Raw genomic sequence first — 115,025 nt, 5'->3', positions numbered from 1 at the left:
TCCGGGCCGCCTTCGGCGGCTCGCACGTCCGTTCGGCGCGCCGGGAGCTCGCCCGGACCAAGACCGTCGGCTGGGCCTCGGTCGAGCCCCTGCGGGCGTCGCGGTCGCTCTTGCGCGAGCGCCGGGTGACCGAGCGCGACGCCCAGGTCGCGTCCGTCGAGGACGCGCCCGACCCGCGCGCCAGCTTCGTCCACTCCGGTGGACTCTGGGTCGTGCTGGTCGCGGCCGTCGTCGGGGTCGTCGCGTTCCTGCCGCTGCTCGGCAACCCGGCCGTGACCGGCGGGGGACTGCTGCCGCTCAGCACCTCGGTGGGGCAGCTGTGGTCGTCGGTCGGCTACGGCTGGCGCGAGATCGGCACGGGGTTCATGGGGCCGTCCGACCCGTTCACGGCGCTGGTCGCCGTCCTCGGCACGCTTACGTTCTGGTCACCGTCGACGGCGATCGTGGGCGTCTACGTCGTGGCACTGCCCCTCACGGCCCTCGGCGCCTGGTTCGCCACGCGGCGCGTCACCCGCCGCACCTGGGTGCCGGCCGTCGCCGCCGCCCTCTACGCCCTCTCGTCGCCGTTGCTCTCGGGCCTGCAGTCCGGTCACCTGGGCGCGGTCGTCGCGCACGTGACGCTGCCGTTCCTCGTCTGGGCCATGATCGGGGCCGCGAGGTCGTGGACGGCCGGGGCCACCGCCTCCCTGCTGTTCGCGGTCGTCGCGGCCGCCTCCCCGTCGCTGATCCCCGCGCTGCTCGTCGGCTGGCTCGGGTCGATCGTCAGCCGTCCCCGGGGCACCCACCGCCTCGTCGCGGTGCCGCTGCCGGCCGTCGCGCTCTTCGCCCCCCTCGTCGTCGCCCAGCTGCAGCGGGGCACCTGGTGGGCCGTCTTCGCCGACCCGGGCGTGCCGACCCGCTCCGACCCCGCGTCGCCGTTGCAGTTGCTGTTGACCTCGCCCGAGACGGGCCTGAACGGCTGGACCGCCCTCATCATCGGCACGGGCTTCTCGTCCGCCACGCTCGCCGTCCTGGTCGCCGCGGCGATCGCCCCGCTGGCCCTGCTCGCGGTCGCCTCGCCCTTCGTCGGCTCGCAGCGCCGTGCCGTGCCCGCCCTGGCCCTCGCGCTGCTCGGATACCTCACCGCCGTCGCCGCGACCCACGTGTCGATCACGGGCGTGGGCAGCGACACGACGACGATCTGGGCAGGTGGCGGCCTCAGCCTCTACCTGCTCGGACTGGTCGGGGCCGCCGCCGTCACGCTCGACCGGTTGCCGAGGGCCGCGCCCCCGGCGGGTGCCCTGGTCGCCGTGCTCGCCGTGGCGGCCGCCGCCCCCACCGTCGTGGCCTCGTTCGGGCCGGTGGCCGACGTCCGTCCCTCGTCGGGCCGCATCCTCTCGGCGTACGTCACGGCCGAGGCCGAGGCGACCCCCGACGTCGGCACGCTGGTGCTGACGCCCCAGCCCGACGGGTCGCTCGCCGTGTCGCTCGAGCACGGTCAGGGGGCGACCCTCGACGACCAGTCGACGCTCGACTCGACCGCCCAGCGCCTGACCTCGGTCAACGAAGACCTCACCGTCCTGGCCGGCAACCTCGTCAGCCGCAGCGGCTTCGACCCCACCGACGACCTCCGTCGGCTCGGCGTCGGCTTCGTGCTCCTCTCGGCGACCGACGACGACGGCGACGCCGACCGACTCGGTCAGCGAGCGGGCGAAGCCCTCGACGCCGACGCGCTCTTCCTGCCGGTCGGCGACACCTCCAACGGCCTGCTCTGGCGGTACGTCGAGGCGGCCGACGAGCGCGACGGGCACCCCGGCGCCGGGCCGCTCCGCCCGATCGTCCTGATCAGCTGGGGCCTCGTCTTCGGCTCGGCCCTGCTGCTCGCGATCCCGACGTCGCCCCGTCGACGTCGCTCGCGAGCCGGGACGCCCGAGGCCGAGCAGCCCGCCACCACCTTCGACGAGGAGCGAGATGAATAAGCGATCGGTCTTCTCGACCACCGGACGCGTGGCGGTCGGCGTGGTCGGCCTCGCCGTCGCCGCCGCCGTCGTCGGCGGTGCGGCCGTGCTGCCGTTGCCCCGCGTCGAGACGGTGCCGGCCGGGCAACTGGTGACGCCGGTGCCCGTGGACCAGCAGCGGGTCTGCACGGGGTCCCTGCTGCAGCTCTCGGACGCCGAGGGGCAGCAGGCGACGACCGCCAGCTCGGTCGGTCGGGCCGACGTCGTCCGTCGGTCGAGCGGGGGCGACGTCGAGGTCGACGTGCTCACCGGCGCCGACGGCAGCGACTCGCGCCCGTCGGTGGCGACCGCCCCCGTCGAGGGCGACGACGTGCCGCTCGTCGCGGCCGCGCAGAGCCAGTCGGTCGACGACGGCGACCTGAGGGGCTTCGCCTCCGCGCCGTGCACCGAACCCACCAGTTCGACCTGGCTGATCGGCGGCTCGACCGAGACCGGTCGCGTCTCGCTGATCAGCCTGGTGAACCCCAGCGACGTCAACGCCACGGTCGACCTCGACATCCGGTCCGAGACCGGAGAGGTCCAGGGCCCGGGCATCGACGGCATCGTCGTCGCCCCCCGCAGCCAGAAGGTGGTGCCCCTCTCGGGTTTCGCGACGGGACTCGTCTCGCCCGCCGTGCACGTGTCGAGTCGTGGTGGCCAGATCGTCGCGACCCTGCAACAGAGCGTCGTCCGCACCCTCGAGCCGGGTGGGGTGGACATCGTGACCGGGTCGGCCGCGCCCGCGCGCGAATCCGTCGTCCCCGGGATCGTCGTGCGTGACTCCGCGAACCTCGAGAGCGCGCTGGCCGACCCGTCGTCCTCCGACCTGCAGTCGGTGCTGCGCGTCCTCGTGCCGGGCCAGGACGCCGCGCAGGTGACGGTCTCGCTGGCCACCGACGACGGCACCGGGACCACCTTCGAGACCCGCGTCGAGGGCGGGCGCGTCACCGACGTGCCGATCGACGGCCTCGACGACGGCGTCTACACCGCCACCGTGCGGTCCTCCGTCGCCGTGGCGGTGGCCGCCAGGACGTCGACGGTCGCCTCGGACGCCGGCGGGGTCGACCTCAGCTGGGCCGCGTCGTCGCCGCGCCTGTCGGGCGACACCGAGACCGTCGTGCCCTCGGGCGACGGGGCCCGGTTCTGGCTCGTCAACCCGGGTCAAGAGGCCGTCACGGCGCGCGTCACCGTCGGGGACGTCGACGAGCGGGACGTCGAGGTGGCCGGGGGATCGACGGTGGGCTTCGACGTGGCCGACGGCGACGCGGTCCGACTCGAGGACGCCGACGGCCTGCGGGCAGGCGTCAGCTTCTCGGCCACGGCGGCGATCGCGGCCTGGCCCGTCACGTCGCCCTTGGCGGCCTCGACGCCGGTCACCGTCTACCCCTGAGCCCTGAGCCCTGAGCCCTGAGCCCTGACCTCCGACCATGGTGCACGAGATGCCCGGGGGCACAGGAAGCACAGGGCCGGTGGTCTAGCCGTCGCGCCAGCGGTCCGGCGCGAGCTCCCACGGGTCCTTGCCGAGCAGGTCGGCCACGGCCCGGAACACGTAGCCCTCGACGAGGACGCGGTGGTTCCACTCGTCCTCGGCGGCGCCACGACGGTCGTGCGAGGGCGCCAGTCGTTCGATCGGCAGGCGGTACAGCACGACCCGGCCCGCGGCCCGGTCGACCGACCACCGTTCGACGCGCGTCCGGTCGGGTTCGGCGGGCAGGCCGGCGACCTCGAACGACGTGTCGGCGAGTTCGTCGGGCCATGCCTCGCGCAGGTAGTCGGCGGTCGCGGCGACGATGTCGTCGAAGAGGTCGACCCGGGTGCGCAAGAAGGGCAGGTGGGGCCCGGCGGCGGACGACCGGAGGCCCCGGCCGTGTCGGTCCCGCCGACGGGACCGGTCGGTGACGCGTGCGAGGCGGGCCTTGCTCATCCGCCCATCGTAGGCCCGTCGAGGAGGCGCGGGTCGGCCTTGCGGGACGTCGCGGTAGTCTCTCCGGCAGATGAACGGTCGACCCTGCAGCAAGGTGACGTGCCACGACGAGGCCGTCTCGACGCTGACCTACGTGTACGCCGACTCCATGGTCGTCGTGGGTCCGCTCAGCGGCCGGGTCGAGCCCCACGGGTACGACCTGTGCGCCCGACACGCTGCCTCGCTCTCGGTGCCTCAGGGTTGGCAGGTGCTCCGCCAGGTAGTTTTGGGCCATGACCACTGAGAACGACCCCGTCGACCTGACCGCCTTCGTCAAGACCTACGACGTCCGCGGGCTCGTCGGCAGCCAGTTGACCGAGACCGTGATCGAGGCCTTCGGTGCGGCCTTCGCCGACGAGATCGACGCCGCGGGCCGCGACCTCGTCGTCGGCCACGACATGCGTGACTCGTCGCCGGGCTTCGCGGACGCCTTCGCCCGCGGTGCCCGCGCCCGCGGGGCGAACGTCGTCGCCCTCGGCCTGTGCTCGACCGACGAGTCGTACTTCGCCTCCGGCTCGCTCGACGCCCCCGCCGCCATGTTCACCGCCAGCCACAACCCGGCGACCTACAACGGCATCAAGATGAGCCGGGCCGGTGCCCAGGGCATCAGCCTCGACACCGGGCTGTCCTCGATCCGTGACCGCGCCTCCTCGTTCCTGGCCGACGGCATCGACGCCGTCGACGAGCCCGGCACCGTGCGCGAGCACGACGCCCTGCCCGACTACGCGGCGTACCTGCGCGGTCTCGTCGACCTGTCGGGCATCCGGCCGATCAAGGTCGTCGTCGACGCGGGCAACGGCATGGGCGGCCTGACCGTCCCGGCGGTCCTCGGCGAGGCCGCAGGCCTGCCGAAGCTGCCGATCGAGATCGTCCCGTTGTACTTCGAGCTCGACGGCACGTTCCCGAACCACGAGGCCAACCCGCTCGACCCGGCCAACCTCGTCGACCTGCAGAAGGCCGTCCTCGAGCACGGCGCCGACCTCGGGCTCGCCTTCGACGGCGACGCCGACCGCTGCTTCGTCGTCGACGAGAAGGGCGACGCCGTCACGCCGTCGGCCGTCGCCGCCATCGTCGCGGTCCGCGAGATCGCCCGCGTCCGGGCGGCCGAACCCGACGCCGAGATCGCGGTCATCCACAACCTCATCACCTCACGCGCCGTGCCCGAGGCGATCGAGGCCGCCGGGGCGACGCCGGTGCGCACGCGCGTCGGCCACTCGCTCATCAAGGACGAGATGCGGGCGACCGGGGCCATCTTCGGCGGAGAGCACTCGGCCCACTACTACTTCCGCGACTTCTGGAGCGCCGACAACGGGATGCTCGCGGCGATGCACGTGCTGGCCGAGTTCGGCTCGCAGTCCGAGCCGCTGTCGACCCTCACCGACCGGTACACGCCCTACGCGGCGAGCGGCGAGATCAACTCGACGGTCACCGACGTTCCGGCGGCCTACGCCCGCATCGTCGAGGCCTACACGGGCGTCGGCGACTTCGACGAACTCGACGGCCTGACGGTCAGCGGCTCGTCCGACGACGGGTTCTGGTGGTTCAACGTGCGCCCGTCCAACACCGAGCCGTTGCTCCGACTGAACGCCGAGGCGGCGACGCCCGCCGGCATGGAGCGCGTCCGCGACCACGTGCTGGGTCTGATCCGCGGCTGACCTCGGGTGCCCCGTCGCGGTGCAGCGCCGCGACGGGGCGTACCCCCACGGGGTATCCTGGCGCGAGGTCACGACAGGGTCAGGAGGCGCGGGTGGCGCAACACGGTGAGCCCGCGTCGACGGCGCACGTCGGCTACAGCGGTGACAAGGAGCAGATCGTCAAGCGGCTGCGGCGGGCCGAGGGCCAGGTCCGGGGCATCCAGCGGATGGTCGAGGACGACACCTACTGCATCGACGTGCTGACCCAGGTCAGCGCGGCGACCCGCGCCCTCGAGACCGTGGCCCTGCAACTGCTCGAGGACCACCTCGCCCACTGCGTCGCCCAGGCCGCTCGCGAGGGCGGAGACGTGGCGGACGCCAAGGTGCGCGAGGCGTCGGCGGCGATCGCCCGGCTCGTGCGGTCGTGACCCGCTAGCGACGGCGGGGGAACCCCGGCACGGTCTCGGTGAGGGCCGGGGCGAGGCGGTCGAGCAGGGCCGCCTCGCGGGCGAGGGCCGCGGACTCGCGCTGCCGCCGCAGCGCCGAGACGCCCGCGAGCAGGAACTCCGGCTCGCCGGCGGGCACCGGCGACACGAAGGGCACCGTCTCGGCCGCGAGTTCGGCCGCGACGCGCTGACGGCTGGCCGGCGCGAGCTGGGGTGCCTGCTGCAGGAAGGACGCGATGCGGCGGGCCAGGCCGTCCGGGAGGCGCGCCACGTCGGCGACCTCGGCCCACCCCTGCAGGTGGGCGGGCACGCCGTAGACGACGTGCGTCGCCCGCGGCACCCGTTCGTTGCGGCTGTACGTGCCGGCCATGAGGTCGCCGAGGCGTCGGGACGACCCGTTCAGCAGCGCGACCACGACGGCCAGGCCGCCGCTCGTGAAGACGATCTCGAGCAACCCCACCAGCGCACGGGTGAGGGCGTGACGCAGGCCGATCGCGCCTCCGTCGGTGCGCACGATGCGGGCACCCACGGCCAGCTTGCCGAGGGACCGCCCGTGGCTCGCGGTCTCGACGACCGTCGGCACGACGATGAAGCAGACGGCGATCGACGCCACCAGGAAGGCCTGCGAGAGCGCGTCGTCGAGCACCCCGGCGTCGTTCAGCAGCGAGACGAGCACCAGTGCGCCGACGAGCAGCAGCGCGTAGGCGAGGTAGTCGATCAGCACGCCCGCAGCCCGCAGCACGAAGCTCGTCGGCCGGAGGTCGAGGGCGACGGCCTCGCCCGTGACGAGCTCGTCGCCACCCGCCGTGAAGGCCTCGACCTGGTCGGGGCGCAGCACCACCGGGGAGGCGCCTCGTGCCTTCGTGCGGCGGGACATGCCTATCATCTAAGCAGAATGGACATCGACGCCTACGCCGCCGCCCACGGTCACGACTGGGCCGAGCTCGACCGTCTCGCCCGACGGCGCCGGCTGAGCGGCCCCGAGGCCGACGAACTCGTGAGCCTCTACCAGTCGGGCGCCGGGCAGCTGTCGGCGCTCAAGACCGCCACGGGCGATTCGGTGCCCGCCGACCGGTTGTCGATGTCGCTCTCGAGGGCCCGTCTCAGGTTCACGGGCGCGGGGCGCAACCTGTTCGCCCAACTGCCGGCGTTCTTCGTCGCGCAGCTGCCCGCAGCCCTCTACCGGGTGCGGTGGCTGTCGCTCGTGCTGACGTTCGTGACCATCGTCGTCGCGGCGGTGTTCGCCACGTGGGCGGCGAACACGCCGGCCCTGCTCGCGTCGTTCGGCAGCGAGGAGTTCCGTCGTCAGTTCGCCGAGCAGGACTTCGTGAACTACTACTCCGAGAGCGCGTCGACCTCGTTCACCGGCCAGGTCTGGACGAACAACGCCTACATCGCCGCCCAGTGCGTGGCGTTCGGCATCACCGGGGTGTGGGTGCCGTACGCCATCCTGAGCAACGCGATGAACGTCGGCATCTCGGCCGGACTGATGGCCGACCAGGGCCGACTCGACCAGTTCTTCCTGTACATCGCGCCCCACGGCCAGCTCGAGCTCTACAGCATCTTCGTCGCCGGGGCGGCCGGCCTGATGATCTTCTGGTCCTGGGTGGCCCCCGGTGCTCGCACCCGCGGTCAGGCGCTGGCACAAGACGGTCGGGCGCTCGTGACCATCGCCGTCGGCCTGATGCTGTCACTGCTGGTCTCGGGGGTCATCGAGGGGTTCGTCACGCGGCAGGCGTGGCCGTGGCCGATCAAGATCGGCATCGGGACGGTGGCGCTGCTGGGGTTCCTGGCCTACCAGTGGGTGCTCGGCGGCCGGGCCCACCGGGCCGGGCAGACCGGAGACCTCGACGAGTTCGAGGCGGGGGCCACGCAACTCGTCGCCGACTGACCCGAGGGGCCGGCGCCGGCGTCGGCGCGCTCGGCGCGGAATCGATCCGCGCCGGCCCGATCAGAGCCGACCGGCCGCCTTCAGCGCCAGGTACCGGTCGGCGAGGGCCGGCGGCAGGTCGGCCGGTGCGCCCGTGACGACGTCGGCGCCGACCTGGCGCAGGGCCGCGGCGACGCGGCCCTGGTCGAGGCGGGCCCGCTCGGCGGCGGCGGCCCGGTAGACCTCGTCGCGGTCGCCCCGACGCAGCACGGTCTCGTCGAGTGCGGGGTCGGTGACCGACGCCACCACCACGAGGTGCTGGCGCGTCAGCTGGGGGATGGCCGCGAGCAGCGAGCGCGAGGCGCCCGGGCTGTCCACGGTCGTGGCGAGCACGACCAACGCCCGTCGCGAGGTCACCGACCGGACCAGGGCGGGCACGGCGGCCCAGTCGGTCTCGACGAGTTCGGGTTCGACGGGGGCCATGGTCTCGACCATCGACGAGAGCAGGGCGGGCCCGGTCGTGCCCTGCACCCGACCCCGGACGCGTCGGTCGAAGAGCACCACGTCGACGCGGTCGCCGGCCCGAGAGGCGAGGGCCCCGAGCAGCAGGGCGGACTCGAACGCCGTGTCGAGGCGGGGCTCGTCGTCGATGCGGGCCGCCGAGGTGCGCCCGGTGTCGACCACGACGACGACGCGGCGGTCGCGCTCGGGTCGCCAGGTGCGGACGACGAGGTCGTCGCGGCGAGCCGTCGCCCGCCAGTCGATCGAGCGGACGTCGTCGCCGCGCACGTACTCCCTCAGGCTGTCGAACTCGGTGCCCTGACCCCGGATCATCACGCTGGTGCGTCCGTCGAGCTCGCGGAGGCGGGCCAGTCGGGACGGCAGGTGCTTGCGGGACGAGAAGCGCGGCAGCACCCGCACCGCGCCCGGCACGTCGTGCGTCGCCTGGCGCCCGGCGAGCCGGAGCGGACCGATCGTGCGGACGGTGACCCCGCCGGCACGGCGCTCGCCCCGTCGGAACGGGGTGAGCGTGACGGTGAGGGTCGTCGCGCGGCCCGGTCGCAACGTCACGCGGCGGCGGGTCGGCGTGGCACCGGCCGAGGGTTGCCACGCGTCGCGCAGCAGGCCGCGGAGCGTGCGTCGGCCCTCGTTCACGACGATCAGCCGGGCCGGGGCGCTCTCGCCCAGGCGGACGGCGCCCGGCAGCTCACGGCGCAGCGAGAGGGCGCGCGGGGACGCGGCGAGGGCCACGTCGAGCACCGTGAGGACGGCGACGACCCCCAGCCACCCCACGATCGCCCAGCCGCTGCCCGTCGCGACGACGGGCACGACCCCCAGCGCGACGAGCGCGACGAACCACCCGGTGATCGCCATGGCTAGAGCGGCACCCGGACCTGCTGCAGCACCGACCGGACGATGCCGTCGGCGTCGACGCCCTCGAGCTCGGCCTCGGGGCGCAGCTGCAGGCGGTGTCGCAGCACGGGCAGCGCCATGGCCTGCACGTGGTCGGGGGTGACGTGGTCGAAACCGGTCAGCCAGGCCCACGCCTTCGAGGCCGCGAGCAGGGCCGTCGACCCCCGGGGGCTGACGCCGATCTTGACCGACGGGCTCTCGCGCGTCGCGCGCGCCAGGTCGACCACGTAGGCCAGCACGTCGGGGGAGGCCCCGACCTGGGCCACCTCGGCCTGGGCGCGGGCCAGGTCGTCGGGGCCGAGCACGGGGGTGACGCCCGCGGCCCGGAGGTCGCGCGGCGAGAAGCCCGCGGCGTGACGCGCCAGCACCTCGACCTCGGCGTCGCGGGGCGGCAGGTCGAGGGTGAGCTTCATCAGGAAGCGGTCCAACTGGGCCTCGGGCAGCGTGTAGGTGCCCTCGTACTCGACGGGGTTCATGGTCGCGGCGACCAGGAACGGCGTCGGCAGGGCCCGGCTGACGCCGTCGACCGAGACCTGGCGCTCCTCCATCGCCTCGAGCAGGGCGGACTGGGTCTTGGGCGGCGTGCGGTTGATCTCGTCGGCGAGCAGGACGTTCGTGAAGACCGGACCCGCCCGGAACTCGAACTCGCCCGACTTCGCGTCGTAGACCAGCGACCCGGTGATGTCCCCGGGCATCAGGTCCGGGGTGAACTGGACCCGGGCGGTGTCGAGCGACAGCGAGTGGCTTAGGGCGCGGACGAGCAGGGTCTTCGCGACCCCGGGGACGCCCTCGAGCAGGGCGTGTCCCTGCGCCAGCAGGGTGACGATGAGGCCCGTGACGGCACCGTCCTGGGCCACGACGGCCTTGCCCACCTCGGTGCGCACGCGGGCGAAGGTCTGCTGCAGTTCTGAACTCATCTGGTGGTCTTCTCCGTGGGTGGGATCGGTGCGGGGACGCGGGCGGCGGGGGCGGGCGCAGGAGGCGCGGGGCGGGTCACGACGGAGCCACCGCCCGGCGCACCGCACGCTCGAGGTCGAGCAGGCTGTCGCTGAGCGCCACGAGCTCCCGGTCGTCGACCGGATCGGCGTCGACCAGGACGTGGCGGAGGCCCCTCGGGTCTGCCGCGGTCAGCGTGGCGACGCGTGCGACGATCTCGTCGACCGAGGCGGTCGACGCCAGGCCCGTCACCCGGGCGAGTCGCCCCAGAGTGCCGATGCGGAGCTGGTCGAGGGCGTGGCCTCGCTGCCCCGACCTCTCGTACAGTCGGGCCCGGCCCTCGGTGGTCTCGGACGCCCGGACGGTCACCGGCAGTCGTTCGACGACGAGGGCGCCGAGCCGTCGACCGCGCCAGACCATGGCGGCGACGCCGGCGAGCAGCACGACGACGAGTGACGGGGTCACCCACGAGGGCGTGAGCGTGGCGAGCGTCCCCGAGCCCTCGGGCAGGTCGTCCGCCGAGGGCAGGTACCAGGTCAGGTCGGAGGTCTCGCCCAATAGGGCGAGCGCGAAGGCCGCGTCGTCGTCCGACGCGATCGAGCCGTTGCTGAGCGCGCCGGTCGCTCCCACGACCGTCACCCTCGTGTCGCCGTCCTCGACCTCGACCAGGCCGTAGCCGTCGTCGCTCGGCAGGCAGCGGACGGCCTCCGAGCGGTCGGAGTCGTACGCCACGCCCGTGACGTCGACGCGGGACGCCTGCTGCAGGGCGGGCAGCGCGCACGAGGGCGACGCCGTGGCGTCGGACACCTGGGCGGTCGCGCGGACGTCGGTCGAGAGGCTCTCGAGCGCCGTGGGGCCCGGGGCGAGCAGGACGAGGTGGGAGGCCTCGGCGGCGAGTCGACGCCACTGGTCGGCGACCAGGAACCCGTCGGCGTCGTCCACGACCACCGTTCGGCCGTCGGGGTCGTCCGCGCCGCCGAGCCGGTCGAGGGTCGCGTCGAAGCCCGTCGTCACCGACACGTCCACGCCCTGGCGGCCGAGCACCTCGACGAGCGCCTTCGCCCCACCGGGGGCGGCGTTGGCGGGCCCGAGGGGGCGCCCCTCGCCCGAACCCGACCCGACGACGAGGGCGGCCGCGACCCCGAGCGCCAGCACGACGGCGAGGGCGACCCAGAACCGGGCGCGTCGCAGTGTGGCCCCGAGCGTGGGCGTCGTGACCGTGCCGGTCGCGCCGGCGGGTGTCGTGGTCGTCACGCCTCGACCCGTCGAGACGTCGTGACGCGTCGGTCGAGGTCGACGACCGCCCGGTAGGCCTCGTCGGTGCCCGGCCGGTCGAGGTAGCGGACGCCGTCGAAGGCCGACGCGGCCCCGGCGAAGTCGTCGCGCAGGTCGGGGAACGCCTCACCGGCCCGCCGCGCCACGTCGTTCGCGGTCGTGCCGGGCGAGACCGCGACGTCGCCCCTCTCGTCGAGCGCGCGGGCGATCGCCCGGAACGACTCGGCCACGGCCAGGGTGAGGTCGCCCCGGGCGGCCGCGGCGCGGGCGGCGGTGCGCATCGCCTCGCTTTCGCGCACGTCGTCGTCGCCGAAGAGGACCGGGGCGCGGGTCGACCGCCGGTTGAGCCGCGGCACGCCGTAGACGAGCAGCACGACGACCACGACCACCACGACGACCGCCAGCAGGACGATCAACGCGACGGCCGGGGCGCCCTCGGTGCCTCCGAAGCGGATCGAGCCGAGCCAGTCCCAGAACGCCTGCGCCGCACGGTCGAGCCACGACGGTTGCGCGGCCACGTACTCGGGCTTCGTGAGTTCGCGGAGGACGTCGCGTCGCGCGTCGTCGGCGCCGGGGGTCAGCGGCGGCCCGGCGGCGAAGGGCAGCCCGGTCACCAGCGCGGTGCTTCCGGGGCCCTCGTCGGGACGACCGGGGCGTCGGGCGTGCGGTAGGGGTCCGGCTGCCCGTCGGCGGTGCGTCCGCCGCGTTCGACGTAGCGCACGAGCTCGAGGTCGAGCCCCTCGGTGCGGATGCGGCGGTCGATGTAGACGAGCCCGGCCGACGCCGCCTGCAGCACCGAGCCGATGGCGCCGATGACCGCCGTGATGCCGAGGGTCACGGCGTAGGTGCCGGCGGTCAACGCGACGAACGTCGGATCGGTCACGTCGCCGGTGGGCGCGAGGGTGCCGGTCAGGACGCTGAACAGCACCGAGAAGGGCGTCGCGACGACCTGAGAGGCGATCTGGACCATCAAGAACACGAGCGCGATCACGCCGAAGGTCCGCCAGAAGGAGGTGCGGGTCAGCGACCACGAACGCCTCACCGCGGCGCCCAGGGCCAACCGCTCGAGGACGATCGCACTCGGCACGAGGCTGGTCTTCACGGTCACCCACACCCCGAGGACGAGGAGGCCGAGGCCGAGCAGGACCGCGACGCCGATGCCGATGCCGATGCTCGGGCCCGTGCCGACGGCGACGCCCACGACGACGACCCCGGCGACGAGCGCCAGGGCGACGACGTACGCCGCGGTGAGCAGGGCGGACCAGCCGACGAGGGTGCCGAGACGACCCTTGGCCAGGGCCCAGAGGCCCCCGAGCCGCAGCTTCTCACCGAGCGTCTGACGGGCCGTCTCGAGGACGAACAGCCCTTGGAGCAACGCCGTGACGATCACCTGGAGGGCGATCGGCACCAGGGCCGAGGCGGCCACGATCGCGACGGCCCCGGCGAGGACCGCGTCGCGGTCGCGGGGGAGGGCCTGCTCGACGCGGCCGAAGGCGAGGAAGGCGCTGCCGCCGGTGATCAGCACGGTCACCACCAGCAGCACGACCTGCGACAGCAGGGCCGTCCCGAAGGTGGTGCGCGGGTTGCGCCGGAAGACCTGGAACGAGGCGCCGAGGATCTCGCCGAACGTGAGCGGGCGCAGCGGCACGAGCCCCGGCTTGGGCGGGGGAGCCCAACCGGCCGACTGGGTCGGGCCCACGGGGGGCGGCATCGGAGCGGACGCCGGGCCGCCGGGCGGCGGGCCGGCAGGCACCGGACCGGCGGTCGGCGGTGCGACCCGCTCACCCCAGCGCGGCGGCGATGCGTCGCCTCCCGGCGTGCTCCAGGCGTTCGGATCGCTCATGGTCCCCCTGGTCGTCCTGACCGTGAGGTCGTCCTCACGGGTGCGTTCATGTTTCCACACCGGGCGCAGCGCTGCCAGCCGACCAGCGCCTCCTGGACTAATCTGTCCTGACGTGCCGCCTCCCGAGCGGCCCAGCCCAGACGGAGAACATGAACCCGCGCATCCTCGTGGTCGACGACGACCCGGCGCTCGCCGAGATGATCGGCATCGTCCTTCGCGCCGACGAGTTCGACCCCCACTTCTGCGGCGACGGCAGCGGCGCGCTCGAGGCGTTCCACGAGGCCACGCCCGACCTCGTGCTGCTCGACCTGATGCTGCCGGGCCTCGACGGCATCGAGGTCTGTCGCCTGATCCGTGCCGAGAGCGGCGTCCCGATCATCATGCTCACCGCCAAGGGCGACACCGCCGACGTGGTCAGGGGGCTCGAGAGCGGCGCCGACGACTACGTCGTCAAGCCGTTCAACCCGAAAGAGCTCGTGGCGCGCATCCGCACCCGGTTGCGCCCGGCCACCGAGCCCACCAACGACGTGCTGACGGTCGGCGACCTGCGTCTCGACGTCGCCGCCCACGAGGTGCGACGAGGCGACACGCCCATCGCCCTGACCCCGCTCGAGTTCGAGCTGCTGCTCGCGCTCGCCTCGAAGCCGCAGCAGGTCTTCACGCGAGAGATGCTGCTCGAACAGGTCTGGGGCTACCACTACAAGGCCGACACGCGTCTCGTGAACGTCCACGTGCAGCGGCTCCGGGCCAAGGTCGAGCACGATCCCGACGCGCCGCGCATCGTCACGACCGTGCGCGGCGTGGGCTACCGCGCCGGCGCGGGCTCGTAGCCCGGCGGGTGACGCTCGTGTCGACGGCGGAGAGGCCCGAGCAGGGTCGGCCCGTGCGGTCGGGCGGGGCGTCGTCCTGGCGGCCGCCGGCGTGGCGCACCTGGCCGACCCGGGTCGTCGGGTTCTGGCGGTCGTCCCTGTCGTTCCGGACGGTGGCCCTCACCGTGGTGCTCTCGACCGTGGCCGTGACGATCATCGGCACGCTCATCTCGGTGACGATCGGCACGAGCCTCTACGACCAGCGTCGCGAACAGGTCGAGGCCGAGAGCGTCCGGGCGACCTTGCTGGCGCAGAGCATCTTCGACTCGGCGACCGCGACCGAGGACGCCAACCAGGTCGAGCTCGACGCCCTGCAGAACGAGGCGCAGACGGCCATCCTCGGGTCGACCTCGAGCCCGGGCGGCACGAGCATCGCCATCTTGCGCACCCCGGGGCAGAACAGTCCGCAGACGATCCAGAACATCGCCAGCCCCGACTTCCCCGACTCCGTCATCTCGCCGGCCCTCCGCGAGGCCGTCGCCGCGGACGACGGGCGCCTCTCGACGCAGTCGGTGTCGTTGCCCCCGACGTCGCAGGGCGGCGGGTCTCCCGGCATCGCGGTCGGGTCGACCCTCCAGGTACCCACCGCGGGGCAGTACGAGCTCTACCTCGTCTACGACCTCAGCGACGCGCAGGCCACCCTCGACCTGATGCAGCGGACGCTCGGCATCGGGTCGCTCGCGCTCGTGCTGCTGATCGGCGCGATCACGTACCTCGTGGTGCGCCTCGTCGTCGGGCCGATCCGCACTGCGGCCGAGACGAGCCAGAAGATCGCGGCCGGCCATCTCGAAGAGCGCATCCCCGAGAAGGGGCAGGACGTCGTCGCGACCCTGGGGCGGTCGTTCAACGGCATGGCCGACGCCATGCAGCGCCAGATCTCGCAGCTGGCCGAGCTCTCGCGCGTCCAGCAGCGGTTCGTCAGCGACGTCTCGCACGAGCTCCGCACGCCGCTCACCACGATCCGCCTGGCCGGCGACGTGCTGTACGACCAACGCATGTCGTTCACGCCGTCGGCCGCCCGGACGGCCGAGCTGCTGCACACCCAGGTCGACCGCTTCGAGCTGCTGCTGGCCGACCTGCTCGAGATCTCGCGGTTCGACGCCGGGGCCGTCGAGCTCGAGACCGAACCGGTCACGGTCGCGCGGCTGGTCGAGGACGGCGTCGACGAGTTCGGGCCCCTCGCGGCCGAGTCCGGCAGCGTCGTGTCGGTCGTCGCGAGGGGTGGGTACTTCGAGGCCGAGGTCGACCCCCGACGACTGCGTCGCATCCTCCGCAACCTCCTCGGCAACGCCATCGAGCACGGCGAGGGGCGGCCGATCGAGGTCGAGGTCGACAGCGACGCCTCGGCGGTGGCGGTGGCCGTGCGCGACCACGGCGTGGGCATGAGCCCCGACGACGCGGCCCGGGTGTTCGACCGGTTCTGGCGGGCCGACCCGTCGCGTCGACGCACGATCGGGGGGACGGGCCTCGGGCTGGCCATCAGCCTCGAGGACGCCGCCCTGCACGGCGGGCGGCTCGAGGTGTGGTCGGAGCCGGGGTCGGGCAGTCGCTTCGTCGTCACCCTGCCCCGGGTGGCGGGTGGTCGCCTCGAGGGCTCGCCCCTGCCGGTGGTGCCGCCGGACCGCCGGGGCGAGACGACCGTGCCCGTGACCGGCGAGCCCTGGACGGGTTCGGTCCCCGCCCCCGAGACGACGGCCGTCCCGACGGTGCCGACGCGGGGCACCGATGTCTGAGCGCCGACCGACCCGGCGGACGGGCGGCGCCTCGGCGGCCCTCGCCTCCCTCGTGCTCGCCCTGGTCGCGCTGACCGGTTGCGTCGGCATCCCCGACGGCGGTCAGGTGCAGCAGGGCGACACCGTGAGCGACGACGTCGTGAGCGACTTCGTGTTCCGGCCCAACGGCCCGGTCGCGGGCAGCTCGCAAGAGCGACTGCTGCGGGACTTCCTCTCGGCGGGGACGGGCTCGCAAGACAACTACGGCGTCGCCAGGGAGTTCCTCAGTGCCGGGTTCGCCGACGAGTGGGAGCCCCGGGCGAGCGTGACCATCCGCCCCGGCGTGGGGTCCACCACCCGGGTCGGCGAGTCGACCCTCGACTACGCCTTCGTGGGTTCGGCGACGGTCGACTCGGCGGGTCACTACACCCCGGCCACGTCGTCCACGACGACGACCCTGGCGTTCTCCTTCGTCGAAGAGGGCGACGAGTGGCGCATCAGCGACGCCCCGGACGGCATCGTCCTCTCACCGGCCACCTTCGACTCGGTCTTCCGGGCCCACGCCGCGTACTTCTACGACCCGACCTTCACCTACCTCGTGCCCGACGAGCGGTGGTTCCTCGCGAGGTCGTCGACCAGCACGCGCCTCGCCACCGCGCTGCTCGACGGTCCGTCCGACTGGCTGCAGGGTGCCGTCGTCTCGGCCTTCCCCGAGGGCACCCAGCTGTCGCTGACGGCCATCACGGTCGACGACGGCACGGCGAGGGTCGACCTCACCGCCGACGCCCTCGAGGCGACCCCCGACGCCCGGGCCCGCATGCAGGCGCAGCTGCTGGCGAGCTTCTCGACGTTGGCGACCGTGACCGCCGTCGAGTTGAGCGTCGAGGGTGCGCCGTTGTCGGTCCCGGCGATGCAGCAGCCCGCGCCGGTCCGCGACCCCGCGGTCGACGCCCGGCCCCTCGTGCTGGCCGACGGCGTGCTGGGCTTCGCCACGGCGAGTGCCACGAGCCAGCTGCCGGGGCTCTCGACAGCCGTCGAGGCCCTGCGCCCCCGGTCGGTCGAGCTGTCCTCCGACCAGAGCTCCGCCGCGGTGGGCACGGCCTCCGGCGCGTACGCCGTCACGGCCTCGGGCGGTGCGCGCCTGGTCGACGGTCGGTCGGGTCTCGTGGCTCCCTCGCTCGACGGGGCGGGCTTCGTCTGGTCGCTCGTCGCCGACGACCCGTCGAGCCTCACGGCGTTCTCCTTCGACGGGACGGCGCACCCGGTGGCGACGTCGCTGCCGACGGGCCCGAGCGTGACCACCTTCCGCGTCTCGCGCGACGGCACCCGCGCCCTGCTGCTGCTCGACGACCAGGGTGCGTCGCGCCTCCTCGTGGCCGCGATCGTGCGCGACTCCGACGGCGTCCCGATCCGGCTGGGGCCGCCCCTCGAGCTCTCCGCACCGGACGGTGCCCCGGTGGACGCGACCTGGGCCGACCAGCTCACCGTGGCCGTGCTGACCACCGTGGGCGAGTCGTCCCGCGTGACCACGTCCGAGGTCGGCGGCGACTCGTCGAGCGCCGGGCGTCCGTCGAGCGAGGCGGTGGCCGTGGTCGGCGGCAACGGGCTCGACCGCCTGCTGGTGCTGAGCGCCGACGGCGACGTCCTCGAGCCCCGCGGCAGCAGCTGGCAGGCGACCGGCCTCACGGCCGACCTGCTGGCGACCCAGCGCTGACGAGGGCGTCGGCTCCTCCCCAGGCCGGCCGGGTCACCCGTCGTCCCCGGTCGGCCCCGGGAGGCGCGGTGAGGGTCGCCGGCGCACGTCACGCTGTCGGGGTGCCTCCGTCCTCCCGCCCCCGCCCCCGCCTCCGACGGGCGACCGCGTGGTGCGGCGCCCTCGGGCGGGCGACGCGCGAGGCGCTCTCGGTCGTCTCTCCCGTGTCGTGCGCGGGCTGCCGGGCGCCCGACGTCGCGCTTTGCGTCGACTGCCGCCGCCGTCTCGCCCCCGAGGTCACCCGGGTCGACCTGCCCGACGGGCTGCCCGTGTTCGCCGGCCTCGTCTACGCGTTCGAGGTGAGGGGCGTCGTGCTCGCGTTCAAGAACGGCGGCCGCGTCCGCCTCGCCGAGGCGCTCGCCCCGGCCCTCGCGGCCGCCCTCGAGGGCTGCGCCCGGGTCGTGACGGCCGAGGCCGAGAGGGCGGACGCCGGCGGCGGCGCCGCGCCCGACCTCCCCGTGCTGGTGGTCCCCGTCCCACCGTCCCGCCGGGGGCGACGGCGGCGCGGCTACGACCCGGTCGACCTCGTCCTGCGGCGGCTCGGCCTCACCGTCGGCCGGCGGGTGCTCGTGCCGACGGCGACGGCGGGGGGAGGCCAGAAGGGCCGCGACCGCCAGCAGCGGCTGCGGGCCCGCGAGGGCAGCCTGCGCTGCACGCGAGACCTGGGCGGGCTGCGCGTCGTGCTGGTCGACGACGTCGTGACGACGGGCGGCACCCTGCTCGAGGCGTGCCGTGCCGTCAGGGCACGGGGCGCCGTGGTCGTCGGCGCCGCGTGTCTCGCCGCCACGCCGTCGTGGTCGGGGTCGACGGCGTGACGGCGGTCGGACGCGGCGGAGGGGCGGCCGGGGTCGTGCCGCACCTGTCGATCCGCCGCGCCAGGGTGAACGATGCGTGACACGGGGGTGTCCGCATGGCTACGGTGGGTCGAAAGGCGTGAAAGGACATCCGCCTGGCTGACAGGCGGCACGTCGATAGCCACAGGAGGTCGTCATGGAAATTTCCGTCACGGGTCGAAACGTCGGCATCACCGATCGTTTCCGCGAGTACGCCACCGAGAAGGCCGACAAGGTCGCCGTCCTGGCCACCAAGGCACTGGCGCTCGAGGTCAAGGTCTCGCGGCACCACGAGAAGTCCGGCGGCCAGGCGGGCGACGACCGGGTCGAGCTGACGCTCGTCGGCCCCGGCCCCCTCGTGCGGGCCGAGTCCACGGCGGGCGACAAGTACGCGGCCTTCGACCTCGCGATCGGGCGCCTCCTCGAACGGGTGCGTCGGGCGAAGGACCGGCAGAAGATCCATCGCGGGCAACACCGGCCGACGTCGCTCCGTGAGGCCTCGACGGCCGACTTCAGCGGGGTCGGCGTCACCCCCGCCGCGGCCGAGACCCTCGACCTGGTGCGCACCGGGGCCGTGCCGGTGGTGGGCGACGAGGCCCCCGCCGACGAGTTCGAGGACGACTACTGCCCCGTGGTCATCCGCACCAAGGTGTTCGCCTCGACGCCGATGACGGTCGACGACGCGCTCTACTACATGGAGCTCGTCGGGCACGACTTCTACCTGTTCATCGACGCCGAGACCGAGCGACCGAGCGTCGTCTACCGCCGTAAGGGCTGGGACTACGGCGTGATCGGGCTCGACCAGGACTCGCCCGACCTGCAAGAGGCCGCCACGGCGCTGCGGGCGGGGCTCGCGAGCTGAGCGCCTGAGACGCCCGGTGGTCGACGCCCCGGGAGGCGCAGGGCACGTCCTTGCCGCCTCCCAGGGGGTCGGCCACTACGCTTGCTACGATCGTGGGCCGGTCCAGGACGGACCGTCGACATCTCGGTGCTCCGATGCGGATCACCTCAGCGAGACCGCGGAGCGTTCCGCGGGTTCGACCGAACACATGGGAGCACACCAGTGGCCAACGTCCTCGAGAAGGTCCTCCGCGTCGGCGAGGGCCGCACGCTGCGCAAGCTGAAGGCCTACGCCAAGGCGGTCAACGAGCTCGAAGACGACTTCACGACCCTGACCGACGACGAGTTGCGCAACGAGACCGTCGAGCTGCGCGAGCGCTACGCGTCGGGCGAGTCGCTCGACGACCTGCTGCCCGAGGCCTTCGCCGCGGTGCGCGAGGCGTCCAAGCGCACGCTCGGCCTCCGGCACTTCGACGTGCAGCTCATGGGCGGGGCCGCCCTGCACCTCGGCAACATCGCCGAGATGAAGACCGGTGAGGGCAAGACCCTCGTCGCGACCACGGCGGCGTACCTCAACGCCATCGCCTCGCGCGGCGTGCACGTCATCACGGTCAACGACTTCCTCGCGAGCTACCAGTCCGAGCTGATGGGTCGCGTCTTCCGTGCCCTCGGCATGACGACCGGGTGCATCCTGTCGGGCCAGACCCCGGCCGAGCGCCGCGAGATGTACGCCGCCGACATCACCTACGGCACGAACAACGAGTTCGGCTTCGACTACCTGCGCGACAACATGGCCTGGCAGGCCCAAGACATGGTGCAGCGCGGCCACTTCTTCGCCGTCGTCGACGAGGTCGACTCGATCCTCATCGACGAGGCACGCACCCCCCTCATCATCTCGGGGCCGTCCTCCGGCGAGGCCAACCGGTGGTTCACCGAGTTCGCGACCATCGCGCGTCGCCTCGTGTCGGGCACCGACTACGAGGTCGACGAGAAGAAGCGCACGGTGGGCGTCCTCGAGCCCGGCATCGAGAAGGTCGAGGACTACCTCGGCATCGACAACCTCTACGAGTCGGCGAACACCCCCCTCATCTCGTTCTTGAACAACGCGATCAAGGCAGACGCCCTGTTCAAGCGCGACAAGGACTACGTCGTCATCAACGGCGAGGTGCTGATCGTCGACGAGCACACCGGCCGCATCCTCAGCGGCCGCCGCTACAACGAGGGCATCCACCAGGCCATCGAGGCGAAAGAGGGCGTGTCGGTCAAGGCCGAGAACCAGACCCTCGCGACCGTCACGCTGCAGAACTACTTCCGCCTGTACAAGAAGCTCTCGGGCATGACCGGCACCGCCGAGACCGAGGCCGCCGAGTTCATGAGCACCTACAAGCTCGGCGTCGTGCCCATCCCGACCAACCGGCCGATGCAGCGCATCGACCAGACCGACCTCGTCTACAAGAACGAGACGAGCAAGTTCGACCAGGTCGTCGAAGACATCGTCGAGCGGCACGAGAAGGGTCAGCCCGTGCTCGTCGGCACGACGAGCGTCGAGAAGAGCGAGTACCTCTCGCGCCTGCTCGCCAAGAAGGGCGTCAAGCACGAGGTGCTGAACGCCAAGAACCACGCGCGCGAGGCGGCGATCGTGGCGCAGGCCGGTCGGGCCGGTGCCGTGACCGTGGCCACCAACATGGCCGGTCGTGGCACCGACATCATGCTCGGCGGCAACGCCGAGTTCCTCGCCGTCGCCGAGATGAACTCCAAGGGGCTCAGCCCGGTCGACACCCCCGACGAGTACGAGGCCGCCTGGGACGACGTCTTCACGGCGAAGAAGGCCGCCGTGCAAGAAGAGGCCGAGAAGGTCATCGAGGCCGGCGGTCTCTACGTCCTCGGAACCGAGCGCCACGAGTCGCGCCGCATCGACAACCAGCTGCGTGGTCGCTCCGGTCGCCAGGGCGACCCGGGCGAGAGCCGGTTCTACCTGTCGCTGACCGACGACCTGATGCGCCTGTTCAACTCGGGCGCGGCCGAATCGCTGATGGGGCGCGGCAACGTCCCCGACGACCTGGCCATCGAGAACAAGATCGTCGGGCGGGCGATCCGTTCGGCGCAGTCCCAGGTCGAGTCGCGCAACGCCGAGATCCGCAAGAACGTCCTGAAGTACGACGACGTCCTCAACCGCCAGCGCGAGGCCATCTACGGCGACCGACGGCACATCCTCGAGGGCGACGACCTCAAGGACCGCAGCCAGAAGTTCCTCGAGGACGTCGTGAACGAGGTCATCGACCAGCACACGGGTGACGGCAGCCCCGATGACTGGGACCTCGACGCCCTGTGGACCGAGCTCGGCACCCTCTACCCGATCTCGATCACCATCGACGAGGTCATCACCGAGGCCGGCTCGAAGGGCAAGGCCACGCGGGCCTTCCTCGGCCAAGAGATCCTGTCCGACGCGAAGGTGGCCTACGAGGCCCGCACCGAGGCCCTCGGCGAGTCCGCCATGCGCGAGCTCGAGCGCCGCGTCGTCCTCTCGGTCATCGACCGTCGCTGGCGCGACCACCTCTACGAGATGGACTACCTGAAGGACGGCATCGGCCTCCGGGCCATGGCCCAGCGCGACCCTCTGGTCGAGTACCAGCGCGAGGGTTACGCGCTCTTCCAGAGCATGATGGGGCAGATCCGCGAAGAGACCGTCGGGTTCCTCTTCAACCTCGAGGTCGAGGTGCAGGGGCAGGTCGGTGCCACCGAGGCACCCGTCATCGCGGCCAAGGGCCTCGAGGCCGAGAAGCAGCCGCAGGCGCAGCTCGCCTACTCGGCTCCGAACATCGACGGGGAGGTCGAGGTCCGCAACCAGCGCGGGCAGCTCGAGAAGGGCGCGACCGCCAAGGCCCAGAAGGCGCAGGACGAGGCCGAGCGGTCGACGTCGCCCGAGATCGCCGCGGCACGGGCCGCCGGCGGCCCTGCGGCGCGCGAGGCCGACGAGGGTACCGTCGGTGCCTTCGGGCAGAAGACCGGTGGCGGCGACGCCCCGGTGAACCGCGCCGAACGACGCGCCTCGGGCAAGAAGGGCCGCTGACCCCGCCCCCACCCCCTGACGACGACGCGCCCCCGACACCGGTCGGGGGCGCGTCGTCGTCAGAGCACGTGGACGGCCGTCGCTCGCCAGCGGCGGTCGTAGGTCTCGAGACGGACGGCGACCGCTCGGCTGCGGGCTCGTCCGTGCAGCACGACGACGGCCTCGACGACCCCCTCGACCGGTGAGTCGAGCCGGATGCCGCCGACGGTGAAGGCCGGTCGCCGCACCCGGGACCCGTGCGCCGACCGGGCGCGGGCGGCGAGGACGACGCGGGTGTGCAGGGTGCGGTAGACGTCTTCGGTGACCCAGCGCGAGACCTGGTCGAGGTCTCGCGCCCCGGCGAGGATCTCGACGACGCACCGCACGAGGTTTTCGACGAGCAGGGCGGGATCGTCCGGGAACGGTGACGAGGCCGGTGACCTGCTCGCCCGTCGACCGACGGCCGGGGTGACGTGGTCGGAGGCCGCGACGCCGACGACGGCAGCGTCGTCGGCGACGGCGGCGTCGTGCTCGACGTCGTCGCGCCGCCGGGGCGGGCTCTCGAGAGGCGGGACGGGCCGGAGGTGCGGCCGCGACGGCGTCTCGGGGACGAGGGGGTCGCCGAGGGGTTCGGCGAGGGCGAGGGCGTGGTGGTTCGAGGGCATCGGCAGTCTTCCTGTTCACGATCATCCGGGCATGTTCCGAAGATATGACATGTGAGATGGCGAAACCAGACCGACTCGACGGTCTGTGGAGAACCCGTCCGGGCGCCGCGGCTGCGCGGGGGCGAGGGGCGTCACGGCTGCGACCGTCGACCTAGACTGATCGGGTGTCGACGCTCAGTGATCTCGTTCTCGCCCAGGGCCTCTCGAGCGAGGTGGACGTCGAGTGGCTGCACCTGCTGGTGGGGGACTGGCAGTTGCTCGCCGACCTGGCCTTCGCCGACATCGTGCTCTGGGTGCCCACGCAGACCGGCAGCTTCGTCGCGGTGGCGCACGCCCGGCCGTCCAGCTCGGCCACGCTCTTCTACCGCGACTTCGTCGGGCAAGAGGTGCGCACCGAGTGGCGTGACCAGATCGAGCAGGCGTTCACCACGACCCGCATCGTCGACTCGGCCGCACCCGACTGGTACGAAGAGACGCCCACGCGCGTGCGGGCCGTCCCCGTGCTGCGGCGCCTCGGGGCCAGCCGTCCCGACGTCACCGACGCCCCGATCGCGATCATCACGCGGCACACGAACCTCAGCGAGGCCCGCACCCCGAGCCGACAAGAGCTGACCTTCAACCAGTGCTCCAACGACCTCTTCGCGATGATCGCCGCCGGCGACTTCCCCGACCTCGGGGCACCGACGGGTCCGCGACGGGGCGCACCCCGCGCCTCCGACGGGTTGCTGCGTCTCGACGTCGACGGCATGGTGACCTTCGCGAGCCCCAACGGGCTGTCGGCCTTCAACCGGATGGGGTTCGCCGGCGAGCTCGAGGGCGAGTCGCTGGCCGAGGTCACGACGGGGCTGCTCGCCGGCAAGCTCGTCATCGACGAGTCCCTGCCCCTGGTCGTCACGGGCCGGGCCCCGTGGCGCACCGACATCGAGGCGCGCGGGGTCACCGTGTCGCTGCGGGCCATCCCCCTGCGTGACCGGGGCGAGCGCGTCGGGGCGATCGTGCTCTGCCGCGACGTGACCGAACTGCGCCACCAGGAGCGCGAGCTGATCACCAAGGACGCGACGATCCGCGAGATCCACCACCGCGTCAAGAACAACCTTCAGACGGTCGCGTCGCTGCTGCGCATCCAGGCTCGTCGCACGCGCACCGACGTCGCCCGCGAGGCGCTGACGCAGGCCATGCGACGGGTGCAGTCCATCGCCGTCGTGCACGACACCCTGTCCGAGGGGCTCAGTCAGAACGTCGACTTCGACACGGTCTTCGACCGGGTGCTCATGCTCATCGCCGAGGTCGCGTCGAGCCACAACACCACGGTGCGGCCCACCATGACGGGCAGCTTCGGCGCCCTGCCGAGCGAGTACGCGACGCCGTTGGCCCTGGCCCTGACCGAACTCGTCACGAACGCGGTCGAGCACGGGCTCGACGGTCGCGACGGCGAGGTCGAGATCGTCGCCGACCGCCGTGCCGAAGAACTCACCGTCAAGGTGCGTGACAACGGCGTGGGGCTGCCCGAGGGCAAGGTCGGCTCGGGCCTCGGCACCCAGATCGTCCGCACGCTGATCCAGGGCGAGCTCGGCGGCACGATCGACTGGCACACCCTCGTCGGCAACGGCACCGAGGTCACCATCGAGATCCCGTTCCGCTGGCTGACCCAGCCCTGAGACGGCCTCGACCCGGCCCGGACGCGACGAAGCCCGGCACCTGAGATCAGGTGCCGGGCTTCGTCATCGGCCACGAGGCCGGGTGTCGGATCAGCTGGCGCGACGGGCGCGAGCGGCGCGACGCTTGAGGGCGCGACGCTCGTCTTCGCTCAGGCCGCCCCAGACGCCCGAGTCCTGTGAGGTCTCGAGCGCGTACTGCAGGCAGGTCTCGGTGACGGTGCAGCGTCCGCACACGGCCTTCGCCTTGTCGATCTGGTCGACGGCGGGGCCGGTGTTGCCGACGGGGAAGAAGAGCTCCGGGTCAGCCTGCAGGCAAGCGGCTTTGTCACGCCAATCCATCGATGGGTACTCCTTAAAGATGCAGAACCAGGCACGTCGAGGCGCCTGGTTCGTGGTGGGGAAAGAAAAGAATTCGGGAGGCGCGCACCGCAATGTGCACGTCACTTCGACCTCGAATATGGTCGCATACTGGTACGGCCAAATCAAGGGATTTCCGGGAGGCTCACACGTGACGACAGCAGGCACCGACGGCCCCCGAGACGAGACCGGTCGGTCTGCCGAGACGCGTCGACCCGCCCTGCTCTGGGTCGTGATCGTCCTGCTGGTCGGTGAGTTCTTGCTCATCGCGGCGACCGCGGTCTTCTTGCTCGTCGAGCTGCTCGTCGCCCGCCCCGACTCGTACCCGTCGGCCGTCGCGATCGTCGTGCTGACGTTGCTCGCCACCGCCTGGCTCGCCTCGATCGTGCTCGGAGCGCTGCGCGGCCGGGCCTGGATCCGCGGGGCCGCGATCGTCTGGCAGGTGCTGCAGTTCGCCGTCGGCATCGGCAGCCTGCAAGGGGTCTTCGCCAACCCGACCGTCGGCGTCGCGCTCATCGTGCCGGCCGTCGCCGTCGTGGGCCTGCTGCTCGTGCCGTCGGTCGTCGCCGCGACCTCGGCCCGCGACCAGGAGCCGCACGTCTACTGACCCCGAGCCCTGCCCGAGGTGGCCGAGCAAGCGCAGGAGGCGCCGTGCCGGTCTCGAGGACCGGCACCGCGCCTCCTGCGCTCACCTCGCCGACGAGCCTCAGTCGAGGCCGAGCTTCTTGCGCAACGACGCCACGTGCCCCGTCGCCTTGACGTTGTAGAGCGGCAGCTCGACGGCACCCTGCTCGTCGACGACGAACGTCGACCGGATCGTGCCCGTCACCATGCGTCCGTACGAGTTCTTCTCGCCGTAGGCGCCGTACGCCTCGTGCACCGTCAGGTCGGGGTCGCTCAACAGGGGGAAGTTCAGCCCCTGCTCGTCCTTGAACGCCTGCAACGCCGCGGGCTCGTCCTTCGAGACGCCCAGCACCTGGTAACCCGACGATTTCAGCGAGTTGATGTTGTCGCGGAAGTCACACGCCTCGGTCGTGCACCCCGGCGTCGACGCCGCCGGGTAGAAGTACACGATGACCTTCTGCCCCGAGTAGTCGGCGAGCGACACGGGCGAACCGTTCTCGTCGTCGAGGGTGAACGTCGGCGCCGCAGCGCCCTTCTCGAGCTTCGTGGACATGGTGCTCCGATCTGCGGGCGCCCCGATGGCGCCGGTGGTTCTGAGGGGGTCAGAACTCATGCTAGAGTCATTCCTCGTTGCGGCACGCGCCGCAGCTCGCACCTCTAGCTCAATTGGCAGAGCAACTGACTCTTAATCAGTGGGTTCTCGGTTCAAGTCCGAGGGGGTGCACCACAGAAGGCCCGGTCAGACGCATCATCTGACCGGGCCTTCGTCGTCGGTGCACACGTGGGTGTATCCGTTCCGCGATCCAGCCCGGCGGGAACCACGTCGGAGGCGACGGAGGCGCGGGCGACCTCGAGGGTCGACCCGCCCCTCCTCGGGGTGGTCGCGCCTACTGCCCGTCGCGGGGGACCTGCGAGGCCGCGTCGCGACCGGTCACGGGGTAGGGGCCGGTCATGCCCTCGCGCAGGCGCGCGGCGGCGAGGATGCGGTCGCGCTGCAGGTGCCAGCCGAGCATCAGCAGCGGGATGATCACGACGAGCGACATGACGGTGAACGACCCGATCGGCCAGTCGATCGCCATCAGGACGATGACCGCCGCCAGGAAGGCCAGCGTCAGGTAGCTCGTGACCGGCGCACCGGGCAGCTTGAACGAGGGCTCCTTCGCCTTGCCCTGCTTCGCCCACTGGCGCAGCCGCATCTGGCACAGGATGATCGTGCCCCATGCGGTCAGGATGCCGAGCGAGGCGATGTTGAGGACGATCTCGAAGGCCGTGTTCGCGCCGACGATCGCGTTCAGCACCACGCCCAGCAGGGTGATGCTCGCGGTCAGCAGGATGCCGCCGAACGGCACGCCGCCCTTCGACATCTTCGTCGTGAACTTCGGCGCCGAGCCGTTCATGCCCATCGAGTGCAGCACGCGACCGGTCGAGTAGAGGCCGGCGTTCAGGCTCGAGAGCGCCGCCGTCACCACGACGAAGTTCATGATCGAGCCGGCGATCTCGCCGACCTCGGGGCTGCCGATGCTGCCGAAGAACGTGACGAACGGGCTCTCGCCCGCCTTGTAGGCCGTGTAGGGCAGCAGCAGCGACAGCAGCACGAGCGAACCGACGTAGAACACGGCGATGCGGATGATCACCGTGTTGATCGCGCGGGGCACGACCTTCTCGGGGTTCTGCGTCTCACCCGACGCCGTGCCCACGAGTTCGATCGCGGCGTAGGCGAAGACGACGCCCTGCACGACGATCACCGCGGGCAGCAGGCCGTTCGGCAGGATGCCCGAGGCGGCGACGAGCCCCCATCCGGTGTCGACGGCGGCACCGTCCTGGGTCACCGGGAACGCCGCGGCGAGCCACACGACGCCGACCACGAGGAACACCACGAGGGCCGCGACCTTGATGATGGCGAACCAGAACTCCATCTCGCCGAAGACCTTGACGGCCAGCAGGTTGACCGAGAGCACGACGGCCAGCGCGACCAGGGCCAGCAGCCAGTCGGGCGCGGCCGTGAAGGCCGACCAGTAGTGCAGGTAGAGGGCGACCGCGGTGACGTCGACGATCGCGGTCATGGCCCAGTTCAAGAAGTACATCCAGCCGGCCGCGTAGGCGAACTTCTCGCCGAAGAACTCGCGGGCGTACGAGACGAACGAGCCGGACGACGGGCGGTGCAGCACCAGCTCGCCGAGGGCGCGCAAGATGAAGAAGGCGAACACGCCGCAGATCGCGAAGACGATCGCGAGCGCCGGGCCCGCCGACGCCAGGCGTCCGCCGGCGCCGAGGAAGAGCCCCGTGCCGATGGCACCGCCGATGGCGATCATCTGCAGCTGGCGTGGCTTCAACCCGTGCTGGAAGCCCTCTTGTTCGTGCGAGAAGTCTTGGGGCAGGTGCGTCTCGGTCGAGGCGTCGCCGCCCCCGTTCGTGGGACTCGTCATCGGTCGACCGTAGCCCCTATCGGGTCCGGCTGCGTGGCGACCGGCCGCCGGGTGAACCCCCAGGAGGCGCGGGGCCGATTCACACGCGGGTAACGAAAGAGTGACGATCACGATCCCCATGGGTACGGGCGACACGCCGTGGCGGGGTACGTCCCGGGTCCCCTCGGTGGAGGGTCCTCGGTCAGATGGGCGACAGATGTCGGCTACGGTCGTGGAGGCCCGGAAGCACCGGGCCCGTCATCATCAGGACGCGCAGACCGGTGGTCCGACCCGCTCGGACACTGGTCGTCGTACGGTCTGGTGGCGCGAGGGTCCGGTCCCATGACCGACCCGGCGGAGGTCAGGTTCGCCCCGTGACACCACGGTGGGCTTGAGCCGACACGATCCGCACGCGTCGTCGACCCGTCCGCCCGACCCGATCGCCGCCGACGGCGAGCCGGCCCGAGCGGCCGGTGCCCCCTCGGCGCGCCTGGAGACACCTGTGACCACAACGCCTGCCGTGCGTGCCCGGAACCTGTACAAGGTGTTCGGCCGCCGACCCAAGGACGCCGTCGCCCGACTCGAGGCCGGTGCCTCGCGCACCGAGGCCGCGGGCCTCGGCACCGCCGCCGTCATCGACGCCTCGTTCGACGTGCAGCCCGGAGAGATCTTCGTCGTCATGGGGCTGAGCGGCTCGGGCAAGTCGACGCTGATCCGCATGCTCAACGGACTGCTCGAGCCCACCTCGGGTTCGGTGGAGGTCGCCGGCGCCCGGATCTCGGACGTCCCGGCGAAGAGGCTCCGCGAGGTGCGTCGCCGGGACGTCTCGATGGTGTTCCAGCACTTCGCCCTGCTGCCGCACCGGACCGTCCTCGACAACGTGGCCTACGGCCTCGAGGTGCAGGGCGTCGCCAAGGCGGCGCGCCTCGCCAAGGCCCGCGAGGTCACCGAGATCGTCGGGCTCGCCGGGTGGGAGGACAAGTTGCCGAGCCAGCTCTCGGGCGGCATGCAGCAGCGCGTCGGCCTCGCTCGCGCCCTCGCCGCCGAGACCGACATCCTGCTGATGGACGAGGCCTTCTCGGCCCTCGACCCGCTGATCCGCCGCGAGATGCAAGAGCAGCTCGTCGAGCTGCAGGCGAAGCTCGGCAAGACCATCGTCTTCATCACCCACGACCTCAACGAGGCGATGTTCCTCGGCGACCGCATCGCCGTCATGCGCGACGGCCGCATCGTGCAGATCGGCACGCCCGAGGACATCCTCACCGACCCGGCCAACGACTACGTCGCCCAGTTCGTGCAGGACGTCGACCGGGCCCGCGTCCTCACCGCGGCGAGCGTCATGGAGCCCGCCCGCGCCGTCGTCCCCCTGACGGTCGGCCCGCGCGGCGCCCTGCGGTCGCTCCGCGACCTGCAGACCGCGGCCCTCTTCGTCACCGGCCGCGACCGCAAGCTGCTCGGCTGGGTGCGCGACCGCCACGTCATGCGGCAGGTCAAGGCGAACGACACCGACCTCGCCGCCATCGTCAACGCCGAGTTCTCGAAGGTCGGGCCCGACGCGGCCCTCGTCGACCTGTTCGAGCTCGCCGTCGAGAGCCCGCTGCCGATCGCCGTCGTCGACGACGCCGACCGTCTGCTGGGCGTCATCCCGCGCGTCACGCTGCTCGCGGCCCTCGGCAACGTCGACACGACCACCTCGCCCGTCCCCGTGCTCGAACCCGTCACCCGCATCTCGGACGTCGAGCTCGACGCCACCCTCGAAGGAGCCACCCGATGAACGAGTACCTGCGCATCCCCTTCGGCTCCTGGGTCTCGGACGTCGTCGACCTGGTCACGACGAACCTCGGCGGCTTCTTCGACGTCGTCCGCCTGGTGTTCTCCTTCTTCTACGAGTGGGTCGCGTACTTCTTGAGCGCGCCTCCGTTCTGGGCGGTCGTGATCGTCATCGCGGCCCTCGCCTTCGTCGCCAAGGGCTGGAAGTTCGCGGTCGGCACGGCCGTGGGCCTGCTGTTCATCGGCACGGTCAACCAGTGGGAGAACGCGATGTCGAGCCTCGCCCTCGTGCTCGTGGCCAGCACGCTCGCCATCGCGCTGAGCATCCCGCTCGGCGTGCTCGCGGCGAAGTCGGACGTCGCGTCGGCCGTCATCCGGCCCGTGCTCGACTTCATGCAGACGACCCCCGCCTTCGTCTACCTGATCCCCGCCCTGCTGCTGTTCCGCGTCGGCGTCGTCCCCGGCATCGTCGCGACCATCGTCTTCGCCATGGCCCCCGGCGTCCGCTTGACCGAGCTGGGCATCCGGGGCGTCGACCAGGAGGTCGTCGAGGCCGGCCAGGCCTTCGGCTCGTCGCCGTGGCGCATCCTGCGACAGATCCAGCTGCCGCTCGCGAAGCCCAGCATCATGGCCGGCGTCAACCAGGTCATCATGCTCTCGCTCTCGATGGTCGTCATCGCCGGCATGGTCGGCGCGGGCGGGCTGGGCGGCGACATCGTCGCGAGCCTCAACCGCATCGACGTGGGGCTGGGCGCCGAGGCCGGCGTCTCGGTCGTCATCCTCGCCATCGTGCTCGACCGCATGACGGCCGCCCTCGGCTCCGACCGTCACAGCCGGCGGGTGGCCCGCGCGCAGAACCGCCGGTCCGTCCCGCCGGCCCCGGCCCCCGACCGGGCCGAGGCCGAGCAGCCGCTGCCTCCCGCCGACCGCCGCGAACCCGCGACGGCCTCGGCCTAGACCCCGATCGGCCAGCCCCCGACCGACCAGACCCCGACCGACCAGCCCCTGACCGACCAGCCCCTGACCGACCAGACCCCGACCACCTGCGGGACGGGTGCCGCCCCGGCACACCCGACCCGCGCCTCCTGCACCACCCGAAAGGATCACATGAAGAAGCGCACCATCGCCGCATCGATCGCCCTCGGCACCACCACCGTGCTCGGACTCGCCGCCTGCTCGCCTCCCGGCAGCAGCTCGTCGGCCGAGGGCGAGACGCTCGACAACGGCGACCAGGCCGTCGTCGACCTCGCCGTGTTCAACGGCTGGGACGAGGGCATCGCGGCCTCGTGGCTGTGGAAGACCGTCCTCGAGGACGAGGGCTACACGGTCAACCTCAAGCCGGCCGACGTCGCCCCCGTCTACAGCGGCCTCACCACCGACGACTACGACGTCGTCCTCGACACCTGGCTGCCGACCACGCACGCGTCGTACATCGAGCAGTACGGTGACGACCTGACCGACCTCGGCGCCTGGAACGACGGTGCCAAGCTCGCGGTCGCGGTCAACGAGGACGCCCCGATCGACTCGCTCGACGAACTCGCCGCGAACGCCGACCTGTTCGGCGGCACGATCGTCGGCATCGAGCCGGGCGCGGGCCTCACCGCGGCCGTGCAGGACGAGACGATCCCGACCTACGGCCTGGGCGACATGCAGCTGCAGACCTCGTCGACCGCGGCCATGCTCACCGAGCTGAAGAGCGCGACCGACGCCGGTGAGGACATCGCCGTGACGCTGTGGAGCCCGCACTGGGCCTACGACGCGTTCCCGATCAAGGATCTCGCCGACCCCGAGGGCACCCTGGGCGACGCCGAGGGCATCCACTCGTTCGGCGGCAAGAGCTTCACCGCGGACTTCCCGCAGCTGACCGAGTGGCTGCAGGGCTTCACGATGGACACCGAGACCCTGTCGTCGCTCGAGAACGCCATGTTCAACGGCGAGGAGGTCGACGGCGACGACTACGCCCCGGTCGTCGAGAAGTGGATCTCCGAGAACCAGGACTACGTCGACGGCCTCACCAGCTGACCCGACCCGCGCACGACGACGCCCCGGCCGAGCCCCGCTCGCCCGGGGCGTCGTCGCGTCGTCGACCGGGGCGTCGTCGAGCGGCCGGGGCCGGGTGACGCGGCCGGGCGAAACCACAGCCGGGCGACACCTGACGCACAGCCAACCCCGAGGTCACGCCCCGGGAGGCGCGGGTAGCGTCGTCGACGGGCGTCACCCGAACGACGCACCACCGCACCAGCACCCGCACCACGAGAGGCACCACCCGTGAGCACCACCGCACCGACCGACGTCCTGAGGAGAATGGCCCGCGTCATCACGCGCACCATCTCGTCCGACCTCGTCCAGGTGTCGACCCCCGATCGCGTCCTCGGCCACGTCCGGGCCGAGCAGGGCACGTTCGTCGCCCTGCGCGGAGCCGACCCCCGCTGGGGCGAGGTCGTCGGGCGCTACCCCTCCGAGGGGCTCGCCCTCGAGGCGCTCCGCCAGCGCAAGCGCTCGATCTGACCCCGGTCCGCCGCCGTCCGTCTCGCCCCGGTCGTCGCTCCTGACCGCGACGGGCGAAGACGGCGTCGGTGGGTGACGGGCAGGTTCGTCTCGGGCACGTGACGGGAACCTGTGGATCGTCTCACCGTTCCGCCGTGGCGGGCCCGAGCCCGGACGCCGCCGTGCGTCATGCGTCAGGCTCGACGGATGCCCTGGATACAACTCGTCATCTCGCTCGTCGCCGCCGTCGTCCTCACCTTCGTGGTCTCGGCGGTCGTCGGCGCCGTCGTGGGAGTCGTCGCCAAGCGCAAAGAATGGGCGCAGGCCTTCGTCAAGCGCATGCGTCGGCCGTTCCGCGTCACCCTGCTCGTCGTGTTGCTGGTCGTCGCCCTCACCACGTCGTTCGACTCGTTGCTGCCGGCCGACTACCCGGGCGAGGGCTGGGTGTCACAGCTGTTCCGCTGCGCGATCATCGTCGTGGTCGCCTGGTTCGTCGGGGCACTCGCCATCTTCTTCGAAGACCTGGGGCTCTCGCGCTACCGGGTCGACACCCCCGACAACCGGGTGGCCCGCCGGGTGCGGACGCAGGTGCTCATCCTGCGGCGGCTGACCGTGGCGCTCATCGTGATCCTCGCCGCGGGCACCGTGCTGCTGGGCTTCCCGGGCGTCGAGGCCGTGGGGGCGAGCGTCCTCGCCAGCGCCGGCCTCGTCTCGGTGGTCGCCGGCCTCGCGGCGCAGTCGACCCTCGCCAACGTGTTCGCCGGCATCCAACTGGCCTTCAGTGACGCCATCCGCATCGACGACGTGGTCGTGGTCGAGGGCCAGTGGGGCCTGATCGAGGAGATCACCCTGTCGTACGTCGTCGTGCACGTCTGGGACGACCGGCGTCTCGTGCTGCCCTCGACCTACTTCACGACCACGCCGTTCGAGAACTGGACGCGGCGCAACAGCGAGCTGCTCGGCGCCGTCGAGTTCGACCTCGACTGGCGCGTCGACCCCGGCGCCATGCGCAAGGAGCTCGACGTGATCCTCGCCGGCACCCACCTCTGGGACGGCCGGACCAAGGTGCTGCAGGTCACCGACGCCCAGGCCGGCTACGTGCGGGTACGGGTGCTCGTGACCGCCAAGGACGCGGCCACCCTCTTCGACCTGCGGTGCCTCGTGCGCGAAGACCTCATCGCCTGGCTGCACGCGAAGAGCCCGCAGTCGATCCCGCGGACGCGCGTGCAGATGGTCGAGGCCGAGCCCACGCCGAAGGGCCGTCCCGCACGGTCCACCTCGGACGCGTCGGGCCTGTTCAGCGGCGACAACGCGGACTCCGAGCGCACGGCGGCGTTCACGGCGGCCATCCCGATCCACGACATCGCCGAGTACGAGGCCAGCCTCGGGGCCGAGGCAGAGCGCGACCCGCACGTCGCCGGTCGCCCGGGCGGGCGTCCGACCGGCCGTCCCGACGGCGACCCGACCGGTCCGACTCCCGGCGTCCGCGGGCGACGCTGAGGCGCCGGTCGCGACCCGGCCACACGACGAAGGAGGCGCGCCCCGCCAGAGCGGGACGCGCCTCCTTCGTGTCTCGGCCCGACGTCAGTCGTCGTCGTTCGCGGCCTCGAGCACGTTGCCCACGGCGATCGCGGTGGACGCCGCCCAGCTGATCGCCATGAGGGCGAGGCGCCAGTCGCGCGGGCCGGCGCTCAGACTCTTGAGCAGGCTGATGCCGGAGAAGATCGCGCTGATGATCGCGCCGTTGAAGAGGAATTTGCGCACGGTGGGGCTCCCAGGGGTCGTTTCGCCCACGGTACCGCGTGGCGCCCGGCGAGTCCGGGTGGGGGTAGGTTGAGCTGCCCGGCGTCCCGTGCCGGTGCGTCCCGCGGTCGAAGGAGAATGCCGTGCGCACTGCCGTGCTCGGAGGGGTGTTCGTGGTGCTCGGCCTCGTCGCCGTGGTCACCGGCCTCCTGACCGGTGACGAACTCGTTGCCCTGGTCGAACGGGTCGCCCCCGTGCTCGGCTTCGTGGTCGGCCTGACGATCGTCGCCGAGCTGGCGGCCGAGGCCGGGCTGTTCGCCTGGCTGGCGTCCGCGTCGGCACGGCTCGCCCGCGGCCGCGTGCTCGTGCTGTGGCTCTTCGTCGTCGCGCTCGCCGTGCTGTGCACGGTGTTCCTGTCGCTCGACACGACCGCCGTGCTGCTGACCCCCGTGGTCGTCATCGTCGCGCGCCACGCGGGCCTGCCACCGATGCCCTTCGCCCTGACGACGGTGTGGCTGGCGAACTGCGCCTCGATGCTGCTGCCGGTCTCGAACCTGACCAACCTGCTCGCCCTGCACGAGCTCGGGTCGCCGGCTCCCGTGCAGTTCGCCGCACTGGTCGCGCCGGCAGCCGTCGTCGGCATCGTGGTGCCGGTGGTCGCCGTCGCACTGCGCTACCGGCGTCAGCTCGTCGGTCGGTTCGAGGCGCCGTCGGCCGAGCCGGTCGCCGACCGCGTGCTGTTCGGCGTCGCGGCGGTCGCGACCGGACTGCTCGTGCCGGCCCTGGTCTCGGGCCTCGAGGTCTGGATCCCCGCGGCGGTCGCCGCGCTCGTGCTCGTCGTGGCGACGGCGGTCCGTCGGCGGGGCGCCCTGCGCCTCGGGCTCGTGCCCTGGGGCACGTTGCTGTTCGCCGGGGGGCTCTTCCTGGTCGTCGAGGCCGCCCACTCGCTGGGACTCGCCGACCTGCTCGGCGCCGTCGTCGGCACGGGCGACCAGTTGCCCGACCTGCTCCGCCTGGCGGGCGGCAGCGCGGTCGCCGCCAACGTGGCCAACAACCTGCCGGCCTACCTCGCCCTCGAGCCCGTCGCCGGGTCGCCCCTGCGACTCGTCGCCGTGCTGGTCGGGGTCAACATCGGCTGCCTCGTCACGCCGTGGGCGTCGCTCGCGACGTTGCTCTGGCATTCGCGGCTGTCGTCGATGGGCGTCGAGGTGTCGTGGGGCCGGTTCATGCTGGCCGGCCTCGGCGTCGCGGCCGTCGCCGTGCCGCTCGCGGTGGTCGCGACGGCACTGTTCGTCTGAGGTGACAGGGCGCTCGTGCCCGACGTCGGCGCGGTCGCGAGGTGACGACGCGCGAACGCGAGGGTCTGCCTCAGCGAGGTGACCCGCGCCTCCTCGTCGCCCCGGGTGTGCACCTCGGCCGCGACGGTGCTCGACCACCCCGACCGGGCCAGGTGGGTCAGCACCTCGGCCACCGGCTGGGTGCCTCGGCCGGGTACGAGGTGCTGGTCGTGCAGGCCGCCCGGGCGCGGCGAGACGACGCCGTCGGTCAGGTGCACGTGGCGCAGCCGCGGTCCGAGCGCCAGGGCCAGGTCGAGCGCGTCCCGGCCGGCGACGGCCGCGTGCGAGAAGTCGAGCGTGGCCGCGTCGACGTCGACCGTCGAGGGATCGTGGCCGGGCCGGTAGGGGTCGAGGCCGACAGGGCCCAGCCGCAGCGGGAACATGTTCTCGACGGCGAGGACGACGCCCGTCGCCGCCGCGATCTCGCGGACCACGTCGACGAACCGTGCGGCGAACGACCGCTGCCAGGCGAACGGCGGGTGCACGACGACGGTCGCGGCACCCAGCTCGAGGGCCAGCTCCGCCGACCGGCGCAGCTTGTCGACCTGGTCGCGGCCGAACGCGAAGTGCGCGACGGGCAGCACGGGGGCGTGCACCGACAGCACCGGCAGTCCCCAGCGTGCCGTCGCCGCCCGGAGCAGCCCGGCGTCACGGGTCGAGCGGTCGGCGGTCACCATCACCTCGACCCCGTCGTAGCCGGTGAGCCGCGCCAGCCGGAAGGCCTCGTCGGTCGACAGCGGGAAGACGCAGGACGTGCTCATTCCGACCGTGATCACGCGGCCAGGCTACGACCGTCGGGCCGCTCGGACGGCGCTCCGGAGGTGAACGGTGCGCGAACGCCCGGCTACAGCCAGTCCCGGCGCTTGAACTGCCACCAGAGCACTCCGCCGATCGCGACGATCAGCACACACGAGGTGACGAAGCCCGCGGGGGACTGGAACCCCGGGTACGGCACGTTCTGGCCGTAGAAGCCCGTGATCGCCGTCGGCACCGCGATGATCGCCGCCCAGCTCGTCACCTTCTTCATGATGAGGTTCATGCGGTTGGACTGCAGGTTGAGGTTGGTGTCGAGGATCGTCGACACCAGGTCGCGCAACGAGTCGTTCTGCTCGGCCACGCGCAGCACGTGGTCGTAGACGTCCTGGAAGTACGGCTGCATGTCGGCGTCGACCTCCTTCAGGTCGCGACGCAGCAGCGTGTTCAGCACCTCGCGCATCGGCGACGCCACCCGGCGCAGCTGGACCAGGCTCTTGCGCAGCGCGAACGAGCGCTTCTGCACGTCGATCGTGCGGGGCTTCGGGTCGAAGAGGTCCTCGGCGATGCCCTCGATCTCGTCGTCGAGGGCGTCCGTGGCCTCGAAGTGTCGGTCGACCACGCAGTCGAGCAGCCCCCACAGCAGGTACGTGACGCCGTGCGGTGCGAGGTCCTTGTTCTGGTCGTAGGTCGTCTCGAGCCGCGAGACGTCGAACTCGGGGTGGTGGATCGTCACGAGCGCCCGCCGCGAGATGAACGCCTTGACCTCGCTCGGGGTCAGGACGCCGCTGGCCCGGTCGAACCTCACGTCGTACAGGGCCGCGAAGAGGTGCCCGTCGTAGCGGTCGATCTTCGGGCGCTGCCCGTCCTGCAGGGCGTCCTCGACCGCGAGTTCGTGCAGGCCCAGCTCGTCCTCGAGGGCGGCGAGGTCGTCGGCGGTGGGGTCGGTGAAGTCGACCCAGACGTGGCAGCCGTCGGTCTCGAGGTGGTCGCTCACCTCGTGCAACGGGAACCCGTGGGCGATCAGCTCGCCCCCGCGGTACGCCCGCGTGATGGTGGTGGTGCCGGACGGGGTGCCCCGGTCGGCGGCGCCGGGGGAGCCCTCGACGCGTGGGGGACGGGTGTCGGTCATGAGGCGCATGCTATTCCCGTGACCTCGTACAGGAAGCAGCGTGCCGACGCCCCCGCGGGCTTCTTCGAGGCCGAGGCCGCCGGGCTCGCCTGGCTCGCCGAGGCCACGCCCCGAGGAGGCGCGCGCACCGTGGGCGTCCGGGCCGCGTCCCCGGGGCGCATCGACCTCGACCCCGTGCACGAGGTCCGCCCGACGGCCGAGGCCGCACGGGCCTTCGGCGCGGCGCTCGCGGTGACCCACGCGAGTGGCGCGGACGCGTTCGGCGCGCCTCCTCGGGGGTGGACGGGGCCGTGCTTCATCGGCAGCCGGGCGATGACCGTCCGCCCGAAGGCGACCTGGGGCGTGTTCTACGCCGAGCAGCGGGTCCTGCCGTACGCGCGCGTCGCGGTGCAGGCGGGCACCCTGGACCGGTCGGGCCTCGAGACCGTCGAGCGCGCCTGCCGCCTCGTCTCCGACGGTGCGTTCGACGACGACGGGGCTCCGGCGCGGCTGCACGGCGACCTGTGGAGCGGCAACGTGCTCTTCGACGACGGGGGAGTGGTGCTGATCGATCCCGCCGCCCACGGCGGGCACCCCGAGACCGACCTCGCGATGCTGGCCCTGTTCGGCTGCCCGCACCTCGACGACGTGCTGGCCGGGTACGACGCGCGCTCGCCGCTGCGCGAGGGGTGGCGAGGCCGCGTGCCGCTGCACCAGTTGCACCCGTTGGCCGTGCACGCCGCCGGTCACGGGCCGAGCTACGGCGCCGGGCTCGTGCGGGCGGCCGAGGCGACCCTGCGGCTGGTCTGACGGTGGCGGCGCCGGGGTACGCGACCGCCCGGGAGGCGCGTCGGGCGCCGCTGATAATCTGGCCGTCCCGCGTCCGTGCGGGCGACCGACAGGAGCTGACCGACCCCCATGCCTGACACCCCCGAACGGTACGGCTTCGTCGTCGTCTCCAACCGCCTGCCCGTCGACCGCGTCATCGCCGACGACGGCTCCGCCTCGTGGCAGCACTCGCCCGGCGGTCTCGTCACCGCCCTCGAACCGGTCATGAGGGCCAACGACGGCGCCTGGGTGGGCTGGGCCGGGCAACCCGACCTCGAGTTCGAGCCCTTCGAGTCCGACGGCATCGAGATCGTGCCCGTCCCGCTCAGCGCCGACGAGGTGCAGCGATACTACGAGGGCTTCAGCAACGACACGCTCTGGCCGCTCTACCACGACGTGATCGCCGCACCCACCTACCACCGCGTCTGGTGGGAGTCCTACGTGCAGGTCAACCAACGATTCGCCGACCGGGCCGCCGAGATCACCGAAGAGGGCGGCACCATCTGGGTGCAGGACTACCAGCTGCAGCTCGTGCCGAAGATGCTGCGCGAGGCCCGACCCGACGTCACCATCGGGTTCTTCAACCACATCCCCTTCCCGCCGCTCGGCATCTTCTCGCAGCTGCCGTGGCGTCAGCAGATCGTCGAGGGCTTGCTCGGCGCCGACGTGATCGGGTTCCAGCGGGCCGACGACGCGTCGAACTTCTCCCGCGCGGTCCGGCACCTGCTCGGCTACTCGACGACCCGGCCCTACATCGAGGTGCCCGTCGACGACGAGTCCGCGCCGGTCTCGCGTCGGGGCACGAAGGTGCGCCGCGTGCTCGCCAAGCACTTCCCGATCTCGATCGACGCCGCGAGCTACGAAGAGCTGGCCGCGCGACCCGACGTGCAGGCCAGGGCCCGCGAGATCCGCGAGGGCCTCGGCAACCCCAAGACGATCATGCTGGGCGTCGACCGCCTCGACTACACCAAGGGCATCCGGCACCGCATGAAGGCCTTCGGCGAGCTGCTGGCCGACGGCCGGCTGAGCGTCGAGGACGCCACGCTCGTGCAGGTCGCGAGCCCGAGCCGCGAGCGGGTCGAGACCTACAAGCTGCTGCGCGACGAGATCGAGCTGACGGTCGGCCGCGTGAACGGCGACTACGGCACGATGAGTCACACGGCCATCAGCTACCACCACCACGGGTACCCGCGCGAAGAGATGGTGGCGCTCTACCTCGCGGCCGACATCATGCTCGTCACGGCCCTCCGCGACGGCATGAACCTCGTCGCGAAAGAGTACGTGGCCGTGCGACGCGACAACGACGGGGTGCTCGTGCTCAGCGAGTTCGCCGGTGCGGCCGACGAGCTCAAGAGCGCCCTGCTGATCAACCCGCACGACATCGGTGGCCTCAAGAACACCATCATGCGGGCCGTCGAGATGCCGAAGCGCGACCGCACCACGCGCATGCGTGCGTTGCGGCGGCGGGTGCTCGAGAACGACGTGGCCAAGTGGTCGGCGTCGTTCTTGCAGGCGCTCGAGAACGTCCGACCGGGGCAGCAGATCACTCCCGTGCCGGCCGACGGCGCGACGGGCGGTGACGCCTCGTGACCGCCGCCGACGCCCTGGCCCTCAGCGACGCGCTCGGTCGCCTCGCCACGACCCCGCGCCTCCTGGTCGCCCTCGACTTCGACGGCACGTTGGCCCCCGAGGTCGACGCGCCCCTGCAGGCCAGGGCCTTGCCCGAGGCCATGGACGCGATCCGACGACTCTCGGCGCTCGACCAGACCACCGTCGCCCTGGTGTCGGGTCGCGACCTGGCGTCGCTCGTCGAGGTCAGCCGGACGCCCGACGACGTGCTGCTCGTGGGCTCGCACGGCATCGAGGTGCGGGTCGACGGTCACGAGACCTCGCTGAGCGACGACGAACGAGCCGCGAGGGAGCGCCTGTCCGAGGCCGTCCACGGTGTCGCCGAGGGGCGTGACGGCGTGTTCGTCGAAGAGAAGCCGGCCGGTCTCGCGCTGCACACCCGGCTGGCCGACCAGGCGACGACCGAGGCGGTCCACGAGGCCGCCCGCGAGGCCGTCGGCGCCCTCGGCGGCATGCACGAGCGGGTGGGCAAGAACGTCCTCGAGTTCGCGGTCCGAGCCACCGGCAAGGACGACGGCATCGAGCGCCTGCGCGAGGTCGTGGGTGCCACCGGCGTGCTCTACGCGGGCGACGACGTCACCGACGAGGACGGCTTCCGGGCCCTCGGCGACGGTGACCTCTCGCTGAAGGTCGGGCCGGGCGAGACCCGCGCGATGCACCGCGTCGCCGACCCGGCCGCCGTGGCCGACCTGCTCGCCGAGCTGGCGGGTCTGCGCGAGCACCTGGGGCATGCCTGAGGTCGCATGCCTTGCACGGTCGTGATGCTCGGGTCTGAGCATTCTCAGGTCGTCGCAAGGTAGTCTGTACTTCCCGCCGCGACTACCCGCCACCGCTCGCCCGAGACGGTCAGACGAGGTCGCCAGCCGACGGAGGTCCCCGTGATCGTAGTGCTGACAGCGTTCGCCGTGGCGGCCGTCGTCGTGGCCTGCGTCGGTGGCCGCCTGGGCCGCTCCCTCTTCGTCTGGGCGTCGATCGTGCCGTTCGCGGCCTTCGCCTTCACGGCCCTCCAGGGCCCGGCGGTGCTCTCGGGCGAGGTTCCGGTCGAGGCCGTGCCGTGGATCCCCCAGCTCGCCATCTCGCTCACGCTGCGCATGGACGTGCTCGCCTGGGTGCTGGCCCTCGTCGTCACGGGGGTCGGCGGCCTCGTGCTCGTCTACTGCGCGCGCTACTTCGCCCGCGACGAAGCCGGTCGGGCCCGCTTCGCCGCCGTGCTCGTCGCCTTCGCCGGTGCGATGTACGGGCTCGTCACGAGCGACGACGTCTTTGTCCTCTTCGTCTTCTGGGAGGCCACGAGCGTCTTCTCGTACCTCTTGATCGGGCACTACACCGCCAAGCAGGCCAGCCGCGGGGCGGCGTTGCAGGCCCTGATCGTCACCACGGCGGGGGGCCTCGCGATGCTGGTCGGCCTCGTGATCCTCGCCGTCCAGGGCGGCACGAGCTCGCTCTCGCAGCTGGTCGAGCAGCCGCCGTCGGGCACCGTCGTGACCGTGGCCGTCGTCCTCGTGCTCGTCGGCGCGTTGTCGAAGTCGGCGCTCGTGCCCTTCCACTTCTGGCTGCCGGCCGCCATGGCCGCACCCACCCCGGTCAGTGCGTACCTGCACGCCGCGGCGATGGTCAAGGCCGGCATCTACCTCGTCGCACGCCTCGCCCCCGGCTACCACGACCAGCCGGGCTGGCAAGAGATCATCGTGACCGTCGGCGTCGTGACCATGGTCCTCGGCGGCTACCGCGCCCTCCGCCAGCACGACCTCAAGCTCGTGCTGGCCTACGGCACGGTCAGCCAGCTCGGGTTCCTGACGATCGTCGTCGGCTTCGGCACGCGTGACGCCGCCCTCGCCGGCCTCGCCCTGCTCGTCGCCCACGCCCTGTTCAAGTCCACGCTCTTCCTGGTGGTCGGCGTCATCGACCACCGGACGGGCACGCGCGACCTGCGGAAGCTCTGCGGGCTGGGCCGGCAGGCGCCCGTCCTGCTCGTGGTGACCGTCCTCGCGCTCGCCTCGATGGCCGGCGTCCCCCCGACCTTCGGCTTCGTCGCGAAAGAGGCCGTGCTCACGGCCCTCTACGACGACGCCGTCACGGGATCCGTCTGGGGCGTCGTCGCCCTCGTCGGCGTCGTCGTGGGCTCGATCCTGACGACGGCCTACAGCCTGCGCTTCCTGTGGGGTGCCTTCGGCCGCAAAGAGGGGGTCGGTCCGGTCGAGTTCGTGCGCGAGCACGTCGACTTCCTGCTGTCGCCGATGGTGCTCGCCGTCGCCGGGCTCGTGCTCGGCCTGGTCTCGTACCAGGTGGGTCCGGTCTTCGCCCGGTACGCCGACACGCTGCCCGCCGGGGTCGGCGAGCACGAGCCGTACTACCTGGCGCTCTGGCACGGCGTCGAACCCGCACTCGGCTTCACCGCCGTCTCGCTCGGGGTCGGGGCCCTGCTGTTCTGGCAACGCGACCGGGTCGCGCAGGTGCAGAAGGCCGTCTCGTTCCTGCCCCGCGCCTCCGACGGGTACGTCCGCATCATGGCGACCATCGACCGGACGGCCTCTCGGACCACCGCGACGACGCAGCGCGGTTCGTTGCCCTTCTACCTCGCGACCATCCTCATCGTGTCCATCGCCTCGTCGGTCGTGACGCTCGCGATCAACGGCAGCTGGCCGACGACCGCTGTGCTCTGGGACTACCCGGCACAGCTGGCCATCGGAGCGCTGATGATCATCGGGGCCATCGCCTCGGCGCTCTCGAACAAGAGGTTCCAGGCCGTCGTCCTCGTCGGCGTGACCGGCTACGGCATGGCGGCCCTGTTCGCCCTGCACGGGGCACCCGACCTGGCGCTGACGCAGGCGCTCATCGAGACCATCACGCTCATCGCGTTCGTGCTGGTGCTGCGCCGGCTGCCCGCCCGCCTGGGGGAGCGCAACGGTCGGACCCACCGAGTCGCCCGCGCCATCATCGGCGTCTCGGTCGGCTCGGTGATGGCCGCCATCGCCGTCGTCGCCCTCGGCGCGCGGCCCGGCCCGACCATCTCGGGGGCGTTCCCCGACCTCGCCGTCGACGGCGGCCACGGACGCAACGTCGTCAACGTGACCCTCGTCGACATCCGGGGGTGGGACACCATGGGCGAGATCGCCGTCCTGATCGTCGCCGCCACGGGCGTGGCCAGCCTGGTGTTCCTCACCTCGCGCGCCGACGTGCTGCCCCGGCCCGAGCGACGCACCCGTGCCCAGCGCTTCCTGGCCCGCGTCCGGCCCGTCCGTGAGCCCGCACCCGTGGTCCCCGACGGCGGCACCACCGTCCAGATCGGCGACAGCACCGAGGGCGACCGGCGCGCCTGGCTGCTGGCCGGTCGCAAGCTGGCGCCGCAGAACCGGTCCATCTTGCTCGAGGTCGTGGTCCGGCTGATCTTCCACGCCATCATCGTCGTCTCCGTCTACCTGCTGTTCGCCGGGCACAACACCCCGGGTGGAGGCTTCGCCGGCGGTCTCGTCGCGGGCTTCGCGTTCGTGGCCCGCTACCTCGCCGGTGGCCGCTACGAGCTCGGCGCCGCCGCGCCCCTCGACGCCGGCAAGCTGCTCGGTGCCGGCCTCCTGACGGTCACGGCCACCGCCCTCGTCCCGCTCTTCTTCGGCGTCGACGCCCTCACGTCGACCTGGTTCGAGGCCGAGGTGCCCCTGCTCGGGCACGTCGAGTTCGTGACCAGCACCTTCTTCGACATCGGCGTGTACCTCGTCGTCGTCGGGCTCGTGCTCGACGTCCTGCGGAGTCTCGGGGCCGAGGTCGACCGCCAAGAAGAAGAGGACGCGTTCGGTCACCCGAGCGAGGTCTCCGAGCCCCGAGAAGAGGCGCTCCCCGTGTCCGTCGCCGGTACCTCCCGGACCGGGCGAGGTGACGCATGAGCGTCTCACTCGTCCTGATCGTCGTCATGGCTGCGCTGTACGCCTGTGGTGTCTACCTGTTGCTCGAGCGCAGCATGACCCGCGTGCTGCTGGGGTTCCTGCTGGTGGGCAACGCGACGAACATCCTCATCCTGATCATGTCCGGCCGGCGGGGTGCCGCACCGATCGTCGACGGTCAGGCCGACCCGGCCGAGTTCGCCGACCCCCTGCCCCAGGCTTTCGTGCTGACGGCCATCGTCATCACCTTCGGCATCTCGGCCTTCATGCTGGCGTTGATCTACCGGTCGTGGCGACTCGCCCAGGGCGACACCCTGGCCGACGACGCCGAAGACCTCGAGATCGGACGTCGCGGCGTCCCGGCCGAAGAAGAGTCCGAGCAGGGCGACGGCGACGACGAGGCCGGCGGCGACAGCGAGTTCGGCGACCGGGCCGAAGCGGCCGTCCCGGCAGACGACCGGGGCCCGCAGGGCCACCGGGCACACCACGACGAGAAGGGCGACCGAGCATGAACTCCAGCTACCTCGTCCCCCTCGTCGTCCTGATCCCACTGCTCGGTGCCGCGGCCGCGCTGATCGCCGGCCGGCGTCCGCGGCTGCAGGCGGTCGTCTCGATCGTCGCGCTGGCCCTCGTGGTCGTCATCAGCCTCGTGCTGCTCGTCGTGGTCGACTCCCAGGGGGCCATCGCCGTCCAGGTGGGCGGCTGGCAGGCACCGTTCGGCATCACGCTCGTGGTCGACCGGCTCGCGGCGCTCATGCTGAGCATCTCGTCGATCGTCCTGCTGGCCGTCTTCGTCTTCTCGGTGGGGCAGGGGCAGGCCGACGGTGACGGCGAGGCGCCCGTCTCGATCTACAACCCGACCTACCTGATCCTCGCCACCGGCGTCTTCAACGCCTTCATCGCGGGCGACCTCTTCAACCTCTACGTGGGCTTCGAGATCCTGCTGGTGGCCAGCTACGTGCTGATCACCCTCGGGGGCACCGAGCAGCGCATCCGCGCGGGCGTCGTCTACATCGTCGTCAGCCTCGTGTCGTCGGTGCTCTTCCTGGCGTCGATCGCCATGATCTACGGCGCGCTCGGCACGGTCAACATCGCCGACATCGCCCAGAAGATGGACACCATCCCGCCCGACGTGCAGACGATCATCCACGTCATGCTGCTGACGGCGTTCGGCATCAAGGCCGCGATCTTCCCGCTGTCGTTCTGGTTGCCCGACTCGTACCCGACGGCCCCGGCGCCGGTCACGGCCGTGTTCGCCGGCCTGCTCACCAAGGTGGGCGTCTACGCCATCATCCGCACCGAGACGGTCCTCTTCGTCGAGAGCAACGTCAACGTGTACCTGTTGATCATCGCCCTGCTGACCATGACCGTCGGCATCCTGGGTGCGGTGGCCCAGGCCGACATCAAGCGGCTGCTCTCGTTCACCCTGGTCAGCCACATCGGCTACATGATCTTCGGCATCGCCCTCGGCACGGTCGAAGGCCTCGCCGCGACGATCTACTACGTCGTGCACCACATCACGGTCCAGACCACGCTCTTCCTCGGTGCAGGCCTCATCGAACGACGAGGCGGGACGGCGTCGATCACGCGGCTCGGCGGCCTGCTCAAGGCCGCGCCGATCGTCGCCGTGCTGTTCTTCATCCCGGCCCTCAACCTGGGCGGCATCCCGCCGTTCTCGGGATTCATCGGCAAGGTGGCGCTCTTCGAGGCCGGGGCTCGCCTCGACGACCCGCTGGTCTACGTGCTGATCGGGGCCGGGGCGCTCACGTCGCTCCTGACCCTCTACGCCCTGATGCGGGCCTGGAACCTCGCGTTCTGGCGCCCGAAGGCCGACGTCGACGACCACGAGTCACCGTTCACCGAGCACCTCGAAGAGGCGCCGGGCCGCGTGGCGGTGCAGCAGCGCCGGACCAACCCGCGCACCATGGTGGGGGCCACGGCGGGCATGGTGCTCGTCTCGCTCGTGCTGACCTTCGCCGCGGGCCCGCTCTACGGCGTCGCCGAACGCGCGGCCGGCCGGGTCTACGGCTCGAACGACTACGTGCAGACGGTGTTCCCCGACGGTGAGGGCGAGACGGCCACCGACCCGTCGTCGCCCGAGCCCGAACCCGCCTCCGACACCACCGACGAGGGGAGCACCCCGTGACCGGTCGCCCCTCACGCGGCGAGGTCGGGCGCAGCCTCGCCCGGCAACTGCCCCTGCTCGTCGGCCTGGTCGTCCTCTGGATGGCCCTCTGGAACCAGTTCACGGTGCTCGCGTTCGTCACCGGCGTCGCCGTCGCGCTCCTGGTGACCCGGGTGTTCTTCCTGCCACCGGTCGAACTCAGCGGCCGGTTCAACCTCTGGTACGCCGTGGTCTTCCTGGCGCACTTCCTGGTCGACCTGGTCCGCGCCTCCGTCCTCGTCGCCTGGCAGGCCGTGCGTCCGCGCGGGGTCGACTCGAACGCGATCGTCGCGGTGCAGCTGCACACCCGGTCGGACTTCATCATGACCCTGGTGGCCGAGGCGATCTCGCTCGTGCCCGGCTCGCTCGTGGTCGAGGCCGACCGCGAGCGGTCGATCCTCTACCTGCACGCCTTGGCCGTCGAAGACCTCGCCGGCGTCGAGGCCGTCCGTCACGGCGTCCTCGTCGTCGAGGCCCGCCTCGTCCGGGTGCTCGGCAGCGACGACGACCAGCGCCGCATCTCCGACGGCACGCCGGCCGCCGCCGAGGTGCACGACCCGGTCAGCCCGTCCTCGTCCCACGAAGGAGGCCCCTCGTGACCGTCGTCGCCTACGTCGTCGGGGCGCTGTTCGCGTTCGCCGGCCTCGCCTCGGTGATCCGCATCGTGCGGGGGCCGTCGATTCTCGACCGCATGATCGCGTCCGACATGCTGCTCACGACCCTGATCTGCGTCCTGGCGGCGGACATGGTCTTCAACGGCCACACCCGGACGATCCCGGTCATCCTCGCCCTCGCCCTGACGGCCGTCCTGGGGACGATCACGGTGGCGCGCTACGTGTCGAAGCAGGACCCGTCGTGATCCCCGAAGCCGTCTACGACGTCGCCGCCTCGATCATGCTGATCGCGGGGGCGCTGCTCTCCCTGGCCGCGGGCATCGGCCTGCTGAGGTTCCCCGACGCCCTGTCGCGGATGCACGCCGCCACGAAGCCGCAGATCTTCGGGCTCATCCTGGTGCTGGCCGCGATCGCCCTCGACCAGCACACGGTCGGCACCATCGCGTCGCTGCTCGTCGTCCTGGTCTTCCAGATGCTGACCGCTCCCATCTCGGCCCACATGATCGGGCGGGCGGGGTACCGCAACGGTGACCTGCTGCGCGAGCAGCTCGTGGTCGACGAACTCGACGACGCCGTGGCCCGTGCGGCGGGCGAGATCGCCGAGACCACCGAGGGCGACGTCGCCGACCTCGACGTGTCCGACCTCCCGGTCGGGTCGGCCGACGCCCTCGCGGTCGAGCTCGACCGCGTGGGCGACTCGTCCGGTCTCGACGACAGCGAGGGCGACGACCACGAGCGCGACCACGAGGGGCGCCGCACCCGGACGGGCGGCGACGCGTCGGGGGAGCCGGGCGTGCTCTGAGGTCGTCGGCGTCGGCCTCGGCGTCGGTGGACCGGGCGGGCGCGCTCACGCCCTAAACTCGACCCATGCCAGAGAAGCCCACCCCGGACGGGATCGACATCAAACCCCGCAGCCGCGTCGTCACCGACGGCGTCGAGGCCACCACGTCGCGAGGCATGCTCCGTGCCGTCGGCATGGGCGACGAAGACTGGAGCAAGCCCCAGATCGGCATCGCCAGCAGCTGGAACGAGATCACCCCCTGCAACCTGTCGCTCGACCGGCTGGCCCAGGGCGCCAAAGAGGGCGTCCACGCCGGGGGCGGCTACCCGCTGCAGTTCGGCACCGTCTCGGTGTCCGACGGCATCTCGATGGGGCACGAGGGCATGCACTTCTCGCTCGTCTCGCGTGAGGTCATCGCCGACAGCGTCGAGGTCGTCATGAACGCCGAGCGGCTCGACGGCTCGGTGCTGCTCGCCGGGTGCGACAAGTCGCTGCCCGGCATGCTCATGGCCGCGGCCCGGCTCGACCTCGCCAGCGTCTTCCTCTACGCGGGCAGCGTCGCCCCCGGCTGGGTCAAGCTCAGCGACGGCACCGAGAAGAACGTGACCATCATCGACTCGTTCGAAGCGGTCGGCGCCCACAAGGCCGGCAACATGAGCGACGACGACCTCAAGGCCATCGAGTGCGCGATCGTCCCCGGCGAGGGCGCCTGCGGTGGCATGTACACGGCCAACACGATGGCGAGCGTGGCCGAGGCCCTCGGCATGAGCCTGCCCGGCTCGGCCTCGCCGCCGTCGGCCGACCGTCGTCGTGACTACTTCGCCCACCGCTCGGGCGAGGCCGTGGTCGAGATGCTCCGCCAGGGCATCACGACGCGCGACATCCTGACGAAAGAGGCGTTCGAGAACGCGATCGCCGTCGCCATGGCGTTCGGCGGCTCGACCAACGTCGTGCTGCACCTGCTCGCCATCGCGTACGAGGCCGAGGTCGACCTGACCATCGACGACTTCAACCGCATCGGCGACAAGGTGCCCCACATCGGCGACCTCAAGCCCTTCGGCAAGTACGTCATGAACGACGTCGACCGCATGGGCGGCGTGCCCGTCGTCATGAAGGCCCTGCTCGACGCGGGTCTGCTGCACGGCGACTGCCTGACGGTCACCGGCAAGACCGTCGCCGAGAACCTCGAGTCGATCAAGCCCAAGCCGCTCGACGGCGAGGTGCTGCGGACGCTCGACGACCCGATCCACGCCACCGGTGGCCTGACGGTGCTCAGCGGTTCGATGGCGCCCGAGGGTGCCGTGGTCAAGACGGCCGGCTTCGACGCCTCGGTGTTCGAGGGCCCGGCCAAGGTCTTCGAGCGCGAACGCGGGGCGATGGACGCCCTGACCGAGGGGCGCATCGAGGCCGGCGACGTGGTCGTCATCCGCTACGAGGGCCCCAAGGGCGGCCCCGGCATGCGCGAGATGCTCGCCATCACGGCGGCCATCAAGGGCGCTGGGCTCGGCAAAGATGTACTACTGTTGACGGACGGACGATTCTCAGGCGGCACAACCGGCCTGTGCATCGGCCACATAGCACCCGAAGCGGTCGACTCCGGTCCGATCGCCTTCGTGCGCGATGGGGACTTGATTCGGGTCGACATCGCCGCTCGCTCGATCGACCTACTCGTCGACGCCGCTGAGCTGGAGGCCCGCCGAGACGGCTGGGCACCGCTTCCCCCGCGGTACACCCGCGGTGTCCTCGCGAAGTACGCACGCCAGGTCCGCTCCGCGGCCGAGGGCGCCGTCACCTACTGACGTCCCGCCCGACGGCCCGGTGCGTCACACCCGCATGCGGCCGGAGCCGCCCCGTCACCATCGATCACCGACCACGAAGAGGGAACCGGCACCGATGCCTGCAGAGTCCACCCCCACACCCGGCACCGCCACGCGGACGGCCCGGCCCGCCGCCGGGGCGTCCGTCGGGTCGCCCACCGCGCCTCCCGTGCTGACGGGGTCCGGTGCCATCCTCAAGTCGCTCGAGCACCTCGGCGTGACCGACGTCTTCGGGCTGCCCGGTGGCGCGATCATCCCGTTCTACGACGAGTTGATGGCCTCGACGGCGATCCGGCACATCCTGGTCCGCCACGAGCAGGGCGCCGGTCACGCCGCCGAGGGCTACGCGGCGGCGTCCGGCCGCGTCGGCGTCGCGATCGCGACGTCCGGCCCCGGCGCGACGAACCTCGTCACGGCGATCGCCGACGCGTACATGGACAGCATGCCGCTGCTGGCCATCACCGGGCAGGTCTTCTCGACCCTGATGGGCACCGACGCCTTCCAAGAGGCCGACATCGTCGGCATCACCATGCCGATCACCAAGCACTCGTTCTTGGTGACCAAGCCCGAAGACATCCCGGCGACGCTCGCCGCGGCGTACCAGATCGCGAGCACGGGTCGCCCCGGCCCGGTGCTCGTCGACATCACCAAGGACGCGCAGCAGAACAGCGCCCCCTTCGTCTGGCCGCCCGTCGTCGACCTGCCCGGCTACCGGCCGGTCACGAAGGCACACGGCAAGCAGATCACCGCCGCGGCGCAGATGATCGCCGACGCGAAGCAGCCGGTCTTCTACGTCGGCGGCGGCGTGATCCGCGCCGGCGCCTCGGCCGAGCTGAAGGCGCTCGTCGAGCTCACCGGGGCCCCCGTCGTCACCACCCTCATGGCCCGCGGTGCGTTCCCCGACACCCACCCGCAGCACCTCGGGATGCCCGGCATGCACGGCACGGTGCCGGCCGTGCTGGGCCTGCAAGAGAGCGACCTCATCATCGCCCTCGGTGCGCGGTTCGACGACCGGGTGACCGGCAAGGCCGAGCTGTTCGCGCCCGGCGCGAAGGTCGTCCACGTCGACATCGACCCGGCCGAGATCTCGAAGATCCGCATCGCCGACGTGCCGATCGTGGGTGACGCCAAGGTCGTCATCCCCGACCTCACGAGCGCGTTCGCCGAGGTCACGGGCGGCGTCAAGCCCGACATCGCGGCCTGGTGGGAGCACCTCGACGGGCTCCGCGAGCAGTTCCCGCTCGGCTACACCCAGCCCGACGACGGCCTGCTGTCGCCGCAGGCGATCATCCAGCGCATCGGGCAGCTCTCGGGCCCCGAGGCGATCTACGCCTCCGGCGTCGGCCAGCACCAGATGTGGGCCGCGCAGTTCATCGAGTACGAACGCCCGCACGCCTGGCTGAACTCCGGAGGCGCGGGCACGATGGGCTACTCCGTCCCGGCCGCCATGGGTGCGAAGGTCGCTCAGCCCGACCGCGTCGTGTGGGCCATCGACGGCGACGGGTGCTTCCAGATGACCAACCAAGAGTTGGCCACCTGCGTCATCAACGACATCCCGATCAAGGTCGCGATCATCAACAACTCGTCGCTCGGCATGGTGCGGCAGTGGCAGACGCTCTTCTACGAGGGGCGACACTCGTTCACCGACCTCAACACCGGTCACGAGACCCGCATGGTGCCGGACTTCGTCAAGCTGGCCGACGCCTACGGCGCCCTCGGCATCCGCGTCCGCACCGAGGACGAGGTCGACGCGGCCATCGAGCTGGCCCTCGCGACCAACGACCGTCCGGTCGTCATCGACTTCGTCGTCAGCCGCGACGCGATGGTGTGGCCGATGGTGCCGCAGGGGGTCTCGAACTCCGAGATCCAGCACGCCCGTGCCCTCGCTCCCGAGTGGGACGACGAGGCGCCCGGCACGAGCGCCTCCGACACCACCCGTGACGGCGACATGACCGGAGAACACGCATGAGCCACGTCCTGTCCCTGCTCGTCGAAGACAAGCCGGGTCTGCTGACCCGCGTCGCCGGGCTCTTCGCCCGGCGTGGGTTCAACATCGAGAGCCTCGCCGTCGGCAAGAGCGAGGTCGAGGGGCTCAGCCGCATCACGGTCGTCGTCGACGTCGAAGAGCTGCCGCTCGAGCAGGTCACCAAGCAGCTGAACAAGCTGATCAACGTGATCAAGATCGTCGAGCTCGACTACTCGCAGTCCGTGCAGCGCGAACACCTGCTGATCAAGGTGCGCGTCGACAACACGACCCGCTCGCAGGTGCTCGAGGCCGTCACCCTCTTCCGTGCCTCGGTCGTCGACGTGTCGACCGACGCCCTGGTCATCGAGGTCACCGGCGACACCGGCAAGACGACCGCGCTGCTGCGCGTGCTCGAGCCCTACGGCATCAAGGAGATCTCGCAGTCGGGCCTGCTCGCCATCGGGCGCGGCGCGAAATCGATCACCGACCGAGTCTTCAAGAACTGACCCCTCGAGGGGTCGCCACCCGCGCCTCCTCGTCCCGACACCCCATCGTCAACACCCAAGGAGAACCACCACCGTGACTGAAATCGTCTACGACAACGACGCCGACCTGTCGATCATCCAGGGCAAGAAGGTCGCCGTCATCGGCTACGGCTCGCAGGGCCACGCCCACGCGCTGAACCTCCGCGACTCGGGCGTCGAGGTCGTCGTCGGGCTCAAAGAGGGTTCGAAGAGCCGCGCGAAGGCCGAAGAGGCCGGCTTCACCGTGCAGACGCCCGCCGAGGCCTCGGCCTGGGGCGACGTCATCGTGATCCTCGCGCCCGACCAGGTGCAGCGCCACGTCTACGCCGACGACATCGCCCCGAACCTGGCCGACGGCAAGGCGCTCGTCTTCGGCCACGGCTTCAACATCCGCTTCGGCTACATCGAGGCGCCCGAGGGCGTCGACGTCCTGCTGGTCGCGCCCAAGGGCCCGGGCCACACCGTGCGTCGTGAGTTCGAGGCCGGCCGTGGCGTCCCCGTCATCGTCGCCGTCGAGCAGGACGCCTCGGGCTCGGCCTGGGACCTCGCCTGGTCGTACTCGAAGGGCATCGGCGGCCTGCGCGCCGGCGGCATCAAGACCACGTTCACCGAAGAGACCGAGACCGACCTCTTCGGCGAGCAGGCCGTGCTCTGCGGTGGCACCTCGCAGCTCATCCAGTACGGCTTCGAGACCCTGACCGAGGCCGGCTACCAGCCGCAGATCGCCTACTTCGAGGTGCTGCACGAGCTCAAGCTGATCGTCGACCTCATCTGGGAGGGCGGCCTGGCCAAGCAGCGCTGGAGCGTCTCCGACACCGCCGAGTACGGCGACTACGTCTCGGGCCCCCGCGTCATCACGCCGGACGTGAAAGAGAACATGAAGGCCGTCCTCGCCGACATCCAGTCGGGTGCCTTCGCCAAGCGCTTCATCGACGACCAGGACGCGGGCGCCCCCGAGTTCCAGCAGCTCCGCAAGAAGGGCGAGGAGCACCCCATCGAGGCCACCGGGCAAGAGCTGCGCGCCCTCTTCGCCTGGAAGCAGCAGGACAACGACTACGTCGACGGCAGCGCCGCACGCTGATCGACGTCACACCCGAACCACCCGCGAGGGCCCCGCACCACCCGGTGCGGGGCCCTCGCGCCGTCGGTCGGCCCGACGACCTCGTGGCATGATCTAAGGCATGGCTCACAGCAAGAAGGCCGTGCACTTCGGCGCCGGCAACATCGGTCGGGGCTTCGTCGCCCAGTTCCTCCACGCGAGTGGCTACGAGGTCGTCTTCGCCGACGTGAACGACGATCTGATCGGGGCGCTGCAGTCGCAGCCGTCGTTCGAGGTCCACGAGGTGGGCGAAGACAGCCGCACCACCGTCGTCGACGACTACCGGGCGATCAACAGCCGCACCGACGAGGCCGCCCTGGTCGCCGAGATCGCCACGGCCGACGTCGTGACGACCGCGGTCGGCGCGCGCATCCTGCCCTTCGTCGCCCCCGTCATCGCCCAGGGCCTTGCCGCGCGGTCCGCCGACCTCGCCCCCCTGGCCGTCATCGCCTGCGAGAACGCCATCAACGCGACCGACTCGCTGGCCGTCGCCGTGCGCGAGCACGACCCGGCCGAGCACGCCGTCTTCGCCAACTGCGCCATCGACCGCATCGTCCCCGAGCAGGCCGGCGGCACGCTCGACGTGACGATCGAGTCGTTCTTCGAGTGGGTCGTCGAGAGCACCCCCTTCGGTGAGCACCGTCCCGAGATCCAGGGGGTCACCTGGGTCGACGACCTCGAGCCCTTCATCGAGCGGAAGCTCTTCACGGTGAACACCGCCCACGCGGCAGCCGCGTACCACGGGTTCCGCAAGGGGCTCGCGAGCATCCGCGAGGCGCTCGACGACGCCGAGGTCATGGCCGAGGTCCGCGGCGTGCTGGCCGAGACCAAGGCCCTGCTCGTCGCCAAGCACGAGCTCGACGCCGACCAGCAGCAGGCCTACATCGAGAAGAACCTCGTCCGCATCGCCAACCCGCACCTGCCCGACACCACCGAGCGGGTCGGCCGCAACCCGCTGCGCAAGCTGAGCCGTCACGAGCGGTTCGTCGGTCCGGCTGCCCAGGCCGCCGAGCGCGGGCTGCCCTCCGACGCCCTCGTCCGCGCCGTCCGCGCCGCCCTCGACTTCTCGGTGCCCGACGACGTCGAGAGCGTCGAGCTGCAGTCGCTGCTGAGCTCCGGCCTCGGCGCCGACGAGCTGACGCGCACACTGACCGGCGTCCAGGACGACCACCCGCTGTATCCCGCCCTGCTCGCGGCGGTCTCGTCCAAGCTCACGGCATGACGCCTGCCGAGCCGCAGGCTCCGGCCGGCGGTGACCCCGACGACGCCCTGACCTGGGGCGACGAGGCCGACAGCAGCCACGTCGAGGGACCTGCTCCGTCGGCCCGGGTGCGACGGGTCCGGGCTCGTGACGGCGCCGACGGTGTCGACGAGACCGACGACGAGACCGACGACGACGTCGACGAGACGGACGACGACGACGGTCCCGCCGTGATGAGCTCGGGCTCCCTCATCGTGCACGGCGTCTTCGGCGGGGTCTTCCTGCTCTGGGCGGCCGGCTGGATCGTCGCCGTGGGTGACTTCACGAACCCCTTCACCGACGCGATCTCGTCCGTCATGTGGAACCTCGGCGAGCTCTTCGCCGTCGCCGCACCCCTCGCCTGGTTCGTCGCCGTCATCGTGCTGGTCCCCACGGTCCGCACGCGACGCCGTCTCGCCGTGATGGCCCTCGGTGCGCTCCTCGTGGCACCCTGGCCGCTCGTCATCGGGGGTTCGGCATGAGCGATCTCAGCCGTGCCTCCGTGCCCGGGGCGGGTCACGACCACGACGCCGTCTCGGTGACGGCGGGCGACGCGAGCGAACCGGGCCGCGCCTCCTTCTTCTTCTACCTGGCGGTCGCGATCGTCTTCGCCGCGTTCTTCGCGTTCGACCTGTTCGAGGCGATCTCGAACCTGGCGCTTGTGCCGCAGGTCTTCACGCAGAACAACGACTTCTACCGCGAGAACGGGCTCGACGGTCTGATCGTGCAGCCGCCGTGGCTGCCGCTGATCGTCGGGGTGGTCGTGCCACCGCTCGCCTTCGTCGGCGCGATCGTCGTCGGACGCCGCCACGAGCTCTGGAAGTTCACCCTCGTGCTGTTCGCCGCCCTGGGTCTCGTGGCGGCCGTCTCGCTCACGCTGACGGCCTACGTCACCACCGTCTGACCCCGGCCGAGGAGGCGCGGGTCGCCTCGTCGACGGCGCTCGGCACCACCGCGTCATGTGGACGTCACACGCCGGACGAGTCGATAGAGTCGTGGGCAGCCGCGCCCACGGCGCGTCGCGGCCCCTGACCGAACACCACCCAGAGAAGGACGTCCGCCCCGTGGCCAAGCCCGTCGTGTTGATCGCAGAAGAACTGTCACCCGCAACCGTCGAGGCCCTCGGGCCCGACTTCGACGTGCGATCGGTCGACGGCACCGACCGCCCCGCCCTGCTGGCGGCCCTGGCCGACGCCGAGGCGATCCTCGTCCGCTCGGCGACCCAGGTCGACGCCGAGGCCATCGCGGCCGCACCGTCGCTCAAGGTCGTGGCCCGCGCCGGCGTCGGTCTCGACAACGTCGACATCAAGGCCGCCACGACGGCCGGCGTCATGGTCGTGAACGCGCCGACCTCGAACATCATCTCGGCCGCCGAGCTGACCGTGGGGCACATCCTGAGCCTCGCCCGGCACATCCCGGCCGCCCACTCCGCCCTGGCGCAGGGGCAGTGGAAGCGCTCGAAGTACACCGGCGTCGAGCTCTACGAGAAGACGGTCGGCATCGTCGGGCTGGGCCGCATCGGCGCCCTCATCACCGCGCGCCTGCAGGCGTTCGGCGTGAACGTCGTCGCCTACGACCCCTACGTCACCCCCGCCCGCGCCCAGCAGCTCGGCGTGACGCTGCTCTCGCTCGACGACCTGCTCGCCGCGAGCGACTTCGTCACGATCCACATGCCGAAGACGCCCGAGACGACCGGCATGATCGGACTCGAGCAGATGAAGGCCATGAAGAAGTCGGCCTTCGTCGTGAACGTCGCCCGCGGCGGGCTCATCGACGAGGACGGCCTGTACGAGGCCCTCACGACCGGCGAGATCGCCGGGGCCGGCCTCGACGTGTTCGTGAAGGAGCCCCCGGTCGACCAGAAGCTGCTCGGTCTCGAGAACGTCGTGGTCACTCCGCACCTCGGCGCCTCGACCGACGAGGCACAAGAGAAGGCCGGCGTCTCGGTCGCCCGGTCGGTGCGCCTCGCCCTCGGGGGCGAGCTCGTGCCCGACGCGGTCAACGTCGCCGGTGGCGTGATCGACCCCTACGTCCGCCCCGGCATCCCCCTGGTCGAGAAGATCGGGCAGGTCTTCTCGGGCCTCGCCGACAGCCCGCTCACGAGCGTCGACGTCGAGGTGCGGGGCGACCTGGTCGAGTTCGACGTCAGCGTGCTCAAGCTGGCGGCGCTCAAGGGCATCTTCACCAACATCGTCAGCGAGTCGGTCAGCTACGTGAACGCGCCGCTGCTCGCCGAGCAGCGCGGCATCACGGTGCGGCTGCTGACCGACCCCACCAGCGACGAGTACCGCAACGTCATCACCCTGCGCGGATCGTTGAGCGACGGCTCGCAGATCTCGGTGTCGGGCACGCTGACCGGCACGAAGCAGGTCGAGAAGATCGTCGAGATCAACGGCTACGACGTCGAGGTGCCCATCGCTGCCCATCACCTCGTGATGGTCTACACCGACCGTCCCGGCATCGTCGCGGTCTACGGTCGCGAGTTCGGCGACGCCGGCATCAACATCGCCGGCATGCAGATCGCCCGCCGGAGTGCCGGTGGCCAGGCGCTGAGCGTGCTCACCATCGACAGCCCCGCGCCCGACGAGCTCGTCGAGAAGGTCCGCGTGGCCATCGACGCGCAGGTGTTGCGCGAGATCGACGTCACGCTCTAGCCACCCCGGACGACGAACCGCCCCGCCCTGGCCGTGCCGGGGGAGGGGCGGTTCGTCGTCCGGGCGCCGGACGTCCGGTGCCGTGCATCCGGCACTGGGCCTAGAGCTCGAGGGACTCGTGGGCCTCGAGCTTCACGGCGTCGCCGCCGACCGACTGCGCGGACGCCTTCATGCGGTCGAAGTGCATGGCGAGTCCGGGCGCGGAGAGGGTCTGCTCGTGGGTGGGGAACGCCAGGCGGGGTTTGACGGCCGCGACGTAGTCGATGACCTCGGCCACCTTGAGCCAGGGGGCACCGACGGGCGCGGCCAGGACGTCGACGGGCACGGGCGGGACGGTGAACTGGTCGCCCGGGTAGAACAGCGACCCGTCGACGAGCACGCCGACGTTGTCGATCACCGGGATGCTCTCGTGGATGACCGCGTGACGCGAGCCGTAGAACGCGAGCGTGAACGGGCCGACCTCGACGGTGTCGCCCTCGGCGACCACGTGCACGTCGAAGGACTCGGCCGCGGCGGCCACGCCCTCGGGCCCGTAGATCGTGGCCGACGGGTTCGACGCCAGCAGGTTCGTCAGCTGGTCGGGCGTCCAGTGGTCGGCGTGTTCGTGCGTGACGACGACGGCGTCGACGTCGTGCAGGTCGACCAGGGGGCTCGTGAACGAGCCCGGGTCGACGACGAGCTTGCGGCCGTCCTTCTCGAGGATCAGGCAGGCGTGTTCGAGTTTCGTGAGGCGCATGAGAGCGACTGTACGCGCGTGTGCAGGGGCAGACCCGGCACGCCGACGGCCCGATTTGTGACGGGCTGGCGCGGTGTGGCATACTCGACGAGTTGCAAATACGGCCCCATCGTATAGCGGCCTAGTACGTCGCCCTCTCACGGCGGTAACACGGGTTCGAATCCCGTTGGGGTCACCAGCACCACCACGACACCGCTCGGCTCCCGCCGGGCGGTTTCGTCGTTCACGGCAGTCGTCGCAGTCATCGCAGTCATCTCAGACGTCGCAGTCGTCCCAGGCGTCGCAGCCCCCGGGGTGACGACGAGCAACGGCCCGACTCCGTCGTGATGACGTCGTCGGGCCGCGGCCGGTCGGGCGGGTCGGCTCAGCCCTTCGTGGCACCCGCGAGCAGGCCACGGACGAAGAAGCGCTGCAGGGCGAAGAACACGATCAGCGGCACGATGATCGAGATGAAGGCCCCGGCCGTGAGCAGCTCCCACGACTGCCCGTACGACCCCGAGAGGTCTTGCAGGGCCTTGGTGATGGGCAACCCCTGACCCGACGTGAAGACCGTCGCCACGAGCAGGTCGTTCCAGACCCACAAGAACTGGAAGATGCCGAACGAGGCGATGGCCGGCATCGACAGCGGCAGGACGATGCGGAAGAACACCTGGCCGTGACCGGCTCCGTCCATGCGGGCGGCCTCGATGACCTCGGCCGGGATCTCCGAGATGAAGTTGTGCAGCATGAAGATGGCGAGGGGGAGCGCGAAGATCGTGTGGGCGATCCAGACCTTGGCGTACGAGCCGTCGAGGCCGTTAACCCCGAGCCCCGGCAGGATGTACAGCCCGCCGATGCGCAGGCCGTCCGAGAAGAGCCGGAGCAACGGCACGAGTGCCATCTGGATCGGGACGATCTGCAGGGCGAACACCAGGACGAAGATCGTGTTGCGGCCCTTGAACTCGATCCAGGCGAAGGCGTACGCGGCGAGGCTCGCGATCGTGATGGGGATCAACGCCGCGGGCAGGGTGATGACCAGCGAGTTGAGGAAGGCCTTGCCGAGGGTGAGGCTGTCGCCCGAGTTGAGGGCGTTCACGTAGTTGTCGAACGTGAAGCCGGGGTTGGCGAAGACGGTCCACCAGCCGGTGGTCTTGATGTCGTTCGCCGGGCGGAAGGACGAGATGAACAGCCCTGCGGTCGGCAGGGTCCAGACCACGGCGATGATCAGGGCGGCGATCGTCGCACCGCGGCTCGTCGTGCCGCGCTTGAGCTTGCCGCTCGAGCTCTCGATGCGGGCGACGCCGCGCTTGAGCTGTCGCTCGGTGCCCGAGCCGACCGAGACCCCGATCGGGGTGGGTGTGGCGCTCATCGGATCTCCCTCTGCTTCTGGATCTGGCGGGCGTTGTAGATGACGATCGGCAGCACGAGTACGAACAGGATGACCGCGAGGGCCGAGCTGTAGCCGGTGCGGCTGCCGAGCTGGAACTGCCGGACCATCTCGAACGCGAGGATGGTCGTGTCGTTGCGGCCGCCGGTCATCGCCGAGACGATGTCGTAGACCTTCAGCGACGCGATCGAGATCGTGGTGAGCACGACGATGATGGTCGTCCGGATGCCGGGCACGGTGATGTGGCGGAACGCCTGGAAGCCGTTGGTGCCGTCGAGCGACGCCGCCTCGAGCTGTTCGGCCGGGACGCCCTTGATGGCCGCCGACAGCACCGTCATGGCGAAGCCGGCCTGCGTCCAGATCAGCACGATCACGAGAAGCAGGGTGTTCCACGGTTCGAGGCCGAGCCAGTCGACGGGCTGCCCGCCGAAGGCGACGAGGATGCCGTTCAGCAGGCCGATCTGGTCGCCCTGGCGGATGTCGTAGAAGAACTTGAAGATGATCGAGGCGCCGACGAACGAGATCGCCATCGGCATGAACACCAGCAGCTTGAGGAACTTCTCGCCGCGGCTCTTGTCGATGAACACCGCGTAGGCGAGACCGATCGCCGTGGCCGTGATCGGGGCCAGCAGCACCCAGATCAGGGTGTTGCCGAAGGCGGTGAGCCCGTCGGGGCTCGTGAACACCCAGACGAAGTTGTCGAGCCCGGCGAAGCCCGAGCCGTCGTTCTTCATGAAGGCCTGCCCCGCGGTGGTGATCGTCGGGTAGATCAGGCCGATGATCAGGAAGAACACGGCGGGCGTCATGAACGCGATGAGCTGCAGCGAGTAGCCGGCGCCGCGTTTCGAGCGGTAGTCCAGCAGGAACAGCCCGCCGCCGAGGACGGCGGCGATCGCGGCGACCCAGATCACCGAGTTGTAGAGGCCGAAGGCCATCAGGACGACCACCGGGACGACGACGCAGACCGCGAGGCGGATGATCGTGTACTGCAGCCCGCGTCGTGGCGCGAACTCGACGAAGACCAGCACGACGGCCACGAGGGCGGTGAAGGCGACGAGGATCAGGGGGATCTGGGCCAGGGGCGGGATTCCCGCCAACCACTGGAAGAAGCTGGACATCTCTGTCCTTTCACGTTCGGGTCCGAACAGGGCGCGACCGTCCACCGCCGCCGGGGACGGCGGTCGGGCGCGGGGTCAGGGGCCACCGACTCGCGGTGGCCCCTGAGACGCGGGTGTTACGAGGTGTAGCCGGCCTGGATCTCGCTGAGGACCGAGTCGGTGTCGGTGCCGTCGATCCAGTCGACCATGCCCTTCCAGAAGCTGTCGGAACCGACCGACTTGGGCATCAGGTCGGAACCGTCGAAGCGGAAGGTGGTGTCGGTGCCCTGCAGGATCTCGACGGCGCCCTTCAGCAGGTCGCTGCCGGCGTTCTCGGGGTCGAGGCCCTTGTTGGCCGAGATGACGCCACCCAGCGAGACGCGGCTGTTCGCCCAGTCGGCGCTGGCGAGGTAGGCCTGGACCTTGGCGGTGTCGTCGTCGTTCGAGAACGCGGCGACGAACTCACCACCACCGGTGACGGCGGCGGGGTCGTCCTCCTTCATCGGCGGGGTCAAGAAGGCCCAGACGTCGCCGTCCTCGGCGACCGTGGCGGGCTGGCCGGACGCGTTGTTCGCGGCGGTCAGGAAGCCCTCGAAGAACGAGGCCTGGTGGGTCAGGGCGCAGCTGCCGTTCGCGACGTTGGTGGCCACGTCGCCGAACGCCGTCGAGTTGATCGACTTCACGTCGCCGTACCCGGCGTTGACGAGGTCGGGGTCGAGCAGGATCTCGCCGACGGAGTCGAAGGCGTCCTTGATCTCGGGGTCGGTGAACTTCGTGTCGCCCGCGACCCACGAGTCGTACGCGTCGGGCCCGGCCTCGCGCAGGACGAGGTCCTCGACCCAGTCGGTCCCGGGCCAGCCCGAGGCCTCACCCGAGTTGAACCCGGCGCACCAGGACGGCCCGCCGGTCTTCTCCTGGATGGTCTTCGACAGGGCGACGAGGTCGTCGTAGGTCTTCGGCACCTCGACACCCCACTCCGCGAACTTGGCGGGGGAGTACCAGACGTAGCCCTTGACGCTGGCCATCAGCGGGGCACCGTACTGGGTGCCGTCGACCTGGCCGTACTTCTGCCAGTCCTCGGACCAGCCCTCTTTCACGTTGGCGAGGGCGTCGGCGGGCAGCTCTTGCACCTTGCCCGACGCGACCGTGTCGGCGAGCAGTCCGGGCTGGGGGAAGATCGCGAGGTCGGGGGTGTCGCCGCCCTGGACCTTGATGCCGATCTGCTTCTCGAACTCTTTGTCGCCCGTGTACTTGATGTCGATGTCGTTGGCCTTCTCCCAGTCGGCCCACGACTGTTCGAGCAGGGTGGCCTCGTCGCCGTTGATCGTTCCGTAGACGTTGACCACACCGTCGGCCGTCCCGACGTCACCGGCACCCGCGCCTCCGGCGTTCGGGTCGTTGGGGTCGGCCGTACCGGAGCATCCGGCCAACAGGAAGCTCGACGCCGCCAAGATGGCCAGGGGGCCCGTGAAACGGCGGTGCAGGGATGCTCGCATGGGTTTCTCCTCGTTGAGTTGCCAGGGCGGACCACGACCGTGCTGTCGGCGTCGTCCGCCGCGCGTCGTCGTCGACGCGCGTCGACGATGAGTGTCACACACTCGCAGGAGGCGCGCAACCGCGTCTGCTAGTGACGGTCCCGTCGGGGTGCGGTGCCCGACGTCCCTCGCACCGTCAAGCGGGGGCCGACCAGTACCTGGGGAGCGTCGAGACGGCGGCCCTCGATCCGATCGACCAGGTCGTCGACGGCGGCCGCGGCGATCTCGGTGCCCGGGGGAGCGACCGTCGTGAGCGGGGGAGACGTCATCTCGGCGGCGAGGTCGCCGATGCTGAGGGCGACCACCGTGACGTCCGCCGGGATCGACCGGCCGGCCGTCGCGGCCGCCTGCACGAAGCCGGCGAGGGCCGTCTCGTTGAAGGCGATGACGGCGGTCGGCCGGTGTGGCGACGAGTCGAAGGCCGCGAACGCCTCGCGACCGCCGGGCACGGAGTTCTCGGCGGGGTGCGTCTCGACCTCGAGCCCTCGGCGCCGTGCGGGCCGGGTGAGCGATGCGGTGGCCCGACCCAACGGCCCGGAGCCCCGCTCGGGTGCCTCGATGGCCTGGCTGAGGAAGAACACGTGCCGGTGCCCGAGGTCGGCGACGTGGTCGACGGCGAGGCGGCCGAGCGCTTCGTAGTCCGCGTCGACGAACCAGAGGCCTTCGACGTCGTCCGGACGGCCGATGTTGGTGAACGGCAGGCGCGAGCGCCTCAGCACGGCCACGCGGTCGTCGTGTGAGGTGAGTTCCATCAGGATGACTCCGTCGACGAGCCCCTCGCTCACCAGGCTGCCCAGGCCCTCGACGTCGTCGATGGGGTTCGACCAGAGCAGCAGGTGGTAGCCCCGGCGCCTCGCCTGGTCGGTGGCGGCCGCGACGTACTCGAACTCGGACGAGGTCACGCCCCGGCGGCCGTACGGGTAGTGCAGGGCGAGGATGCCGCCCCGGGCACCCGCGAGCCCACGCGCGAAGGCGTTGGGCGTGTAGTTGAGCTCGGCCATGGCCCGTTCGACGCGTTGGCGCGTGGCGGCCGAGATCGTCCGCCGACCGCTGATGGCGTACGAGACGGTGCTCGACGAGACGCCCGCGAGACGCGCCACGTCGTCGCGGGTTGCCGGCATCCTCGTCCACCTCGTCGTCGATCGTGTGCACAGCATACGAGTGACGGGCAGGCGGCCCGTTCAGCGACCCTCGCGGGCCGCGGGGTGGTCTAGGCGGGCCAGACGGGGCGGAACTGCACGCTGATGCGGGGCCCGACGGCCTTCTTCGTCTTGGCGATCGCGTGTTCGTGGGTGCGTTGGCAGCTTCCGCCCATCACCAGCAGGTCGCCGTGGCCGAGCGGGAAGCGCCGGGTCGCACCCGTCGCCCGGGAGCGCACCGCCAGCGTGCGGGGCGCCCCGAGCGAGAGGATGCCGACCATCGTGTCGCGGTCGAGGGTCCGGCCCACGTGGTCGCCGTGCCAGGCGATGCTGTCGTCGCCCGTGCGGTAGAAGCAGAGCCCCGCCCGGTCGAAGCGCTGCTCGGCCGGGGCGCCGCGCTCGTCGGCGTAGTAGGCGTTGAGGTCGTCGCGTGCCCGCGCCAGGACGGGATCGGGCAGCGGGTCGCCGGCGTCGTAGGACGAGACCAGCCGGGGCACCTCGACGACGCGGTCGTACATCTGTCGTCGGTCGGCCCGCCACGGGACGTCGGTCACGAGGCGTTCGAACAAGGCGTCGGAATGCGACGCCCAGGCCGGGACGACGTCGAGCCACGCGCCCTCGCCCAGGTCGAGGTGGTCGACGCGACCGGAGAGCGGCGCGAGGTCGGGCCCGTCGGACAGGCCGTCGAACAGCGAGGCGGTGAAGGCGATGCTCATGCCCATACCCTACGTCACGGATCGAACGTGTGTTCGAACGATCGGGCGGGTTCAGGCTCCGGCCGAACCCGGCGGGACGGCCACCCGGTCGGGTGCGACGAGCTCGCGGGCGACCCCGTCGACGTCGACGTCGACCAACCGGCCCGCCCACGCGTAGACCTGCAGCTGCGCGGCGTGCTGCCACAGCGGTCGTCCGCTCGAGAGGTCGAAGGCCACGAGGGTCGAGCGTCCGCCCGAACTGCCGTAGGCCAGGGCGTAGCCGACGGTGCGGCCCGCCGCGGCGAGCACGGCTCCGTCGGGCAGCGAGACCCGTGCGCCGGCCGAGCCGGTCGCCCCGTCGAGGGCGCGCACCACGACGGGGCCCGGCCCCGCCGCCGTCGCCGTGGCGAAGACCCGGTCGTCGGTCTGGCCGGGCAGGCCGTCCACGGCGGACGAGCTCGACGCCGGGTCGCGCCAGCGCACCTCGCCCGTCGCGAGGTCGAGACAGGTCACGGTCCGCGACCGGACGTCGGTCACCACGAGGCAGGTCCGCGTCACCGAGTACGCGCCCCGGACGTCCCGGTCCGAGCTCCAGAGGCGCTCGCCGTCGGCGGTCAGCGCGACGAAGCCGGCGTCGCCTCGTCCGGTGGCCGCGCCTCCTCGGGGGGCGTAGACGACGTCGTCGCGGACGGCGTAGCCGACCAGGCGGTCGAGTCGTGCCGACCAGGGCCGCTCGGCGCCCGTGGCCAGGTCGACCTGCACCGAGCCGTCCGCCCGGGCCACGACGAGGCGGTCGGTCAGCGCGAGGGCGATGCCGGCGGTGGAGGCGGCACCGCTCCAGACGACCCGGCCGAGGTCGCGGGCGTCCCGCAGCTCGTACCGGTAGACGCCGCCGACGCCCTGCTGCCGCCCGGTGACCACGACGGCGCCCGCGGTCTGGAACTGGTCCCCGTCGCCGGCCGAACCGGTCGCCACCACGTCGACCGGCCGACCGGTCTCGGTCGAGAGCGTCGTCAGCACCTGCTCGCCGTCGACGGACGCCCGGACGAGCACCAGACCGGCACCCTCCACCGTCGAGACGGACGACACGAGCGCCGGGCCGGTCAGCCCCAGCTCGTGGAAGTCGTCGGCCACGTCGTGCACCCAGCGGAAGTCCCCGCGGTCGACGTCGAGTGCGCCGATGCGGGTGCCCACGCCCTGGGTCGGCGTGGCGCAGTCGCCGTCGTTGGCGAAGCCGTAGGTCCAGGCGCCGGCCGCGCTGACGAGCGCGAGCCCCTGGTCCACGGGTGTCGACCGGTACCGCAGGCACTCGGGCGGGGCCCCGGGCGCGAGGGCGGCCCGCAGGTCGACCCGCCAGCCGGTCGTGGTCGGCTGCTGTCGCAGGTCGTCGACGGCGATGCCCTGCCAGGGGCCGTCGCCGCCGTACTCGGGCTGGGTCGGCGCGACGACGACGGTCGTCACGATCGCCGCCAGCGCCAGGGCGACGTATACCCCGGTCAGCCGACGCCCCGCGCTCACGACGTCGCTCCGACGCGGGCGGTGTCGACGAGTCGCCGGGCCACGCCCCGCTCGTCGATCCGCACCAGGTGCCCGCCCCAGAACACCACGGTGCCGGACGTCGAGGTCGACCAGAGCGGTCGGCCGTCCGCCAGGTCGAGGGCGGCCACGTCGCGCCCCGACGACCGGCCGTCGTCGGTCTGCAGGTAGAGCACCGACCGGCCCGCCGCCGAGAGGTCGTCGAGCAGCCCCACGGCCGAGCTGAACCGGGTGTGCCCGTCCCCGCCGTCGAGGGCGAGCAGCCGCGAGCCGCCCTCGCGTTGGACGATCACGAACACCTCGTCACCCCGTTGGCCCGGCACGGCCTCGATCGCGAACGGGGCGCCCAGGTCGGTGCTCCACCGCACGTCGCCGTGGCGGGGGTCGAGGCATTCCGCGGCCGTGTCGCCGCGGGTGACGACGATCACGCAGGACGGCGTGACCGCCAGCCGACGTCCGCTCGTCGGGCGGCTCCACACGGCGTCACCGCGTTCGTCGAGCGCCGACACCGTGCCGTTCGCCCGGGTGAACTCGATGCCGAACGCGACGACGCGACGGCCGTCGTCGGTCGTGACGACGGCTCCCACCGGCGGGACGGCGATGACGTCGGGCGACGCCGCGAACGGTCGCTCGTCTCCCGTCGTGCCGTCGACGAGCACCGTCTCGCCGCCCTGCGAGACCAGGGCGCCGGCGTCCAGCAACGCCGGCGTGCTGCCCGAGTCGACCCCGCCCTCCCACACCGGGTCGTCGAGGCGCGAGGCCTCGACCAGCTGGTACCGGTCGCCCGACCCCGCGATGCCCGAGAAGGTGCGCAGCTGCAGCGGCCCGCGAGAGTCGACGCTGACGCTCGGCAGGTCGCGCCGGCCGCGCGTCGACTCGACCAGCGACCCGTCGCGCAGGTCGAGCGCGGCGAGCACCGTGGCCCCCGTGGTCTGGGTCTGCACGAGCACGCGTCCGGCCGCCGGCACGACCTGGGTCGCCGGGATGCTCAGAGCGTCGGTGTCGGGCACGTCCCGGGCCAGGTCGTGCACCCAGCGCACCGTGCCCGTGGCCGTCTCGACCAGGCCGATCAGGCTGGTGGTGGCCTCCGAGGCGTACGAGCGGCACGCCGGCGAGCCCAGGGCGTCACCGAAGTCGAGGTCGACCGAGGTGCCGACGGCGACGAGTCCGTCGACGGCCGGGGACGTCCAGAAGTTCAGGCACCGCCGAGGGGCGTCGGGGGCCAGGGTCGCGGCGAGGTCGAGCGTCCAGCCGGTCGCGTCCGGCGCGCGCCGCAGGTCGTCCACGGAGAGTCCGGTCCAGGGCCGGCCGTCGCCGTAGTCGGGGGCGACCGAGACCGCCCCGGCGGCCACGAGCGCGGTCGCCACGACGAGGGCGCCCAGCACCGAGGCCAGGCGACGAGCCGGGGAGGCGCGGTGCCAGCGGCCCGCGACCCGCGCCTCCTCGGGGTGGTCGCGCGCGCGCTCGGGGTGGCTCATGGGTCGGCCTCCTCGTCGAGCGCAGCCGTCGTCCGCCCGACGGGTGTCGTCATGCTATTCGGAGCCCTGGGCCGTGGCGCTCGCCGTGGCGACGCCCCGGCCGTGCCGCCGCCTCGCCGGGGTGGGAATGACGGCCGCCGGGGCGGCGTTCCACCCCTCGACCGTCGGGCGGAACACCGCAGGCACTGGCGTAGACTCCTCGGATCATCTGGACGTCGATACAGGAGAAGGGGCGTGCCCGTGGGTAGGACGCTGGCCGAGAAAGTGTGGGACGACCACGTCGTCGTCAAGGGCGAAGACGGCGCTCCCGACCTTCTCTACATCGACCTCCACCTCGTCCACGAGGTCACCAGCCCCCAGGCCTTCGACGGCCTGCGTCAGGCCGGTCGGCCCCTGCGTCGCACCGACCTCACCATCGCGACCGAGGACCACAACACGCCGACCCTCGCGATCGACAAGCCGATCGCCGACCTGACCAGCCGCACGCAGATCGAGACGCTCCGCCGCAACACGGCCGAGTTCGGCGTCCGCCTGCACTCGCTGGGCGACGCCGAGCAGGGCATCGTGCACGTCGTCGGCCCCCAGCTGGGCCTCACCATGCCGGGCGTCACGGTCGTCTGCGGCGACTCGCACACGTCGACCCACGGGGCCTTCGGCGCCATGGCGTTCGGAATCGGCACGAGCGAGGTCGAGCACGTCATGGCGACGCAGACGCTGCCGCTCAAGCCCTTCAAGACCATGGCGGTCACCGTCGAGGGCACGCTGCGCCCCGGCGTCACCGCGAAGGACATCATCCTGGCGGTCATCGCGCAGATCGGCACCGGCGGCGGGCAAGGCTACGTGCTCGAGTACCGCGGCAGCGCCATCCGCTCCCTCTCGATGGAGGGGCGCATGACCATCTGCAACATGTCGATCGAGGCCGGCGCCCGCGCGGGCATGGTCGCGCCCGACCGGACCACCTACGACTACCTGCAGGGTCGACCGCACGCACCGACCGGCGCCGACTGGGACGACGCGGTCGCCTACTGGGACACCCTGCCCACCGACGACGACGCCGTGTTCGACGCCGAGATCTTCCTCGACGCCGACACCCTCGAGCCGTTCGTCACCTGGGGCACCAACCCCGGCCAGGGCGTGTCGCTCAGCGACTCCGTGCCCGACCCCGAGTCCGTCGTCGACCCGAACGAGAAGGCCGCGGCGACGCGGGCACTCGAGTACATGGCCCTCGAGGCCGGGACGCCGATGAAGGCCATCCCGGTCGACGCCGTCTTCATGGGCTCGTGCACCAACAGCCGCATCGAAGACCTGCGGGCGTTCGCGTCGATCGTCCGTGGTCGCACGAAGGCCGAGGGCGTCCGCGTCATGGTCGTGCCGGGCTCGGCGCGCGTCCGGCTCGAGGCCGAGGCCGAGGGCCTCGACAAGGTCTTCACCGACTTCGGCGCCGAGTGGCGGTTCGCCGGGTGCTCCATGTGCCTCGGCATGAACCCTGACCAGCTCGCCCCGGGCGAGCGCTGCGCGTCGACGTCGAACCGCAACTTCGAGGGCCGTCAGGGCAAGGGGGGCCGCACGCACCTCGTGTCGCCACTCGTCGCCGCGGCCACCGCCGTCCGCGGAACTCTCTCGTCGCCGTGGGATCTCCAGGCCGACGACGCCGGGGCACCGGTCGACGCCCGATCGGCCGCCGAACCCGTCCTCGCCGACGGCACCGACCGGGCGGGGGCCCTCTGATGCAGAAGTTCACCACCGTCACCGGCGTCGCCGCGCCGCTCAAGCGCTCGAACGTCGACACCGACCAGATCATCCCCGCGCAGTTCCTCAAGCGCGTCACCAAGACCGGCTTCGAGGACGCCCTCTTCTTCGGGTGGCGCAACGACCCGGAGTTCGTGCTGAACCAGCCGGCGTTCCAGGGCGCGCGCGTCCTCGTCGCCGGCCCTGACTTCGGCACCGGCTCGAGCCGGGAGCACGCCGTCTGGGCGCTCCGCGACTTCGGCTTCGACGTCATCATCAGCTCGCGCTTCGGCGACATCTTCCGCGGCAACTCCGGCAAGCAGGGGCTGCTCGCCGCAGCCGTCTCCGAAGACGACGTCGAGCGGATCTGGGCCGAGATCGACGAGCACCCGGGCGTCGAGATCACGGTCGACCTCGTGGCGCAGGCCGCCACGGTCGGCAGCCTCACCGTCGGATTCGAAGTCGATGCCTACACTAAGTGGCGTCTCCTCGAAGGCCTCGACGACATCGGCCTGACCCTCCGCGACGAAGCGGCCATCACAGAATTCGAATCCCGTCGCGCCTCCTGGCGCCCGAAGACATTGCCGGTGAAGTAAGTGAACTCTCTCGTCCAAGACGCAGCAGCAGCAGGTGCCCGTGTGGGGTTGACCTCCGATGAGATCGTCATCCGGGGCGGCAAGCCGCTCATCGGTCGCATCGAGGTGCGCGGCGCGAAGAACCTCGCCACCAAGGCGATGGTCGCGGCGCTGCTGGGCGACACCCCCAGCATCTTGAAGGACGTCCCCGACATCAGCGACGTCAACGTCGTCCGCGGGCTCCTCTCGGTCCACGGCGTGCGCATCACCGACCCGGCGCGCGGCGAGATGATCCTCGACCCCTCCAACGTCGAGAGCGCGCACTTCGCCGAGATCGACGCCCACGCGGGCTCGAGCCGCATCCCGATCCTCTTCTGCGGACCGCTGCTGCACCGCCTCGGCGAGGCGTTCATCCCCGACCTCGGCGGCTGCCGCATCGGCGACCGGCCGATCGACTTCCACCTCGACGCCCTGCGGGCCTTCGGCGCCGTCGTCGACAAGTCGTACAACGGCATCCACCTCACGGCCCCCAACGGCCTCACCGGTGCCAACATCGAGCTGCCCTACCCGAGCGTCGGCGCCACCGAGCAGGTGCTGTTGACCGCGGTGCTCGCCAAGGGCGTCACCGAACTGCGCAACGCCGCGATCGAGCCCGAGATCATGGACCTCATCGCCATCCTGCAGAAGATGGGCGCCGTCGTCTCGGTCGAGCCGAACCGCGTCATCTTCATCGAGGGCGTCGAGAAGCTCCGGGGCTACACGCACCGGGCGATCAACGACCGCAACGAGGCGGCCAGCTGGGCCTCGGCCGCGCTCGCGACCAAGGGCGACATCTTCGTCGAGGGTGCCGACCAGAAAGACCTGATGACGTTCTTGAACGTCTTCCGCAAGGTCGGCGGCGACTTCGACGTCCACGAGGACGGCATCCGCTTCTTCCACCCCGGTGGCGAGCTCAAGCCCGTCGTCGTCGAGACCGACGTGCACCCCGGCTTCATGACCGACTGGCAGCAGCCCCTGATCGTCGCCCTCACGCAGGCGCAGGGCACCTCGGTCGTCCACGAGACGGTGTACGAGAACCGGTTCCAGTTCACCGAGGCCCTCAACGACATGGGTGCCGACATCACGGTGCACAAAGACGGACTGCCCGACCACGACCGCCGCGTCGCGCGTCGCGAGTTCGAGCAGGCCGCGGTCATCAACGGCCCGACGGCGCTGCACGGGGCCGACATCCGGGTGCCCGACCTGCGCGGTGGCTTCAGCCACCTGATCGCGGCCCTGACCGCCGAGGGCGAGTCGAAGATCAGCAACGTCGGCATCATCAGCCGCGGCTACGAGCACTTCATCGCGAAGCTGCGCAAGCTCGGCGCCGACTTCGACTTCAAGGGCTGATCGGCCGGTGTCGACTGCCGACCCCGACGCCCCCGTCGTCCCGGTCCCGGCGCGAGGGCGTCGCAAAGAGAAGGGTGCGTTCTTCCGCACCCTGGCGACGCCCGCGGCGCCGCTCTTCGACCTGATGGCCTCGATCGACATCGTCGACGGTCACAAGTTGCCGGCCGAGGGTGCGTTCGTCCTGACGCCGAACCACTACACGAACATCGACCCGGTCGTCGTCGGCCGGGTCATGTGGGCCCTCGGCCGCGTCCCCCGCTTCCTGGCCAAGGCGTCGCTCTTCCGGGTGCCGGTCTTCGGACGCATGATGCACGCCATGGGGCACATCCCGGTCGAACGTGCCGGTCGCACGCATGACAACGACCCGCTCGCGGCCGGTCGCACCCTCGTGGCGAGCGGTGGCGGCGTGATCGTCTACCCCGAGGGCACGCTGACCCGCGACCCCGATCTCTGGCCCATGAAGGGCAAGAGCGGGGCCGTCCGGCTCGCACTCGCCGCCGGGGTCCCGCTCATCCCCATGGCCCACTGGGGCAGCCAGCACCTGATGGGGCGCTACTCGAGCCGGCTGCACGCCTTCCCCCGCAAGCGCATCACCGTCGTGATCGGCGATCCCGTCGACCTCTCGGCCTATCGCGACCGACCGCTCGACCAGGCGTCCGTCACGGCCGCCACGGCGCTCGTCATGCAGGCCGTGACCGAGCTCGTGGAGCGGCTTCGGGCCGAGACGGCACCCGCCGAGCGCTGGAACCCCGCCAAGAACCACCAGAAAGAGACAGGTCGCTTTGAGTAGCTCCGAGTCACGCGAAGGCGCCATCGAAGCTCTCGGCGAAGGGGCGGTCACGACCGAGGCGATCTCGATCGTCATGCGCGAGGCCATCCCGCGTCGGGTCGCCGTGCTCGGGTCGGGCAGCTGGGGCACGACCTTCGCCAAGGTGCTCGCCGAGGGCGGCGCCGACGTCACCCTGTGGGCCCGCCGCCCCGAGGTGGCCCGCGAGATCACCGAGAGCAAGCGCAACACCGACTACCTGCCGGGCATCAACCTGCCCCGGACCCTCGTCGCGACCCCGTCGGTCGAGCAGGCCCTCGCCGGTGCCGAGCAGGTCTACCTGTCGGTGCCGAGTCAGACGCTGCGCGAGAACCTCACGGCCATCCGGGGGCTCGTGCCGGGTGGCGTGCCGGTGGTCAGCCTGATGAAGGGCGTCGAGAAGGCGACCGGGCTCCGCATGAGTCAGGTCATCGAGGCCGAGCTCGGCATCGAGCGCGACCTGATCGCCGTCGCGTCCGGTCCGAACCTCGCCCTCGAGATCGCGAAGCGGCAGCCGACGGCCGCCGTGGTGTCGTCCCACAGCCTCGAGACCGCGACGCTGGTCGCGGCGACGGCCACCAACCCGTACTTCCGGTCGTTCGTCAACACCGACGTGATCGGCACCGAGTTCGGCGGCGTGCTGAAGAACCTCATCGCCGTCGCCATCGGCATCGTCGACGGGGTCGGCTACGGCGAGAACACGAAGGCCTCGATCATCACGCGGGGCCTGGCCGAGATGACCGCGTTCGCGGTCTCGTTCGGTGCCAAGGCCGAGACGCTCGCCGGGCTCGCCGGGCTCGGCGACCTCATCGCCACCTGCGAGTCGCCGCTGTCGCGCAACAACACGGCGGGCCGGTTGCTCGGTCAGGGATACGCCTTCGGTGACGTGGTGCGTCAGATGAACCAGACCGCCGAGGGGCTGGCGTCGGTGGCACCCATCCTCGAACTGGCCCGGTCGCGGGGCGTCGACATGCCCATCGTCCAGCAGGTGGCCGAGGTGCTCGCCGGTACGCTGGACCCGCGCAACATCGCCCCGCACCTCACCGAGACGGACGAGCCGCAGGGCGAGTGACCTCGAGGTCGTCGCCGCCGGGGCGTGCGCCGACCAGAGCCCGCCACCGCGGGTCGGCCCGTGGGCCGTGACACCGAAGAGAGGCCCCTCCATGGCGACCAGCGACCCGACTCCGACGACCGACCCCGGCGCGACCGCCCCCGGTGTGACCGACCCGTCGTCGGTCGGCACGGCGAAGACCGTCGTGGTCGTCCTCTTCGGCGGCCGGTCGAGCGAGCACTCGATCAGCTGTGCGACGGCCGGGGGAGTCCTCTCGGCGATCGACCGCGAGCGGTTCGAGGTGGTGCCGGTCGGCATCACGGCCGAGGGCGCCTTCACGCTGCAGCCCGACGACGCCTCGCGGTTCGCACTCGACGCCGAGACCTTGCCGACCGTCGTCGACAACGGCACGCGGGTGCACTGGCCCGAGTCGTCCACCACCCGTGAGCTCACGGTCACCGAGGCCGACGGCTCGACCCGCCTGCTGGGCGAGGTCGACGTGGTCTTCCCCATCCTGCACGGCCCGTTCGGTGAGGACGGCACGGTGCAGGGCCTCCTCGAACTGACCGGCCTCCCGTACGTCGGGGCCGGCGTCCTGGCGTCGTCGCTCGGGATGGACAAGCACTTCACCAAGACCGTCCTGCAGGCGGCCGGGGTGTCCGTCGCCCCGTGGCGCACCGTCCGCCGTCGCGACTGGGATGCCGCCCCCGAGCGGGTGGCCGCCGACTTCGAGGCCCTGGGGTACCCGATGTTCGTCAAGCCGGCCCGTGCCGGCTCGAGCGTCGGGGTGTCGCGCGTCGGCTCGTCCGGCGACCTGGCCGCGGCCATGGCGAAGGCCTTTGCCGAGGACCACAAGGTGCTCGTCGAGGCGGCCGTCGTCGGTCGCGAGATCGAGTGCGCCGTGCTCGGTGGTCGTGGCGGCACCGCCCCGCGCACCTCGGTCGCAGGCGAGATCGTCCTCGCGGGCGACACGTTCTACGACTTCGAGTCGAAGTACCTCGGTGCACCGGGTGCCGACCTCGTCTGCCCGGCCGACCTCCGCGGCGACCAGCTGGCCGAGATGCAGCGACTCGCCGCCCTCGCCTTCGAGGCCATCGACGGCACCGGCCTCGCGCGGGTCGACTTCTTCTTGACCGACGACGGCTGGGTGATCAACGAGATCAACACCATGCCCGGCTTCACCCCGATCTCGATGTTCCCCGCCTGCTGGCTCGCGAGTGGCCTCAGCTACCCCGAGCTGATCGACGAGCTCATCGCGCTCGGCCTCGAGACCGAACGCTGACCGCCTCCCTCCGTCACCACGCCACGACGTGAACACGCCGCCACGAGATCTCGTGGCGGCGTGTGCACGTCGTGGCACGGTTCCGGCGAGCGGCACGCAGCGAGCGAGCGAGCGGGCGTCGGCACCCGGCGGGCGCTACGGCGTCGGCGTGGCGGAGGGCTCGTCGGCCGAGCCGGCCGAGCCGGGCAGGTCGCCGGCCCCGACGCACTGCTTGCCGTCGTTCGGCAGGTAGCCGACCGCGTCGGCCAGGTCGCGCAGCACGTTGCCGCCGTTGGCCTTCGTGGTGTCGACGATCACCTGCACGCCGGGCTCGCGGCCGTACGTGGTGAGGATCGAGGTCTCGGCGTCGTCGGGGTCTTGGTCGACCAGCCAGTCGACGCCCTGGATGTCGTAGCAGGGCAGGTCGGACACCGCGGGCGTCTCGACGCCGCAGTGCAACAGCACGCTCGTCGGCGAGCCCCAGGCGCCCGTGGCCTGGGCGTCGGTCTCGCGCCGGCCCTGCCCGTCGTCGACGACCTCGGGCAGGTGGACGGTCACCTGCGCGCACGAGGGGTCGTTCGCCCCGTCGGCGGGCTGCATCGGCACGGCCCGGGCACAGCCGACGAGGAACGTCGCGAGACCCGCCGCGACGAGCGCGAGGGCCGCGACGCGGAGGCGGGGACGGAGGCGCGGGGCGAGGAGCGAGGACGGGTTCGACATCGCATCCAGGCTACCGTTCAGCACATGGAACGACGCTCCACGGACCCCCGCCCGGACGACGGCGGCACCGCCGACGCCGTCACCGCCGCCGACACCGTCGAGGGCGTCGGCGAGCTCGCCACGCTCGCGCGCATCCTGCCGCGTCTGCCGCGGGGCGACCACACCCTGCTCGGCCCGGGCGACGACGCAGCCGTCGTGGCCGCCCCCGACGCCCGGTTCGTCGTGACGACCGACCTGATGGTGCACGGCCCCGACTTCCGTCGCGCCTGGTCGACGCCGCACGACCTCGGCTGGAAGGCCGCCGCCTCGAACCTGGCCGACGTGGCGGCGATGGGGGCGCGGCCGACGGCCCTGGTCGTCGCCCTCGCGGTGCCCGGTGACACGCCCGTGGCCGAGCTCGAGGCGTTCGCCGACGGGTTGCGCGAGGGCTGCGCGGTCATGGCCCCCGGGGCGGGCGTGGTCGGCGGCGACCTCTCGGTCTCACCGACCTTCACGGTCGCGGTGACGGCCTTCGGCGACCTCGAGGGGCGCGCCCCGGTGCGGCGGGACGGCGCCCGGCCCGGCGACGTCGTCGCGGTCTCCGGGGCCCTCGGCCGGTCCGCCCGGGGGCTCGACCTGCTCTTCCGCCTGGGCGTCGACCACGAAGGGCGGCCCGACGCCTCCGCGGCCGCGGCACTCCGCGCCCGCGACGCCGACGTCGGCTGGCACCTCGCCCCCACGCCGCCCGTCGCCGACGGGCGCGCCGCGGCGATCGCGGGCGCGACCGCGATGCTCGACCTGTCCGACGGCCTCGCCCTCGACGCGGGCCGCGTCGCCCGGGCCGGCGACGTGGTGGTCGACCTGACGGCGGCCGCCCTCGGCGACGACGTGCGCCTCTCCCTCTCGGGCGGCGAGGACCACTCCCTCTTCGCCACGTTCCCGCCCGGCGTGCCGTTGCCCGGCGGCTTCCGCGCCGTCGGCACGGTCCGCGACACCGCAGGAGGCGCGCCCCGCGTCACCCTCGACGGTTCCGACCTCGGGGAGGCCGGGGGGTGGGACCCGTACCGCCTGTGGTCTGGCGGGCAGGGCTGACGAGGCGACCCGCGCCTCCTCGTCCGTCGGTTCAGTCGCGCAGCGCGAACCAGACGGTCGTGTCGCCGTACTGCTTCTTCACGTCGAGGCCGAGGCCGTCCGGCCAGCCGGGCTCGCCGTCGCGGGACGCACGCTCGACGACGACGAGGGCCTGCTCGTCGAGCGAGGGCAGCAGCGCGACGAGGTCGGCGGTGAGGTCGGCCGCCGACAGCTCGTACGGGGGGTCGAAGAAGACGAGGTCGACGAGGGCGGCCCCGCCCTCGAGGTACGACCGCACCGGCTGGACGACGACGTCGACGCGCGGGGGAGTGCCCCGGGGCGGGCGGGGCGCCCGGGCCAGCACCGACTCGACGTTGCGGCGCAGCACCTTGGCCGCGGCCGGTGCCTTCTCGACCAGCACGACCGACACGGCCCCGCGCGACGCGGCCTCGAGCCCCAGGCCCCCGGTGCCGGCGTAGAGGTCGAGCACGCGCCGGCCGCGGATCTCGTCACGGGCGTCGAGCGACGAGAAGAGCGCCTCGCGCACCCGGTCGCTCGTGGGGCGCGTCCCGACCTTGGGGACGACGAGCGAGAGGTTGTCGGCGAAGCCGGAGATGATGCGGGACATGGGGTCAACCATGCCAGGTCGCCGTGGCCCGCCGGGGCGGAGGGCCGGGCCGGCGACGGCGCGGTCGCGGCCCGGCTTCGGTCCGCCCCGACGCGCGGCCCCGTCGACGCGCGCTTCGAGCATCCCGACAACGCATCGCCGTCGCCCGCCCCGCCCGGTCGTCGGACCTGCACAACCGACTTGTCCGCACCCGCCGGCGTCGACAGCATCGGGTGCCATGACCAGCGTCGATCGAACCGTCAGGCCCTCGTTCACCAAGTCGCTCTTCGCGGGGCGCATCGCCTCCGAGCTCGTCTTCCCCTACCCGGGGATGACCGCGGCCGAGAAGGCCCGGGTCGAGACGGTCTCGGCGTCCGCCCGCGAGGTGCTCGCCGGCTACGACCCGCTGAAGGCCGAACGCGAGGGGTGGATCGGCGACGACACGGTCCGCGAGCTGGGCGAGCGCGGCCTGATGGGGCTGTTCGTCTCCGAGGAGTACGGCGGTCTCGGGCTCGGCCAGAGCGCCTACTGCCGCGTGTACGAGGAGTTCGGCCGGGTCGACGGCACCCTGGCCACCGTCATGGGCGTGCACCAGTCGATCGGCACCAAGCCGCTGCACCTCTACGGCACCGACGACCAGAAGGCGCGCTGGCTGCCCGACCTGGCGAGCGGTCGGAAACTCGCCGCGTTCGTGCTGACCGAGCCGAACGTGGGCAGCGACGCCTACGCCCTCGAGACCCGGGCCGAACGGCAGGCCGACGGCAGCTGGGTGCTGAACGGCGAGAAGCGGTGGATCGGCAACGGCGACAAGGACGTCCTGACGGTCTTCGCGCAGAGCGACCTCGGCCACGTCGCGCTCATCGTCGAGAAGGGCACCGAGGGGCTGAGCACCGGCCCGCGGTTCGAGACGCACGGCCTCAAGGCCAACCACCTGCAGCGCGTGCGCTTCACCGACGTCCGGGTGCCCGCCGAGAACCTGCTCGGCGAGCCGGGCGACGGCTTCCGCATCGCGGTCAACACGCTCAACAACGGCCGCATGTCGATGGGGACGGCCATCGCCGGCGGCATGAAGCGGTTCCTCGAGCTGAGCCTCGAGCACACGGAGGCGCGGCAGCAGTTCGGCAGGCCGCTCGCCGACTTCGAGATGGTCGGCGACAAGCTCGCCTGGATGACCCGGCAGATCTACGGCATCGAATCGATGTCGTACCTGACCACGGGTCTCGTCGACCGGGGCGACACCGACTTCGCCCTCGAGTCGGCCATGACCAAGGTCGCGGCGAGCGACACGGGCTGGTACGCGCTGAACCGGGCCGTGCAGCTGCACGGCGGTGAGGCCTACATGGCGGACCACCCGCTGTCGAAGGCGCTGCGCGACTTCCGGATCTTCCCGATCTTCGAGGGCGCCAACGACGTCCTGCGGGCGTTCGTCGCCCTGAACGGCCTCAAGACGCTGAGCGAAGAACTGCCCGACGTGGCGTCGCTGAGCATCGGGGACCCCGGGCGGGCCCTCGGCGTGCTCGCCCCGTACGTCGCCGGCCGCGTCCAACGCCGCCTCCGACCCGAGCGTCCCGTGGGGGTCCACCCCGCCCTCGCGAAGCAGGCCGCCGAGCTCGGCGACCAGGTGTCGCGGCTGCGCGAACGCACCGAGGGCGCCCTGCGCAAGCACGGCAAGAAGGTGCAAGAGAGGCAGCTCGTGCAGAAGCGCCTCGCCGACGCGGCGAGCGGCATCTACGCGCAGACGGCCGTGCTCTCGCGGGCCTCCACGGCCCTCCAGGAGGCGCGGGCCGACTCCGAGGCGGAGCGTCACCTGGCCGTGGGCTTCTGCCAGCAGTCCGCCCGCGGGGTCGGGCGCCTGTTGCGGGCCCTCGAGGTGAACGACGACCGGCACACGGCCGACCTCGCGAGGGCGACCCGCGCCTCCGGCGGGTACTCCTTCTCGCTCTGACGCCCGCGGCCCACGTCAGGGCCGGGTCGCGTCGGGACGGGCGCGGCCGTGGACGGGCGCCGTCGTGACGGGTCGCTGTCGGGGGCGGGCACTAGCGTGGTGTCCGTGCCCGACTCACCCCTCGACGCGTCGCTGGCCGGGGCCCTCGGCGGCCGCACGGCCACCGCGCTGCAGAAGGCCTTCGGCCTGCGCACGGTCGGCGACCTGCTGACGCACTTCCCGCGGCGGTACGCCCGGCGCGGCGAGCTCACGGCCCTCGACCAGCTGCCGCTCGGCGAGTCGGTCACGATCGTCGCGCAGGTGCTCGACGTGCGCGAGCGCACCATGCGGGCCCGCCGTGGCTCGATCCTCGAGGTGCGCATCGGCGACGGGCAGGGCATCCTCACGCTCACCTTCTTCAACCAGGCCTGGCGGGCGAAAGACCTCGTGCCGGGTGCCCGCGGCATCTTCGCGGGCAAGGTCGGCGACTACCGGGGGCTGCGCCAGCTGGCCCACCCCGACTACGAGCTCTTCGACGCCTCGCACGAGGCCGTCGCCGGGGTCGGCGACCAGCAGGCCCAGAAGTGGGCGAAGCAACCGATCCCGATCTACCCGGCCAGCGCCTCCGTGGCCTCGTGGCAGGTGCAGAAGTCGCTCGAGGTGCTGCTCGACGGCCTGCCGCCGATCGACGACGCGGTGCCGGCGTCGGTGCGCGCCGAGCTCGACCTGATGCCGACGTCCGAGGCCTACGAGCGCATCCACCGGCCCGAGACCGATCGCGACCACCTCACGGCCCGCGACACGCTGCGGTTCGACGAGGCCTTCGTGCTGCAGAGCGCGCTGCTGCAGCAGCGGGCCCTCGTGCGCCGCTCGGCGGCCACGCCCCGTCGGGCCGCTCCCGACGGGTTGCTCTCCGGCTTCGACGCCGCCCTGCCCTTCGAGCGGACGGGCGACCAGCGGCTCGTGGGCGACGAGATCACCCGCGACCTCGAGGCCGAGGTGCCGATGAACCGCCTCGTCCAGGGCGAGGTCGGCTCGGGCAAGACCCTCGTCGCCCTGCGGGCCATGCTCGCCGTCGCCGAGAGCGGGGGGCAGTCGGCGCTGCTCGCCCCGACCGAGGTGCTCGCCGCGCAGCACCTGCGGTCCATCACGGCGACGCTCGGGCCCGACCTGGCCGCCCGGCTGCGACCGACCCTGCTGACCGGCCAGATGACGGTCGCGCAGCGCAAGAGGGCGTTGCTGTCGATCGTCAGCGGTCAGGCCCACATCGTCGTCGGCACCCACGCGCTGATCAGCGAGACCGTCGAGTTCTTCGACCTCGGGCTGGTCGTGGTCGACGAACAGCACCGCTTCGGCGTCGACCAGCGCGAGGCGCTGCGCAAGAAGGGGGCGACGCCGCCGCACGTGCTCGTCCTCACCGCCACGCCGATCCCGCGGACGGTGGCGATGACGGTGTTCGGCGACCTCGACGTCTCGACCATCGCCGAGCTGCCGAGGGGGCGCCAGCCCATCGAGTCGTTCGTCGTGCCGCTCGCCGACCACCCGACCTGGGGCGGTCGCATCTGGCAGCGTTCCGCCGAAGAGGTGGCGAAGGGGCGACAGGTGTTCGTGGTCTGCCCCGCGATCGACGCGGTGACGGCCGAACCGGGCGACCCGCCCGACGGCGACGTCGCGTCCGACGACGATGCGTCCGACGCCGGTCCGTCCGAGGCGCCGGCACCCGAGCGGGCCAGCGTCGAGGGGGTCATGGCCCGGGTGCCCACGATCCCCGTGCTCCAGGGCCTGCGCGTCGAACCGCTGCACGGCCGCATGTCGTCCGACGAGAAGGACGACGTCATGCGCCGCTTCGCCGCCGGTGACATCGACGTGCTCGTCGCCACCACCGTCATCGAGGTCGGGGTCGACGTGCCGAACGCCTCGACCATGGTCGTGCTCGACGCGGACCGCTTCGGCGTCTCGCAGTTGCACCAGCTGCGGGGTCGCGTCGGGCGAGGGGGGCACCCGGGGCTCTGCCTGCTCGTCACCCACGCGGCCGCCGAGACCGTGGCGCGCGAGCGCGTCGACGCGGTCGCGGCGACGCTCGACGGCTTCGAGCTCGCGCAGGTCGACCTCGAGCTCCGCCGCGAGGGCGACGTGCTCGGCGACCTGCAGTCGGGCGGGCGGTCATCGTTGCGCCTGCTGCGGGTCGCGCGCGACGGCGACCTCATCGGGCTCGCCCGCGAGCACGCCGCCGACGTGCTCGAGGCCGACCCCCGCCTGGTCGACCATCCCGCACTGGCCGCGGCCATCGCCCGGCGACTGGACGACCGGGGCCGCGAGGCCATGGGCAAGAACTGAGCCGACCGGCGATGCGTGACGTGTCCTCGACGGTGGGTCCGGCCTGGGTGTCCGTCCGGGGTCGGCGGGATACAGTGACCGGATGAGCAGGATCGCCGTCGTCCCGGGTTCGTTCGACCCCGTGACCCTCGGTCACGTCGACGTGATCGCCCGGGCCGCCAACATCTTCGACGAGGTCCACGTCCTCGTGGTGCACAATCCCGAGAAGAGCGCCCTGTTGCCGCTCGCGCAGCGGGTCTCGCTGCTCGGCGACTCGCTCCGGGCCGCGGGTCTGCCCGACACCGTCACGGTGCACAGCTGGAGCGTCGGGTTGCTCGTCGACTACTGCACCGAGGTCGGCGCCAGCGTGCTGGTCAAGGGCATCCGCTCACAGGTCGACGTCGCGTACGAGACCCCGATGGCGATCATGAACCGCAGCCTGGCCGGCGTCGAGACCGTGTTCCTGCTGCCCGACCCCGCCCACGCGCACGTCTCGAGCTCGCTGGTCCGCCAGGTCGCGTCGCTCGGCGGCGACGTCTCGCCCTACGTGCCCGAGGCCGTCGCCGCGTACCTCAGCACCACCTGACCCCGACCCACCCGACCGAGGACGACGCGATGACCACGACCAACGACCCGACCGTCGACCCCGCCGTCCGAGCCACCGGGCCCGGGCCCGAGCTGTCGCTCGACGAGGTCCAGCAGCGGGCTCGCGGCATCCTCGAGGCCGTCGCCACCGTCATCGACGGCAAGGACGGTGCCATCTCGACGGCGCTGACCGTGCTGCTGGCCGAAGGGCACCTCCTGATCGAGGACGTCCCCGGCGTCGGCAAGACCCAGCTCGCCCGTGCCCTCGCCAAGGCGGTCGACGCGACGGTCACGCGCATCCAGTTCACCCCCGACCTGCTGCCGAGCGACATCACGGGCGTCTCGGTCTACGACCGGCAGAGCGGCGGGTTCGAGTTCAAGCCCGGTCCCGTCTTCGCGAACGTGGTCATCGGTGACGAGATCAACCGGGCCTCGCCCAAGACGCAGTCGGCCCTGCTCGAGAGCCTCGAAGAGCGCCAGGTCACCGTCGACGGCATCACCCACCCGCTGCCGTCGCCGTTCCTCGTCGTGGCGACGCAGAACCCGGTCGAGATGGAGGGCACCTACAACCTGCCCGAAGCGCAGCGCGACCGCTTCATGGCCCGCATCTCGCTCGGCTACCCGGACGCCCGCAGCGAATTGCGCATGCTGCAGCAGCGCGAGCGCGTCAGCCCGCTCGACGTCCTGCGCCCGCTCGTCTCCCTCGACGAGCTCACGCGCATGATCGCCGCCGTGCGCACCGTCTACACGGCACAGGCCGTCGAGGAGTACGCCGTCCGCATCGTCCAGGCGACCCGGGTGCACCCCGACGTCCGTCTCGGGGCGAGCCCCCGGGCGACGCTGCAGCTGATGCGGGCCGCCAAGTCGTGGGCCGCGCTGAACGGCCGTGGCTACGTCGTCCCCGACGACGTCGACGCCCTCAGCGGTCCCGTCCTCGGGCACCGCGTGATCCTCGCCGGTCGGGCGGGTGCCGGTGCCGTCTCGGCCGCGTACGACCTCGTCGCCGAGGTCGTCGAACGGACCGCCGTGCCGCTCGGCGACCCGGCCGACGCGCGCTGACCGTGAGGCGGGGTGGGGTCCCCAGGCCGACCGGCCGAGGCCTCGGCGTGCTCGCCGGCGGGGTGCTCGTCGTGCTCGTCGGGTGGCTGCTGCAGGCCCCGGCGCTCGTGTTCGCCGGCACGACGCTCGTCGTGCTGATCGTGGCCGTCACCGTGTCGTTGCTGTTCCGCACGGCCGACGTCCGGGTCGCCCGTCGGTTCTCGCCCGATCGCGGCGTGGCCGGCTGGTCCGCCGTCGAGACGGTGTCGGTGCTGCCCCGCGGCAGCCGGACCTCCGGTGCGGTGCGGGTCCGCGAGCAGCTGCCCTTCGGGCGGTTGACCGACTCCGAGGCCGCAGCCGTCCTGCTCGTGCCGGGGCGCGCCTCCTCGGCGGTCTTCCGCCACCACGAGCTGCCGCGCGGGCGCCACCGCATCGGACCGCTGCACGTCGACCTGGTCGAGTCGTACGGGGTCGCCCGACGACGCGTCGTCGCCGACGGCGCCGCCGAGTTCGTCGTCGTGCCCGAGGTGGTCGAGGTCGGCCTCGGGCGCGAGTCCCGGGCGCTCGGCGACGGGTCGAGGCGGCAGCGCGAGCACAGCCTGGCCGGTGGCGAGGACGACCCCGTCACCCGGGAGTACCGCCGGGGCGACCCGATGCGGCGCGTCCACTGGAAGGCCACGGCCCGCCACGGCGAACTGATGGTGCGGCAAGAAGAGCAGCACGGCCTGCCGAGCGCCCGGGTGGTGATCGCGGTCGCGGCCGAGGGGTGGTCGGACTCGCGTCCGACGGTGCCGCCCTCGAGCGGCTTCCGGTCGAAGGCCGCGGCACCGACGATCCCGCTCGTCAGCGACGCCTTCGAGTGGGCGGTGTCGTTCGCCGCGACGGTGGCGGTCGAGGTCGGCCACGCGGGGTCGCTCACCGTCCTCGCGACGCCCGACGGGTCGCTCGTCGCCCGGCACGACCCGGACTCGACCGCGGCGTTCCTCGACGACCTCGCCGACCTCCGCCTCGACGACGAGCTCGGTGCCCCCGCGCCCGCTCCGTCGCCCCGCGAGCCCGTGGTCGCCGTCGTGTCGGGTTTGAGGCGGCTCGAGCTCGACCTGCTCGTCGCCTCGCGGGCCGTCGGGTCGTCGGCCGTGGCCGTCGTCGTGACGCCTGCCCTTCCGCTCGGTGCGGGACTCACCTCGCGCCCCGCCCGGTCCGCCGACGGTGCCGACCGGACGGTCGCTCCCGTGCTGACCCCGGACGAGGTGGCCGGAGCCCTCGTGGACGCCGGGTGGCGGGTCGTCGAGGCCGACTCGAGCGACGACGTCGGACGCCTGATCGTCCGCGCGGGGGTACTCGATGACTGACCCGTCGCCTCGCGTGGGGTTCTTTGGCGCGGCGCCGGGCGCCACGGCCCGGTGGCAGACCTCGGTGCTGCTGTGGCTCGTGCTCGTCCTCGCGCTGGCCAGCCTGCACCCGGTGTTCGTCGGGGTCGGCTGGTGGGTGGCCGGCGCCGTCGTCGCCGGCGTCGCGCTCGGCGCGTCACTGATCCTCCGCTCCCTGGGCACGGCACCGTGGGTGGGGGTCGTCGTCGGGGCAGTCGCCGGGGCCCTCGTCACGACGGCCTTCGCCTCGGGGGGCACGGCCCTGCTGGGCGTCGTGCCGACGGGAGCGACCTTCGCGCGCCTCCCCGAGCTCTCGGCGCAGGCGAACGCCGCGATCGTCGACGGGTCGGCACCGGTCGAGGTCAACGACGGGCTGCTCGTCACGGTCGCCGTCTCGGTGCTCGTCGTCGCCGTCGTCACCGACCTGCTGTCGAGCGTCGGGCAGCTGACGGTGATGACCGGGCTCTTCCCGGCGCTCGTGCTGGCCGTGCCGACCTTCGTGCCGAACGTCGCCACGAGCTGGCCCTGGGTCGTGGCGACGGTGCTGGCCTACCTGGTGCTGCTCATGGTGTCGACCGGGCGTCGGCCCTCGCGGGCGGGCCTGGTCGGGGCCGCGGCGTCGGTGGCCGTCGCGGGCCTGCTGACGGCCGTCGTCCCGCTGTCGGGCGTGGCGCCGCTGACCGGGTCGGGCACCGGCACGGGCCTCGCCACGGGGGTGAACCCCATCATCGACCTGGGCGACGACCTCCGCCGGGGGGCGCCGGTGACGGTCCTCTCGTACCGCACCGACGACGCGCAGGGCCAGTACCTCAAGCTCGTCGACCTCGTCGACTTCTCGGGCCGCACCTGGAGCCCGGCCGACGTGCAGCTCGACCCCCTGAACACCCTCGACGCCCTGCCCGACGCTCCCGGCATCGACCCCGGCACCGCGCGACGGGACGTCACCACCGACGTGACCGTCGGCGCGCTCCGAAGCCCCTACCTGCCGGTGCCCGTGCCGCCCACGAGCATCGAGGGCCTCGACGACGGGTGGCGGTTCGTCGACGAGAGCGGCGTCACGGTGCGCAGCGACTCCGAGGGCACGCAGGGGCTCGAGTACGAGGTGACGAGTCGCCCCGTCGACCCGAGCCCCGAACAGGTCGTCGCCTCGCTCGACGACGCGGGGCCCGACATGTCGGCCTACCTCTCGGTCGACGAGGTCCCGCAGAGCGTCACCGACCTCGCGGCCGAGGTCACCACCGGTGCCGCCAACCCGTTCGACGCCGCCGTCGACCTGCAGGACTACTTCCGTGACGGCGACTTCACGTACTCCGAAGACACGCCCGTCGACCGCGGCTACGACGGCAGCGGCCTCGACGCGATCGAGACCTTCTTGCAGGTGAAGAGCGGCTACTGCGTGCACTTCGCCTCGGCCATGGCGGTCATGGCCCGCACGCTCGGCATCCCGTCGCGCGTGGCCGTCGGGTTCTTGCCGGGCAACCTGCAGGGCGTCGGAGACGACGCGGCGTTCCAGGTCAGCAGCGACGACCTCCACACCTGGCCCGAGCTGTACTTCGCCGGCCTCGGCTGGGTGCCGTTCGAGCCGACCGTCGGGCTCGGTGCCCCACAGCAGTACCTGCAGCAGACCGGCGTCGAACCCAGCGACGTCCCCTCGGACGACGCCAGCACCGCTCCCGACGCCAGCACCGGGCCCTCGGCGTCGACGGCTCCGACGACGGCGACCCCGGGGGCGAGCGCCACCCCGACGTCGGGGGCCGCCGGCTCGGGTTCCGGAGTCGGGCCGGTCCCGTCGATCGCGCTGTCGGTGCTCGCCGCCCTGCTGCTCGCCGGCCTCGTCGTGCCCTCCGGCCTGCGTGCCGGGCGTCGGCGTCGCCGTCTGTCCGCCGACCCGCCCGACCTCGCCTTGCACGCCTGGCACGAGGTCGTCGACACGGCCCGCGACCTCGGCGTGCCCGTGACGTCGGGTCTCACCCCGCCGGCCGTCGCCGACCTCCTGCTCGGGCGTCTGGGGAGTGACGGTGCCGCCCGGGCGTCGACGTCCGTCCGGGCGTCGAGGGTCCAGGAGGCGCGGGTCGCGACGTCCGCGCTGCTCGACGCCCTGCAGGCCGAGCGCTTCGGTGCTCAGCCCGCGGCCGGCCGGGTGCAGGCGGACGCGCGTCGCGTGATCGACGGGCTCCGCGCCTCCTCGTCCGTCGGGCAGCGCGTCGCGGCGACGATCGCGCCGCGGTCGCTCGTCGGTGGCACGGAGGCGACGTCCGGTTCGACGGCGTAAACTCACTCCTCGTGCCTCATTTCACCAAGACCCCCTACACCGTGCCGGTGTTCGACCTCGTGCACCGTCCGGGCGAGATGCGCGAGCACGAACTCGACGTCGTCGTCCCCGAGCGGCTCGGCGAGGGTCAGATCTCGGTGCCGAAGGGCGCCGAGGTCGCGATCGACGTCAAGCTCGAGGGGCTGCACGACGGCATCCTGGTCTCCGCCCACGTGTCGGGCACGGCCGTCGGCGAGTGCAGCCGGTGCCTGCGCGACATCTCCGAGCCGGTCGAAGTCGATTTCGCCGAGCTTTTCGCGTACGATGTCGACGAAGCTTTTGACTATCAGGTTCAAGACGATCACGTGGATCTTGAACCCGTGGTCAGAGACGCAGTGGTTCTGTCACTGCCCTTCCAGCCGGTCTGTCGGCCGGATTGTCCGGGCCTCGACCCCGAAACGGGCGAGCGTGTGGACGACATCCCCGACTACCAACCCCGCGAGATCGCCGACCCCCGCTGGTCGGCCCTGGCAGGGTTCCAGGCTGAATCGGCACCCGCCGACGGCACGTCACAGGGCACCGGTCACGACGACCAGCGCCCGGCCGACGAGCAGCACTGAACACCACCGCGTCACCCACCATCGTCAGACCCAGGCACCCGTGAGGGTGCCGACAGAGAGAAGAGAAACCCATGGCCGTCCCGAAGCGCAAGCAGTCACGCTCCAACACGCACGCTCGTCGTTCGCAGTGGAAGGCCACGCCGGTCCAGCTCGTCAAGACGATCGAGAACGGCAAGGTCACCTACAGCCTCCCGCACCGTGCCAAGGTCGTCGAAGACAGCGCCGGCACCGCCCTGTACATGGAGTACAAGGGCCGCAAGGTAGCCGACGTCTGATCACCGACGTGAACCCGTCCGCCCTCGCGGTGAGCGCATGAGTCAGCCCGAGTCGAGCCCTGGTGCCGACCGGGCTGTTCTCTTGTCCCGGCTGCAGATCGAGTTGAGCGACGACCTGATCGACCAGGCGCTCACCCACCGGTCGTACTCGTACGAGCACGGCGGCGTCGGCAACAACGAACGCCTCGAGTTCCTCGGCGACTCGATCCTCGGGCAGGCCGTCACGGTCATGCTCTTCACCGAGAACCCCGACCTCGACGAGGGTGACCTCGCCAAGCGTCGGGCGAGTCTCGTGAGCACCGTGGCGTTGGCCGAGGTCGCCCGCATCGTCGGGCTCGGCCCGTACCTGCGGCTGGGCCGCGGCGAAGAGCTGACGGGCGGGCGCGACAAGCACTCGATCCTCGCCGACACCGTCGAGGCGATCATCGGTGCGACCTACCTCGAGGCCGGGGGCGAGGCCGCGACCGCGCTGGTGCTCCGGCTCGTCGCACCGCTGCTCGTCGACCCCGACCGCTTCGGCGCCGCGATGGACCCGAAGACCAGCCTGCAAGAGCTCGCCGCCGCCCTCGGGCGCGGCATGCCATCGTACTCGGTGACCGACAGCGGCCCCGACCACGACAAGCGGTTCCACGCCGTCGTCGCCCTGGGTGACGAACAGGGTGTCGCCGAGGGCTCGGGCAGCAGCAAGAAGCAGGCCGAGATGGCCGCGGCCCTCGAGGCCTGGACGACCCTGAACGCCTCGGCCGCCGGGGTCGCGGCCGCGCGTCGCGCCGCCGCGTCGTCCGACTGACCGTGCCCGAGCTGCCCGAGGTCGAGGTCGTCCGCGCGGGGTTGCACCCCGTCGTGGCCGGTGCCGTGGTGACGGCTGTCGACGTCCTCGACCAGCGCTCGCTCAAGCGGCACCGCGGCCCGAGCGACGACTTCGTCGACCGGCTCGTCGGTGGCACGATCGACTCGGCCGTCCGCCGGGGCAAGTTCCTCTGGTTCCCGTTCGAACCGGCCGAGCCGCACGAGCAGCCGCTGGCGCTCGTGGCGCACCTGGGCATGAGCGGGCAGGTGCTGTTGCGCAGCCGTGACGCCGAGCCCGACCGCCTCATGCGCATCCGCCTCGACGTCGAGAGCCCCTCGCTCGGGCCGGTCCGGCTCGCCTTCGTCGACCAGCGCATCTTCGGCTCGATGGCCCTCGACGAGACGGTGCCCACCCTCGACGGGCGAGCGGCGGGGTTCGCCGGCCCGCGCCTCCTGGGTTCCGAGGCCGAGGCCGAGGCCGTGGCCGACGACGAGGCCGGACGGCCCGCCTCGCCGGCACCCGACCTCGCCGGCACCGACGACGACCCGGCCGCCTGGGTGCGCCGCGTCCCGCAGCAGGTCTCGCACATCGCCCGCGACCCGCTCGACCCGGCCTTCGACGAGCCACGCGTCGTCACCCGGCTGTTGGCCCGTCGCACCGGCGTCAAGCGCGCCCTGCTCGACCAGGGCCTGTTCAGCGGGGTCGGCAACATCTACGCGGACGAGAGCCTCTGGGCCGCGCGCGTCCACCCTGAGCAGCCGACCGAGTCGTTCTCGAGGGCGCGGGCCCGCGTGCTGCTGGCCGAGGTGCGGGTCGTCCTGTTCAAGGCCCTGGGCGAGGGGGGCACGAGCTTCGACGCGCAGTACGTCAACGTGAACGGCCAGTCGGGCTACTTCAGCCACAGCCTGGCCGCCTACGGGCAGCAGGGGCGACCGTGTCCGCGCTGTGGCACCCCGATCGTGCGCGAGGCCTTCATGAACCGCTCGAGCCACTTCTGCCCCCGCTGCCAGAAGGTCCGCACGCGCTGAGCCCGGGCGTCCTCGGTGCCGCCCGCCTCCCCGGTCGACGGGCCCCCCGCCCGTATCCTTGAGCGCGGGTCACCACCCGACACGATCCCCGAGGAGGCGCGGCGCATGTACCTGAAGAGCCTCACGCTCAAGGGCTTCAAGTCGTTCGCCTCGGCGACCACGTTCGCGTTCGAGCCGGGCGTCACGTGCGTGGTGGGTCCCAACGGCTCGGGCAAGAGCAACGTGGTGGACGCCCTCGCGTGGGTGATGGGCGAGCAGGGGGCGAAGAACCTGCGCGGCGGCAAGATGGAGGACGTCATCTTCGCCGGCACCTCGACGCGTGGCCCCCTCGGCCGGGCGCAGGTCGTGCTGACGATCGACAACTCCGACGGCGCCCTGCCGATCGACTACACCGAGGTGACCATCAGCCGAACGCTCTTCCGCAACGGGGGCAGCGAGTACGCCATCAACGGTGAGGGCTGCCGCCTGCTCGACGTGCAAGAGCTGCTCAGCGACTCCGGCCTCGGCCGCGAGATGCACGTCATCGTGGGGCAGGGCCAGCTCGACGCGGTGCTGCACGCCACCCCCGAAGACCGCCGAGGGTTCGTCGAGGAGGCCGCGGGCATCCTGAAGCACCGGCGCCGCAAAGAGAAGACGCTCCGCAAGCTCGACGCGATGCAGACCAACCTCACCCGCCTGAGCGACCTCGCGGGCGAGATCCGTCGCCAGCTCAAGCCCCTGGGCCGTCAGGCCGAGATCGCCCGTGAGGCGCAGACCATCGCCGCGGTGGTCCGTGACGCGCGGGCCCGCCTGGTGGCCGACGAGGTCGTCGGCCTGCGCGAGTCGCTGACGGCCTTCTCGAGCACCGAGTCCGAGCGCAAGAGCGAACGCATCGTCCTGCAAGAGCAGCTCGACCAGAACAAGCAGCGCGAGCACCGGCTCGAGCAGGCGATGGTCGGCGACGCCGTCGACGACGCCCGCCGGGTCGCCTTCGGGCTCGAGTCGGTCCACGAACGCCTCCGCAGCCTGTCGAGCCTCGCGCAGCAGCGACTGCAGCTGCTCGCCCAGCAGGCGGACCAGCCCGCCGTGGCGACGACCGTCAGCTCGGGCATGGTCGCCGACGCGCGCGACGAGGCCGAACGCCTGCGCGGCGACGTCGCGCACGCAGAGTCGGCCGTCGGCGCGGCCGGGGCCGAGCTGGCGACGGCCCGTGCGTCGCTCGACGCGCTCGACGTCGAGATCCAGGCGCAGGCCGTGCTCGTCTCGCAGCACGACCTCGACGCGACGCGACTGCGCGGGGCGCTCGAGACCGCGCGCTCGGGGCTCGCGGCCGTGCGCGGAGAGCAGCTGCGGCAACGTGCCGCGCTCGAGGCGGCCGAGGCGCGTCGTGACGCCGGGCGCGCCGAGTACGCCGAGCTCGAGGGGCGGTCGCCGCGCGTCGACGGCGACGGGGTCGACCACGCCGCCGTCCAGGCCGAGGCCGAGACCCGAGTGACGGCTCTCTCGGCGAGCGTCGACGAGCTGCGCGACCGCCTCCACGTCGCCGAACGCGAGCGCGACGCCCTCGCGGCCCGCCGCAGTGCGCTCTCGCTCGCCCTCGACCAGAACGACGCCACGGCCGCGCTCGTCGCCGCGGGCCGACCCGGCATCCGGGGCCTGGTGGCCGAGCACGTCCAGGTGCGTCCGGGCTACGAGGCCGCGGTCGCCGCGGCGCTCGGCAGCGTGGTCGACTCGGTGCTGGCCGACGACCTCGAGGCCGCGGCCGACGCCGTCGCGCACGCCACCGAGGCCGAGCTCGGCCGGGTCGAGGTCGTCGTGGCCGAGCCCGTGCGGCCCCTGTCGACGCTCGACGTGGACCTCCCGACCGGAGCCGTCGCCGCCACGGCCGTCGTCACCGCGCCTCCCGGGGTGCTCGGCCTGCTGGCCGCCACGGTCGTGGCCGACGACCTCGCGGTCGCCCGCTCGGCCTGGCAGGCACTCGCGGGCCACCCCGTGCCGGTCACCGTCATCACGCGGGCCGGCGAGGTGCTGACCGACTACGTGCTGCGCGGCGGGTCGGGCGCCGGACGCTCGCGTCTCGAGCTCGTCGCCGAGCGCGACGCGGCCGCCGACCGGTTGACCGGGGTCGCCACCGAGATCGAGCGGCTCGCCCCCGAACTCGCCGAGGTCCGAGAGCGGCTGGCCACCACCCGTGCCCGGGCGAAGGAGGCCGCGGCGGCCGCCCGCGACGAGGAGGCGCGGGTCACCGCCCACGGGCAGCAGCTCGGTCGTCTCCGTGCCCGGGTCGAGGCTGCCGAGGCCGAGGTCGAGCGTCTCTCGATCGCACTCGACGCGTCGTCCGAGGCCGTGGACGCCGCGAGCCGGGCCGTCGACGCCGCCGCGGCCGCCCACGACGAGCACGCCGCCCGGCCGCGCCCGCTGCTCGACGCCTCGACGCGAGACGGCCTGCTGGCCGAGGTCGAGGCGGCGCGCGCCGTCGAGACCGAGCGCCGCATCGCCCTCGAGACCGTGCGCGAACGCGTCCGGGCCGAGATCGCCCGGGCCGAGACCCTGCAGCGCCAGCTCGACGAGCAACGGGCCGCCGCCGAGCTGCAGGCCCGCCGGACGGTCGTGCGGCAGCGCCAGACGGCCGCCACCTCGGCGGTGCTCGAGGCTCTGCCGCCGACCCTCGACGCGGTCGCGCGGTCGGTGGCCGAGGCCCGCGCCGTGCTGACCGAGGCCGAGGCGGCCCGGGCCGAGCAGAACGCCGAGCTGCAGGCGCTGCGGCGGGCCGAGCGTGAGCTGCGCGACCGGCTCGGCACGGTGACCGAGAGCGTGCACGGCCTCGAGATGGAGATCTACGAGAAGAAGCTGCACCTGTCCGGACTGCTCGAGCGCGCCGGCTCCGAACTCGGCCTCGACGAGGACGTCCTCGTGGCCGAGTACGGCCCGCACGTGCTCGTCCCCGGCGACGACGACGTCGTGGCCCGTCCGTCCGTCGACGACGAGGTCGACCTGGTCGACGTCGAGGCCGCGGGCGACGCGGACGCGGACGCGGCGGGTGGGTCCGTCGACCGTGCGGGCGAGGCGGCGGACGACCTCGACGACGCGACCCCCGCCGGGTCCGGCGCCGCGCCTCCTCGGGGCGTGCCCTTCGACCGGTCGGCCCAGCAGCGGCGGCTGGTGGTGGCCGAGAAGAAGCTCGCGCAGCTCGGCCGGGTCAACCCGCTCGCCCTCGAGGAGTTCGCGGCGCTCGAACAGCGACACCTGTTCTTGACCGAGCAGCTCACCGACCTGACGGGCACCCGGAAGGACCTGCTGACGATCATCGACGAGATCGACGACAAGATGCAGACCATCTTCGCCAGTGCCTTCGCCGACACGCAGGCCGCGTTCGACCGGGTGTTCCCGGTGCTCTTCCCCGGGGGCAGCGGCTCGTTGCACCTGACCGACCCCGACGACCTGCTCGCGACCGGCATCGAGGTGACCGTGAGGCCGGCCGGCAAGAAGATCGAGCGGCTCTCGCTGCTGTCGGGCGGCGAACGGTCGCTGGCCGCCGTCGCGCTGCTCATCGCGATCTTCAAGGCCCGGCCGAGCCCGTTCTACATCATGGACGAGGTCGAGGCGGCGCTCGACGACGCGAACCTCGGTCGCCTGCTGACGATCTTCCAGGACCTCCGCGAGTCCAGCCAACTCATCGTCATCACGCACCAGAAGCGCACCATGGAGATCGCCGACGCCCTCTACGGCGTCTCGATGCGCCAGGACGGCGTCAGCGCCGTCGTCGGCCAGCGCGTCGTCTCCGAGAGCGCCACCGCGGCCCCCGCCCCGGCCTGACCGGCGCCGTCGGGCCTGCCCGGTCTGACCGGCCCCACCGGCGACACCCTCAGAAACGCAGGAGGCGCGACCTGCGTGGCCGCGCCTCCTGCGTTCTCGACGTGCCCCACCGGGCACCGGAGTGTCAGTCGATGGGCGTGTCGACGACCCCGCCGTTGATGCTCAGCACGTGCCAGGCGGTGCCGTCCCACTCGACCGTGTTCGCGGCGGCGTTCTCGATGTGCGGTACTTCGCGGCCGAGGATCTCGGCGAGGGTGAAGCGGATGATCGTGCCGTGGCAGACGACGACGATGTGGGCGTCGTCGCCATCGAGCGGCAGACGGGTGTCGCGGATCATCTCGAGTGCGCCGATGCCGCGCGCGGCGACCGAATCACGGGGCTCGATGTCGGGGTAGTCCGCGTTCGGCTCGTCGGGGATCGGCGACTCGGGGGTGCGGCCCTCGTGCGAGGCGTAGTCGCGCTCGATCAGCTCGGCGTAGGCGTCGCCCAGTTCGATGCCGAGCTCGCCGGCGATGATCTCGGCGGTCTCGCGGGCCCGCCCGAGCGGTGACGAGACGATGGCGCTCCACTCGACGCCGGCCAGCAGGCGGGCCGCCTCGAGGGCCTGGCCGCGTCCGGTGTCGTTCAGGGGGACGTCCGACGAGCCCTGGAGCTTGTCGGCGGCGTTCCAGTCGGTCTGGCCGTGGCGGATGAGTTCGAGGCGCATCGAGGTGTTCCGTTCCGTGGTGCGGTCGCGGTCGTGCCGCGGGGGAGTGGCGGTGGCTGGTCGGGTCGGGGAAGGGCGGACGGGCGGCCCCGGGTGGGGCCGCCCGTCGGGTGGTCAGTGCTCGTCGCGGTCGGTGGTCGCGGTGACGCCGGCCTTCGCGCGCGCGTCCCGGCGGGTCTTGGCGAGGCTGGCGACGGTCGCGACGGCGATCGTCAGCACGATGAAGCCGAGCGAGAACCAGATCGGGATCTCGGGGACCCAGGTGATCGGCTCGCCACCGTTGATGAACGGCACCTCGTTGACGTGCAGGGCGTGGAACAGCAGCTTGACGCCGATGAAGGCGAGGATGACCGCGAGGCCCTGCGCGAGGTAGACGAGGCGCTCGAGCAGGCCCGAGATCAAGAAGTAGAGCTGGCGCAGGCCGAGCAGCGAGAACGCGTTGGCCGTGAACACGATGTACGCCTCCTGCGTCAGGCCGAAGATCGCCGGGATCGAGTCGAGGGCGAACAGCACGTCGGTCAGGCCGATGGCGACCATGACCAAGAAGAGCGGGGTGAAGAGGCGCTTGCCGTCGACCTTGGTGGTCAGCTTCTGGCCGTCGTAGTCCTTCGAGGTCGGGATGACGCGGCGCAGGGCGCGGATCAGCTTGCTGTCGGCCTCGTCCTTCTCGTCGTCACCGTGGCCGCCCTTGACCTGGCTGTAGGCGAGCCAGAAGAGCAGGATGCCGAACAGGTAGAAGACCCACGAGAAGTTCTCGATGATGACGACGCCCGCGGCGATGAAGAGTCCGCGCGACAGCAGGGCGATCGCGATGCCGACCAGCAAGACCTTCTGCTGGTAGATGCGGGGCACCGCGAAGCTGGTCATGATGATCAGGAAGACGAACAGGTTGTCGACCGAGAGGGCCTTCTCGGTGATGTAGCCCGCGAAGTACTCACCGCCGAAGGTCCAGTTCGTTAAGACGCCCACGCCGACTCCGAACAGGATGGCGATGCCGATGTAGACGCACGACCAGATCGCCGACTCGCGGATCGTCGGCTCGTGCGGGGTGCGCACGTGACTGAAGAAGTCGAAGAACAGCAGGCCGATGATGCCGGCGATGGTGATCGCCCAGGTCAAGAAATGGACGTCCATGTGTGTACCTCCAGTACGCAGCGGGTACCGAAGGTCTCCTCCACTCGCGTCGCGCCCTGATCAGGACGGCTGCGAACCGGTGCACCGGGTCGAGATCGGTCTCTTCCGTATTGACGACGCCACCGCGCGGGAGTACTCCCCTTCAACCCGGCGAGCTTACAGCCTCTGCACGTCCGCGGTCTCGCCCGGGGCCGAATAAGCTGGCGCGCATGGCTTCTCCCTGGTCCCTCTCCGGTGCCCTCCGTGGCATGTTCGCCAAGAAGACGATCGACGAGACGACGTGGGACGACCTCGAGGCGGCCCTGATCGGCGCCGACTTCGGCCCCGACGTGACCGAGCAGATCATCGACGACCTGCAGGCGAAGGTGCATCGCTACTCGACCACCGACCCCGCCGACCTGAAGCGCATGCTGCGCGAGACGCTCGAAGAGCGGCTGTCGAAGCTCGATTCGACCCTCAAGCTCAGCGCCCGCCCCGCCGTCGTGCTGATGGTGGGGGTCAACGGCGTCGGCAAGACGACGACGATCGGCAAGTTCGCGAAGTTCTTGCGCAACTACGACCGGTCGGTGGTCGTCGGGGCGGCCGACACCTTCCGCGCCGCGGCGGTCGAGCAGGTCGCGACCTGGGCCGACCGTGCCGGCGCCCGCATCGTCCGCCCGCAGCAGCAGGGGCAAGACCCCGCGTCGGTGGCGTTCCAGACGGTCGAGCTCGCCATGCGCGAGGGCATCGAGATCGTCCTGATCGACACCGCCGGGCGCCTGCAGACCAAGTCGGGGCTGATGGACGAGCTCGGCAAGATCAAGCGCGTCGTCGAGAAGCAGACCGAGATCGCCGAGGTGCTGCTCGTGCTCGACGCGACCACCGGCCAGAACGGCCTGGCCCAGGCACAGGCATTCATCGAACACGCCGGGGTCACGGGCCTCGTGCTGACGAAGCTCGACGGCTCGGCCCGCGGCGGGTTCGTCCTCGCCGTGCAAGAGCAGACCGGCATCCCGATCAAGCTCGTCGGCCAGGGCGAGGGCATCGGCGACCTCACGGGCTTCACGCCGCACGTGTTCGTCCAGAACCTCATCGCCTAGACGCGGTAGACGCGGTCGACGCGGTCGACCGAAGCGCAGGAGGCGCGGGTCACGCGACCCGCGCCTCCTGCGTCGTCCCCATCGACGGTCACACGGCCTGGCGTCCGGCCCCCGCCTCGAGCAGGTGCCGCAGCGCGTCGGGCACGACCCCGCCGCGCGCCTCGGTCGCCCGTGCCCACAGCCGCCCCGCGCGGTACGACGACCGGACGAGCGGCCCGGCCAGCACTCCGCTGAAGCCCATGTCTTCGGCGATCTCGCGGAAGTCGACGAACTCGTCGGGGTGCACCCACCGGGCGACCGGCAGGTGCCGGGGGCTGGGGCGCAGGTACTGGGTCAGCGTGATGATGTCGGTGTGCGCCTCGCGGAGGCGTTCGAGGGCGTCGATCACCTCGTCGCGCTCTTCTCCCATGCCGAGGATGAGGTTCGACTTCGTCACGAGACCGGCGTCGTGCCCCTGCGTGATGACGTCGAGCGACCGTTCGAAGGTGAAGGCGGGGCGGATGCGCTTGAAGATGCGGGGCACGGTCTCGACGTTGTGTGCGAACACCTCGGGGCGGGCGTCGAACACCTGCCCGAGCAGCTCGGGGCGACCGTTGAAGTCGGGCACGAGGATCTCGACGCCGGTGCCCGGGTTGAGTTCGTGGATGCGACGGATGGTCTCGGCGTAGAGCCACGCGCCTCCGTCGTCGAGGTCGTCGCGGGCGACGCCCGTGACCGTCGCGTAGCGGAGCCCCATCTCGCGCACCGACTCGGCGACCGAGAGCGGCTCGCGACGGTCGAGGGGGCTCGGCCGGCCCGTGTCGATCTGGCAGAAGTCGCAGCGTCGGGTGCACTGCGAGCCACCGATCAAGAAGGTGGCCTCGCGGTCCTCCCAGCACTCGAAGATGTTCGGGCAGCCGGCCTCCTGGCAGACGGTGTGCAGCTTCTTGTCGACCACGAGCTCGGTCAGGGCGCGGTACTCGGGGCCCTGCCTGGCGGTGGTCTTGATCCAGGTCGGCTTCTTCTCGATCGGGGTCTCGGCGTTGCGGGCCTCGACGCGCAGCAGGCGTCGGCCCTCGGGGGCGGTCGTCGTCATCGGTGGGCTCCCACGGGGTCGGGTCGGGCCGGCACGCGGCCGGCTGTCTCGAGGCTGGTCAGGTAGGTGGTCAGGGCGGTTTCGAGGGCGTCCGCGACGTCGGTGACGGCCACTCGCCTCCCGGAGGCGCGGGTCAGGCTGGTCACGCCGGCGTCGGCGATGCCGCAGGGCACGATCTGGTCGTAGGCCGCCAGGTCGGCGTCGCAGTTCAGCGCGACGCCGTGCATCGTGACCCCTTCGGCGACCCGGACGCCGACGGCCGCGACCTTCTCGTCGGCGGCCGACCCCCGCACCCAGGCGCCGCTGCGCCCGGCGACGCGCTCGGCCGGCACGCCGACGCCCGCGCAGACCTCGATCAGGCAGGCCTCGAGCGCCCGCACGTGCGCGACGACGTCGAGCGGCTCGGGCAGGCGCACGATCGGGTAGGCCACGAGTTGGCCGGGGCCGTGCCAGGTGATGCGTCCGCCCCGGTCGACCGGGACGACGGGGGAGCCGTCACGAGGCAGGTCGGTCGGCTGCGTCCGCGTCCCCGCCGTGTAGACCGACGGGTGCTGGCAGAGGACGAGGGCCGACTCGAGTCGCCCGGCGACGACGTCGGCGTGCAGCTCTCGCTGCAGGCGCCAGCCCTCGTCGTAGGCGAGGGGCGGGCCCGTGACGCCCAGGCGTCGCGTCGTGGTCATGCCCCGAGGGTAACCGCATTGATGCACTCGGTACAACAAAGACGGGCCAGGGAGGCGCGGCCCAGCAACGCGGGACGCCGACGGTCGGTTAAGATGGGGGCACCATGGCCACTTTTGGAACCCTCTCCGACCGCCTCGCGGAAACGTTCAAGAACCTCCGCAACAAGGGCAAGCTGAGCCCCGCCGACGTCGACGGCACCGTGCGCGAGATCCGTCGCGCCCTGCTCGACGCCGACGTCTCCTTCGACGTCGTGAAGGCGTTCACGAACACGGTGCGCGACCGTGCCCTCGGCGACGAGGTCAGCAAGGCGCTGAACCCCGCGCAGCAGGTCGTGCAGATCGTCAACGAAGAACTGGTGCACATTCTCGGCGGTCAGCAGCGTCGGCTCGAGTTCGCGAAGAACCCGCCGACCGTGATCATGCTCGCGGGCCTCCAGGGTGCCGGCAAGACGACCCTCGCGGGCAAGCTGGCCAAGTGGCTCGCGAAAGACGGCCACACGCCCATGCTGGTGGCGGCCGACCTGCAGCGTCCGAACGCCGTCACGCAGCTGCAGGTCGTCGGCGAGCAGGCCGGTGCGCACGTCTTCGCGCCCGAACCCGGCAACGGCGTCGGCGACCCGGTCAAGGTCGCCAAGCAAGCGATCAAGTACGCCCGCGACAAGCAGTACGACACCGTGATCGTCGACACGGCCGGTCGCCTCGGCGTCGACGCCGAGCTGATGAAGCAGGCGGCGAACATCCGCAAGGCGGTCGACCCCGACGAGGTGCTGTTCGTCATCGACGCCATGATCGGTCAGGACGCCGTCGCGACGGCCAAGGCCTTCCAAGACGGAGTCGACTTCACCGGCGTCGTGCTCTCGAAGCTCGACGGCGACGCCCGCGGTGGTGCGGCGCTCAGCGTCGCGTCGGTCACCGGGCGGCCCATCATGTTCGCGTCGACGGGCGAGTCGCTCGACGACTTCGAGCCGTTCCACCCCGACCGCATGGCGAGCCGCATCCTCGACCTCGGTGACATCCTCTCGCTCATCGAGCAGGCCCAGCAGGCCTTCGACGAAGAAGAGGCGATGGCGGTCGCGCAGAAGATCGCGACCGACTCGTTCACGCTCGACGACTTCCTCACCCAGATGCAGCAGCTGCGCAAGATGGGCTCGATCAAGGGCATGCTCGGCATGCTGCCGGGTGCCAAGGGCATGCGCGAGCAGCTCGACAACTTCGACGAGCGCGAGATCGTCCGCACCGAAGCGATCATCCAGTCGATGACCCGCCAAGAGCGCACCACGCCGAAGCTGCTCAACGGCTCGCGTCGCCTGCGCATCGCCCGGGGCTCCGGCATGACCGTCACCGACGTCAACCAACTCGTGCAGCGCTTCGAGCAGGCCTCGAAGATGATGAAGACCGTCGCCAAGGGCGGCGTGCCCCAGGTGCCCGGCATGGGGCCGATCCCCGGTGCGTCGTACGCCGGCAAGAAGGTGCAGCCCAAGAAGAAGGGCTCGAAGGCCGGCAACCCGGCCAAGCGTGCGGCACAGAACGCGGCCCTCGCCACGGGCGCCAAGCCGGCGTCGTCGGCTCCCGGCGGTTCCGGCTTCGGGCTGGGCGGCGGCGCGGGTGCCGCCGGCGGCGGGGCACCCTCGCCCGAAGAACTCGCGTCGCTGCAGAAGATGCTCGGGCGCGGCTGACCGGACCCGCGCCTCCTGAGGTCCGACGACGCCCGCCCCGCACGACGCGGGGCGGGCGTCGTCACGTCCCGGGCTGTGACGCTGCCGGCCCGTGTCGTGCCGGCCCGCGGCGGGGCGGCCGCGGTCACTCGGCGGCCGAGAGCCCCTCGTCGAACTCGCGGACCAGCGACGCGACCACCGGGCGCAGGTCGCCGCCGTGCGCGGCGGCCACGGCGAGCTGTCGCTGGTAGCTCGCCCCGCGGTCGGTGATGGTGGCGAGCGAGTGCAGCTCGTCGAGGCAGCCGAGGCGTTCGGCCGCCGGCTCGAGGGTCGCGACGAGCTCGCGCAGGTCGTCGGTCACGAGCCGCTCGTCACCGGCCGCGTTCTGGATGACGATGGCGTCCATGCCGTACCGCGCGGCCCGCCACTTGTTCTCGCGGACGAACCACGGCTGCATGGTCGGCAGCGTCTCGCCGCGGTCGAGGCGCTCGGACATGTCGTCGACCAGGCACTGCACCAGGGCCGTCACGGCGGCGAGCTCTTCCGTGGTGGCGATGCCGTCGAAGACGCGCGTCTCGAGGGTTCCCCACTTCGGCGACGGGCGGAGGTCCCAGCGCAGTTCGCTGTGGTCGTCGATGACGCCGGTGTGGGTCAGGTCGGCGACCATGGCCTCGTACTCGGCCCAGGCGTCGAACTGCGGCGGCAGGCCGGCCGTCGGCAGCTGCTGGAACATCAGGGCGCGGTTCGAGGCGTACCCGGTCTCCTCGCCCACCCAGAACGGGCTCGAGGCCGTCAGCGCCTGGAAGTGCGGCAGGTAGGTCAGCATGCCGTTCAGCACGGGCAGCACCTTGGCGCGGTCGTCGATGCCGACGTGGACGTGCACGCCCCAGATCATCATCTGCCGACCCCACCAGCGGGTGCGGTCGATCAGCGTCGCGTAGCGCTCCTTGTCGGGCGTGACCTCTTGGTCGGCGTAGCGGCTGTAGGGGTGGGTGCCGGCGCACATTAGGTCGGCGCCGAGCACCGAGGCCGGCCCGCGGACCTGGTCGATGGTGCCCCTGAGGTCGTCGACCGCGTCGGACACGCGGTGGTGCACGCCCGTCACGACCTCGACCGTGTTGGTGAGCAGTTCGGTCGTCAGTCGCTCCGGGCCGCCGTCGTTCACGTGGGCGAGGTCGGCCAGGATCGCCGGGGCGTGGGGGGCGAGCTCGCCCGTCTCGTGGTCGACGAGGGCGAGCTCCCACTCGACGCCGAGGGTCGACCGCTCTGAGGTCGTGAAATCGATGCGCATCCGCGTGGCCTTCCCGTGGGCGTCAGGGCTGGTCCATCCTGCCAGTCGGGTGCTCGCCCGGGCCGTCGCCGCCGCCGGTCGACGACCGTGGCGGCGCCCGGCGACCCGCAGGAGGCGCGGTGCCGGACACGACGGAACGCAATTCGTGCAGATGGCCGTTCGTCTGCAACAATGTGAGGTCGAGTCTTCTGTCGTCCGACCCTCTAATCAGACGACGTTCGACTCCCATCAGAGCTTTCGAGCCGAGTGTGCCCCCACGCTCACGGCTAGCAACTCGCCCACATCACATCACACAGGAGAATTGTGGCTGTCAAGATCCGTCTCAAGCGCATGGGCAAGATCCGCGCCCCCTACTACCGCATCGTCGTCGCCGACTCGCGCACCAAGCGCGACGGTCGCGTCATCGAAGAGATCGGCAAGTACCACCCCACCGAAGAGCCCTCGTTCATCGAGGTCGAGTCCGAGCGTGCGCAGTACTGGCTGAGCGTCGGCGCGCAGCCGACCGAGCAGGTCGCCGCGCTGCTGAAGCTCACGGGTGACTGGGGCAAGTTCAAGGGCGACGCCGACGCCGTCAGCACCGTCAAGACCAAGGCTCCGAAAGAGGCCTTCGTCGCCGACGAGAAGAAGAAGCCGGTCCTCGTGCCCAAGACCGAGAAGCCCGCGGCCAAGGCCGAGGCTCCTGCCGAGTCCAGCGACGACGCCGAGACCACCGAGGCGTAGTCGGTGCTCGCACCTGCACTCGAACACCTCGTCCGGGGGATCGTCGATCACCCGGACGAGGTGCAGGTCGTGGAGAAGAACTCCCCTCGAGGCGACGTCCTCGAGGTGCACGTCCACGCTGACGACCTCGGTCGCGTGATCGGTCGGGCCGGCCGCACCGCGAAGGCCCTCCGTACCCTGGTCACCGCGCTGGCCGACGGCAAGCGCGTCCGTGTCGACGTCGTCGACGGCGATCTCTAGAACCGTGCCGTCCGACCGCAAGACCGAACTCCGGGTGGGGCGACTCACCAAGGCCCACGGCCTCAAGGGCGCCCTCAAGCTCGAACTCTTCACCGACACCCCCGAGCAGCGCTTCGTGCCGGGTGCGGTGTTCCGATTGCAGGTGCCCGCCGACAGCGCCTGGCACGACAAGACCCTCACCCTGACCGAGCTGCGCTGGTACAACAGCCACCCGGTGGGCTTCTTCGAGGGCGTCGACGATCGCACGGGCGCCGAGTCGCTCGTCAAGGCGATCCTCTGGGTCGACCAAGACGCCGACGAACTGCCGCAAGAAGACGACGCCTGGTACGACCACCAGCTGGTCGGCCTCCGCGTCGAGCGTGACGGCGTCGTCGTCGGCACGGTCGCCCGCGTCGACCACCTTCCCGCGCAAGACCTGCTCGCCGTCGACACCGCGTCCGGCGAGGTCCTCGTCCCGTTCGTCCAGGCCATCGTGCCGAAGGTCGACATCGACGCCGGCGTGGTCGTGGTCACCCCGCCGCAGGGTCTCTTCGAAGAACTGGCCGACGACTCCGACGAGCCCGACGAATCGGTCGAGTCCGACGGCGGCGCCGCCACCGACGGCGACTCCGCCACCGACGACGAGCACTGACGCGTGCGCATCGACATCGTGTCGATCTTCCCCGAGTTCTTCGGGGTGCTCGACATCTCGCTGCTCGGCAAGGCCCGACAGCAGAAGCTGCTCGACGTCGAGGTGCACGACCTGCGCGACTTCACGCACGACCGGCACCGCACCGTGGACGACACGCCCTACGGTGGCGGTGCCGGCATGGTGATGCGCCCCGAGCCCTGGGGTGAAGCGCTCGACCACGTCTTCGGCGAGACCTCGACCCCCGACGACACGATCATGATCGTCCCGTCGCCGGCCGGCACGCCGTTCACGCAGGCCACGGCCCGCGAGCTGGCCTTCGCCCCCCACCTGGTCTTCACCTGCGGCCGGTACGAGGGCATCGACCAGAGGGTCGTCGACCACGCCGCCACGCGCGCGACCGTCCGCGAGATCAGCCTGGGCGACTACGTCCTGAACGGCGGCGAGGTCGCGGTGACGGCGATGATCGAGGCGATCGGCCGCCTCGTCCCCGGCGTCGTCGGCAACCCCGAGAGCCTCACCGAAGAGAGCCACGAAGACGGGCTCCTCGAGTACCCGAGCTACACCAAGCCGGCGTCCTGGCGGGGCCTCGACGTGCCTCCCGTGCTGTTGAGTGGCAACCACGCCGCCATCGCGGCCTGGCGTCGAGAGCAGCAGCTCGAGCGCACGCGTCGGGTGCGTCCCGACCTGCTCGACTGAACGACCCGTCCGCCCGGCTCGACCACTGCGGTCCGATCGTGCAGCCGTTCTCCATGATCGTTTCGTAGCCTCGACCGCATGACGATGCGCCGGGTCTGCTACCGCCTCCTCTGGGTCGCCGTGTTCGCGTTGCCGCTCTGGGTGCTGCTGGGCCGGGCCTTCTTCGGCGTGCCCCTGGGGTTGCAGTTCGTGGGTCAGCTGCTGCTCGTGCCCCTGTTGTTCGTGGGTCAGGCGGTCGCCACGGGCGTCGTCGTGGGGCGTCGCAGCGTCCGCCGGACGAAGGCGGTCTCGTGGCCCGACGTCGGCCTGCTCTCGCTCTCGTGGCTCGGTCAGCTCGGCCTCGGCTTCTTCGTCGTCGACAGTTCGGCCGAATCGCCCCCGTCGTCGGCGTTCACTCAGGTCGCCGGCGGGGTCTCGTCGCTCGACCTCTCGACCGCCCTGTTCGCCCTGTGCGCCGTCGTGACGATCGCCGCTGGCGTCGGCCTCTTCGCCGCGGGGCTCTGGCAGTTCGCGAAGGAGGCGCGGGCCCGCATGGCGACGTCGCTGGCCGACCTCGAGAGGGCCGCGTCGGGCACCGGGGCCGCCTCCGGGCGTCGGTCCGGCCTCGGTGACGACGGCCCCGTCATCACCATCAGACCGCGAGGCTGACACGGGTGCCCGTGCTGTGGCACAATTGACGCTTGTGCCTGCGCACGACTCTGCCACAGGGGAGTCTGCCGATCCAGAGCACACCTTCTTCATCATGACGGGCGCGTGACGCGCCCCAGACACGCAGTCGACCTGTGGCGGTTGCAGAGAGCGAACGACAATGCACATCCTCGACGCGGTTGACTCCGCCAACCTCCGCACGGACGTCCCCGACTTCCGCGCCGGCGACACCGTCAAGGTGCACGTCAACATCATCGAAGGTACCCGCTCGCGCGTGCAGGTCTTCCAGGGTGTCGTCATCGGCAAGCAGAACGAGGGCATCCGCGAGACCTTCACGGTCCGCAAGGTGAGCTTCCAGGTCGGCGTCGAGCGCACCTTCCCCGTGCACTCCCCGGTCATCGACCACATCGAGGTCGTCAGCCGTGGCGCCGTCCGTCGCGCCAAGCTCTACTACCTGCGCGAACTGCGCGGCAAGAAGGCCAAGATCAAGGAGAAGCGCGACAACTAGTCACGTTCCCCGCGACATCCTCCGAGCTCCCCGCCGTCTAAGATGGCGGGGAGCTCGGGTGGTTAAATGACGAATGACACAGTGAGGCGCGCCCTGCGTCCTCGTCGCGACGACGGCAAAAAACGCGGCATCGGCACGTTCGTGCGCGACGTCCTGGTGATCTTCCTGGCGGCGCTCTTGATCTCGTTCCTGATCAAGACCTTCCTGATCCGGTCGTTCTACATCCCCTCGGGCTCGATGGAACAGACCCTCCAGATCAACGACCGCATCATCGTCAACGAGCTCGTGCCCGACCTCGTCGACGTCAAGCGGGGCGACGTGGTCGTGTTCACCGACCCGGGTGGTTGGCTCGACGGCACGGCGCCGATCAGCACCACCACCGGCAACCCGGTGTCCGACGGCGTCTCGTGGTTCCTCACGCAGGTGGGTCTCGGTGCCCAAGACAGCAACGACCACCTCATCAAGCGCGTCATCGGCCTGCCCGGCGACACGGTCGAGTGCTGCAACGACTTCGGGCAGATGTCGGTCAACGGTGTGCCGCTCGACGAGCCCTACGTCGACTTCCCTCCGGGCGAGACCCGCGCCTCGGCCATCGACTTCTCGGTCACCGTGCCGGCCGACTCGTTGTGGGTCATGGGCGACAACCGCTACAACTCGAAAGACAGCCGCTACAACGGTGCGACGCCGAGCAAGGGCTTCGTGCCCATGAGCGACGTCGTCGGGCGCGCATTCGTCATCAGCTGGCCCACCGACCGCTGGACGTGGCTCGGCGACTACCCCGACGTCTTCCGCGGGACCGAGCGCGAGGGCGAATGACGCCCGTCGTCGACCCGACCCTCGAGTTCGAGCGCGAGCTGCACGCGTCGGGGGCCACCTGGGTCATCGGCTGCGACGAGGTCGGTCGGGGGGCCATCGCCGGGCCGGTCGCGGTCGGGCTCGGCGCCGTCCACGTCGAGTGCCTCGACGTGCCCCCGGGCCTCCGCGATTCCAAGCTGCTGTCCGAGAAACGGCGTGAGGCCCTCTACCCGCTCGCGACGTCGTGGGTGTCCCACCACGCGGTGGGGTTCGCCGAGGCGCACGAGGTCGACCGGCTCGGCATCGTCGTCGCGCTCGGGCTGGCCGGCAAGCGTGCCCTGACGGCCCTGCACCACGCCGGGGTCGGCATCATGCAGTCCGTCGTCGTGCTCGACGGCAACCACGACTACCTCTCGCCACAGCTGAGCACCCCGCCGCGCATCACGACCCGGGTCAAGGCCGACCGTGACTGCGCGTCCGTCGCGGCGGCGTCGGTCATCGCCAAGGTCGAACGCGACCGGCTGATGATCGAGGCCGACGGCGTCCACCCCGGCTACGGTTGGTCGGGCAACAAGGGCTACGGCTCGTCGGCACACTACGGGGCCCTCTCAGAACTCGGTCCGTCGCCGCTGCACCGCCTGACCTGGCTGCACTGAGCCGCCACGTCGGTCGACGGGGGTCCGGCGACCCGAGCGTCCGGGGCCGCGTAAGATGATCCCCCGATGGACGAGGACGATTTCGAAGACTACGACCGCGAGGTCGAGCTCGCGCTGTACCGCGAGTACCGCGACGTGGTGTCGCAGTTCCGCTACGTGGTCGAGACCGAGCGACGCTTCTACCTGGCCAACGAGGTCGACCTGGTGCGGCGCGACACCGAGCACGACTTCTACTTCGAGCTGTCGATGACCGACGTCTGGGTCTGGGACGTCTACCGCTCCGACCGTTTCGTGAAATCCGTCCGCGTGCTCACCTTCAAAGACGTGAACGTCGAAGAGCTCACGACCCGCGACCTCGAGTTGCCGAAAGAACTCGCGCTCGACGAGTAGTCGCGTCGGGGTCGGGGTTTCGTTCACGCTCCACCACGCCTCGTCCCCAGCCGTCCCTGCCGGGCCGCCCTCCCCAGCCGTCGGCCGGGAAGCGCCGTGACCGACGGGCGTCCGCCAGCCTCCTGACAGGAGGTCCACATGGCGAAGAAGGACGAATTGGGTCGGCGCGGCGAAGACGTCGCGGCCGAGTACGTCGAGGCGCAGGGCATGCGCGTCGTCGAGCGCAACTGGCGCTGTCGCGAGGGCGAGATCGACCTGGTCGCCGTCGACGGCGACGAGCTGGTCGTCGTCGAGGTGAAGACGCGGACGGGCACCGGCTTCGGCCACGCCCTCGAGGCGGTCACACCGGCGAAGCTGGCCCGGCTGAGGCGCCTGGCCGCGGCCTGGTGTCAGGCACACCCCTCGCCCGCCCCTCGAGGTCTGCGCATCGACGTCGTGGGCATCACGGTCGAGCGGTGCGCCGGGCACGAGCGCATCGACCACGTCCGCGGGGCCGGCGCGTGAGCGTCGCACGGACCCGTGCCGTCGCCTTGCTGGGCGTCGACGGCGCCCTCGTCGAGATCGAGGCCGACATGGGTGCCGGGCTGCCGGCCTTCGTCATCATCGGGCTGCCCGACACCTCGTTGGGCGAGGCCCGCGACCGGGTCCGGTCGGCCGCGACCAACTCGGGCTGCGCGCTGCCGGCCCGCAAGCTGACGGTCAACCTGTCGCCGGCGTCGCTGCCGAAACAGGGGTCGTCGTTCGACCTGGGCATCGCCATCGCGGCACTGGCGGCGGCCGAACTCGTGCCGGCCGACTCCGTCGAGCGGGTCGTCCACCTCGGCGAGCTCGGCCTCGACGGTCGGCTCCGCCCGGTCGACGGCGTCCTGCCCGCCGTGCTCGGCGCGCGTCGCGCCGGGGCCACCACGGTCATGGTGCCCACCGACAACGCCGACGAGGCGTCGCTCGTGCCGGGCATCATCGTGGTGCCCGTGCCGAGCCTGCGCGAGGCGGCCGTGTGGCACGGGGCCGACCTGGTGCCCGAACCGGTCGAGGCCATCACGAGGTCGCGCGCCGACCGCGTCCTGCCGACCGACCTCGACCTGTCCGACGTCATCGGCAACGTCGACGCGGTCGAGGCGCTCGTCGTCGCGGCGGCGGGCGGCCACCACGTGCTGATGGTCGGACCGCCCGGTGCCGGCAAGAGCATGCTCGCCGCCCGTCTGCCGGGCCTGCTGCCCGATCTCGACGCCGACTCGGCCCTCGAGGTCGCGTCCATCCGCTCGTTGGCCGGTGTCGCCGTGACCGGCGAGCTCGACCTGAGGCCGCCCTTCGAGGCTCCACACCACACCTGCAGCGCGGCAGCCCTGGTCGGCGGCGGCAGCGGGGTCATCCGACCGGGCGCCGCGTCGAGGGCGACCCGCGGCGTGCTCTTCCTCGACGAGGCACCCGAGTTCTCGCAAAGCGTCCTCGACTGCCTGCGGCAGCCCCTCGAGTCGGGCGAGACCGTGGTCCACCGGTCCCGGTCGGTGGCGCGCTTCCCGGCGAGGTTCCAACTCGTCGCCGCGGCGAACCCCTGTCCGTGTGGCCAGTACGGCTCGCGGGACTCCGACTGCAGCTGTTCGCCGCACCAGCGGCGGCGGTACCTGGCGAAGCTCTCGGGGCCGCTCGTCGACCGCATCGACCTGCAGTTGCGGGTGTCACGCATCAGCTCGTCGCAGTTCCGGGCCTCGGCGGACGTCGTTCAGACGACGACGGAGCAGGCGCGCGCCCGGGTCGAACGAGCCCGACGACGTGCCTCGCAGCGTCTCGAGGCGACGCCGTGGTCGCTGTCCTCCGAGATGCCGGGCACCTGGCTGCGCGACCCCGCGAACCGACTGTCGGCGGCCGACTCGCAGCCGATCGACCGGGCCCTCGAGACCGGCGCCCTCACGATGCGCGGCTACGACCGGGTGCTCCGGGTCGCGTGGACCCTCGCCGACCTCGACGACGATCGCGCGCCCGTCCGGCGACACGTGGTCCGGGCCCTGAGCATGCGGCAGTCGCTGTGAGCGAGCTGCTCCGGGCGACTCCGGGCGAGCTCGCCGACCTCGTGCGACCGGTGCTGTCCGACGAGGGCGACCCCTCCGAGGCGGACGCCGTGCGGGCGTTCGCCCTCGGTGCCTGGACCGGCGTGGTCGAACCGGGCGACGCCGTGGGCGGTGTCGTCCGGTCGGTGCTCGGGCCCGCCGTGGGCCTCCGCGCCGTCCTCGAGGCGGCGGTCGGACGTGACGAGCCCCGACCCGGCCTCCTGGCGGGCCGGTTGCTCGACGCAGGCGCCACCCGTGACGACGTCGCACGGCTCGACCTCGCCCGCGCGTTGACGAGGTGGCGGCCGCGACTCGAGACGCCCGTGATCGTGCGGTCGTTCCGCACGGCGACGGCCGTCGGGTCGAGGCTGCTCGTACCGGGTGCTCGAGGGTGGCCGTCGGCCCTCGACGACCTCGGCGAACACGCTCCCGTCGCCCTGTGGGCACGGGGCGCGTCCTCGGTGCCTCCGCCGTCGGCCAGCGTCGCGATCGTCGGGTCGCGCGCCGCGTCCGCCTACGGCGAGCAGGTCTCGGCCGACCTCGCGGGTGGTGTCGTCGACCGCGGCCTCGCGATCGTCTCGGGTGCCGCCTACGGCGTCGACGGGGCGGCCCATCGGGCGGCGTTGGCCGCGTCGGCGACGACGATGGCGGTCATGGCCGGGGGAGTCGACCACCTCTACCCGGCAGGCCACGACACCCTGCTGCACCGCATCGTCGACACGGGCGTGATGATCTCCGAGTCACCCTGTGGCGGCAAGCCGTCCCGCTGGCGCTTCCTGCAACGCAACAGGCTGATCGCGGCGTTGACCGCGGCCACCGTCGTGGTCGAGGCCGGTGGCCGGTCGGGGTCGTTGAACACGGCCGCGCACGCCCAGTCGCTCGGGCGTCCCGTCGGCGCCGTTCCCGGGCCCGTGACCTCGCCGTCGTCCGTCGGCTGTCACGCCCTCATCCGGTCGGGCCTGGCCGAATGCGTCACGAGCGCCGACGACGTGGCGGCCCTCGCCGGCGTCGCCCCCGACCTCGTCGCCGCGTCGTACCAGGGGCGCCGACTCGACCCCGAGACGATGCGGGTGCTGGACGCGCTCAGCACGACGGCGACCCGCGAGACCGACGAGTTGGCCGTCGCGAGCGGGCTGTCGCTCGAGACCGTCCGTGACGTCCTCGCCGAGCTCGACCTGTCGGGCGCGGCACGTCGGCACGGGTCGGGGTGGCGACGGGTGAGGGGGCGGCGAGATGGCTAGCCTGTCGGCATGCACGAGCCGGGGTCGAGACGCGAGGGGCGGGCCCTGCCGTGACGCGCCTCCTCGGCGAGGTCGAGCGGTTCGCCGACCACCTTCACGACGGTCGCGGGCTCAGCGACCACACGGTCCGGTCGTACGGCGCCGACCTCGACTCGCTCGTGGCCTTCACCGAGCACCGTCTCGGTCGCCCGGGCGAGGTCGGCGACCTCGACCTCGACCTGCTGCGTGACTGGCTCTGGCAGGGCACCCAGGCCGGGCTCGCGCGGGCGACCCTCGCGAGGCGGTCGGCGAGCGTCCGGGCGTTCACCCGGTGGCTCGACGAGACCGACCGGACGCTGCTCGACGTGGGCGCCCGGCTGCGCGCGCCGAAGGCCGAGAGTCGACTGCCCCGGGTGCTCACCCGGGCACAGGTCGACGGCCTGCTGGCCTCGCTCGCCGTGCGCGCCGACACCGACGACCCGGGAGCACGCCGAGACCTCGCCGTCGTCGAGCTGCTCTACGGGGCGGGCCTCCGCGTGTCCGAGCTGGTCGGCACCGATCTGGCCGACGTCGACCTCGGGCGGTTGACCGTCCGGGTGACCGGCAAGGGCGCCAAGCAACGGGTCGTGCCGTTCGGGGTGCCTGCGGCCGAGGCCCTGGGCCGGTACCTCGACCGTGCTCGCCCGGCCCTGGTCACGGCCGAGACCGCCGCAGCGTTCTTCGTCGGCTCGACCGGTGGGCGTCTCGGCACCCGGTCCGTCTACCGCCTCGTGGCCGGACTGCTGGCCGACCTGCCCGGCGGGGGACCGGCCGGCCCCCACGCCCTGAGGCACACGGCGGCCACCCACCTGCTCGACGGGGGAGCCGACCTGCGGGCCGTCCAAGAACTGCTCGGCCACGCGAGCCTCGGCACCACCCAGATCTACACGCACGTGTCGACCGACAGGCTCCGCGACAGCTACCGCTCGGCGCACCCGCGCGCCTGACGCCCAGACCGTCGAACCGACGAGCCGGCTCACCCCCGGGTCGGCAGCAGCACCGACGGCTCGACGCCCCCCAAGAACACCAGCGGCGAGACGTACTCGCCGTCGACCCGTGCCCCGAGATGCAGACAGGACAGGTCGGCGCAGTGCCCCGGGTCGAGCACCCCCACGGTCTGCCCCCGGGTCACGACGTCGCCCTTGGCCACGTCGGCGGTGACGGGCTCGAAGCTGCTGAGCACCCCGCCGGCGTGTGCGATCGAGAGGACGGGACGGTCGACGACCACCCCGGCGAAGTGCACGACGCCGTCGTCCGGCGCCAGGACGACCGCACCCGGCGTCGTCCCGACGTCGATGCCGCGATGCCCCGGCGACCACAGGTTCGGAGGGCCGACGAAGGGCCGGACCACCGGGTGGGGCGCGGCGACGGGCCAGGCCCACACCGCGCCTCCTGCCGTGGTCGCTCGAGCGCCCTCGTCCGCGGCCGTCGCCGAGGCCGGCACCGCGACGGCGGAGGCGACGACGAGGGTCGTCATGGCGACGAGGGCCGACGCGCGAGACGACGCCCGGAGGTGAGAACGCATACCGGGACCTTGCCGGATGCGCAAGCTTTCTCGGCGAGGCGTAAGGTTCACCCGTGCACGAACACCCCGTGCACACCGTTTGTGGGGGAGTCGAGGCCACGAGCCATGCTCCTCGAGCCGTGAAGGAGTACAGGTGTCGAACACCACTGCAACGACGAAGAGCCTGAACAGGCGGGTGACCGCGCTCGCCGTGGCGGCGGCCATCGGCGGGTTCCTGTTCGGTTTCGACTCGTCGGTCATCAACGGGGCCGTCCAGTCGATCACCGACGAGTTCGGCCTGACCGAGTTCGCCTCGGGCTTCGCGGTCGCCTCGGCCCTCATCGGTTGTGCGATCGGCGCCTACGTGGCCGGCCGCCTCGCCGACAAGATGGGCCGCATCAAGGTCATGCTGATCGGCGCAGGCCTGTTCTTGATCAGCTCGATCGGTGCCGCCGCGGCCTTCGCCGTCTGGGACCTCGTGCTCTGGCGCGTCATCGGCGGCCTGGGCATCGGCATCGCGTCGGTCATCGCCCCCGCCTACATCAGCGAGGTCTCGCCCAAGGCGATCCGTGGCCGTCTGGCGTCCTTCCAGCAGCTCGCCATCACGCTCGGCATCTTCGCCGCTCTGCTGTCCGACCAGCTCTTCGCGGTCACGGCGGGTGGCGCCTCCGAGCCGTCGCTGTTCGGTCTCGCCGCGTGGCGCTGGATGTTCCTCGTCGGCATCGTCCCGTCGGTCGTCTACGGCGTCCTGGCCTGGCGCCTGCCCGAGTCGCCGCGCTACCTCGCCGGTGACGGGCGCGAGGACGAGGCCAAGAAGGTGCTGCAGTCGATCGTGCCGGCCGAGACCGTCGACACGAGCCTGAAAGAGATCACCGACTCGATCCGCACCGAGGCCGAACTCGAGAAGAAGTCGTCGATCCGGGGCAACCGCTTCGGCCTGCAGCCCATCGTCTGGGTCGGCATCATCCTCGCCGTGCTGCAGCAGTTCGTCGGCATCAACGTGATCTTCTACTACTCGACCACCCTCTGGCAGGCCGTCGGCTTCCAAGAAGAGGACTCGTTCCTGATCTCGACCATCACCGCCGTCGTCAACGTCGCGGTGACCTTCATCGCCATCGGCCTGGTCGACAAGGTCGGTCGTCGCCCGATGCTGCTGGCCGGTTCGGTCGGCATGTTCGTCAGCCTGGCGGTGACCGCCCTCGCCTTCAGCCAGGCGACCACCACGGCGAGCGGCGACCCGTCGCTGCCCGGTGCCTGGGGCCCTGTCGCGCTCGTCGCGGCCAACCTGTTCGTGGTCTCGTTCGGCGCCACCTGGGGCCCGCTCATGTGGGTGCTGCTCGGCGAGATGTTCCCGAACAGCATCCGCGCCACCGCCCTCGGCGTGGGCAGCATGGCCAACTGGATCGCGAACTTCGTCGTCACGGTGTCGTTCCCGAGCCTGGCCGCCCTCAGCCTGTCGCTGTCGTACGGCATCTTCGCGTTCTTCGCGCTCGTCTCGTTCTTCTTCGTCCTGGCGAAGATCCCCGAGACCAAGGGGCGATCGCTCGAAGAGATGGGCATCTCGGCCGTCGAGGCCGACTCGGGTCGGGCCGCGAAGGCCTGAGCCTGGCATGATCGTTGAACGTCCCGTCCAGCTCCTGGGCGGGACGTTCGCATTCTGAGAGGACTTCCGATGAGCCACGCCGACGACTCGACCCAGGTCGTGCCCGCCGACGAGACACCGGGAGGCGCTGCCGGCGCCACCCACGACACCCGTCAGGAGGCGCCGGTCGCGCCCCGGAAGAGAGCGTTCGCCCCGTGGGTCTTCTGGCCCGCAGCGGCCGTGATCCTCGGGTTCGTCGCCTTCGCCATGGCCTTCCCGACCGTGGCCGAGGGCCTCTTCGGGTCGGTGCAGAGCGGCATCGTCGGGGCCTTCGGGTGGTACTACGTGCTGCTCGCCGCCGTCTTCGTGGTCTTCGCGCTCTGGATGGGCGTCAGCCGCTACGGCGACATCAAGCTCGGCAAGGACGACGACGAGCCCGAGTTCTCGCGCCTGTCGTGGCTCTCGATGCTCTTCGCCGCGGGCATGGGCATCGGCCTCGTCTTCTACGGGGTCGCCGAGCCGCTCAGCCACTACGCCAGCCCGCGACCCGGGGTGACCGGCGACGCCAATCAGCTCGCCGGCCAGGCCCTCAGCCAGACGTACCTGCACTGGGGCGTGCACGCCTGGGCCATCTACATCGTCGTCGGGCTCGGCATGGCCTACGCGATCCACCGTCGCGGGCGGCCCGTGTCGATCCGGTACGCGCTCGAACCGCTGCTCGGCTCGCGCGTCCACGGCCTGTGGGGCAACGTCATCGACGTGGTCTCGGTCGTCGGCACGTTGTTCGGCGTCGCGACGTCGCTCGGGCTCGGCGTGCTGCAGATCTCGGCCGGCCTCTCGGCCGCGGGCATCGCCGAACCGACGCTGCTCGTCCAGGTGATCCTGATCGCCGGCATCACCGGGGTCACGATCTTCTCCCTGGTCAGCGGTGTCACCAAGGGCATGAAGTGGCTCTCGAACACCAACATCGTGCTGGCCGCCCTGCTGCTGGTCTTCGTGCTGGTCAGCTGGCCGTCGCTGTTCCTGCTGCGCGACTTCGTCCAGTCGCTCGGCAACTACCTGCAGAACGTCGTCGGGCTCACCTTCACCGTCAGTGCCTTCTCGGGTGCCGAGGGCGAGGCCTGGCAGGGCGCCTGGACGACCTTCTACTGGGGGTGGTGGATGTCGTGGGCACCCTTCGTCGGCATCTTCATCGCCCGCATCTCGAAGGGCCGCACCGTCCGCGAGTTCGTCGTCGGCGTGCTCGTCGTCCCCACCCTGCTGACCTTCCTCTGGTTCAGCGTCATGGGTGGTGCCGCGCTCTACCGCGAGGTCTTCGGCACCGGCGGGCTGGTCGCGGCCGACGGGTCCGTCGACACCGAGGGCGCCCTGTTCGAGATGCTGCAGGGCCTGCCCGGCGGCTCGATCGCCGTGTTCGGGGCCATCCTGTTGATCGGGCTCTTCTTCATCACCTCGTCCGACTCCGGTTCGCTCGTGCTCGGCATGATCTCGACCGGTGGCGACACCGAGCCGAAGCCGTGGGTGCGCATCTTCTGGGCGGTCGTCACGGCCCTCGTGGCCATTGCCCTGCTCGTCACGGGCGGGCTCGACGCCCTGAAGACGGCGGCCATCATCACGGCGCTGCCGTTCAGCGTCGTCATGATCGGCATCTGCGTGGCGACGTTCCGGGCCTTCGACTCCGAGCACCGACGCTTCCTGCGTGCCCAGCGCACGCAGCTGCGCGACGACTTCGGCGACCACTACGGACTCGAGGAGGCGCGGGCACCGAAGCGGGGGCTGCTCGGCCTCGGTCGACGCCGCTCGTAGGCGAGGTGCGGGTGCGCGGTGGTCGCCTCCGTCGGGTGGCGACCACCGCCTCCTCGGGCGTGTCGGTGGTGCTAACATGAGCACTGCAGTCTGCTCAGCAGGCTGACTTCGCGTGCCCTGTGCGTCCTCGGACGCACCGACGTCGAGACGACCCCGTCGTCTCGCGCCGCTCCCGGCCTCCGCGTCCATTCGGTCCGAACGCGCCTCACGGTGCGGTCGGCGGACGTGTGCCCGGGCACCAGGCAGCGGCGACCGACCGGTCGCCCGACAACCGACAAGCAGGCACGCCCGCGGGCGTGCCCAGAACCAAGGAGAACGACCATGGCCGTCGTCACCATCCGCCAGCTGCTCGACAGCGGCGTCCACTTCGGACACCAGACCCGCCGCTGGAACCCGAAGGTGAAGCGATTCATCCTCGCCGAGCGCTCCGGCATCCACATCATCGACCTGCAGCAGTCGCTCGGCTACATCGACAAGGCGTACGACTTCGTCAAGGAGACGGTCGCCCACGGTGGCACCATCCTCTTCGTCGGTACCAAGAAGCAGGCCCAGGGCTCCATCGCCGAGCAGGCCAACCGCGTCGGCCAGCCCTTCGTGAACCAGCGTTGGCTCGGTGGCCTCCTGACCAACTTCCAGACGGTCTCGAAGCGCCTCGCCCGCATGAAAGAGCTCGAAGACATCGACTTCGACGACACGACGCAGGGCTTCACCAAGAAAGAACTGCTGATCAAGAAGCGCGAGCTCGACAAGCTGCACAAGACGCTCGGCGGAATCCGCAACCTGACCAAGACGCCGTCCGCCCTCTGGGTCGTCGACACGAAGAAAGAGCACCTCGCGATCGACGAGGCCAAGAAGCTGGGCATCCCGGTCATCGGCATCCTCGACACGAACTGCGACCCCGACGAGATCAACTTCCCGATCCCGGGCAACGACGACGCGATCCGCTCCGTCGGCCTGCTGACGCGCATCGTCGCCGACGCCGCTGCCGAGGGCCTGGTGCAGCGTCACCAGAAGCCCGAGGACGCCGACCAGCCCGTCGAGCCCATGGCCGAGTGGGAGGCCGAGCTGCTCGCGCAGGGCGAGGCCAAGGCTGCCGACGCCGCCGCCGAAGCACCCGCGACCGAGGCGCCCGCCGCCGAGGTCCCCGTCGAGGAGAACGACGCCGACGCACAGGTCGCCGCGAAGCCCCTGGGCGAGCCGGTCGCCGAGCCCGTCGCCGAGGCGACCGAGGCCACGTCGGCCGAGCCGGCCGACGCCGACTCGAAGTAGCCCACACCTCCTCACCTTCCGACTCCACGAAAGGAAGTCAGACACATGGCCAACTACACCATCGCTGACGTCAAGATCCTCCGTGACCGCCTCGGCGCGGGCATGGTCGACAGCAAGAACGCCCTCGAAGAAGCCGACGGCGACATCGAGAAGGCCGTCGAGATCCTGCGCGTCAAGGGACTGAAGGGCGTCGCCAAGCGCGAGGGCCGTCAGACCACCGCCGGACTCGTCGCCGCCAAGCCCGGCTCGGGCTACGCCACGCTGATCGAGCTCGCCAGCGAGACCGACTTCGTCGCGAAGAACGAGAAGTTCGTCGCCCTGGCCGACCAGGTCCTCGAGGCCGTGCACGCGGCCGGCGCCTCCAGCGCCACCGAGGGCAACGCCTCCGCGATCGGCGGCCAGACCGTCGAGGCCTTCGTCAACGACGAGGCCGCGCTCATGGGCGAGAAGGTCGAACTGCGCACCGTCGCCCGCATCGAGGGCGAGCAGTTCGCCATCTACCTGCACAAGACCTCGAAAGACCTGCCCCCGCAGGTCGGCGTGGTCGTGGGGTACACCGGTGACGACGCCGAGACCGCGCGCTCGATCGCTCAGCACATCGCCTTCGCCGCGCCGACGTACCTGTCGCGTGACGACGTGCCCGCCGAGCAGGTCGACAAGGAGCGCGCCATCGTCGAAGAGACGGCGAAGAACGAGGGCAAGCCCGAAGCGGCCCTGCCCAAGATCATCGAGGGTCGCCTGACCGGCTTCTTCAAAGAGATCGCCTTGCTCGACCAGGCCTACGCGAAAGACAACAAGTTGTCGGTCGCGAAGGTCGTCGACGAGGCGGGGCTCTCGATCACGGGCTTCGCCCGCATCAAGGTCGGCGCCTAGTCAGCACCGTGACGGGGTCCGAGACGAACGTGTCTCGGGCCCCGTTGCCATGCCCGGCCGAGGTGTCGACGCCGGGAGCACCACCTGCGACGGACGGCGACCAGCCCGAACTCGCTAACCTGGCTACGGCCACGACGAGACGGAGACTCGCATGACATCGGAAACCACCGGACGCCGACGCGTCCTGCTGAAGCTCTCGGGCGAGGCCTTCGGCGGCGGCCAACTCGGCGTGAACCCCGACGTGGTCGGTGCGATCGCCCGTGAGATCGCCGACGCCGCGACCGACGTCGAGATCGCCATCGTGGTCGGCGGTGGCAACTTCTTCCGGGGGGCCGAGCTCAGCCAGCGCGGCATGGACCGCGGTCGGGCCGACTACATGGGCATGCTGGGCACCGTCATGAACGCCCTCGCCCTCCAGGACTTCCTCGAGCAGGCCGGTGCCGCGACGCGCGTCCAGTCCGCCATCGCGATGACCCAGGTCGCCGAGCCCTACATCCCCCGCCG

At 71.6% G+C, this 115,025-nt stretch carries 103 protein-coding genes, 2 tRNA genes and 2 pseudogenes (1 of these 107 running past the window's edge); 77 read left to right on the top strand and 30 right to left on the bottom strand.

Annotated elements, in window-relative coordinates; translation table 11 throughout:
- Positions 1–1,958 carry the 3' portion of a glycosyltransferase gene (locus ITJ55_RS04445; protein WP_194594241.1) on the top strand. The gene continues 874 nt to the left of window position 1, outside the view, so the window shows 1,958 of its 2,832 coding nt (coding positions 875–2,832); its start codon lies off the left edge, out of view; it ends in the stop codon at positions 1,956–1,958.
- The gene (locus ITJ55_RS04440; protein ID WP_194594240.1) at positions 1,951–3,366 is read left to right on the top strand and encodes a DUF5719 family protein; all 1,416 of its coding nucleotides are present in this window, start codon (positions 1,951–1,953) and stop codon (positions 3,364–3,366) included. The genes ITJ55_RS04445 and ITJ55_RS04440 overlap by 8 nt, the downstream gene beginning before the upstream one ends.
- An 84-nt stretch (positions 3,367–3,450) precedes the next feature.
- On the opposite strand, the gene ITJ55_RS04435 is transcribed toward ITJ55_RS04440, so the two are convergent.
- Positions 3,451–3,900, bottom strand: coding sequence for a metallopeptidase family protein (locus ITJ55_RS04435; RefSeq protein WP_194594239.1), 450 nt, complete (start codon positions 3,898–3,900; stop codon positions 3,451–3,453).
- A 70-nt stretch (positions 3,901–3,970) separates the two neighbouring features.
- Here ITJ55_RS04435 and ITJ55_RS04430 point away from each other — a divergent pair, with 70 nt between their 5' ends.
- The 3 genes from ITJ55_RS04430 to ITJ55_RS04420 all read left to right on the top strand — a co-directional run bounded on the left by ITJ55_RS04430 (position 3,971) and on the right by ITJ55_RS04420 (position 6,001).
- A complete protein-coding gene (locus tag ITJ55_RS04430; RefSeq protein WP_194594238.1) occupies positions 3,971–4,183 on the top strand; it encodes a DUF3499 family protein in 213 nt (70 codons plus the stop codon).
- Positions 4,173–5,594, top strand: coding sequence for a phosphomannomutase/phosphoglucomutase (locus tag ITJ55_RS04425; RefSeq protein WP_194594237.1), 1,422 nt, complete (start codon positions 4,173–4,175; stop codon positions 5,592–5,594). The genes ITJ55_RS04430 and ITJ55_RS04425 overlap by 11 nt, the downstream gene beginning before the upstream one ends.
- 155 nt (positions 5,595–5,749) lie before the next feature.
- Entirely contained in the window at positions 5,750–6,001 is a 252-nt protein-coding gene (locus ITJ55_RS04420; RefSeq protein ID WP_233568399.1) for a metal-sensitive transcriptional regulator, read from the top strand.
- Between the two features lie 4 nt (positions 6,002–6,005).
- Here the strand turns inward: ITJ55_RS04420 and ITJ55_RS04415 are convergent, their stop codons facing one another.
- Positions 6,006–6,896, bottom strand: a complete 891-nt coding sequence (locus ITJ55_RS04415; protein ID WP_194594235.1) for an RDD family protein — start codon at positions 6,894–6,896, stop codon at positions 6,006–6,008.
- Positions 6,897–6,914: 18 nt separating this feature from the next.
- Here ITJ55_RS04415 and ITJ55_RS04410 point away from each other — a divergent pair, with 18 nt between their 5' ends.
- Positions 6,915–7,910: a stage II sporulation protein M gene (locus ITJ55_RS04410; RefSeq protein ID WP_194594234.1), complete on the top strand. Its 996-nt coding sequence runs from the start codon at positions 6,915–6,917 to the stop codon at positions 7,908–7,910.
- A gap of 60 nt (positions 7,911–7,970) precedes the next feature.
- Here ITJ55_RS04410 and ITJ55_RS04405 read toward each other — a convergent pair whose 3' ends face one another.
- The 5 genes from ITJ55_RS04405 to ITJ55_RS04385 form a co-directional block, all read right to left on the bottom strand.
- Positions 7,971–9,263 carry a DUF58 domain-containing protein gene (locus ITJ55_RS04405; RefSeq protein ID WP_194594233.1) on the bottom strand — a complete coding sequence of 431 codons (1,293 nt, stop codon included), beginning with the start codon at positions 9,261–9,263 and terminating at the stop codon, positions 7,971–7,973.
- Between the two features lie 2 nt (positions 9,264–9,265).
- Positions 9,266–10,219, bottom strand: coding sequence for a MoxR family ATPase (locus tag ITJ55_RS04400; protein ID WP_194594232.1), 954 nt, complete (start codon positions 10,217–10,219; stop codon positions 9,266–9,268).
- Between the two features lie 76 nt (positions 10,220–10,295).
- Positions 10,296–11,492, bottom strand: coding sequence for a DUF4350 domain-containing protein (locus ITJ55_RS04395; protein ID WP_194594231.1), 1,197 nt, complete (start codon positions 11,490–11,492; stop codon positions 10,296–10,298).
- Complete coding sequence (locus tag ITJ55_RS04390) at positions 11,489–12,127, bottom strand: DUF4129 domain-containing protein (RefSeq protein ID WP_194594230.1); 639 nt, start codon at positions 12,125–12,127, stop codon at positions 11,489–11,491. The genes ITJ55_RS04395 and ITJ55_RS04390 overlap by 4 nt, the downstream gene beginning before the upstream one ends.
- Positions 12,124–13,212, bottom strand: coding sequence for a hypothetical protein (locus ITJ55_RS04385; protein ID WP_194594229.1), 1,089 nt, complete (start codon positions 13,210–13,212; stop codon positions 12,124–12,126). The genes ITJ55_RS04390 and ITJ55_RS04385 overlap by 4 nt, the downstream gene beginning before the upstream one ends.
- Positions 13,213–13,505: 293 nt before the next feature.
- On the opposite strand from ITJ55_RS04385, the gene mtrA reads away from it, so the two are divergent.
- From mtrA to secA, 6 genes are all read left to right on the top strand, one after another.
- Complete coding sequence (mtrA, locus tag ITJ55_RS04380; protein WP_056257433.1) at positions 13,506–14,186, top strand: MtrAB system response regulator MtrA; 681 nt, start codon at positions 13,506–13,508, stop codon at positions 14,184–14,186.
- A gap of 53 nt (positions 14,187–14,239) precedes the next feature.
- On the top strand, positions 14,240–15,958 hold the full coding sequence (gene mtrB / locus ITJ55_RS04375) for an MtrAB system histidine kinase MtrB (protein ID WP_194594228.1): 1,719 nt from the start codon (positions 14,240–14,242) through the stop codon (positions 15,956–15,958).
- Entirely contained in the window at positions 15,951–17,651 is a 1,701-nt protein-coding gene (locus ITJ55_RS04370) for an LpqB family beta-propeller domain-containing protein (RefSeq protein WP_194594227.1), read from the top strand. Before mtrB ends, ITJ55_RS04370 begins: the two co-directional genes overlap by 8 nt.
- A gap of 101 nt (positions 17,652–17,752) precedes the next feature.
- A complete protein-coding gene (locus ITJ55_RS04365; RefSeq protein ID WP_194594226.1) occupies positions 17,753–18,505 on the top strand; it encodes a phosphoribosyltransferase family protein in 753 nt (250 codons plus the stop codon).
- A gap of 175 nt (positions 18,506–18,680) precedes the next feature.
- A complete protein-coding gene (gene hpf / locus ITJ55_RS04360; RefSeq protein WP_194594225.1) occupies positions 18,681–19,385 on the top strand; it encodes a ribosome hibernation-promoting factor, HPF/YfiA family in 705 nt (234 codons plus the stop codon).
- A gap of 201 nt (positions 19,386–19,586) precedes the next feature.
- Positions 19,587–22,433, top strand: coding sequence for a preprotein translocase subunit SecA (secA, locus tag ITJ55_RS04355; protein WP_194594224.1), 2,847 nt, complete (start codon positions 19,587–19,589; stop codon positions 22,431–22,433).
- Between the two features lie 59 nt (positions 22,434–22,492).
- Here secA and ITJ55_RS15900 read toward each other — a convergent pair whose 3' ends face one another.
- Positions 22,493–23,077 carry an Rv3235 family protein gene (locus tag ITJ55_RS15900; RefSeq protein WP_228497565.1) on the bottom strand — a complete coding sequence of 195 codons (585 nt, stop codon included), beginning with the start codon at positions 23,075–23,077 and terminating at the stop codon, positions 22,493–22,495.
- A 164-nt stretch (positions 23,078–23,241) separates the two neighbouring features.
- Here ITJ55_RS15900 and ITJ55_RS04345 point away from each other — a divergent pair, with 164 nt between their 5' ends.
- A complete protein-coding gene (locus ITJ55_RS04345; RefSeq protein WP_056257421.1) occupies positions 23,242–24,735 on the top strand; it encodes a sensor histidine kinase in 1,494 nt (497 codons plus the stop codon).
- 90 nt (positions 24,736–24,825) lie between these two features.
- Here the strand turns inward: ITJ55_RS04345 and ITJ55_RS04340 are convergent, their stop codons facing one another.
- On the bottom strand, positions 24,826–25,074 hold the full coding sequence (locus tag ITJ55_RS04340; RefSeq protein ID WP_043594001.1) for a WhiB family transcriptional regulator: 249 nt from the start codon (positions 25,072–25,074) through the stop codon (positions 24,826–24,828).
- A 169-nt stretch (positions 25,075–25,243) separates the two neighbouring features.
- Between ITJ55_RS04340 and ITJ55_RS04335 the strand changes: the two genes are divergently transcribed.
- Positions 25,244–25,699, top strand: coding sequence for a hypothetical protein (locus ITJ55_RS04335; protein ID WP_194594223.1), 456 nt, complete (start codon positions 25,244–25,246; stop codon positions 25,697–25,699).
- A 99-nt stretch (positions 25,700–25,798) separates the two neighbouring features.
- Here the strand turns inward: ITJ55_RS04335 and bcp are convergent, their stop codons facing one another.
- Positions 25,799–26,269 (bottom strand): thioredoxin-dependent thiol peroxidase, encoded by a 471-nt coding sequence (gene bcp / locus ITJ55_RS04330; protein ID WP_194594222.1) that lies wholly within the window; start codon positions 26,267–26,269, stop codon positions 25,799–25,801.
- Between the two features lie 98 nt (positions 26,270–26,367).
- Between bcp and ITJ55_RS04325 the strand changes: the two genes are divergently transcribed.
- Positions 26,368–26,443, top strand: a tRNA-Lys gene (locus tag ITJ55_RS04325).
- Positions 26,444–26,603: 160 nt separating this feature from the next.
- Here ITJ55_RS04325 and ITJ55_RS04320 read toward each other — a convergent pair.
- Positions 26,604–28,142, bottom strand: coding sequence for an amino acid permease (locus tag ITJ55_RS04320; protein ID WP_056257406.1), 1,539 nt, complete (start codon positions 28,140–28,142; stop codon positions 26,604–26,606).
- Between the two features lie 481 nt (positions 28,143–28,623).
- Between ITJ55_RS04320 and ITJ55_RS04315 the strand changes: the two genes are divergently transcribed.
- From ITJ55_RS04315 to ITJ55_RS04295, 5 genes are all read left to right on the top strand, one after another.
- Positions 28,624–29,895 carry a glycine betaine/L-proline ABC transporter ATP-binding protein gene (locus ITJ55_RS04315; RefSeq protein WP_370544009.1) on the top strand — a complete coding sequence of 424 codons (1,272 nt, stop codon included), beginning with the start codon at positions 28,624–28,626 and terminating at the stop codon, positions 29,893–29,895.
- Positions 29,892–30,848: a proline/glycine betaine ABC transporter permease gene (locus ITJ55_RS04310; RefSeq protein ID WP_194594221.1), complete on the top strand. Its 957-nt coding sequence runs from the start codon at positions 29,892–29,894 to the stop codon at positions 30,846–30,848. The genes ITJ55_RS04315 and ITJ55_RS04310 overlap by 4 nt, the downstream gene beginning before the upstream one ends.
- A 150-nt stretch (positions 30,849–30,998) precedes the next feature.
- Positions 30,999–31,913 (top strand): glycine betaine ABC transporter substrate-binding protein, encoded by a 915-nt coding sequence (locus ITJ55_RS04305; protein ID WP_194594220.1) that lies wholly within the window; start codon positions 30,999–31,001, stop codon positions 31,911–31,913.
- Positions 31,914–32,159: 246 nt separating this feature from the next.
- Positions 32,160–32,399 (top strand): hypothetical protein, encoded by a 240-nt coding sequence (locus ITJ55_RS04300; protein WP_156155483.1) that lies wholly within the window; start codon positions 32,160–32,162, stop codon positions 32,397–32,399.
- 186 nt (positions 32,400–32,585) lie between these two features.
- The gene (locus tag ITJ55_RS04295; protein ID WP_194594219.1) at positions 32,586–33,878 is read left to right on the top strand and encodes a mechanosensitive ion channel family protein; all 1,293 of its coding nucleotides are present in this window, start codon (positions 32,586–32,588) and stop codon (positions 33,876–33,878) included.
- Between the two features lie 84 nt (positions 33,879–33,962).
- Here the strand turns inward: ITJ55_RS04295 and ITJ55_RS04290 are convergent, their stop codons facing one another.
- Positions 33,963–34,142: a hypothetical protein gene (locus ITJ55_RS04290; protein ID WP_194594218.1), complete on the bottom strand. Its 180-nt coding sequence runs from the start codon at positions 34,140–34,142 to the stop codon at positions 33,963–33,965.
- A gap of 122 nt (positions 34,143–34,264) precedes the next feature.
- On the opposite strand from ITJ55_RS04290, the gene ITJ55_RS04285 reads away from it, so the two are divergent.
- The gene (locus ITJ55_RS04285) at positions 34,265–35,419 is read left to right on the top strand and encodes an SLC13 family permease (RefSeq protein WP_194594217.1); all 1,155 of its coding nucleotides are present in this window, start codon (positions 34,265–34,267) and stop codon (positions 35,417–35,419) included.
- A gap of 59 nt (positions 35,420–35,478) precedes the next feature.
- Here ITJ55_RS04285 and ITJ55_RS04280 read toward each other — a convergent pair.
- Both ITJ55_RS04280 and ITJ55_RS04275 read right to left on the bottom strand, forming a co-directional pair.
- Positions 35,479–36,219, bottom strand: a pseudogene (locus ITJ55_RS04280) (sugar phosphate isomerase/epimerase family protein); the annotation flags it as partial.
- 83 nt (positions 36,220–36,302) lie between these two features.
- Complete coding sequence (locus ITJ55_RS04275) at positions 36,303–37,343, bottom strand: magnesium transporter CorA family protein (RefSeq protein WP_194594216.1); 1,041 nt, start codon at positions 37,341–37,343, stop codon at positions 36,303–36,305.
- 18 nt (positions 37,344–37,361) lie between these two features.
- Between ITJ55_RS04275 and ITJ55_RS04270 the strand changes: the two genes are divergently transcribed.
- From ITJ55_RS04270 to serA, 17 genes are all read left to right on the top strand, one after another.
- Positions 37,362–38,132: a fructosamine kinase family protein gene (locus ITJ55_RS04270; protein ID WP_194594215.1), complete on the top strand. Its 771-nt coding sequence runs from the start codon at positions 37,362–37,364 to the stop codon at positions 38,130–38,132.
- Positions 38,133–38,240: 108 nt separating this feature from the next.
- Positions 38,241–39,740: an alpha,alpha-trehalose-phosphate synthase (UDP-forming) gene (otsA, locus tag ITJ55_RS04265; protein ID WP_194594214.1), complete on the top strand. Its 1,500-nt coding sequence runs from the start codon at positions 38,241–38,243 to the stop codon at positions 39,738–39,740.
- Positions 39,737–40,516: a trehalose-phosphatase gene (otsB, locus tag ITJ55_RS04260; protein WP_194594213.1), complete on the top strand. Its 780-nt coding sequence runs from the start codon at positions 39,737–39,739 to the stop codon at positions 40,514–40,516. Before otsA ends, otsB begins: the two co-directional genes overlap by 4 nt.
- 141 nt (positions 40,517–40,657) lie before the next feature.
- Positions 40,658–43,660, top strand: a complete 3,003-nt coding sequence (locus tag ITJ55_RS04255) for a Na+/H+ antiporter subunit A (RefSeq protein ID WP_194594212.1) — start codon at positions 40,658–40,660, stop codon at positions 43,658–43,660.
- On the top strand, positions 43,657–44,169 hold the full coding sequence (locus ITJ55_RS04250) for a Na(+)/H(+) antiporter subunit C (protein WP_194594211.1): 513 nt from the start codon (positions 43,657–43,659) through the stop codon (positions 44,167–44,169). Before ITJ55_RS04255 ends, ITJ55_RS04250 begins: the two co-directional genes overlap by 4 nt.
- Complete coding sequence (locus ITJ55_RS04245) at positions 44,166–45,803, top strand: Na+/H+ antiporter subunit D (protein WP_194594210.1); 1,638 nt, start codon at positions 44,166–44,168, stop codon at positions 45,801–45,803. The genes ITJ55_RS04250 and ITJ55_RS04245 overlap by 4 nt, the downstream gene beginning before the upstream one ends.
- Positions 45,800–46,420, top strand: coding sequence for a Na+/H+ antiporter subunit E (locus ITJ55_RS04240; protein ID WP_194594209.1), 621 nt, complete (start codon positions 45,800–45,802; stop codon positions 46,418–46,420). The genes ITJ55_RS04245 and ITJ55_RS04240 overlap by 4 nt, the downstream gene beginning before the upstream one ends.
- A complete protein-coding gene (locus ITJ55_RS04235; RefSeq protein WP_056257391.1) occupies positions 46,417–46,680 on the top strand; it encodes a monovalent cation/H+ antiporter complex subunit F in 264 nt (87 codons plus the stop codon). The genes ITJ55_RS04240 and ITJ55_RS04235 overlap by 4 nt, the downstream gene beginning before the upstream one ends.
- Complete coding sequence (gene mnhG / locus ITJ55_RS04230; RefSeq protein ID WP_370544008.1) at positions 46,677–47,237, top strand: monovalent cation/H(+) antiporter subunit G; 561 nt, start codon at positions 46,677–46,679, stop codon at positions 47,235–47,237. The genes ITJ55_RS04235 and mnhG overlap by 4 nt, the downstream gene beginning before the upstream one ends.
- A gap of 65 nt (positions 47,238–47,302) precedes the next feature.
- Positions 47,303–49,015: a dihydroxy-acid dehydratase gene (gene ilvD, locus ITJ55_RS04225; RefSeq protein ID WP_194594208.1), complete on the top strand. Its 1,713-nt coding sequence runs from the start codon at positions 47,303–47,305 to the stop codon at positions 49,013–49,015.
- Between the two features lie 34 nt (positions 49,016–49,049).
- Positions 49,050–51,002, top strand: a complete 1,953-nt coding sequence (locus tag ITJ55_RS04220) for an acetolactate synthase large subunit (RefSeq protein WP_228497564.1) — start codon at positions 49,050–49,052, stop codon at positions 51,000–51,002.
- On the top strand, positions 50,999–51,505 hold the full coding sequence (ilvN, locus tag ITJ55_RS04215; RefSeq protein ID WP_043593980.1) for an acetolactate synthase small subunit: 507 nt from the start codon (positions 50,999–51,001) through the stop codon (positions 51,503–51,505). The genes ITJ55_RS04220 and ilvN overlap by 4 nt, the downstream gene beginning before the upstream one ends.
- Before the next feature lie 73 nt (positions 51,506–51,578).
- A complete protein-coding gene (gene ilvC / locus ITJ55_RS04210) occupies positions 51,579–52,604 on the top strand; it encodes a ketol-acid reductoisomerase (protein WP_194594206.1) in 1,026 nt (341 codons plus the stop codon).
- Between the two features lie 100 nt (positions 52,605–52,704).
- Entirely contained in the window at positions 52,705–53,844 is a 1,140-nt protein-coding gene (locus ITJ55_RS04205; RefSeq protein ID WP_194594205.1) for a mannitol-1-phosphate 5-dehydrogenase, read from the top strand.
- Positions 53,841–54,344, top strand: coding sequence for a hypothetical protein (locus ITJ55_RS04200; RefSeq protein WP_194594204.1), 504 nt, complete (start codon positions 53,841–53,843; stop codon positions 54,342–54,344). Before ITJ55_RS04205 ends, ITJ55_RS04200 begins: the two co-directional genes overlap by 4 nt.
- The gene (locus ITJ55_RS04195) at positions 54,341–54,766 is read left to right on the top strand and encodes a hypothetical protein (protein WP_194594203.1); all 426 of its coding nucleotides are present in this window, start codon (positions 54,341–54,343) and stop codon (positions 54,764–54,766) included. Before ITJ55_RS04200 ends, ITJ55_RS04195 begins: the two co-directional genes overlap by 4 nt.
- A 160-nt stretch (positions 54,767–54,926) precedes the next feature.
- A complete protein-coding gene (gene serA / locus ITJ55_RS04190; RefSeq protein ID WP_194594737.1) occupies positions 54,927–56,516 on the top strand; it encodes a phosphoglycerate dehydrogenase in 1,590 nt (529 codons plus the stop codon).
- Between the two features lie 100 nt (positions 56,517–56,616).
- On the opposite strand, the gene ITJ55_RS04185 is transcribed toward serA, so the two are convergent.
- Positions 56,617–57,252, bottom strand: coding sequence for an MBL fold metallo-hydrolase (locus ITJ55_RS04185; RefSeq protein ID WP_194594202.1), 636 nt, complete (start codon positions 57,250–57,252; stop codon positions 56,617–56,619).
- 102 nt (positions 57,253–57,354) lie between these two features.
- On the opposite strand from ITJ55_RS04185, the gene ITJ55_RS04180 reads away from it, so the two are divergent.
- A tRNA-Glu gene (locus tag ITJ55_RS04180) sits at positions 57,355–57,430 on the top strand.
- A 186-nt stretch (positions 57,431–57,616) separates the two neighbouring features.
- On the opposite strand, the gene ITJ55_RS04175 is transcribed toward ITJ55_RS04180, so the two are convergent.
- From ITJ55_RS04175 to ITJ55_RS04145, 7 genes are all read right to left on the bottom strand, one after another.
- Positions 57,617–58,600, bottom strand: a complete 984-nt coding sequence (locus ITJ55_RS04175) for a carbohydrate ABC transporter permease (protein WP_056257367.1) — start codon at positions 58,598–58,600, stop codon at positions 57,617–57,619.
- The gene (locus tag ITJ55_RS04170; protein ID WP_194594201.1) at positions 58,597–59,736 is read right to left on the bottom strand and encodes a carbohydrate ABC transporter permease; all 1,140 of its coding nucleotides are present in this window, start codon (positions 59,734–59,736) and stop codon (positions 58,597–58,599) included. Before ITJ55_RS04170 ends, ITJ55_RS04175 begins: the two co-directional genes overlap by 4 nt.
- Positions 59,737–59,852: 116 nt before the next feature.
- Positions 59,853–61,211 (bottom strand): ABC transporter substrate-binding protein, encoded by a 1,359-nt coding sequence (locus tag ITJ55_RS04165; RefSeq protein ID WP_194594200.1) that lies wholly within the window; start codon positions 61,209–61,211, stop codon positions 59,853–59,855.
- Between the two features lie 128 nt (positions 61,212–61,339).
- A complete protein-coding gene (locus ITJ55_RS04160; protein WP_194594199.1) occupies positions 61,340–62,371 on the bottom strand; it encodes a LacI family DNA-binding transcriptional regulator in 1,032 nt (343 codons plus the stop codon).
- An 89-nt stretch (positions 62,372–62,460) separates the two neighbouring features.
- Positions 62,461–63,105: an alpha-ketoglutarate-dependent dioxygenase AlkB gene (locus ITJ55_RS04155; RefSeq protein WP_194594198.1), complete on the bottom strand. Its 645-nt coding sequence runs from the start codon at positions 63,103–63,105 to the stop codon at positions 62,461–62,463.
- A 51-nt stretch (positions 63,106–63,156) separates the two neighbouring features.
- Positions 63,157–64,602, bottom strand: a complete 1,446-nt coding sequence (locus tag ITJ55_RS04150) for a hypothetical protein (protein WP_194594197.1) — start codon at positions 64,600–64,602, stop codon at positions 63,157–63,159.
- Complete coding sequence (locus ITJ55_RS04145) at positions 64,599–66,098, bottom strand: PQQ-binding-like beta-propeller repeat protein (protein WP_194594196.1); 1,500 nt, start codon at positions 66,096–66,098, stop codon at positions 64,599–64,601. Before ITJ55_RS04145 ends, ITJ55_RS04150 begins: the two co-directional genes overlap by 4 nt.
- 240 nt (positions 66,099–66,338) lie before the next feature.
- Between ITJ55_RS04145 and leuC the strand changes: the two genes are divergently transcribed.
- The 6 genes from leuC to ITJ55_RS04115 all read left to right on the top strand — a co-directional run bounded on the left by leuC (position 66,339) and on the right by ITJ55_RS04115 (position 72,928).
- Positions 66,339–67,826 (top strand): 3-isopropylmalate dehydratase large subunit, encoded by a 1,488-nt coding sequence (leuC, locus tag ITJ55_RS04140; protein WP_370544064.1) that lies wholly within the window; start codon positions 66,339–66,341, stop codon positions 67,824–67,826.
- Positions 67,826–68,422, top strand: coding sequence for a 3-isopropylmalate dehydratase small subunit (gene leuD / locus ITJ55_RS04135; protein WP_194594194.1), 597 nt, complete (start codon positions 67,826–67,828; stop codon positions 68,420–68,422). Before leuC ends, leuD begins: the two co-directional genes overlap by 1 nt.
- Positions 68,423–69,790 (top strand): UDP-N-acetylglucosamine 1-carboxyvinyltransferase, encoded by a 1,368-nt coding sequence (gene murA / locus ITJ55_RS04130; protein ID WP_055971815.1) that lies wholly within the window; start codon positions 68,423–68,425, stop codon positions 69,788–69,790.
- A 7-nt stretch (positions 69,791–69,797) separates the two neighbouring features.
- Positions 69,798–70,580 carry a lysophospholipid acyltransferase family protein gene (locus ITJ55_RS04125; protein WP_370544007.1) on the top strand — a complete coding sequence of 261 codons (783 nt, stop codon included), beginning with the start codon at positions 69,798–69,800 and terminating at the stop codon, positions 70,578–70,580.
- Between the two features lie 73 nt (positions 70,581–70,653).
- Positions 70,654–71,667: an NAD(P)H-dependent glycerol-3-phosphate dehydrogenase gene (locus tag ITJ55_RS04120; protein ID WP_056258374.1), complete on the top strand. Its 1,014-nt coding sequence runs from the start codon at positions 70,654–70,656 to the stop codon at positions 71,665–71,667.
- A gap of 91 nt (positions 71,668–71,758) precedes the next feature.
- Positions 71,759–72,928 (top strand): D-alanine--D-alanine ligase family protein, encoded by a 1,170-nt coding sequence (locus ITJ55_RS04115; protein ID WP_194594193.1) that lies wholly within the window; start codon positions 71,759–71,761, stop codon positions 72,926–72,928.
- A gap of 135 nt (positions 72,929–73,063) precedes the next feature.
- On the opposite strand, the gene ITJ55_RS04110 is transcribed toward ITJ55_RS04115, so the two are convergent.
- Positions 73,064–73,627 carry a DUF3515 family protein gene (locus tag ITJ55_RS04110; protein WP_194594192.1) on the bottom strand — a complete coding sequence of 188 codons (564 nt, stop codon included), beginning with the start codon at positions 73,625–73,627 and terminating at the stop codon, positions 73,064–73,066.
- A gap of 24 nt (positions 73,628–73,651) precedes the next feature.
- On the opposite strand from ITJ55_RS04110, the gene thiL reads away from it, so the two are divergent.
- On the top strand, positions 73,652–74,698 hold the full coding sequence (thiL, locus tag ITJ55_RS04105) for a thiamine-phosphate kinase (protein ID WP_194594191.1): 1,047 nt from the start codon (positions 73,652–73,654) through the stop codon (positions 74,696–74,698).
- A gap of 31 nt (positions 74,699–74,729) precedes the next feature.
- On the opposite strand, the gene ITJ55_RS04100 is transcribed toward thiL, so the two are convergent.
- Positions 74,730–75,305 carry an RsmD family RNA methyltransferase gene (locus ITJ55_RS04100; protein ID WP_194594190.1) on the bottom strand — a complete coding sequence of 192 codons (576 nt, stop codon included), beginning with the start codon at positions 75,303–75,305 and terminating at the stop codon, positions 74,730–74,732.
- Between the two features lie 217 nt (positions 75,306–75,522).
- On the opposite strand from ITJ55_RS04100, the gene ITJ55_RS04095 reads away from it, so the two are divergent.
- The 11 genes from ITJ55_RS04095 to ITJ55_RS04045 all read left to right on the top strand — a co-directional run bounded on the left by ITJ55_RS04095 (position 75,523) and on the right by ITJ55_RS04045 (position 91,276).
- Positions 75,523–77,229, top strand: coding sequence for an acyl-CoA dehydrogenase family protein (locus ITJ55_RS04095; protein WP_194594189.1), 1,707 nt, complete (start codon positions 75,523–75,525; stop codon positions 77,227–77,229).
- A 105-nt stretch (positions 77,230–77,334) separates the two neighbouring features.
- Positions 77,335–79,545 carry an ATP-dependent DNA helicase RecG gene (locus ITJ55_RS04090; protein ID WP_194594188.1) on the top strand — a complete coding sequence of 737 codons (2,211 nt, stop codon included), beginning with the start codon at positions 77,335–77,337 and terminating at the stop codon, positions 79,543–79,545.
- An 82-nt stretch (positions 79,546–79,627) separates the two neighbouring features.
- Positions 79,628–80,110, top strand: a complete 483-nt coding sequence (gene coaD / locus ITJ55_RS04085; protein ID WP_056257317.1) for a pantetheine-phosphate adenylyltransferase — start codon at positions 79,628–79,630, stop codon at positions 80,108–80,110.
- Between the two features lie 29 nt (positions 80,111–80,139).
- Positions 80,140–81,168: a MoxR family ATPase gene (locus ITJ55_RS04080; protein ID WP_194594187.1), complete on the top strand. Its 1,029-nt coding sequence runs from the start codon at positions 80,140–80,142 to the stop codon at positions 81,166–81,168.
- A gap of 47 nt (positions 81,169–81,215) precedes the next feature.
- Positions 81,216–82,499 carry a DUF58 domain-containing protein gene (locus tag ITJ55_RS04075; RefSeq protein ID WP_194594186.1) on the top strand — a complete coding sequence of 428 codons (1,284 nt, stop codon included), beginning with the start codon at positions 81,216–81,218 and terminating at the stop codon, positions 82,497–82,499.
- Complete coding sequence (locus ITJ55_RS04070; RefSeq protein WP_228497562.1) at positions 82,492–84,789, top strand: transglutaminaseTgpA domain-containing protein; 2,298 nt, start codon at positions 82,492–82,494, stop codon at positions 84,787–84,789. Before ITJ55_RS04075 ends, ITJ55_RS04070 begins: the two co-directional genes overlap by 8 nt.
- Before the next feature lie 11 nt (positions 84,790–84,800).
- The gene (locus ITJ55_RS04065) at positions 84,801–85,388 is read left to right on the top strand and encodes a DUF177 domain-containing protein (protein WP_370544006.1); all 588 of its coding nucleotides are present in this window, start codon (positions 84,801–84,803) and stop codon (positions 85,386–85,388) included.
- A gap of 71 nt (positions 85,389–85,459) precedes the next feature.
- Positions 85,460–85,663: a 50S ribosomal protein L32 gene (rpmF, locus tag ITJ55_RS04060; RefSeq protein WP_043593937.1), complete on the top strand. Its 204-nt coding sequence runs from the start codon at positions 85,460–85,462 to the stop codon at positions 85,661–85,663.
- A 37-nt stretch (positions 85,664–85,700) separates the two neighbouring features.
- Entirely contained in the window at positions 85,701–86,453 is a 753-nt protein-coding gene (gene rnc / locus ITJ55_RS04055; protein WP_194594184.1) for a ribonuclease III, read from the top strand.
- Between the two features lie 2 nt (positions 86,454–86,455).
- Positions 86,456–87,481: a DNA-formamidopyrimidine glycosylase family protein gene (locus ITJ55_RS04050; RefSeq protein WP_194594183.1), complete on the top strand. Its 1,026-nt coding sequence runs from the start codon at positions 86,456–86,458 to the stop codon at positions 87,479–87,481.
- A gap of 105 nt (positions 87,482–87,586) precedes the next feature.
- The gene (locus tag ITJ55_RS04045; RefSeq protein ID WP_194594182.1) at positions 87,587–91,276 is read left to right on the top strand and encodes a chromosome segregation SMC family protein; all 3,690 of its coding nucleotides are present in this window, start codon (positions 87,587–87,589) and stop codon (positions 91,274–91,276) included.
- A gap of 124 nt (positions 91,277–91,400) precedes the next feature.
- On the opposite strand, the gene ITJ55_RS04040 is transcribed toward ITJ55_RS04045, so the two are convergent.
- The gene (locus ITJ55_RS04040) at positions 91,401–91,982 is read right to left on the bottom strand and encodes a histidine phosphatase family protein (RefSeq protein WP_194594181.1); all 582 of its coding nucleotides are present in this window, start codon (positions 91,980–91,982) and stop codon (positions 91,401–91,403) included.
- Positions 91,983–92,096: 114 nt separating this feature from the next.
- Entirely contained in the window at positions 92,097–93,116 is a 1,020-nt protein-coding gene (locus ITJ55_RS04035; RefSeq protein WP_194594180.1) for a TerC family protein, read from the bottom strand.
- A gap of 209 nt (positions 93,117–93,325) precedes the next feature.
- Here ITJ55_RS04035 and ftsY point away from each other — a divergent pair, with 209 nt between their 5' ends.
- Positions 93,326–94,195 carry a signal recognition particle-docking protein FtsY gene (gene ftsY, locus ITJ55_RS04030; RefSeq protein WP_194594179.1) on the top strand — a complete coding sequence of 290 codons (870 nt, stop codon included), beginning with the start codon at positions 93,326–93,328 and terminating at the stop codon, positions 94,193–94,195.
- An 88-nt stretch (positions 94,196–94,283) separates the two neighbouring features.
- Here ftsY and lipA read toward each other — a convergent pair whose 3' ends face one another.
- Both lipA and lipB read right to left on the bottom strand, forming a co-directional pair.
- A complete protein-coding gene (lipA, locus tag ITJ55_RS04025) occupies positions 94,284–95,270 on the bottom strand; it encodes a lipoyl synthase (protein ID WP_194594178.1) in 987 nt (328 codons plus the stop codon).
- The gene (gene lipB, locus ITJ55_RS04020) at positions 95,267–95,950 is read right to left on the bottom strand and encodes a lipoyl(octanoyl) transferase LipB (RefSeq protein ID WP_194594177.1); all 684 of its coding nucleotides are present in this window, start codon (positions 95,948–95,950) and stop codon (positions 95,267–95,269) included. Before lipB ends, lipA begins: the two co-directional genes overlap by 4 nt.
- A gap of 104 nt (positions 95,951–96,054) precedes the next feature.
- Between lipB and ffh the strand changes: the two genes are divergently transcribed.
- Positions 96,055–97,626, top strand: coding sequence for a signal recognition particle protein (gene ffh / locus ITJ55_RS04015; protein WP_194594176.1), 1,572 nt, complete (start codon positions 96,055–96,057; stop codon positions 97,624–97,626).
- A 124-nt stretch (positions 97,627–97,750) separates the two neighbouring features.
- Here ffh and ITJ55_RS04010 read toward each other — a convergent pair whose 3' ends face one another.
- Entirely contained in the window at positions 97,751–98,896 is a 1,146-nt protein-coding gene (locus ITJ55_RS04010) for a glutamate--cysteine ligase (RefSeq protein ID WP_194594175.1), read from the bottom strand.
- Between the two features lie 303 nt (positions 98,897–99,199).
- On the opposite strand from ITJ55_RS04010, the gene rpsP reads away from it, so the two are divergent.
- From rpsP to ITJ55_RS03945, 13 genes are all read left to right on the top strand, one after another.
- Complete coding sequence (gene rpsP / locus ITJ55_RS04005; RefSeq protein WP_123518285.1) at positions 99,200–99,616, top strand: 30S ribosomal protein S16; 417 nt, start codon at positions 99,200–99,202, stop codon at positions 99,614–99,616.
- Positions 99,617–99,619: 3 nt separating this feature from the next.
- Positions 99,620–99,856 (top strand): RNA-binding protein, encoded by a 237-nt coding sequence (locus tag ITJ55_RS04000; RefSeq protein ID WP_055971873.1) that lies wholly within the window; start codon positions 99,620–99,622, stop codon positions 99,854–99,856.
- The gene (gene rimM, locus ITJ55_RS03995; RefSeq protein ID WP_370544005.1) at positions 99,828–100,487 is read left to right on the top strand and encodes a ribosome maturation factor RimM; all 660 of its coding nucleotides are present in this window, start codon (positions 99,828–99,830) and stop codon (positions 100,485–100,487) included. Before ITJ55_RS04000 ends, rimM begins: the two co-directional genes overlap by 29 nt.
- A 3-nt stretch (positions 100,488–100,490) precedes the next feature.
- Positions 100,491–101,183 (top strand): tRNA (guanosine(37)-N1)-methyltransferase TrmD, encoded by a 693-nt coding sequence (gene trmD / locus ITJ55_RS03990; protein ID WP_194594174.1) that lies wholly within the window; start codon positions 100,491–100,493, stop codon positions 101,181–101,183.
- Between the two features lie 78 nt (positions 101,184–101,261).
- A complete protein-coding gene (locus ITJ55_RS03985; protein ID WP_194594173.1) occupies positions 101,262–101,831 on the top strand; it encodes a hypothetical protein in 570 nt (189 codons plus the stop codon).
- Positions 101,832–101,991: 160 nt separating this feature from the next.
- Positions 101,992–102,339: a 50S ribosomal protein L19 gene (gene rplS, locus ITJ55_RS03980; protein WP_054145615.1), complete on the top strand. Its 348-nt coding sequence runs from the start codon at positions 101,992–101,994 to the stop codon at positions 102,337–102,339.
- A gap of 66 nt (positions 102,340–102,405) precedes the next feature.
- Positions 102,406–103,155 carry a signal peptidase I gene (lepB, locus tag ITJ55_RS03975; protein WP_194594172.1) on the top strand — a complete coding sequence of 250 codons (750 nt, stop codon included), beginning with the start codon at positions 102,406–102,408 and terminating at the stop codon, positions 103,153–103,155.
- Positions 103,152–103,790, top strand: a complete 639-nt coding sequence (locus ITJ55_RS03970; protein WP_194594171.1) for a ribonuclease HII — start codon at positions 103,152–103,154, stop codon at positions 103,788–103,790. The genes lepB and ITJ55_RS03970 overlap by 4 nt, the downstream gene beginning before the upstream one ends.
- Before the next feature lie 66 nt (positions 103,791–103,856).
- Complete coding sequence (locus ITJ55_RS03965) at positions 103,857–104,180, top strand: DUF2469 domain-containing protein (RefSeq protein WP_043596320.1); 324 nt, start codon at positions 103,857–103,859, stop codon at positions 104,178–104,180.
- 138 nt (positions 104,181–104,318) lie between these two features.
- Positions 104,319–104,684 carry a YraN family protein gene (locus ITJ55_RS03960; RefSeq protein ID WP_194594170.1) on the top strand — a complete coding sequence of 122 codons (366 nt, stop codon included), beginning with the start codon at positions 104,319–104,321 and terminating at the stop codon, positions 104,682–104,684.
- The gene (locus ITJ55_RS03955; protein ID WP_194594169.1) at positions 104,681–106,210 is read left to right on the top strand and encodes a YifB family Mg chelatase-like AAA ATPase; all 1,530 of its coding nucleotides are present in this window, start codon (positions 104,681–104,683) and stop codon (positions 106,208–106,210) included. Before ITJ55_RS03960 ends, ITJ55_RS03955 begins: the two co-directional genes overlap by 4 nt.
- Positions 106,207–107,469 carry a DNA-processing protein DprA gene (dprA, locus tag ITJ55_RS03950; protein ID WP_194594168.1) on the top strand — a complete coding sequence of 421 codons (1,263 nt, stop codon included), beginning with the start codon at positions 106,207–106,209 and terminating at the stop codon, positions 107,467–107,469. The genes ITJ55_RS03955 and dprA overlap by 4 nt, the downstream gene beginning before the upstream one ends.
- 50 nt (positions 107,470–107,519) lie before the next feature.
- Positions 107,520–108,434, top strand: coding sequence for a tyrosine recombinase XerC (locus tag ITJ55_RS03945; protein WP_194594167.1), 915 nt, complete (start codon positions 107,520–107,522; stop codon positions 108,432–108,434).
- A 29-nt stretch (positions 108,435–108,463) separates the two neighbouring features.
- On the opposite strand, the gene ITJ55_RS03940 is transcribed toward ITJ55_RS03945, so the two are convergent.
- Positions 108,464–109,012 carry a murein hydrolase activator EnvC gene (locus tag ITJ55_RS03940; protein ID WP_228497561.1) on the bottom strand — a complete coding sequence of 183 codons (549 nt, stop codon included), beginning with the start codon at positions 109,010–109,012 and terminating at the stop codon, positions 108,464–108,466.
- Between the two features lie 133 nt (positions 109,013–109,145).
- On the opposite strand from ITJ55_RS03940, the gene ITJ55_RS03935 reads away from it, so the two are divergent.
- From ITJ55_RS03935 to ITJ55_RS15895, 5 genes and pseudogenes are all read left to right on the top strand, one after another.
- On the top strand, positions 109,146–110,594 hold the full coding sequence (locus tag ITJ55_RS03935) for a sugar porter family MFS transporter (protein ID WP_370544004.1): 1,449 nt from the start codon (positions 109,146–109,148) through the stop codon (positions 110,592–110,594).
- Positions 110,595–110,663: 69 nt separating this feature from the next.
- Positions 110,664–112,379, top strand: a complete 1,716-nt coding sequence (locus tag ITJ55_RS03930; RefSeq protein WP_194594165.1) for a BCCT family transporter — start codon at positions 110,664–110,666, stop codon at positions 112,377–112,379.
- A 321-nt stretch (positions 112,380–112,700) separates the two neighbouring features.
- Positions 112,701–113,648 carry a 30S ribosomal protein S2 gene (gene rpsB, locus ITJ55_RS03925; protein ID WP_194594164.1) on the top strand — a complete coding sequence of 316 codons (948 nt, stop codon included), beginning with the start codon at positions 112,701–112,703 and terminating at the stop codon, positions 113,646–113,648.
- Between the two features lie 45 nt (positions 113,649–113,693).
- Entirely contained in the window at positions 113,694–114,521 is an 828-nt protein-coding gene (gene tsf, locus ITJ55_RS03920) for a translation elongation factor Ts (protein WP_056257245.1), read from the top strand.
- 151 nt (positions 114,522–114,672) lie between these two features.
- Positions 114,673–115,025, top strand: a pseudogene (locus tag ITJ55_RS15895) (uridine monophosphate kinase); the annotation flags it as partial.

It is taken from the genome of Frigoribacterium sp. VKM Ac-1396 (assembly GCF_015350895.1).
GTDB lineage: Bacteria > Actinomycetota > Actinomycetes > Actinomycetales > Microbacteriaceae > Frigoribacterium.
This window is presented reverse-complemented; position numbering and strand designations above follow the sequence as displayed.

Bases quoted from the DNA above. Each gene is read 5' to 3' on its own strand.
- ITJ55_RS04205 (WP_194594205.1), top strand. From the start codon at position 52,705: ATGGCTCACAGCAAGAAGGCCGTGCACTTCGGCGCCGGCAACATCGGT.
- rpsB (WP_194594164.1), top strand. From the start codon at position 112,701: ATGGCCGTCGTCACCATCCGCCAGCTGCTCGACAGCGGCGTCCACTTC.
- ITJ55_RS04430 (WP_194594238.1), top strand. From the start codon at position 3,971: ATGAACGGTCGACCCTGCAGCAAGGTGACGTGCCACGACGAGGCCGTC.
- ITJ55_RS04095 (WP_194594189.1), top strand. From the start codon at position 75,523: ATGACCAGCGTCGATCGAACCGTCAGGCCCTCGTTCACCAAGTCGCTC.
- leuD (WP_194594194.1), top strand. From the start codon at position 67,826: ATGCAGAAGTTCACCACCGTCACCGGCGTCGCCGCGCCGCTCAAGCGC.
- ITJ55_RS04035 (WP_194594180.1), bottom strand. From the start codon at position 93,116: ATGGACGTCCATTTCTTGACCTGGGCGATCACCATCGCCGGCATCATC.
- ITJ55_RS04155 (WP_194594198.1), bottom strand. From the start codon at position 63,105: ATGAGCATCGCCTTCACCGCCTCGCTGTTCGACGGCCTGTCCGACGGG.
- ITJ55_RS04400 (WP_194594232.1), bottom strand. From the start codon at position 10,219: ATGAGTTCAGAACTGCAGCAGACCTTCGCCCGCGTGCGCACCGAGGTG.
- ITJ55_RS04320 (WP_056257406.1), bottom strand. From the start codon at position 28,142: ATGACGAGTCCCACGAACGGGGGCGGCGACGCCTCGACCGAGACGCAC.
- ITJ55_RS04340 (WP_043594001.1), bottom strand. From the start codon at position 25,074: ATGGATTGGCGTGACAAAGCCGCTTGCCTGCAGGCTGACCCGGAGCTC.
- ITJ55_RS03970 (WP_194594171.1), top strand. From the start codon at position 103,152: ATGACGCCCGTCGTCGACCCGACCCTCGAGTTCGAGCGCGAGCTGCAC.
- tsf (WP_056257245.1), top strand. From the start codon at position 113,694: ATGGCCAACTACACCATCGCTGACGTCAAGATCCTCCGTGACCGCCTC.
- ITJ55_RS04040 (WP_194594181.1), bottom strand. From the start codon at position 91,982: ATGCGCCTCGAACTCATCCGCCACGGCCAGACCGACTGGAACGCCGCC.
- ITJ55_RS04100 (WP_194594190.1), bottom strand. From the start codon at position 75,305: ATGTCCCGCATCATCTCCGGCTTCGCCGACAACCTCTCGCTCGTCGTC.
- ffh (WP_194594176.1), top strand. From the start codon at position 96,055: ATGGCCACTTTTGGAACCCTCTCCGACCGCCTCGCGGAAACGTTCAAG.
- coaD (WP_056257317.1), top strand. From the start codon at position 79,628: ATGAGCAGGATCGCCGTCGTCCCGGGTTCGTTCGACCCCGTGACCCTC.
- ITJ55_RS15900 (WP_228497565.1), bottom strand. From the start codon at position 23,077: ATGCCCTCGAACCACCACGCCCTCGCCCTCGCCGAACCCCTCGGCGAC.
- ITJ55_RS04275 (WP_194594216.1), bottom strand. From the start codon at position 37,343: ATGACCGACACCCGTCCCCCACGCGTCGAGGGCTCCCCCGGCGCCGCC.
- bcp (WP_194594222.1), bottom strand. From the start codon at position 26,269: ATGTCCACGAAGCTCGAGAAGGGCGCTGCGGCGCCGACGTTCACCCTC.
- ITJ55_RS04080 (WP_194594187.1), top strand. From the start codon at position 80,140: ATGACCACGACCAACGACCCGACCGTCGACCCCGCCGTCCGAGCCACC.
- ITJ55_RS03965 (WP_043596320.1), top strand. From the start codon at position 103,857: ATGGACGAGGACGATTTCGAAGACTACGACCGCGAGGTCGAGCTCGCG.
- ITJ55_RS04185 (WP_194594202.1), bottom strand. From the start codon at position 57,252: ATGCGCCTCACGAAACTCGAACACGCCTGCCTGATCCTCGAGAAGGAC.
- ITJ55_RS04440 (WP_194594240.1), top strand. From the start codon at position 1,951: ATGAATAAGCGATCGGTCTTCTCGACCACCGGACGCGTGGCGGTCGGC.
- ITJ55_RS04070 (WP_228497562.1), top strand. From the start codon at position 82,492: ATGACTGACCCGTCGCCTCGCGTGGGGTTCTTTGGCGCGGCGCCGGGC.
- hpf (WP_194594225.1), top strand. From the start codon at position 18,681: ATGGAAATTTCCGTCACGGGTCGAAACGTCGGCATCACCGATCGTTTC.
- ITJ55_RS04310 (WP_194594221.1), top strand. From the start codon at position 29,892: ATGAACGAGTACCTGCGCATCCCCTTCGGCTCCTGGGTCTCGGACGTC.
- otsA (WP_194594214.1), top strand. From the start codon at position 38,241: ATGCCTGACACCCCCGAACGGTACGGCTTCGTCGTCGTCTCCAACCGC.
- ITJ55_RS04305 (WP_194594220.1), top strand. From the start codon at position 30,999: ATGAAGAAGCGCACCATCGCCGCATCGATCGCCCTCGGCACCACCACC.
- ITJ55_RS04405 (WP_194594233.1), bottom strand. From the start codon at position 9,263: ATGGCGATCACCGGGTGGTTCGTCGCGCTCGTCGCGCTGGGGGTCGTG.
- ITJ55_RS04110 (WP_194594192.1), bottom strand. From the start codon at position 73,627: ATGTCGAACCCGTCCTCGCTCCTCGCCCCGCGCCTCCGTCCCCGCCTC.
- ITJ55_RS04435 (WP_194594239.1), bottom strand. From the start codon at position 3,900: ATGAGCAAGGCCCGCCTCGCACGCGTCACCGACCGGTCCCGTCGGCGG.
- ITJ55_RS04010 (WP_194594175.1), bottom strand. From the start codon at position 98,896: ATGCGCATCGATTTCACGACCTCAGAGCGGTCGACCCTCGGCGTCGAG.
- ITJ55_RS04220 (WP_228497564.1), top strand. From the start codon at position 49,050: ATGCGGCCGGAGCCGCCCCGTCACCATCGATCACCGACCACGAAGAGG.
- ITJ55_RS04200 (WP_194594204.1), top strand. From the start codon at position 53,841: ATGACGCCTGCCGAGCCGCAGGCTCCGGCCGGCGGTGACCCCGACGAC.
- mtrA (WP_056257433.1), top strand. From the start codon at position 13,506: ATGAACCCGCGCATCCTCGTGGTCGACGACGACCCGGCGCTCGCCGAG.
- ITJ55_RS04145 (WP_194594196.1), bottom strand. From the start codon at position 66,098: ATGAGCCACCCCGAGCGCGCGCGCGACCACCCCGAGGAGGCGCGGGTC.
- ITJ55_RS04415 (WP_194594235.1), bottom strand. From the start codon at position 6,896: ATGTCCCGCCGCACGAAGGCACGAGGCGCCTCCCCGGTGGTGCTGCGC.
- ITJ55_RS04370 (WP_194594227.1), top strand. From the start codon at position 15,951: ATGTCTGAGCGCCGACCGACCCGGCGGACGGGCGGCGCCTCGGCGGCC.
- ITJ55_RS03930 (WP_194594165.1), top strand. From the start codon at position 110,664: ATGAGCCACGCCGACGACTCGACCCAGGTCGTGCCCGCCGACGAGACA.
- ITJ55_RS03940 (WP_228497561.1), bottom strand. From the start codon at position 109,012: ATGCGTTCTCACCTCCGGGCGTCGTCTCGCGCGTCGGCCCTCGTCGCC.
- ITJ55_RS04120 (WP_056258374.1), top strand. From the start codon at position 70,654: ATGCGCGAGGCCATCCCGCGTCGGGTCGCCGTGCTCGGGTCGGGCAGC.
- ITJ55_RS04295 (WP_194594219.1), top strand. From the start codon at position 32,586: ATGCCCTGGATACAACTCGTCATCTCGCTCGTCGCCGCCGTCGTCCTC.
- lipB (WP_194594177.1), bottom strand. From the start codon at position 95,950: ATGACCACGACGCGACGCCTGGGCGTCACGGGCCCGCCCCTCGCCTAC.
- rnc (WP_194594184.1), top strand. From the start codon at position 85,701: ATGAGTCAGCCCGAGTCGAGCCCTGGTGCCGACCGGGCTGTTCTCTTG.
- ITJ55_RS04195 (WP_194594203.1), top strand. From the start codon at position 54,341: ATGAGCGATCTCAGCCGTGCCTCCGTGCCCGGGGCGGGTCACGACCAC.
- ITJ55_RS04410 (WP_194594234.1), top strand. From the start codon at position 6,915: ATGGACATCGACGCCTACGCCGCCGCCCACGGTCACGACTGGGCCGAG.
- ITJ55_RS04115 (WP_194594193.1), top strand. From the start codon at position 71,759: ATGGCGACCAGCGACCCGACTCCGACGACCGACCCCGGCGCGACCGCC.
- thiL (WP_194594191.1), top strand. From the start codon at position 73,652: ATGGAACGACGCTCCACGGACCCCCGCCCGGACGACGGCGGCACCGCC.
- ITJ55_RS04170 (WP_194594201.1), bottom strand. From the start codon at position 59,736: ATGTCCAGCTTCTTCCAGTGGTTGGCGGGAATCCCGCCCCTGGCCCAG.
- lepB (WP_194594172.1), top strand. From the start codon at position 102,406: ATGACGAATGACACAGTGAGGCGCGCCCTGCGTCCTCGTCGCGACGAC.
- ITJ55_RS04045 (WP_194594182.1), top strand. From the start codon at position 87,587: ATGTACCTGAAGAGCCTCACGCTCAAGGGCTTCAAGTCGTTCGCCTCG.
- ilvD (WP_194594208.1), top strand. From the start codon at position 47,303: ATGCCAGAGAAGCCCACCCCGGACGGGATCGACATCAAACCCCGCAGC.
- ITJ55_RS04250 (WP_194594211.1), top strand. From the start codon at position 43,657: ATGAGCGTCTCACTCGTCCTGATCGTCGTCATGGCTGCGCTGTACGCC.
- ITJ55_RS04160 (WP_194594199.1), bottom strand. From the start codon at position 62,371: ATGCCGGCAACCCGCGACGACGTGGCGCGTCTCGCGGGCGTCTCGTCG.
- rpmF (WP_043593937.1), top strand. From the start codon at position 85,460: ATGGCCGTCCCGAAGCGCAAGCAGTCACGCTCCAACACGCACGCTCGT.
- ITJ55_RS04425 (WP_194594237.1), top strand. From the start codon at position 4,173: ATGACCACTGAGAACGACCCCGTCGACCTGACCGCCTTCGTCAAGACC.
- ftsY (WP_194594179.1), top strand. From the start codon at position 93,326: ATGGCTTCTCCCTGGTCCCTCTCCGGTGCCCTCCGTGGCATGTTCGCC.
- ilvN (WP_043593980.1), top strand. From the start codon at position 50,999: ATGAGCCACGTCCTGTCCCTGCTCGTCGAAGACAAGCCGGGTCTGCTG.
- ITJ55_RS04245 (WP_194594210.1), top strand. From the start codon at position 44,166: ATGAACTCCAGCTACCTCGTCCCCCTCGTCGTCCTGATCCCACTGCTC.
- ITJ55_RS03985 (WP_194594173.1), top strand. From the start codon at position 101,262: ATGACGATGCGCCGGGTCTGCTACCGCCTCCTCTGGGTCGCCGTGTTC.
- ITJ55_RS04175 (WP_056257367.1), bottom strand. From the start codon at position 58,600: ATGAGCGCCACACCCACCCCGATCGGGGTCTCGGTCGGCTCGGGCACC.
- ITJ55_RS04165 (WP_194594200.1), bottom strand. From the start codon at position 61,211: ATGCGAGCATCCCTGCACCGCCGTTTCACGGGCCCCCTGGCCATCTTG.
- lipA (WP_194594178.1), bottom strand. From the start codon at position 95,270: ATGACGACGACCGCCCCCGAGGGCCGACGCCTGCTGCGCGTCGAGGCC.
- rplS (WP_054145615.1), top strand. From the start codon at position 101,992: ATGCACATCCTCGACGCGGTTGACTCCGCCAACCTCCGCACGGACGTC.
- ITJ55_RS03960 (WP_194594170.1), top strand. From the start codon at position 104,319: ATGGCGAAGAAGGACGAATTGGGTCGGCGCGGCGAAGACGTCGCGGCC.